Origin of the sequence: Synechocystis salina LEGE 00031 (assembly GCF_015207985.1) — a bacterium.
In the GTDB taxonomy this organism is placed as follows: domain Bacteria; phylum Cyanobacteriota; class Cyanobacteriia; order Cyanobacteriales; family Microcystaceae; genus Synechocystis; species Synechocystis salina.
The window spans coordinates 57672-169549 of record NZ_JADEVV010000001.1; the positions used below are offsets into that span (position 1 = coordinate 57672).

Consider the following 111878-nt stretch of genomic DNA (forward strand, 5'->3'; position numbering starts at 1 on the left):
TTGCCGAGGTAGCTAGCTACACCCTGAACCGCCTACCGCCCATGTATGTGGCTAGTGAAGAAGGGAAAGCCTTTCAGATGCAACGGGTCGAACAAATGCGGGGGGAAATTCGTACCGCGGTATTGAGGGGGATTGGGGCAATTATGCGAGATCCTCTAAAAAAATCTACTCCCTTACAGGTAGATGAAATCGATTCCTTCAGCACGGCCCACTCCATCCTGATGGAGTTAGAGGAATTTGCCCGCAACATCGGCGTTGCCCAGGATAAAGTTAGCCTGGATGAACTTTCTAGCAAAATTCGTCGGGGCGTGAGAGATTACCATGCCGCCTTATTAGACCTCGAACAAGTGCTAGACGTCTATGGCATTGCCTACGAAAAAATTACTGCTAAAAATTTAGCCTCGGTGGTGCGCAAAATTCTGCGGCAAGTTGAAAAAAATCAACGGGATGGACACTATAGCACCAATTCAGGAGAGGGTTTATCTGGCAGTAAAAGAAGTCATGGAGAGGAAATGGATGCTCAACAGACCTCCATTGTGGAGTTTGGTAACTATGGCGACGAAGAAAATAAGGAAAATAGCGACGAAGATTTTGCTAGCTCCATTCGTGACTGGTACACCTTTTAGGGGCATCGGCATCATTAAAGCGACCCTATGTCATCGTTCCTGTTTGACTTTGCTCCTTTCTAGGGGCAGCGGTGGAGAAATTTTGCTCCAGCCAAGTTAAGCAGGTTTGATTGAACTTGGTGGGACACTCATCGTGCAAACAATGGCCGACCCCTGGCCAAAGTTGAAACTCGATTTTGTCATTTAACTGGGCAAATTGCTCCCCATACCGACAGGGAATGAACCGATCGCCATCTCCCCAAAGCAACAATATGGGTAAATCGAGGCTAGGCAATACTTCCTTCACTGACGGCGCAAAATGGGGCTGGCGCACAGAGCCAAACAATTGTCGAAAAGCAACCTCAGCCCCCAGATCCTGAGGAGGGGAGCAAATAATCTGCACCAATTCTTCTTCAAACTGCTCTGGATCAGGCTGTTCCTGCCGTAAACCATAGGCCAAACCAGCCCAACGCCGAATAATCGGGGGACGACGCACAAACTTGAATAGGCCATTGAGCAACCAAGGGGGAGAAAATGCATTTTCTATCTTTTCAATCCAAGGCCGAAAAAAACGGGGGGCAGCCTGCTGACGGAGGGACACATCGGGCAAACTGGCCATAATTAATCCGGCCACTAGGGCTGGACTTTCTGCCGCCATGGTCAAAGCCACCAGGGAACCAATGGAATTTCCCACTAGCACCGTGGGACAACCAATGATTTCCCGACAAAAATCCTCCACTTGGTCTGCCCAGGAGTAGGCGCTGTAACGTTCGTTGGCCTTGCGCGAACCACCAAAACCGAGTAGATCAATGGCATAAACGCTGGTGTGCTGGGCAAACACCGACAGGTTATAACGCCAATGTTCGATCGCCGCCCCAAAACCATGGATGAGCAACAGGGGGGGTAAACCAGTGGCCTCGGGAGGATGACGAAAACTGTAACGAATTTGCCAGCCCCGCCAACTCCATTCCCGCTGACAGCCAATACGGCCATCCCATCGGTTTACGCTGCCTGGGTTTGTCCCTTGTCCACCCTGGGCCTGGGTGATGGGAATGTCATCAATCAATTGTTCTCACCATCGTAATTAAGCTTGAAATGGATGGGGGCACAAAAATCATCAATACCTTGCTCCAAAACGTAGGCCACCACCAAAGGCGCCAACAGGGGATGACAGACTTTGCGCTCGCTGAGGTGACTGACCACTGCACTGATGTTATTGTCCTTCAGGGCCCCAGGAAAATCCCCCTCACAAATGGCTACCCGACATCTTTTGGCCAAGCCTTCTAGCCAGTCATTGCGATCGGGCTGTTGCCCCACTTGGATGCCCAGGGTCAAAGCTGCATCTTCTAAATTACCTTCACAATCCTCGATGGTATCCAGCGCCTGCATCGCCTCCACAGAGTGGGCAAGTTGGTCACGGTAACGGGCGATCGCCTGGGAGGTAATGGTGGTCATCGGCTTTTCAATTAGGATCGAGCAAAACTGCATTCTAGCGGCCAATAGTCCGGGCGCAACAGCGGGGGAAGTAGGGAAAAAGCAACTTTTGCAAAAGAGGGTAAATCAGTTATGATGAGAAATTGTGAGTTTTTACTATGACCATGAACGCCCAAGCCATAATCAATTCCATCGAGGCAGAGTTTCTCAAAGAAGACCTGCCCACCATCCATGTCGGTGACACCATCAAGGTTGGGGTCAAGATTGTCGAAGGTGGTAAAGAGCGGATCCAACCCTACGAAGGCACCGTTATTGCCAAGCGTAACGGCGGCATCAGCGAAACCATCACCGTGCGTAAAATTTTCCAAGGTGTCGGTGTAGAAAGGGTTTTTCTGCTCCATTCCCCCCGGGTTGCCAGCATCAAAGTATTGCGTCGCGGTAAAGTTCGTCGGGCCAAGCTTTACTATCTCCGGGATCGGGTTGGTAAAGCTACCCGTATTAAACAACGGTTTGACCGGGCCCTGTAGTCCGCAAAACTGTGATCTCCAACACCATGGCGATCGCCCTCGATGGGAATTGGCAACAAATTAGGGTATGATGGTGCGAGAGTGCAGACTCTGGGGCTAACCTCAGCCCAGACTATGCGTCCTTAGTTCAGTTGGTAGAACGCAGGTCTCCAAAACCTGATGTCGGGGGTTCAAGTCCTCCAGGGCGCGTTGACCACCAATTACCTCGCTAACGATTGTCCCGCAACTGTTCAACTTTGCGTTTGGTGATATTCCGGATTTTCTCATTAGTTACAATGATTTGGGAGGCAAGAAAAACCTGTGGTTAAGAAGGAAGCGGTCAGAACCGACAGTACCGAAGACAACTCCGTGGACAGTGCCCAGGCCCGGAGCAACTTCATTACGGCCACCAAAGATGAGTTGGCAAAAGTGGTTTGGCCTTCCCGTCAACAGCTAATCAGCGAATCCGTGGCTGTGATTCTAATGGTTATTTTGGTCTCAACGGTGATCTACTTTGTTGACCAGATCTTTGGCTGGATTACTAAGCAACCTTTCCTTTTTGGCTGAGGTCAGCGCCAAAAAAGCCAATGATTCCTAAATGCAGGTTGTGCTAACTTTTTTGCAGGAATTGGCCAGGAAAAGAACTTTTCTTTCACTATGCAGTTAGTTACTCAGCCAGATTCGATAATATTTAGCTTTTCGGCAAATCCTTAATATTATCGCCATCCTAATTTAAGTTTTAAAAATTCTCCATTTGCTAAGTCAAAAAAATTAAACTTTAAACCTAGCCAATCTGACTCCGAATCTGAGTTTGGATTGGGATTAATGCCCACCGTAAATACTCCCTGTACATGTTGTTGTCATGAGCTTCACTGACGATCAGTCTCCGGTCGCGGAACAAAACAAAAAATCCTCCTCCGAAGGCCATTGGTTTGCTGTACAAGTGGCCTCTGGCTGTGAAAAGCGGGTCAAGCTCAATCTTGAGCAGAGGATTCACACCTTGGACGTGGCCGATCGCATTCTCCAGGTGGAAATCCCAAAAACCCCCATTGTGAAAATCCGTAAAGATGGGGCCCGGGTGCAGGGAGAAGAGAAAATCTTCCCTGGCTATGTGCTCATTCGCATGATTATGGACGATGACGCTTGGCAGGTGGTAAAAAACACCCCCCATGTGATCAACTTCGTCGGCTCTGAGCAAAAACGTCACTATGGTCGGGGGCGGGGCCACGTTTTGCCCATGCCCCTCAGCCATGGGGAAGTGGAACGGATCTTCCGTCATGTGGATGAGCAGGAACCGGTGGTGAAAATCGATATGGAAATCGGTGATCACGTCATGGTGCTCTCCGGCCCCTTTAAAGATTTTGAAGGGGACGTGATTGAAGTCAGTCCAGAAAGAAGTAAGCTAAAAGCCTTACTGTCCATTTTCGGTCGGGAAACCCCGGTGGAATTGGAATTTACCCAAGTGGAAAAACAGAATTAAGCCTTTTATTGGGGGAAGAGCAAGGAATTCCTGCTCCCCCTGGTTGGTTTGATTGTCGTTAATTCACATCCTAATCACATTAACTTAGACATACATAAGCAATGGCCAAGAAAGTCGTCGCTCTGATTAAACTGGCCCTGCCCGCTGGCAAGGCTAACCCTGCGCCTCCCGTCGGCCCTGCCCTGGGTCAACATGGGGTTAACATCATGGCATTTTGCAAAGAGTACAATGCCAAAACCGCCGACAAACCCGGGATGATTATTCCCGTGGAAATTTCGGTGTTTGAAGACCGTAGTTTCACTTTTATCCTCAAAACTCCTCCTGCTTCAGTGCTAATCCGCAAAGCCGCCGGGGTGGAAAAAGGCTCTAGTGAACCGAACAAAACTAAAGTGGCTTCCATTACCCGGGACCAACTGCGGGAAATCGCCCAAACCAAATTGCCCGATCTCAATGCCAATGACATTGATGCCGCCATGAATATCATTGAAGGCACCGCCCGCAACATGGGTATCACCGTCAACAGCTAAGCACAGTTCACGGCTTGAGCCGATTAAGTTTTCTATTTATTTCGGGGAGAAGTTCCCTACTTCGCCAGTACCCAAGGAGTTACCAAATCCATGACTAAAAAGCTTTCAAAACGGATGCAGGCGGCGATCGCCAAGGTAGATGACAGCAAACTCTATGGCCCCCTGGAGGCGATGGAACTGCTGAAGGAAACCGCCACTGCTAAATTTGACGAAACCGCAGAGGTCCATATTCGCCTAGGCATTGACCCCAAATACAGTGACCAACAAATTCGGACCACCGTTTCCTTACCTAAGGGCACTGGGCAAACAGTACGGGTAGCAGTCTTAGCCCGGGGGGAAAAGGTCAAGGAAGCCACCGATGCTGGGGCCGATATTGCCGGTTCTGAAGAATTGATTGAAGAAATTCAAAAGGGCATGATGGACTTTGACGTGCTCATTGCCACTCCCGATATGATGCCCAAAATTGCCCGGCTGGGTAAACAATTAGGGCCCCGGGGCCTGATGCCTTCTCCCAAGGGGGGGACGGTAACAGCGGACGTGACGGCGGCGGTCAATGAATTTAAAGCAGGAAAATTAGAATTCCGGGCTGATCGTACGGGCATCGTTCATGTTATGTTTGGAAAGGCCTCTTTTTCTGCCGATGATCTGTTGGCGAATTTAAAAGCGCTGCAAGAGACCATTGACCGCAATCGTCCTTCGGGGGCTAAGGGGCGTTTTTGGCGCACCGTGTTTGTGTCCAGTTCCATGGGTCCTTCCATCCCCGTAGACGTTAGTGCTTTACGCGATCTGAAGTTTGAGGATAACTAAGCGACGACAATTTCCGAGTCATTTCTAGCCACTATTCATTTAACTGGCTACGCCAAAGACCGCAGGAGCAATTAGGGTTGCTTAATTAACCTGCCGAGGTTGAAGCCTGAATCAAGATTTAAGTCTGGGGGAATTTTTTCCGCTGGCTTTTGATTCTTTGCTTCAGCCCCGGCGATCGCCAAGGGGCATTTTTATTGTGTGTTTAATGCTTGCTATCCCAACCCCAAGGAGGTGAAACCCGAATGGGAAGAACGAGAGAAAATAAAGCGACGGTAATCACCGAAGTCCAGGAGTTGTTCCAGGACGCCCAGATGACCATGGTCATTGATTATCAGGGATTGACCGTTGCCGAAATTACCGATTTACGGAACCGACTCCGCCCCCTGGGTGGAACCTGTAAAATCGCCAAAAATACCTTAGTCCGTCGGGCTTTGGCTGGGCAAGAAGCCTGGTCCCCCATGGAAGAATTCCTGACGGGAACTACAGCAATTGTGGTGCTCAAGGATGACCTGGGTGGGGCCATCAAGGCCTACAAAAAATTCCAGAAAGATACCAAAAAAACCCAACTCAAAGGGGGGGTACTGGAAGGAAAAAGCCTGTCCCAAGCTGACGTGGAGGCGATCGGTGATCTGCCCTCCAAAGAGCAACTCATGGGTCAAATTGCCGGAGGCATCAACGCCCTGGCTACCAAGATTGCCCTGGGCATCAAAGAAGTTCCGGCTTCCGTGGCCCGTGGTCTCCAAGCCCATGTGGACAAGGAATAGGGTTGTTTTTCACCCTGCTTGTCCCAAAACCATTTGCTTTGGGTTTGTCTAGTTAGATCTAACCTACTTATCCTATAGGAGTCATTTCTATGTCCGCTGCAACCGATCAAATTTTAGAACAGTTAAAAAGTCTTTCCCTGTTGGAAGCTTCCGAGTTAGTTAAACAAATCGAAGAAGCTTTTGGTGTTAGCGCCGCTGCCCCCGTTGGTGGCATGGTTATGGCCGCTGCTGCTGCTGCCCCCGCTGAAGCTGCTGAAGAAAAAACTGAATTCGACGTTATCCTCGAAGAAGTACCCGCCGACAAGAAAATTGCCGTGCTTAAAGTTGTCCGCACCATCACTGGTTTGGGTCTGAAAGAAGCCAAAGAGTTGGTGGAATCTACCCCCAAAGCCATCAAAGAAGCTACCGGCAAAGATGATGCTGAAGCCATCAAAAAACAAGTGGAAGAAGCTGGTGGTAAAGCCGCGGTTAAATAGTCGTTTGGCATATTTGCCCAACCATTTAACTGATTGCTTACCCATCGATCATTTTCCTATTAGAAATTGAATTGATAGGGGTTAACCTAATCACTCTTTTTCTCGGGCCAGGGTTTTTCCTTGGCCCGTTTATTTTTGTCTATGCCTAGTTACAAAAAATACCTAAAATAAAAGACTGGTCAGTCAGTATTGGATATTTTATGGGCAGCACATTTGGCAGTTTATTCCGCATTACCACCTTTGGTGAATCCCATGGGGGCGGCGTGGGGGTAATTATCGATGGTTGCCCTCCCCGGTTAGAAATTTCCCCAGAGGAAATCCAGGTGGACTTGGACCGACGGCGTCCAGGGCAGAGCAAAATTACTACCCCCCGTAAGGAAGCTGACCAGTGTGAAATCCTCTCCGGGGTATTTGAGGGCAAAACTTTGGGCACACCGATCGCCATTTTGGTCAGGAATAAAGATGCCCGTTCCCAGGATTACAACGAGATGGCGGTGAAATATCGTCCTTCCCACGCCGATGCCACCTATGAAGCTAAATATGGTATCCGCAATTGGCAGGGGGGCGGCCGGTCTTCCGCCAGGGAAACCATTGGCCGAGTAGCCGCTGGGGCGATCGCCAAGAAGATCCTTGCCCAGTTCAATGGGGTGGAAATTGTGGCCTACGTGAAAAGTATCCAAGATATTGAGGCAGAGGTAGATACCAATGCGGTAACCATGGAACAGGTGGAAAGCAATATTGTCCGATGTCCCGACGGTAAAACGGCGGAAATGATGATTGAGCGCATCGACCAGGTGCTGAGGCAAAAAGACTCCATTGGCGGGGTAGTGGAATGTGTAATCCGCAATGCTCCGAAGGGATTGGGAGAGCCGGTATTTGATAAATTGGAGGCGGATTTGGCCAAAGCAATGATGTCTCTCCCGGCCACCAAAGGGTTTGAGTTTGGTTCTGGTTTTGCCGGTACTTTACTGACCGGCAGCCAACATAATGACGAATATTACCTGGATGAAGCAGGGGAATGGCGCACCCGTACCAACCGTTCCGGGGGAGTCCAGGGGGGCATCAGCAACGGCGAACCAATTATTATGCGTATAGCTTTTAAACCTACTGCCACCATTGGCCAGGAGCAAAAAACTGTCAGTAACATTGGGGAGGAAACTACCTTAGCTGCTAAAGGTCGCCATGATCCCTGTGTGTTACCTAGGGCCGTTCCCATGGTGGAAGCCATGGCTGCCCTGGTACTTTGTGACCATCTCTTGCGTTTCCAGGCCCAATGCAAAACCCTCCCTTAGAAACTGTTTAGAAGTGTCAATTTTTCCCCTCAATCCGATTTGTCCCAGAATTGAGAGTTGGGGGAACTTCTTGAATACACCCTTAGAACGGAATTTGAATTTTGGAACAGCTAAAACTGTTTGATGCGCCCTCCAGCTATCGAGTCAAGCGGGAGCCAAAGTTGGCGCTCGATCGCCAGGGATTGGAAAATTGGCAGGGGAGAATCCAGCAATATCAACAGAGTCAACGGCAAACTGGACAACCCCAACAAGTTTCCCTCTTTGATACCCCGGCCACCAGTTGGCACCATGCCGACGAAATTGACCCGTTTACTTTGCCCCAACAGTCTTCTCTGTTTTGGCGACAAGGTAAAGATGGGACGGCAATAGCAGGGGAGTATGAGGGTTGTTTATACTTTATTCTTGACCGCCGTTGGCCAATATTGCTTTACGTGGGGGAAACCAAATTAACCGCAGATCAACGTTGGCAGGGCACCCATGACTGTAAGGATTATATTTTGAGCTACATCGAATTACATCGCCGCTATGAATTGGAAGTGGAAGTGGTGGCCGCTTTTTGGCCCCATGTGCCCCCGGAGAAGAAAACGCTCCTGGCTTGGGAAAAGGAATTAATTCTTAAATGGCGATCGCCTTTTAATAAAGAGTGTTGGCGTTGGTGGGGTCAGCCCTTTGGCAAATTGAGTTAAGTTCCAGCAAAAATGGCCTCACCCCCTTAGTACAAAGGAAAAGTGGACGGGCAACTACCTGCGGATTCACCGAGCTACTCAACTTGGCGGAAGGTTACAATGCTTTTTGATGATCATTTTTTAGCAACAAACTGGTTTGTGTCTCACAAAACCCCATTTCGTTAGCAACAAAACCTCTCCTCTCCATCAATGACTTCCTCCACCCCCGTCTCCCGTTGGTTAGAGCAATGGCAAGCCCGTTTTGAAGCTGTGCCGGTCCCCAAAACGGAGGAATCCATTGTTTTCCGCATTTTGGTGCAGTTAATGGTGATTGTGGGTATTGTTGCCACTGACGTAGCGGCCCAAACCACCTGGAGTTTATGGGCCATTCCCCTCAGTATTATTGGTTCCTGGTGGAGTTGGCGACAAAGAAAAAAGAAAAATATTGCCCTCAAATTTTTGCTGGCGATCGCCATGGTGGCCATGTTGTTCGTCTTCTTAGGCAACTTGGTGGAAAACCTAAATGCTAGCCAGGTGGCCCTAGCGGGGCTATTGGTGCAACTGCAGGTATTGCACAGTTTTGATTTGCCCCAGCGTAAAGATTTAGGCTACTCCATGGTGATTGGACTAATCCTTTTGGGGGTGGCGGGTACCCTATCCCAAACCTTGGCCTTTGCCCCCTGGTTGCTACTTTTTTTAGCTGTGGCCATTCCCACCTTAGTGTTGGATTATCGTTCCCGTTTGGGTTTAGAAGGAATTCCCTTCGCCCTGTGGAAAAGTGGTGGGGAACGGAGTTCATCCCATCAGGCAGAATATTCCCCCCTAGTACCGAGAAAATTGTTAGCTCTGTTGGCAGTAACCCTAGCCTTTGGACTGTTATTGTTTGCCCTGATGCCCCGTTTTCCTGGTTATAGACTGCAAAGTTTTCCTGTGTCCAGCCCTGGGGAAGTACAACAGCAAACCTTCGAGGGACAAAATCAAGATATCAATAACCCCGGTTATCGTCGGGGCGACGGCACTGGTACCGGCGGCGAGGGAGATGGTTCAGAACCAGGGCAGGTGGATGACACCTTTTACTATGGTTTTAACAGCCGCATGAACCAAAATTTACGGGGGCAAATGACCAAACAATTGGTGCTCCGGGTGCGTTCCCAAGCCCCAGGTTTTTGGAAAGCGTTGTCCTTTGACCACTACACCGGCCAGGGATGGGAAATTACTGATAACACGAAAATTACCACAGTGGAACGATCGCCATGGTCCTATCGTTTTGTGCTGGATAACATTGATTCCCTGATGGAAACGGAGAGTGTGGTGCAAACCTACACCGCTGTAATGGATTTACCTAATGTGATCCCAAGCCTCTATCACCCTAGATTTTTATACTTTCCCACCAGGGAAGTGGGCATAGACCCCAATGGCAGTTTACGATCGCCGGTGGGCTTACTGGAGGGCATTACCTACACAGTCATTTCGGAAGTACCGGTGCGCAACCGGACTATGTTACAGAGCTATCGCATTCCCCCAGAAGTCAAAATCCCCCCCCCATTGCTCCAAGTGCCACCGGATATTAAATCAGCGGTGCGGGCCAAAGCGGAAGAACTGCTAGCCAAATCGGAACGACCCTTGGAAACGCCCTATGAAATTTCCCTCTACTTAACCCAGGCTCTCAAGCAGAATTACCGTATCCGCACCGATTTGCCATTTTTTGAAGACGACGAAGATTTGGTCACAGCCTTTTTGTTTGAATACCAAGGAGGTTTGCCGGACCACTTTGCCACAGTATTGACCATTATGCTGCGGAGTTTAGATATTCCCGCCCGGCTAACGGTAGGGTTTGCCCCTGGACAGTTTAACCCCTTCACTGGTTATTATTTGGTCCACAACACCGATGCCTATGCTCTGACGGAGGTATTTTTTCCCCGGCTGGGTTGGTTTATGTTCGATCCTATTCCCGGCCATGAACTCTATCCCCCCTCCATCGAAGATAACGAAACGTTTAGCGTACTTCAGCAAATTTGGCGTTGGGTCGCCGGTTGGTTGCCTTCCCCGGTGAGCAGTTTCCTGGCCAATGTCTGGGCAGCCGTCACCGGATTCCTTGTCACTGTTCTACGGTGGTTTTGGAACTTAGTTTCCACCAGCTTGGGCGGCGCTTTACTCGGACTAATTTTGGCGATCGCCGCTGGATTTCTGGGTTGGCTTGGTTGGACCCAGGCTAAACGCTGGTTACAATATCGCCGCTTGGCTAGACTCCATCCCATGGCTAGGCTTTATCAAACTTTGCTTTACGACCTCGAACAACGGGGTTTTCGTAAAAGTCGAGCCCAAACTCCAGGGGAATTTGCCCAATCCCTACGGGAGCATTTAACCCCGGAACAAGTAGAAATAATTGTGGAAATTTCCAGCGCCTATGTGGCTTGGCGTTATGGAGAGCAACAAGCCCACCTAGATTATCTGGGTCAGCAGTTTAGACTTCTAGAACGCAGTTGGCGGAGCAAGGCAAAAATAAAGCTAATCTAAAATATGTCTGGGTTTAAATCGATGTTTTTTTGAGGTTAAACGATAGCAAAAAGTTGAAGCTAAACTTGAATAAGCCAAATAAAACAGGGTATCAATTATGGTCGTTGCTACAACTAAAATCCTAACAGCGGCGGAGTATCTGCAACGGGAAGAACAGGCCACTGAAAAAAGTGAGTTTATCCAAGGAGAAATTATTCCCATGGCCGGAGCCTCCGCGAACCATAACTATCTAACAGGAAAACTTCATGCCCTGCTACTATTTGCCCTGGAAGATCATGGCTATTCTGTATTTATGAGCGATATGAGGTTATGGATTGCTGAGTCTGAAAGTTATTTTTACCCCGATGTGATGGTAATTGCGGCAGAGCCAAAGTTTACTGATAATAGCCAGATGGCGCTGACCAATCCCTGTTTGATTGCAGAAGTTCTCTCCACTTCAACAGCGGGCTTTGATAAAAATCAGAAATTTGGTTTTTACCGGACTATTCCCCAATTACAGGAATATTTATTAATTGATCAATCCTGTTATCGGGTGGAGCATTATCAAAAAGTTGGCGATCGTCAATGGTTATTAACGGAACTGATGGGAGAAGATGCCGAAATTGAATTTAGTTTTATGAAAATAAAAATCAAACTTGTGGAGCTTTATAAACGGGTTGATTTTTAAAAATGACCAATCCACCGACTCCCCCAAACAGCACAACATAAAACCGCTGGGGGCACTGGCCAAACACCGTTGGTTAACCGGTAGAGCCTTAGAACCTGTTTGTAAAGTCTTATTTTGCTCCTAAATCTTCTCACTAAAGCTCCGGCAATACTGGGAGACTTTGCCTATATTTCCCCTCAAATTTTGGGGGGTCGGGGGGGATTTTCAAATACGTTCTTAAGCTTGGGCCAGTAGTTTACCAATTAATTGGTTAGTCAACTTTGGATCTGCCTTACCGCCGGTGCGTTTCATCACTTGACCCACAAAGAAACCCTGCATATTGCCTTTGCCACTGCGGAACTTTTCCAACTCCTTGGGATGGTCCGCAATAACAGCTTGAATGATGGCAGTCAACTCATCGGGGTCAGAAATTTGCACCAAGCCCCTGGCTTCAATAATTTTCTGGGGAGAACCACCTTTTTCCAATAACTCCGGCAGAATATCCTTGGCAATTTTGCCGCTGATGGTGCCCTTGGTAATCAAAGCGATCAACTCCGCCAAAGCCGACGGTTTCAAGGCCAGCTCACCGATGGTCAAACGGTTGTTATTGAGGTAGGCGGCAATATCCTGGGTAACCCAGTTGGTCACTGCCTTCGGATCGGCCCCTGCATCCACCGCTTCCTCGAAATAGAACGCCACTTCCCGGTCTTCGGTTAATACTCGGGCATCGTAGGCAGATAAGCCCAAGTCTTTTTCATAGCGGGCCCGTTTAGCACTGGGGAGTTCCGGCAATGTCGCTAACCAAGCCTGTTGCTGTTGCTCGGAAACTTCTAGGGGGGGCAAGTCCGGTTCAGGAAAATAGCGATAATCGCTGGAGCCCTCCTTTTTCCGCATGCTGATGGTGCGCTGACTGCCCTCTTCCCAGAGGCGGGTTTCTTGGTAAATTTCTTCCCCGTTGGCGATCGCCTCGATTTGTCTTTCAATTTCATACTCGATCGCCTTTTGGATCGCACTAAAGGAGTTCATGTTTTTGATCTCCACCTTGGTGCCAAATTCCTCTTGTCCGACAGGGCGCACAGAAATATTCACGTCACAACGGAGGGAACCTTCTTGCATATTGCCGTCGCTAATGCCTAGGTAACGTACCAGTTGCCGTAAAGATTGGGCATATTCCGCCGCTTCCTGCCCCGTGCGTAAATCTGGCTCCGAAACGATCTCCAGTAATGGTACTCCAGTGCGATTAAAATCCACCAGGGAATGGGTCGACCCCGCCAGGCGATCGCTGCCTGCATGGACTAACTTGCCCGCGTCCTCTTCCATGTGTAGACGGGTGATGCCAATGGTTTTGCGGGTAATTTCTTTAGTTTTTTTATCCACCAACTCTATTTCCAAGGAGCCGTGTTCCACAATGGGCAAATCAAACTGGGAAATTTGATAATTCTTGGGTAAATCCGGGTAAAAATACTGCTTACGGTCAAATTTGCTGTAGGGGGCAATCTGACCATTGATGGCCAGGCCAAGTTTCACCGCCGCCGCCAACACCTCTTCATTGAGTACCGGCAAAACCCCCGGATACCCCAAACACACCGGACAGACATTGGTGTTGGGGGGACTGTCAAAATCGGTGGAGCAATTACAAAAAATCTTACTGGCTGTGTTGAGCTGACAATGGGTTTCTAGCCCAATAATCGCTTCGTAATTGGTTTTAACAGCAGTGGCAGTCATGAATTTCCGGCATATTGGCTTCTCCCCATTCTGCCATACTCCCGCCGTCCAACGGGCATTTTTCTCCGTCATTAACCCCCAGGGGCGATCGGGTCAAAGCCTAGGATTTTTGTTGTTTTTCCGGCTTGGGACGGGGGAATTGGGAAGGAGACGGGAAACTTTCCACCGGCATATTTTTAATGGCCTGACTCATGAAAGAGCGCCAAATGGGGGCGGCATAACCCCCCCCAGAAATCCCCTTACCCAGAGGACGGTTTGCATCATCCCCAATCCAGACAGCGGTGGCCAGTTGGGGCACATAACCCACAAACCAGACATTGCGCTCATTGTCCGTGGTGCCAGTTTTCCCGGCAGTGGGACGCCCTAGGTAGGCCGATGTCCCTGTCCCTCCCTGCACAACGGAAGTCAGTACAGAAGATGTACTAGCAGCAGCCCAGGGATCTAGCACCTGTTGGGGCTTAGGTGTGTTGTCTAGCAGCACATCCCCCCGCACATTGGTAACCCGTAAAATCGCAGTAGGTTCGGAATACCAACCATTGCTAGCTAGGGTGGCATAACCCACAGCCATATCCAACGGCGTCACATCCACTGATCCCAAGGGCAGGGAAAGAACAGACTGCAATGGCGTTTTAATGCCCATCTGCTTGGCATCTTCAATCACCTTATTGAGGCCGACTCGACTGCCGATCAACACCGCTGGAATATTGGCGGAACTGGCCACCGCCTGGCGAATGGACATGGAACCGGAAAAACCACCGCCATAGTTTTTGGGGGAATAGACGCCGGCTCCGTCCCTCAAACTAATGGGCCGGTCTTCAATGGAGGAATCGGGGGTGTATTTCCCACTGGCAAAGGCACTGTAATAAACAAAGGGTTTAAAGGCTGAACCCGGCTGACGACGGGAAATGGTAACCCGATTAAGTTGGCTTTTGTTATAGTCCACTCCCCCAGCCATGGCCTTGATGAAATGGGTTTCGGGCTCCACCGCCACTAGGGCAATCTGTAAATCCTTTGCTCTTCCCATACGTCCCCGCAGATTTTTATAGGCGGACTTGACCGTATTTTCCGCTAGCTTTTGGGTGTCGTAGTCGATGGTGCTTTGTATCCTTAGACCCCCCTGGGCTAAAGCCTCTTGACCAAATCTAGTTTCCAGTTCGGCAATAACTGCATCGGTAACGTAGGGCAATTTGCTATTTTGCCAGGCAGTGGGCTCACCTAACTTGTTCTGGAGGGGTTCTTTTTTTGCCGCCTCGGCCTCAGCTGGGGTAATCCAGCCGATACTAGCCATGCGATCCAACACCACTTCCTGGCGTTCCTTGGCCGCGCTGAAATTGTTGAAAGGGCTATAGGCCTCTGGGGCTTGGATCATGCCCGCCAATAGGGCAGATTCGGCCAAATCCAGGTCAGCGGCGGATTTTTTAAAGTAACTTTCGGCGGCGGTTTGGATGCCGTAGTTATTGTGACCCCAGTAGATATAGTTGAGGTACATATCCAAAATTTGGTCTTTGTCGAATACCTGCTCGACCCTGACCGCCAAAACCGCTTCAGCTAACTTGCGGGTAAAAACTCTTTTTTGACTCAGGTAAATATTTTTCACCAACTGCATACTGAGGGTAGAAGCCCCTTCGCTCACTCCACCACTCTTAAAGTTGACCAACAGGGCCCGCCCAATGCTGTTGGGGTTGATGCCTTGGTGTTTGTAAAAATTGCTGTCTTCGATCGCCAGTACGGCCCGTTTCAAGTTGGGGGAAATTTCCGCTAGGGGCACAATTTTGCGATGTTCTTCCCCATGGAGGCTGAGCAATTCCCGCCCTTTGGCATCGTAGATGTAACTGGTTTGGGCAGGCACATAGGAAGTCAGGCCCCGCACATCGGGTAGGTTACGGAAACTAAAAGCCAGGCCGGCCACCCCTCCCGCCACCACAGCGGTAGAAACTAGACCCACCCCTAGAAAAGTGGTGCCAGTGGTGCGCAATACCCGCTGGAAAAAATTAGGCTGGGCTTGGGCTTTGGCCTTGGTGGAAGACGGTTTAAGGGTGCTGGTGGATGACACGGTGTAAGAACTTCCTCACGCCAGAAAATGGGATTGGTAACCTTGCAAACTCAGATGATGAAAATTAGCTATTTTCCAGGAACAATTTTTTCCAGAATTAATCTTAGTTTAGCTTACTGATATTCGCCCAGAAGTCAACTGAACCAGGCTAGCCCAGGTCTAAGCTCCCTCAGACGGGGATTCCCCCACCCAAATCAACTTTAACGGGGCAAATTAGCAGGCTAGTTGGTCGCATTTTGACCAATCCACTGACGACAGGCCGGAATTAAATATTCTGCTAAATGTTGGGCATCCACCCCCAGAACCGTTCTTTGTTGGGCCGCTAAAATACCAGCCTGGGCATGCCACCAAGCGGCCGTTGCCACCCTTTGAGTTAGGGCAAATTCCCCTGGTTGGGCCAAGAGGCCCCCTATTAATCCAGTGAGGACATCCCCACTGCCCCCCCGGGCTAGGGCTGGAGTGCTATCTTTGATTACCCAAGTGGGCCCCGTTGGGCTGGCAATGACCGTTTTGGCTCCTTTCAGTAGCACTGTGGCCTGGCTTATGGCCGCGGCTGTTTGCACTGCTGTGAGGCGATCGCCTTGGTCGAGGTCGGGAAAAAGCCGTTGAAATTCACCGCCATGGGGCGTTAACACGGTGGGGGCTGTTCGTTCCGCCAACAGGGGTAATAATTGTTGCCGAGCCAATTGGTTGAGGCCATCGGCATCCAAAATAAGGGGACAATTAACCGGCAAAACTTCTTCCACCACAGGGCCCACGTCAAGGCCTAACCCCGGCCCGAGGGCAACGGCAGTGTAACGGGATAGGTCCAAATTGCCTAAACCGGCGATCGCCCCGGAGGAGGTTTCTAAAAGACCTTGCACCAAAACTTCGGGACATTGACTGTGGAGCAAAGCTTTAATCCCCGTGGGTACCGCCATGGTCACCATCCCCACCCCACTGGCCCTGGCCCCCAAACAGGCTAACAATGCTCCGCCGGCATACTGTTGGGAACCACAGATGAGCAAGACATGGCCCTGTTGATATTTATGGGTCACTAGGGATCGACTGAGGGGCAATGTTCGTCGAGCTTGCTCAGTCCCAAGGATTTGCACTGGCCAGATTTGGCCTAGAACGCTGGCGATCGCCTGGAGAGGTAAACCGATACCTAATAATTCCGTCTGGCCCAAGTGGGCCAAAGCCCTGTCCTGAAAGTAAGCTCGTTTCCAGAGACCAAGGCAAAAACTCCGGTCTGCCTGCACCGCTGTACCTAAAATTTCCCCCGTATCGGTATGAATGCCAGAAGGCAAATCGATGCTGACAACGGGGATGGGTAAAGCATTAATAGCTGTGACTAGATCGGCGATCGCCCCGGTAATCGGTCTAGTTAAACCAAAGCCGAACAAAGCATCAATAATTAGGTCGCAATGGGCTAAAGCCTGGACATCATCCACCCAAGGGATGCCCAAACCTTTGCCATAGTCAGCGTGGTTTTGGGTTAGGGGCTTTAACTGATCCAGGGGTTGTAAAACTTTTACTTGGTAATCCTGGAGCTTCAGTTCCCTCGCCACCACTAAGCCATCGCCGCCGTTATGGCCCGGGCCCACCAGCACCCCGATGCGGGGAAATTTAGTGAGGGGATAGAGCAGGGACAATCTATTGGCGATCTGTAGAGCCGCTTTTTCCATCAAGGCCGCCACCGGCATGCCCTGGGCGAATAACCAATTTTCAATCTCCTGCATTTGGGCCGCACTGACCACCGCCCGGAACCATGGGGATGCCACAGTCATAATGTTTTTCCCTACATTCCTAGGCCAACACCGGATCAACTAACGGCGATCGCCGCTGCAGTTGCCATTTATCCAAATATTCATACCAAGACTGTAAGCCTTCCCCTGTGCGGGCAGACACCGCAAAAATTTGTGCTTGGGGGGCCACTTGCCGTAGGTTTTGCCAAGCTAGCTCGGCATTAAAGTCCACCGCAGCGGCAATGTCCTGTTTGGTAACCAAAATAACCTGGGCCGATTTGAACGTAGCGGGATATTTGAGGGGTTTATCCTCCCCTTCCGTGACGGAAAATAATACGACTCGTAAATCTTCCCCCAGATCATAGGCGGTGGGGCAAACCAAATTACCGACATTTTCAATGATCAATTGGTCAATGTTGTCTAAATTCAACTTTTGGGCCGCCTTGGCCACCATTTCCGCCTCCAGATGGCAAATATTTCCCGTGGTTACCTGAATGGCGATCGCCCCAGCACTGCGGAGACGTTGGGCGTCGTTATCGGTGGCTAAATCCCCCACAATGACAGCGGTGGGATGGTCTTGTTGTCGATCGCCGACCATTTTTTGGATCAGGGCGGTTTTACCGGCCCCGGGGGAGGAAAGAAAATTCATCACTAGTAAGCCTTTGGCCTGGAAGTAGCCCCGATTCCTTTCCGCTAGGCGGTCATTTTTGCTCAGAATGCCTTGGCCAATGGCAATGGACTGGCGATCTGGTTCAATGGTCACAGTCTGTTGACTTGGATTGTGGCTATGGTCGCCATGGTGGTGATGATGTTCCTGGTGGGCATGGCCATCATGGCTGTGGACAAAATTTCCATCTCCATGGTGATGGTGGCTATGGGCAACGGTTCCCACCGCACTACAACCGCAGTTCTGGCACATAATAACCTTCCCCCTCGGGCAGAAACATCAATGTTATGCCCCCATGGTAAGAGAAGATGCTCGAAAGAGGTTCGGCCGCAATTCCCGTTTAGCGCAGTACTCTGGAGTGGACGGCGGCGGCAAAAATTTGTCTGCTCCGGCTCCGTGTTAACAATTGATTTTCCAGCCCTATTTTTCCGATGACAGCCCCCCTAACTCTCAACTTACTCCAAGGTTCTGTTCGTTTTCCCTTTAGTACCGAAGCGGCGATCGCCCTCCAGGGGGAAATTAACCAATTGGTCAACCAATTAAAGGCCATTGGTGCCCAGGTGAACCAGGGAGGACGACCAGAAAAGCAACAGAATTTGGAATATTGCCACAGCGGAGAAGTATTTTTAGAAGTATTTTGCAACCCCAATATTTATCCCAGTCCCTTTGCCGCTAAAGTGTTGCTGACGCTACGGGACGACCGGATTCGTTTAACCACCGAGGCGGAATTGCCCAGACTCATTGAGGATTTGGCAGAATATCTAGCCCAGCATGGTTAGACCAGGCCAAGGCTTGCTGACATCTCCCTAATACTGATGGCGAGCAATACGGTGTCAAGTTTCCCCTTCAACTAGCAAACCTATTGGGCAAGCTTTCGCTAAAGTAAATTTTGCAAACAGCGCTCCACCAATGTTTTCCCTCCCTCAAAATTTTCTGCAACCACCACCCCTCCAACCAGGCGATCGCCTCACGGTAGTGTCCCCGAGCGGTAGTCTGCGGGAATTGGCGGCATTACAAAAAGGGATAGAAATTTGGCGATCGTGGGGCTACGAGGTGACTTTCAGCCAAGGCTACGAAAACCGCCAAGGTTATTTAGCGGGCACGGATCAACAACGCCGGCAAGATTTACTGAACGCCTGGTTAGACCCCCAATGTAAAGGAATTTTATGCAGTCGGGGGGGCTACGGCTCCGCCCGGTTACTGGAAGATTGGCAATGGCCGGAAATTGGCCAGCCAAAATGGGTGTTGGGTTTTTCCGACGTCACAGGTATTTTATGGAGTTTGCTCAAATCAGGCATTATTAGTCTCCACGGCCCGGTGTTGACCACGATCAGCGATGAGCCGGATTGGGCCCTGGAACGATTGCGGGTGCATCTTCAGGGTTTTCCCCTCACGCCGTTGACCGGGAACAGTTGGCAAAAAGGCAAGGCTCGAGGGCGTTTAGTGGCGGGTAACTTGACCGTAGCCACCCATTTTTTAGGCACTCCCTGGCAACCCAATTTGGCTAACGTAATTTTGGCGATCGAAGATGTAACCGAGGCCCCTTATCGCATTGACCGCATGGTGACCCAATGGCGAGCCTCCGGCAATTTATCCCAGGTAGCTGGCATTGCCCTGGGGCGGTTTAGTGAATGTGAAGCCCCCGCCGGTTTCCCCAGTTGGACAGTGGAAGAAGTACTTGGCGATCGCCTGGGGGATTTGGGCATACCAGTGGTGGCGGATTTACCCTTTGGCCATGGCGGCGTCAACGCTATTTTGCCCGTGGGTAGCGAAGTGGAATTGGATGGGGATGCTGGCACCCTCAGTTTTTTATAATCCTCTCCGCCCTAAAGGACGGGGCTTCAGACCCAATTTCCTTGATGAATTTCACCCTGATTTCATTTTGCTTTGCCACACTAGGATCAAGGCAAAAAGCAGGAGTTAACCATCATCATGGGTAATCAATTCTGGATATATGGGTTAGCAGGACTACTCCTCAGTGGTTCGGCGGCTGGGGTAACAGCGGTTTATCGTAATCAATCCTCACCGCAGATGATGGCCCAACACGGAATGCACATGCAATGGACAGACCAGAGTTTTATCGAAATGATGATTCCTCACCATCAGGATGCCATAGATATGGCAGAGATGGCTCTACAAAAAGCGGAACATCCCGAACTCAAAGAGTTAGCGCAGAACATTATCCGAGACCAGGAAAGAGAAATTAAAGAAATGAAAACCTGGTATCAGCAATGGTTTGGTAAACCAGTTCTACCTTTGTCGAGCCAGGGAATGATGGGAATGCACCAAGGTCACGGCATGATGGCGATGGATTTAGATGCTTTGGCCACCGCCAAAAACTTTGACAGGGAATTTATTCGTCAGATGATTCCCCACCACCAAATGGCAGTGATGATGGCTAGCAATTTAAAAACCAATACAAGTCGTCCGGAGATGGATAAATTGATGGATGACATTATCCGCTCCCAAAGTGCGGAAATTAAGCAAATGAAGCAGTGGTATAAAGCTTGGTATGGCGGCTAGGGGACGATGAGGATTTTATTGGTGGAAGATGAACCAGACCTGGGAATGGCTGTAGAAAAAGCTCTCCGACGGGAAAATTACATTGTCGATTGGGTACAAGAGGGAATCCTGGCCTGGGATTATTTGGATCAAGGTTCGGTCAACTATACCCTGGCAATTTTCGATTGGATGGTACCGGGTTTATCGGGGTTGGAACTGTGTCAACGTCTTCGGTGCCGGGGAAGTTCTTTGCCAATTTTGATGCTGACGGCCAAAGACCAGATTGAAGACAGGGTTAGGGGTCTGGACGCAGGGGCGGATGATTATTTAATTAAACCTTTTGGGATGGCTGAACTATTAGCTCGTTTACGCTCCTTGCAAAGGAGATCGCCGGAATTGCAACCCCAGCAGTTACGGGTGGGGGAATGGGAATTAGATTATGGGACTTTTGCACTGGTAACCCCAGAGCAAGCAAGAATTGCCCTCACAGCCAAGGAGTTCCAGCTTTTGGAATACTTCATGAAACATCCCCAGCAAATTCTTAGTAGTGAACAAATCAAAAATCAACTGTGGGCGCTGTCGGCGGAATCCACCAGCAATGTGGTGGCGGCCCAGGTGCGCCTACTAAGGCGAAAATTAGGGGAATACGGCCATAGCCATCTCATTGAAACCATGTACGGTCTAGGGTATCGTTTCCAGCCCCATTCACCCCATGCAGACAAATAAACTGTTCAACCTATCCCGTTGGCGTTTGGCCAGTTATTACGCTGGGGTGATGGGAGTTATTTTGGGCTTTTGTGGTTTAGCCGTTTATGAAATGACCTCCCAAGATCATTGGCGATCGCTGGATCAAGAGCTTACTTCCCTAGCTGGAACCCTCCATGATGGGCTAGAACCACTTCTCCATAGACCGGGACAACTAGAGCCATCGGTTAAACAAGTTTTACCCAATCTTTGCCTAGGGACTCAAGTTTGTGTCATTCCGCCACGACATAACCACATTCTCAATGCCACCCAACAGCCAGGGTATTATGTACGATTTTTGAATTTGAACGGCCAGTTATTGGCAACGGCCGGGGAAAATCCCCCCGGTTTGTCCTTCGAGAGGGAAACCACCCGGCAGCGTCCATTAACGGATCAACAAGGCGATCGCTATCATCAGGTGTCCTTGCAACTCAAAACGGCGACGGGAAAACCCTGGGGTTATCTGAAAGTGGGTCGTTCCTTAGAAGAATACGATCACCATTTACAGACTATTCAGGCTTTTTTAGTATTTGGTTTGCCCGTTGTCATGATAGGGGTGGGGGGAGCGAGTTGGTTGTTAGCGGGTTTGGCCATGGAGCCAGTTTATCTTTCCTATCAACAAATCCAGCAGTTTACCGCCGATATTGCCCATGAGTTACGCACACCTATTACAGCCATTCAAGCTACTTTAGAAACAACTTTAAGTACGGAGCCTAACTCGGAGGAAGTCCACAGTACTCTCCAAATACTGAAACGTCAAAATTACCGTCTCACCCATTTAATTCAGGATTTATTGCTCCTCTCTCGCATGGATTTACAGGACGCTAATTGGAGTCGATTTCAACCCTGTTGTCTTAATGATTTAGTGGGTGATTTAGTGGAAGAGTTTGCTGGTTCTGGTATTACTGCTGGTGTGCAACTATCTGCTGAAATACGGGTTGAGCAACCCGTTTGGGTCAAGGGGGAAGAAGACCAACTTTATCGTTTGGTGGGTAATTTAATCAGTAATGCTATTCACTACACCCCAACGGGTGGCGAGGTAACCGTCATGCTTGAGACCGATAAACAGCAAGCCATCATCAAAGTCCAAGATACGGGTATTGGCATTGCTTCGGAGGATCAAAGCCGGATTTTTGACCGTTTTTATCGGGTGGATACGGCCCGGTCTCGACAACGGGGAGGGGCAGGATTAGGCCTTGCCATTGCCCAGGCGATCGCCGTTAAGCATCAGGGGATTTTGACTGTAGAAAGTGAATTGGAAAAGGGTAGTCTTTTCACTATCCATTTGCCCCTTGTTTCTGCACCGATAGTTCGGTCGTAACTCCATTTCATCTTGGTTTCATATTCCTATGAAAGACTGAAAGGGTTGCGCTGTCGGAATTCTATGCAAAACCGAATCATTGCCCGGAGTTGGGCCTTCTCCCTGTTGTTGGGGTTACTGGTGCTGTCTCCCAAGGCGACCTTGGCCCACGCTGGCCATGGGGATGAATTTCACCAAAGTGAATCGGCTCAATCTGCCCAGGGTGTAGCCCTTGATGGGGATACTATTCGTCGCTTGGAGATTAAAGTAGAGCCTTTGCAACCTCGTTACTTAGATACGGGCATCAGGACAACGGGACAGATTGAAACCCTGCCGCAACAACGGGTTGAGGTCACAACGCCTGTAGGAGGGAAACTGCTCAAACTGTTAGTTAATCCAGGGGACAGCGTTAAGGCCGGTCAACCAGTCGCCACCATGACCAGTGCCGAATTAGCTGAACTACGCACCACGGCCCAAGACCGCCGGAGCTTGGCGATCGCCGCCGTGGAACAAGCCCAGGCAGATTTAAACTTGGCCCAGGAAAATTATCGCCAACAACAACGGGTAGCCCAGAGTGAAATTGAAGAAGCCCGTACTGCTAAGCAATTTGCCGAGGAGCGTTACAAACGAGATCAGGAACTCGAAGCCAATGGAGCTTTACCCCGTCGTCAGCTTTTGGAATCGGAAGTTGCCTTAGCCACAGCCAATGCTGATTTAGTTAGAAGCCAAAGCCGTTTACCAGTCAGTGAAGCCCAAGCTCAAGTTAAGAGAGCCCAAGCGGCATTAAAGGTTGCCCAAAAGCAAGTGCAATTAAGTGAAGAAAATTATCAGACCCGTTTGCAACAACTGGGAACTAATGCCCGTCCCGATGGCACCGTTGTGATTACAGCCCCCATTGGTGGGATCGTTGTTGACCCCGTCACTACCCCAGAACATGAAATCAAGGTAGGAGAATCCCGACAGGATGCAGGGGAACCAATTTTTACCATTATCAACAGTCAACAAGTTCAAGTTTCAGCCAATATCTACGAGAAGGATCTAAACAAAATTCGCCGGGGTCAAGGAATTCGGGGTTGGGTGAGTAGTTCAACCGACAAAACTTTTAGGGGCAGGATTAATCAAATTGGCTCCGTGGTGGAAGGGGAAAATCGAATCGTTTCCGTGAAAGCAACTCTGGATAACCCCGATGGTCAACTCAAACCCGGTCTTTTTGTGGAATTAGAAGTCCTAACTGACCGTACTTCGACTCCCGTGCTAGCCGTCCCCTCCTCGGCGATCGTCAAAACCAATGATCAGCAAAATCTGGTGTTTGTGCAAAATGGCAATGTTTTTGAACCCATTACCGTTGCTCTGGGGCAGGTTTCCGGGGATTGGGTGGAAATCACCGACGGTTTGTTTGCCGGGGATTTAGTGGTTACCCAGCGGGCTAATCAGCTCTATGCCCAATCTTTGCGGGCCAAGCCGGCGGAAAAAACAGAAGATACTGAAGAATCTACAGAAATAACCGCATTTACTTTTGCTCTGCCTGGAGTAACGTCATGGCTTTTACCTTTGGGGGGAACAGTTATGGCCGCTGGATTATTTTGGGCCGGTAGCCTGTGGGGAAAACGACAACAAGCAAACTCTTGGCCAGGCAACACTTTAACAGCAAGTCGGGAGGAATCATCCCTGGAAGTTGAAAAAGTCCTGATTGAAACCCCATCCCATCAGGATTTCCCCTAAATAATCTGAATTGCTCAAGCCATCTATTTACCCTTGCTATTTACCTAGAAAATGCTTAATGCCATCCTCAAATGGTCGATCGCCCAACGTTGGCTAGTGGTTATTGGAGCCATGCTGGTGGCTATTTTAGGAACCTACAACCTCACCCAGATGCCGTTGGATGTGTTTCCCCCCTTTGCCCCTCCCCAAGTTGAAATCCAAACGGAAGCCCCAGGTTTAGCGCCGGAGGAAGTGGAAACTCTAATTACCCTGCCCATTGAAAGTGCGGTGAATGGCACCCCAGGGGTAGAAATGGTACGTTCATCCTCCGCCGTGGGCATTTCCGTTGTTAAGGCTATTTTTGCGAATAACACAGACATTTACCGAGCCAGACAATTAGTGACTGAACGTCTACAATCTGCCCGAAGTAAACTACCTACCGGGGCGGAGGAACCGCAAATTTCCCCTGTATCTTCCCCTATTAGTACAATTTTAATGTATGCCTTGACGGTGGATGGGTCGGCGGAGAGTCCCGAAGCTAATTTGATGGAAGTGCGGCGGCGGGTGGATCGGGAAATTACCAATCAAATCTTGGCCGTACCAGGGGTTTCCCAGGTGGTTGCCTATGGGGGGGATGTTAAGCAATATCAAGTTTTGGTCGATCCGGCCCGCCTCAAGGCGTTTAATATTTCCCTCCAACAGGTAACGGAGGCGGTGGAAGAAGCCAATGTGAATGCGGCGGGGGGTTTTTTATTGACCTCGGACCAAGAAGACGTGATTCGAGGGTTGGGGCGCATCGAAAACCTATCCCAATTGGCAGATTCTGTGGTGACAGCTAGGGATGGGACACCGATTTTACTCCGGGATGTGGCGGAAGTGGTTATTGGCCCCGCCTTGATAAGGGGAGATGGCAGTGTGGATGGCCAACGGGCTGTTGTGCTGGTGATTGATAAGCAACCCCAGGCCGATACCCCGACGGTGAGTAAGGCGGTGGAAAAAGCTATGGCAGAGGTCAAAGCGGCCCTGCCCACCGGGGTTAATCTCCAGGTTACGTTTCGGCAAGAAAGCTTTATTGATGCGGCGATCGCCAATGTGCGGGATTCTTTGCGGGATGGCATTATCATCGTCGCTGTGGTGATGGTGATGTTTCTGATGAATTGGCGGACTGCGATTATCACCCTCAGTGCCATTCCCCTTTCCATTCTCATTGGCATGATGATTTTAGGCTGGTTTGGCCAGGGTATTAACGCCATGACCCTCGGAGGCCTAGCGGTGGCGATCGGCTCCGTTGTCGATGACTCCATTGTGGATATGGAAAATTGCTACCGGGGTCTCCGCAAAAATCAAGCTTTTGGTAATCCCAAGCATCCGTTTCAGGTGGTTTACGATACCTCTGTCGAAGTTCGTACCAGTGTAATTTTTTCCACGGTAATTATTGCCGTTGTTTTTGCCCCAATTTTTAGTCTAACGGGGGTTGAAGGGCGTATTTTTGCCCCCATGGGTATAGCTTATCTATTGTCTATTTTTGCCTCTACTTTAGTGGCCATGACCCTTTCCCCAGCCCTTTGCGCTCTTTTACTTGCCCCTTGCCGTTTGCCCAGTGATGAAACTTGGTTAGCTCGCATTTGCCAGAGGATTTATCAGCCCCTATTAAAGTTCAGTACCCACCATCCCCGCTGGATTATTGGGGCGGCGATCGCCTTTTTTATCTTTTCCCTGAGCTTAGTACCCAGTATGGGAAGGGTCTTTTTACCGGAATTTCAAGAACGCTCCTTGGTGAATGCCATGCTCCTTTATCCCGGCAGTTCCCTCGAAGCCACTAATCGGGTAGGTTTCGCCCTTCAGGATGCTCTCAAGGATGATCCACGCTTTAGCACTGTACAATTGCGCTCCGGTCGTGCACCGGGGGATGCTGATGCCGGTGGCGTGAATTTAGGACATTTGGATGTAGAACTTAGTGATGCGGGTATAGCCGACCGAGAAGCCAGCATTGAAACCCTAAGGGCAGAATTTAATCGCATCCCTGGGGTTGCTCCCAATATTGGCGGTTTTATTTCCCACCGCATGGATGAAGTACTTTCCGGAGTGAGGAGTGCGATCGCCGTTAAAATCTTTGGCCCCGACCTGGAACAACTCCGCACCATCGGAAAATCGGTGGAAACAGCCATGGCGGAGATTCCCGGTCTGGTTGACTTACAGCTAGAACCCCAAGTCCCTGTGCGTCAGGTGCAAATTCAGTTTGATCGCCTAGCCGCAGGACGATATGGATTAACCGTTGGACAACTTTCCCGTCTGGTCGAAACCGCATTGAATGGCCGGGTTGCCTCTCAGGTTTTACAAGACCAACAATTATTTGATCTCTTGGTCTGGCTGAAGGCAGATGCCCGCAACAATTTAGAAACCATTGGCAATTTGCTGGTGGATACCCCCACCGGCACGAAGATTCCCCTGGCCCAAGTGGCTCAAATTAGTTATGGCACCGGCCCCAACACCATCAATCGAGAAAATGTTTCCCGCTTAATTGTTGCTTCTGCCAACGTTAAGGGTCGAGATCTCCGTTCCGTTGTTAACGACATCCAAACCCAAGTTAGGTCAAAAGTCACCCTCCCCACTGGTTATTTCATCCAGTATGGAGGCCAGTTTGAATCGGAGGAACGGGCCAGTCAAAATCTTTTAATCTTTGGCTTTTTATCTATCGTTATCATCACCATTGTGATGTACTTTGCCGTTAAATCCCTGGCCGCAACCTTAATGATTATGGTCAATCTTCCCTTGGCTTTGGCTGGAGGGATTTTGGCGATCGCCGTGACGGGGGGAGTTATTTCCGTTGCTTCCCTGGTGGGTTTTATTACCCTATTTGGAGTTGCTGTCCGCAACGGCCTATTGCTGGTGGATAACTACAATCAAAAAATTGCCCTGGCGTTACCCCTTTCCCAAATAATTACTGAAGGTTCCCAGGAACGATTGGTGGCAATTTTGATGACTGCCCTCACCTCTGCTCTAGGTATGCTTCCCCTGGCGATTGGAACCGGAGCCTGTAAGGAAATACTCCAGCCTCTGGCGATCGTTATTTTAGGGGGGCTCTTTACCTCCACTGCTTTAACCCTCCTGGTATTACCAGCCCTGTATGCGCAATTTGGAAAATTCTTACGCCCAACTAGTCCCAACGGTGTGAGCCGAGAATCCCCCCGCCTTAAAAGCTTGACCAAAATTTAAATTATTAGACATTGAATTATTTATCAAAAAACTGGGTCTAAAACCCCGTCCTTTAGGACAGCTTTTTGTTAAACTAACGGAGCCCATGCACCCGAGTGTGCCAAGAGAGGCAAGGTTGGCTATTCCCGCCATCTAGAATGCATGACCAAAAGGAAATACCTGGGCACAGGGGCGTCATAGTCTAGGAATGGGAAAACTACACTAAATATTTGTTCGGTCTGCGGTGGGGCACATCGTGGACGTTAAAACAAATGCCTGTGGAGGGGAATCTGGACGGGGCTTTTGAACAGAGATGTTTTTAAGCTAGACAAACCCGATGAAGCAGGAATCCTCTGGCTTTAGGCAGAGGAGGATGTCAACAAAGATATGGCAAAGGGAAACTCCATCTTAACTAACCATCAGAACAGAGCGCTACAGAATCCCCCTAGTTTACGGAAAGGATGATGTCAACACCCCTGTCCTCTGAAATTTTCATCGCCTTCGGGCTAGCATTGATGCCCAAGACTGGTGCCGGTAATGGCTTTTTAGTGATTATGGGCGATTATGGCCGGGAGGAAAATTCATAAAACTTATTAAAATTATTTGTTAATGAATTTATAGCTTGACCACAAAAGGTTAATGACTTACTGGTATAAATAATTGATTCTTCTTGAAAAATGTTTGAATAAAAACCCCACAGGGCAACGGTTATAGCCTCTGCTCTCTACCCTAAGACGTAGACCATTTTATTCTTAATAAACAATTAAGAATTGTGTCAACTCAGCCAAAAAATGTGTCTGAATAGTTTGTTTTAGGTAAAATCCATTACAGACGGAAGGATTTTTCTGGGCAAATATCTAATAAACGTCACTGCTGTGCTTTCATTGGTCAAAACTGCCGCCGCCCAAACCCGGTGGCCAAGGAGGGACAACAGTAAACATTCTCGACATGGAGTTTCCTTGTCTATGAACATCAATCCTCTCCTGCGGGCCTATGAGCACGGTGTACGCCGCTTCCCTCGGGAAAATTTACAAAATGCTGACCTATCTGGATACACTCTGATTTCTGTTGATTTTGAGCGCACTAACCTGATCGGGAGTAATTTACAGCGTACTTTTTTGACTAAGGCCCGCCTTGGCCACTGCCAAATGAACTGGGCAGATTTGACCTACGCTAAACTCAACCAAGCAGATTTAAGCTATGCCGATCTGACCAAGGCCAGTCTTTACGGGGCCTTTGCTGTCAAAACTAATTTTAAGGGGGCTAAGCTGAGTGGGGCGACCCTAGGCCATGCCAATCTCCGGGGAGCTAACCTGGAACAGGCCAACCTTGCCGGGGCGAATTTGTTCGCGATCAATTTACGGGAATCCAATCTCCAGGGAGCAGATCTTTCCTGGGCCAATCTCCAGGAGGCTTGTCTGAGCTTGGCCAATTTACGCGATGCGAGGTTGTGGGCCACGGATCTGCGCCGGGCTTTTATGAAGGAAATGGATCTGAGTAATCTCAGTCTCCAGGGTTTAGCCATGGACGGAGCCAAATTAACCGGCAGTTGCCTAAGGGGAACAAACCTTAGTCAGTCCAGTCTACGGAGCGCTAACCTGCGAGGCGCAGATCTGACCGGGGCCAATCTTACTGGAACAGATCTCACCGGGGCTGACCTCATGGGAGCCGACCTAACTCAGGCAATTTGGGACGATGCTGTGGTGCAGGGTGTTAATTGGGAAGAGGCGATCGCCGACCGGGGAATGTTTCGGGAAGGATTGTTAGGACTAGGGAACCACCACAGTCAAAATGGCCACCAGGGATTAAATATCAGTTGCTTTGGGGGTCTCCAGACCGCCTATGTCATTTAGTTGAAATCCGCCACCGCAATAATTAACTGACGGAGTTGCATCCGGGGAAAATATTCCCCCTAGAAGATCAGTGCTTCCAATAGGGCAGCACAGCCAAAGGATGCGAGGGCGACCTTGATTAAACGCAGGCCTTGCTGGTTCAGCCAATCCCGTTGACGACGCAAAAACATGTAAATATTCATCGCCCCCATCAAAAAAAACAACAGGGAAAGCCAGTTGGTTTCTTTTGTCGCTGTGTCTGCGGAGGACATCGCCCAGGTCTGTGAGGATTGCATGTTTGATTTCTCCAAGTAAACCAACTTTGACAACTACACCTTAACAAAAGCCCAGGGAATTGTAAACCTTTGTTAAGTATTGTTGACTGGGGTGGAATTTTCTGCACTTCCTAGAAGGGGAGTCCCCAGGCTTGCCATTGTTGCCGGAGCCAACCAGAGGCCCGCAATTGCAGTAGGATTTGGTTGACTTCCCGTTGTAGGGCCTGGTGTTGCAAGCCTTTGGCCATGGCGATCGCCAATGGATTAATGGTTAGTTGCAATGGTGAATGGTAGTAGTCTGGTTGGGATTGGGCCCAGCCGCTCAGTACGGAATTGTCCCCAGCAAAAGCCAGGGCTTGTCCTTGTTCCAACAGTTGGTAGGCTTGGTCGTAGGAATCTACCCCCATTAGGTTCACCTGGGGGAAAGCCTGTTTGAGCACGGCTATGGTGCCGCTATTATTAAGCACCGCAATGGTGTGAGCCTGGTTGCGGTCTAGGTTTTTCAGAGAGCCGTTTTTACTAATTAAACCAACTCCGTCCATATAGTAGGGTGGAGAAAAGTCCACCAGGCGATCGCGGGCCGGATTTTGTCCCATTTGAGCAATGATTAAATCCACGTCACCATTAAGCAACAGGGCGAGCCGGTCTTGATTTTGCACCGGAATTAACTCCACTGCTTTTTCGTTCCCCAACAATGCCAGAGCCAAGCGATGGGCCAAAGCAATTTCCAAACCAGCTAATTCACCTTGGTCGTTGCGAAAACCCAAGGGTCTTAGATTATCCTTAACTCCCACCCTTAATTTGCCCCGGTGCCGAATGGCTTCTAAACTGGCCTCCCGGCTAGCCATGGCTATGCTATCCATCCCGATGGCCATGGTTTGGGCGGTGACGCTGACAGTTAAAACTGGAATTGAAAATAGCAAACAACTAGCTACAATGAAGCCACGCATGGAAAGGGTTAAGGGGTGAAGAAATGGCAGAAAAATTATGATTAAAGTAGGAAAATCAATTCCCCTAATTAGCACTCAGGGAAGGTAACCAATTGACCAGGGGCGGAAAAATAATAATTAGTAGCAACACTAAAATTTGTAGAGCAATGAATGGCAGAGCCCCTCGGTAAATTTGCCCGGTGGTTAAACTGGGGGGAGCTACCCCTCGTAAATAAAATAAGGCAAAACCAAAGGGCGGAGTGAGAAAAGAGGTTTGTAGGTTAGCCCCCACAATTACCCCATACCAGATTAAATCTAGATTTAGGGCTTCCGCCACCGGTTTAAACAGGGGCAGAACAATAAAGGCAATTTCAAAAAAGTCAATGAAAAATCCCAGGATAAAAATGGTCAACATACTTACGGCTAGAAAGCCCATTTGACCGCCGGGTAAATTGGCTAAAATATCAAACATAAACCGATCGCCTTCTAGCCCCCGGAACACCAAACTAAAGGCGGTGGAGCCCAACAAAATTAACATCACCATGCTAGTAATGCGTAGGGTCGCGTCACACACCTGCCAGAGGGATTGCCAAGTTAACTTTTGATTAGCCAAGGCCAAGGCGATCGCCCCGATGGATCCCACGGCCCCCGCTTCGGTCGGACTAGCAATGCCAAAGAAAATACTGCCCAACACCAATAGAATCAAAATTAGGGGAGGCAGCATCACCTGTACTATGCGTCTGCGTAATTCCTGACCCCCAATGTTCCTAACTTCGGCCGGCAAGGCGGGGGCTAGATTTGGTTTAAGCCAAGCGATGATGAGGACATAGATGGCAAAACTGCCGGCCATCATCAACCCAGGCAGGAGAGATCCAATGAATAGATCCCCCACGGAAACTCCCAATTGATCTGCTAAAACGATCAAAACTACGCTAGGAGGAATAATTTGTCCAAGGGTGCCTGAAGCAACAATTACCCCAGAAGCTAGTTCCTTGCTGTAGCCATAGCGCAACATAATAGGCAGGGAAATTAACCCCATGGCCACCACGGTGGCCGCCACAACCCCAGTGGTCGCCGCTAGCATAGTGCCCACCAGAATCACTGCTAAGGCAAGGCCTCCCCGCAAATGCCCCAGGATAATGCCCATGGTTTCTAGTAGTTGTTCGGCAATGCCAGACCGCTCCAACATGGATCCCAAAAAGATAAAAAAGGGAATCGCTAGGAGGGTGCCATTGGCCATAATGCCAAAAATCCTTTGGGGCATGGCGGACAAAAATATGGGGTCAAAGGAACCCAAAGCTGCACCGATAATGGCAAATAAAATCGCCACTCCCCCCAGGGAAAAGGCAACGGGATAGCCCCAGCCCAGGAAGACCAATGCCCCCACAAACATCATTGGTCCTAACCAGTCGTAGTCAACCATTAATCCCTAACCTCCGTATCAGCATGGCCAAGGGCGATCGCCAGATTTTTAATTACTTCCGCAATGCCTTGGAGGATCAGTAGGACAAAACCGACAATAATCATTGTTTTAATGGGATAACGGGGTAATCCCCCTGGATCCGGGGAAGTTTCCCAAATTTGCCAGGAATTGAGCACCGATTCCCAGGAATAAAAAATCACCAGTCCACAAAACGGAAATAAAAATAGACAGGTACCCAATAAATTCACCCAGGCCCGCTGGCGATCGCCAAGGGATTTGTAGAAAATATCCACTCGCACATGGTCATTGGTTTGTAGTGTGTAGGCCGCACCTAAGAGAAAAACTAGGTCAAATAAATACCATTGGGCTTCCAGCAAACCATTGGAGGCTAAATTCTGGCCCACTAAGCGACCGAGGTAGCGCCCCACCACATTCCAACCACCTATTAGTACCATCGCTAATACCAGCCAAGCAGTGAATTTGCCGATCCAAGCGGTGAATTGATCGATGGCGTGGGCAATTCTTAAAAGTATGCGGAGCAATTATTTACCTCTCCGTCTAGACAGTAATGTTTATGGACTAGTAAGGGCAATTCATCCCTAACCCCAAGACTGAAAAAGAAGTGAGGAAGTTTCTTTGCCTAATCCTAGGATAGTGAGAATCTCAACCGTAATTTTTTCGTGTCAAATTTCACAACTCGTACAGCAACTTAAACCAATGGACAAAAGCCTGGGCATTAACATGGGTCAGGTCTAACAATGGTTTATCAGGTTCGATTGCAGTTAGAATTTGTGAGTCTGGTTTGTTTTGCCATGTTAGCCATGTCCGTAGATTTATTTTATCTAGATCCACTTCTCTAAAAGGCGCATTGTACGACCGTGCAGTTTTTACTGACGTTTGAGCATGTTGCCAAAGTTGGGGAAATTCATCAGAAATTAGTCGAGATAAAAATGTTTCAAGCATTCCGGGATTAAGATTATCAGGCATCACCCAAGCACCAAATTTAATATCATTTAGAATTACTTCATTAGCTTTCACATTAAATACTAATCCCTTCCCAGATAGTTGATTTTGTTGAATTTCAGGAATAAATTCAACAAAGATAGAACAAATTTCCTTCCACCTTTTCTGCGGATTATTATCTTCTCCAATGGGAGGCAAATCATCGGCGTCAAGAATAATACCAAAATGAGTAATCTTACTATGTGAACGAAAAAAACTACTGATCTTGGCGTTGTTGGCTAGATTATTAAATCCGTTTTTGTCATGAATATAAACGGGATAGGGGTGTGTGTCTGGCCAATTTATGCCATTCGCATGGGCAAGGAACGGAAGTAGTTGCAGTTCAGTTTTACCTTCAACCCATAGGTGTTTCGAATAAGAGACAGATTCATTAGACATTAAGCACCCCTCACTTCATAATTCTCTTCAAGGGCTGCAATCATTTCCTCCCTAGAGTAAGTAATACTATAATTCCGTTCTTTTTCAATGCGATGAATAGCGATCTCATCACTGTTTTTATCTAAAGTACCAGCGAGTTCTGCTAGACTCTTCCAGCAATCATTACTGTGGGTGGTGGCAAAAACCTGAACATTAAGATCATTAGCCGTTTGCCAAATCATTTTCCACATATCATCCATCGCCGTATAGTGGAGTCCAGTATCAATTTCATCAACTAATAAAATACCGTCTTTGACGTTGACAATTGATAAGGCTAAACCCAACATCCGCCGAATACCATCACCCATACTACCAATTGGAACAGGACGATTACAGTCATACAATTTTACCCGAAAACTAGCATTTCCTTTGCGATTAGTTGGAGCAACTCTTTCAATACTTGAGTCTATCGACTGTAAAGCTTGATATACCAAATATTCTTTTTCAGTTAATTCGACATTTTCAAAAAGATCTATCATGTCAGAGATGACAAGAGACTGAGGAGGTACTAGTCTAGTTATTTTGCCAGAATTGACGCCTTTTTTTGAATATTTTTTAATAAATTTTATATCCTGACCGTACAAAAGAAACGAAGGATTCTTATCGACTTTTTCGTTAATTCTTATTTCGGGAACCACTTCATAATACATTTGGCCCAACTCTGACTTATAGCCAAGCTTCACTAATGCTCTTAGCCCACACTTTTCTAGTTCATTTCTATTATTAGAATGCTCTTGTATGCTAGTCAGTTCGAAAAATGAATCATCCTCAGGATCTCTACCAAAGAAAAAATTACTAAACTCAACTGCATCAGAATCTTTGAAATCATAATCATATTCATGGCGGACTACTGCTATTTCAGCAAAATCCGAGAGATGTCCCCCAGAATAGAGGAGTTTAATTGATTCTAAAATCGAGCTTTTTCCACTATTGTTTTTTCCCACTAATAAATTAACTCGCCCTAAATTAGATAACTCAAAATGGGGAAAGCAGCGAAAATTTTCAATAACTAGTGACTTCAACATAATTGTTCGACTTTTAATACTTTTATCTTCTTCTACCACATGGATCCACCCAATTTTACCAATAAAAAATCCTCGCTATCAGTTTAACGAGGATGTTGAAAATTTAAATATTCAATTTCAATTTAGAGCTTGACTTCAATATCAACCCCAGCGGGGAGATCCAACTTCATGAGAGCGTCAATGGTTTTGGAAGAAGGCTGATAAATGTCGATGATACGGCGATGGGTGCGGGTTTCGAAATGCTCCCGGGAGTCTTTATCCACGTGGGGAGAGCGCAACACACAATAAACCTTCCGTTTGGTAGGCAAAGGAATGGGCCCCACAGCAGCGGCATTAGTGCGATTAGCGGTATCAACAATCTTGTCGCAGGATGTATCGAGGAGGCGACGGTCAAAGGCTTTGAGGCGGATACGGATCTTTTGTTGTTGCAATGTTGCCATGGAAATTTAACTCAGAATTAGCGGACTGTTTAATTGTCAAGGTTCAGAAAGTTGAGTAGTCAGCGGGGCTGGCCCAGTCAGAAAAAACTTACCGTAACCAACCCAACACCAACTACATCATTAATGTTGTTCTAAGGACTACTTCAAAATCTTAGAAACAACACCGGCACCGATGGTACGACCACCTTCACGGATAGCAAAACGCATCCCTTGTTCAATGGCGATGGGATTGATCAGCTCAACGGTCATTTTAATACGATCGCCAGGCATAACCATTTCCACAGCACTACCATCATCAGCGGTGTAGCTCTTGATGGTACCCGTTACGTCCGTTGTCCGCACATAGAACTGGGGGCGGTAGTTGGCAAAGAAAGGAGTATGGCGACCGCCTTCTTCTTTCTTGAGCACATAGACTTCCCCTTCAAATTCGGTGTGGGGAGTGATGGAACCGGGCTTGGCCAAAACCATACCCCGTTCGATATCTTCTTTTTGAATACCCCGAAGAAGCAGACCAACGTTGTCCCCAGCCATCCCTTCTTCAAGGGTTTTCTGGAACATTTCCACACCGGTAACGGTGGCTTTACGAGTATCTTTAATGCCGACGATGGAAATTTCTTCGCCAACTTTAACTTTACCCCGTTCAATCCGACCGGTGGCAACGGTACCACGACCAGTGATGGAGAATACGTCTTCTACAGCCATCAAGAAGGGTTTATCCACTTCCCGCTCAGGGGTGTCGATGTAATCATCCACAGCTTTCATCAGCTCAAGGATTGCATCTTTGTATTCTTTTTCGCCTTCGATCGCCTTAAGGGCAGAACCAGCCACGATGGGAATGTCATCGCCGGGGAAATCGTAGTCACTGAGCAACTCACGAACTTCCAATTCCACCAGTTCTAACAGTTCTTCGTCGTCCACCATGTCTTTCTTGTTCAAAAAGACCACCAGTTTGGGAACTCCCACCTGCTTAGCCAAGAGAATGTGCTCCCGGGTTTGGGGCATGGGACCATCAGCGGCGGAAACCACCAGAATCGCACCGTCCATCTGGGCGGCACCGGTGATCATGTTTTTCACATAGTCAGCGTGACCAGGACAGTCCACGTGGGCATAGTGACGGCTATCGGTTTCATACTCAACGTGGGCGGTATTGATGGTAATACCCCGGGCTTTTTCCTCAGGAGCCGCATCAATATCTTCATATTTCCGGGCTTTGGCACCACCCAATTCCGCCAAGGTCATGGTGATCGCCGCCGTTAGGGTGGTTTTACCGTGGTCAACGTGACCAATGGTGCCAATGTTTACGTGGTCTTTCGTCCGTTCAAATTTTGCGCGTGCCATGAATAAATAATTCCTTTGATTGTTTCTACACAGATTGCAGTCCTAGGAGAACCGCCGGGTTAGGCATACCCTCTGCTTTTGGCGACGATCGCCTCGGCAACATTACGGGGTACTTCTGCATAATGGCTAAATTCCATCGAAAAAATACCCCGGCCTTGGGTTTTTGACCGGATATCGGTCGCATAACCAAACATTTCCGCTAATGGGACACTAGCGGCCACTTTGGCTATGCCCTGCTCCGTTTCCTGGCCCTCAATGTGGCCCCGACGGGCATTGAGGTCACCGATCACGTTGCCCATGAAGTCATCAGGAACTTCAATCTCGACTTTCATGACCGGCTCCAGGAGCACAGGGTCAGCCTGGTTAACAGCCTCCCGGATTGCCATGGAACCAGCAATCTTGAAGGCCATCTCCGATGAGTCCACATCATGGAAAGACCCATCCACCAAGGTGGCTTTGAGGTCAATGACCGGGTAGCCCGCCAACACCCCCGAAGCACAGGCTTCCTTCATCCCCTGTTCCGACGGGGCAATGTATTCCTTCGGAATGATGCCACCGACGATCTTAGAGACAAATTCAAAGCCCGCCCCCGGCTCGGTGGGCTCCACCTCAATGACCACATGGCCATATTGGCCTTTGCCCCCACTCTGGCGAATGAATTTACCTTCAGCCTGCACCGCCTTACGAATGGTTTCCCGATAAGCTACCTGGGGAGCCCCCACATTGGCCTCCACCTTAAATTCCCGCAGCATTCGGTCCACCAGAATTTCTAAATGCAATTCTCCCATGCCGGCGATCACCGTTTGATTGGTTTCGGGATCGACGCTGACCCGGAAGGTAGGATCCTCTTCAGATAGGGACTGCAAAGCCTTGGAAAGCTTGTCCATATCCTGTTTGGTTTTTGGTTCCACTGCCACGGAAATGACCGGCTGGGGAATAAACAGGGACTCTAAAATAATTGGTTCTTGGTCATCACAAAGGGTGTCTCCGGTGAGAGTATCCTTGAGCCCCAGCACTGCCCCCAGATCGCCGGCGTTAAGCTGATCTACCTCGATGCGCTCATCGGCTTTGAGTATGATTAGGCGGGAAATGCGCTCTTTCTTCTCTTTGGTGGAATTGAGCACGTAACTGCCCTTGGACAACACACCGGAATAAACCCGCACAAAGGTAAGCCGACCAAACTGATCTGCCATTACCTTAAAAGCCAAGGCCGACAGGGGAGCTTCATCGTCCGCTGGTCTAGCAGCCACTTCCCCATCGGGTAAATGTCCCTCGATCGCCGGTACTTCCAGGGGGGAGGGGAGATAATCCACCACGGCATCGAGTAAAAGCTGGACCCCTTTATTTTTAAACGCGGAGCCGCAGAGCACTGGTACCATGGTGCCGGCAATGGTGCCCCGCCGTAGACCAGCCACCAATTCATCGGCGGTCAACTCTTCCCCTTCTAAATACTTTTCCATCAGGGCATCATCTGCTTCTGCCACCGATTCCACCAAGCGCAAGCGATATTCTTCTGCTTTATCTTGCACTGCAGCAGGGATGGGAACTTCTTGGATGTCCGTGCCCAAATCGTTTTTGTACAAATAGGCCTTCATCCGCACCAAATCTACGATGCCTTCAAACTCCGCTTCACTACCAATGGGAATTTGAATGGGCACTGCATTAGCCCGCAGGCGATCGCTAATTTGTTGACAGACCCGGAAAAAATTAGCCCCGGTGCGGTCCATTTTATTGATAAAGGCAATGCGGGGCACATGGTACCGTTCCGCCTGACGCCATACCGTTTCCGATTGGGGTTGCACTCCCCCCACGGAACAAAATACAGCAATTACTCCGTCCAGTACTCGCATGGAGCGTTCCACCTCAATGGTGAAATCCACGTGCCCTGGAGTGTCGATGATATTAATGTGGTGCCCCAACCAATCGGTACTAATAGCTGCGGCTGTGATGGTGATGCCCCTTTCCCTTTCCTGGGCCATCCAGTCCGTCACCGCCGTACCTTCATGAACCTCACCGATTTTGTGGACCACGCCAGAGTAGAACAGAATCCGTTCCGTCGTGGTGGTCTTACCCGCATCAATGTGGGCGGCGATACCAATATTACGTATTCGTTCTAGAGGCACTGTGCGAGCCATGAAGTTTACTCCTAACCGGGGGTTCGACCACAAACAAGCTCTCTCTTCCCCAAGGGGAAATGGGAGGCCATTAACAATTCTATACGTTTTCCCCGACCTTTCTAGACTTGCAACTAAATCTAGGGGGAAATTTTACTGGAAACTAGCCTAGGGAGGTGTGGGGGCAACTCAACCCCAAACCTGTGGTGATGATGTTTTGCCTAGTAGCGGTAATGGGCAAAGGCTTTGTTGGCCTCGGCCATGCGGTGGGTTTCTTCCCGCTTTTTGATGGCGGCGCCGGTTTCATTGGCGGCATCCATAATTTCGTTAGCCAATTTACTTTCCATGGTGCGGCCACCCCGAGCACGGGAAAAATGCACTAACCAGCGCAAGGCCAGAGCAGTCCCCCGGGCGGGGCGAACTTCCATGGGCACTTGGTAGGTGGCACCCCCAACCCGACGGGCTTTAACTTCCACCAGGGGAGTCAGGTTTTTGATCGCCTTTTCAAACACTTCCAAGGGATCTTCGCCGGTTTTTTCACCAACGGAGGTCAAGGCATTGTAAACAATGCTAGAAGCCAAGGATTTTTTACCGGAGCGCATTACCCGACGAATGGTCATGCTCAGCAGAGTGCTGTTGTAAACAGGATCCGGGGGGACAGGGCGCTTTTTGACGTTGCCGCGACGAGACATAACTTTTTACTCTTTTTGCTCTAGATAATCATTAAAGGTTGTGGTCACTGCCAAACTTCTCAGGCTAGGCCGCCGGAAGTATAGGGAGAGTTGTAAAACTGGCTACACCTTCACCAGACAAGGGAAGTTAGCCTAATGGAAAGTTGAGAAAGTTATTTCTTCGCTTTTTCCCGTTTGGTGCCGTATTTAGAGCGACCCTGTTTCCGGTCTTTAACTCCGGTGGCATCCAGCGTCCCCCGCACAATATGGTAGCGAACCCCAGGCAGGTCTTTCACACGACCGCCCCGGATCAGGACGACGGAGTGCTCCTGCAGGTTATGGCCAATGCCGGGGATGTAGGCAGTCACCTCAAACCCAGAGGTAAGACGTACCCTGGCCACTTTCCGCAGGGCGGAGTTGGGCTTTTTGGGGGTGGTGGTGTAAACCCTGGTGCAGACTCCCCGGCGTTGGGGACATTGCTTGAGGGCAGGGGATTTAGTTTTCTTCTGTACCTTCGAGCGTTCGCTACGAATTAGCTGCTGGATAGTTGGCATGTGTTAAATATAGTGGGAATTAGGATCGTTCTCCTAATAAATAAGAAAATCATCGACAAATTTTCATCATACCGTTGCCCATTTAGCACTGTCAACCTAAGTTGGGGCTGTGTTGATGAAAGCAGTGGGCAGATATTGTAAGTCCGTGGGGTGGTCTATGTCCGGTAGGGCAGGCAGATTGTAAGGGCGATCGCCGTTTTGGACAATTTTGGCTAGGGTCTGTTGATAAACTCTCTCGGTGCCCCAATCGATTTGCTCAAAATAGTCAGGGTTGAACCTAGTCAAGCCAATTAGATAATAACCGCCATCCAGGGCCGGTCCCAACACCACCGAGCAATTATCCAAGGCGGTGAACGCAGTTTGGAGCAATTCTGGAGTCACACCGGGACAATCAATGCCGATGATCACCACTTTTTGACTGCCTTGGCCAAGGGCCCACTGACAGGACTTTTGCAGGCGATCGCCTAAATTCCCGGAGCTTTGGGATTGGTAAGTTAAATCATTCCCTAACCATTGCTTCATCTGGTGCTCAGGGCCGCCGGTGTAAAAAATGGTCACCTGGGATTTGATTAAGGTTTGCTGGCGGAAAATATTAGCGATGTGGACAGTGTGTTCCGTCAGTTGTTGCTGTAACTGAGCTGCGCCCCCAGGGCCGAGGGCGGGAATGAGGCGAGTTTTAGTTTTTCCCGGTTCTGGCCAACGGGTAAAGATGAGTAAATGTTGTTCAGCCATGGAAAGTTTGGGGGGCGCAGATAAATAACTCTAGTCAACTCCTGCCATTCTGTTAATCTTGAAAACGGCTAATTGGTCATATTTTTCCAACGGTTGTAGAGGTTAGACTCCATGAAGGTGGCAGTTATTGGTAGCGGTGGACGGGAACATACTTTGGCTTGGTCGTTGGTGCGATCGCCGGAAGTGAGCCATTGCTATTGCTTACCTGGAAATGGTGGCACGGCCGGGTTACCCAAAACCGTCAATGTGGCGATCGCCGTGGATCAACTGGGGGAAATCTGCGAATTTTGCCAAACGGAAAAAATTGACCTAGTAGTAGTGGGGCCGGAATTGCCCCTCACCCTGGGGTTAACGGATCAACTGCAAGCGTTGGGCATAAAAGTTTTTGGCCCCACCAAAGCTGGGGCGGAACTGGAAGCGAGCAAATCCTGGACGAAACAGTTATTGGTCGAAGCGGGAGTTCCCACCGCCTTTGGGGAAACTTTTACCAACCCAGAACCAGCCCAGGCCTATGCCACCAAGATGGGAGCCCCCATAGTGGTGAAAGCTGATGGTTTGGCGGCAGGTAAAGGGGTGATTGTGGCCCAAACTTTGGCCGAAGCAACCACGGCGATCGCCGAATTATTTGATCAGGGCTTTGCCAAAATTGTGGTGGAGGAATTTTTGCCGGGAGAAGAAGTTTCCGTGTTGGCTCTCTGTGACGGCAAAACCGTAATTCCTCTGCTGCCAGCCCAGGACCACAAACGCATTGGGGAAGGGGATCAAGGGCTCAATACCGGTGGCATGGGGGCCTACTGTCCTGCTCCCATTGCGCCCCCAGCGGTCATAGACCAGGTGCAAAAGCAAATTTTACAACCCACCGCTAACGCCTTGGCTAAACGGGGCATTGATTATCGGGGAGTGCTGTACGCCGGCTTAATGGTAAGCTCCACCGGGGAGATTAAGGTGTTGGAATATAACTGTCGTTTTGGTGATCCTGAAACCCAAGCGGTGTTGCCCCTCCTCGCCACTCCCTTGGAAAAAGTTTTAATGGCCTGTGTGGACCAAACCCTAGGCCAGTTGGAGCCGCTGCAATGGCATGCTGGTAGTGCGGTTTGTGTGGTGGTGGCCGCTGGGGGTTATCCCGGTAGTTACCGCAAAGGCGATGAAATTGGTGGTTTGGCTGAGGCTAAGGCCCAAGATGTGACCGTATTCCACGCTGGCACAGAATTAAAGGAGGGCAAAGTTCTCACCAATGGCGGTAGGGTGTTGGGGGTCACGGCCCTCGGAGAAGATTTATCCACGGCGATCGCCACTGTTTACCGGGGAGTAGAACAAATTACTTTTGATGGCATGTATTACCGACGGGACATTGGCCACAAAGCTCTTTGATCTGGAGTAGGGGAAAGGAATTCTTTCGAGAGAATAGGTCGGTGCAAAACAAATTTTCCCCGGGAGGTCAGATAGGAAAAAATAAATTGCCTTGGCAATGGCAAAAGTAACCCAACGGCATCCTAAAGAGATCAACTGGGAATGTTAATATACGTTGCAGTTTGGCTTGAACTGCCGTCCTCAATTTGCCCTTCCCCGACTTCCTATGTTTCAACGTCTTGTGCACCCATTGGCTTTAACTCTCTGTGGCCTGGCCTTGGCCTCTAGTTTAACTCCGTCAGCCCAGGGGCAGGGAGTCATGGAGGTGGAGGAGGTGATTATTGAAGGCAGTGGCCCAGAGAATTCCAGGGAGTTTCGCCCCCTCAACCAAGAAGGCAGTGTGTTAAGCATTGCCGCCGGCCGCCGCTTGATGAATGAAGCCAACGATGCCATTAATCTTAATCAGTACACCGTGGCCCTGGGTAAACTCCAGGAAGCCCGCAAGATTTTCAACCAATTGTCTAATTTCCATCTACAACTGGCTAATAGTTTTTCCGGCATTAACACAGTCATTTTTGAGGAACAAAGAATTGCCGCCCTGGAAACGGGTCAATTGCGGGACGAAGCTACCTATCGTTTAGCGTTGGTACATCGGGCGAACAACGAAGCGGCTTTGGCGGTGCCCCTGTTACTACAAATTATCCGTTCCCAGAACCCCACTACGGATTTAGGCAGAAAATCATACCAGCAACTCTATGAGTTGGGTTTTGTGGCTTCCCCGTTTGAAGGCCCCACTCCCACCGGCTCCAATGCGGCCCCCACTGCTCCAGTGGTTAATTAACCCTAGCTTTGGAACGATGAAATCCTGGCTTGGATTAAGTTTGGGCAGAATATTTTTCCTCGATCGCCGTGACCAGTTGAATACAGGGCATTTCTTCCGGTTTGACCTCGGCGGTGAACCAAGCAGTCAAAATTTCCTTGGCGATCGCCGGGGAAGTGGCCCGTAAACTCATTACTAAAACATTGGCATCGTTCCACCAACGGGCTCCCCTCGCAGTTTCTGCATCCCGGACTAGGGCCGCCCTGATACCTGGCACCTTATTAGCAGCAATGGAGGCCCCTGTCCCCGTCCAACAAAATAATATGCCTTCCTCTACGGTTTGATCAGCCACTACTTCCGCTAATTGTTGGGCAACCAACGGCCAAGGCATAATCTCCCCGGCCAAGGGGCCAAAGAGCATCAACTGATGGCCTAAATCCCCTAGATGCTCTATGACAACATCGGTGAGGTGACACTTTTCATCGCTGGCAACGGCAATTTTCATCTTTGGTTACGAAGTGATGATGACGGTTAAATTTATCTTGCTTTGCTGAAGCTTTACACTTCTCCCAATTCCTTAACTTCAATTTCGATGCGGGGCGGGGCCGGCAGACTGACCAAATCCGGGTGGCCAGTCAGCAAAACCGCCGTTTGGGGCTCACTCCACTGGGTTAACCAATGGGGCTGAATACCCAAAACAATGATAACCACCGCCAAGGCGATCGCCGGAATTTGTTCTTGCCAACGCACCTTGGGTAAATGGGAAAGTTCCATGGTCAGACGACCAAAGAAAACCCGGTTAATCATTAAAAGGAAATAAACCGCCGTTAAACCACTACCGATTAAACATAGGAGGGTTTGCACCGGAAAAATTGGAAAACTGCCCCGGAATACTAAAAATTCAGCAATAAAGCCCACCATGCCCGGAATACCAGCACTGGCCATGACACCGAGAATCATCAAACTGCCGGTGATGGGCAAGCCCCGTTCTGGAGTCAATAGTCCTTGTAACTTGTCCACGTCCCGACTGCCGGTCTTTTTATACACCACCCCCACTAATAGAAACAGTAGGGCGGAAATGATGCCATGGCTGACCATCTGGGCTGAGGCGGCGGTCACGCTCAGGCGGGTAGTGGCGGCGGCAGCCAGAAGAATATAACCCATGTGGGCAATGGAAGAATAGGCCACCACTTTTTTCATATCTTTTTGGGCGATCGCACAGGAAGCTCCATAGAGGGCGCTGATGGCCGCTAGGGTTGCTAAATAGGGGGCAAATTCCACCCAAGCTTCTAGATACAGTCCCAACCCAAAACGGAGTAAACCGTAGGTACCCAGTTTTAGTAAAACCCCTGCTAATAATACAGAAACCGGCGTAGAAGCTTCCACGTGGGCATCCGGCAGCCAGGTGTGGAAAGGAAAAATGGGAATTTTAATGCCCAAACCAAGCAGTAGGGGCAACAGTAACAACATTTGGGTTTTTACCGGCAGGGCATCGGCCAAGCTGGGGTCGTAGTCAAAATTGGGCGCTTTGGTCAGCCAAAACCAGCCGAGGAAGGACACTAGCACTAAAAAGCCAGATAAGGCAGTGTAAAGTAAAAACTTCATAGCTGCGTAACCCCGTCGTTGTCCTCCCCAAATGGCAATGAGAAAATAGAGAGGAATAATTTCCAACTCAAAAAAGAGGAAAAATAGGAGCAAATCCTGGGCTAGAAATGCACCGGCTACCCCACCGCTGAGCAGTAATAACAAAGCATAGTAAAACCTTGGTCTTTCCAGATTGAGATTGGTACTAAAAATAGCAATCAAAACTAAACTGCTGTTTAGTAACAACAGAGGCAGGGATAATCCGTCTACCCCCAAGTGGTAATTCAGACCCAAACTAGGCAACCAGGAGTGATATTCAACAAACTGCATCTGGGGATTGCTGAGGTCAAACTGCCAAGCCAACACCACGCTAATGGCGGCCACCGCAGTCATTATTCCCAGGGCAATTTTGCGGGAGTAACAATCATTGCCAGGGTTGGGGATAATCGCAATCAGGATGGCTCCGAGGATGGGGCCCCAGATGAGAGCACTGAGCATAGAAGTATGGGGTTAATAAAGTTGGTTAAATTGTAGTTAGCTAAAAATACCGGAGAAAAAGTCTTAAATTGTGCGCCCAATCTTTTCCCTATATTCCTGGTCAGAGAAATTTCCTGGTCTAGTAGAGAGAGACTGGTCAGACATTTTTTGATCAAAAATTTAATTAAAAATTGTTCAATTAAAGTGGTCAAATAGATCGGCAGTAATCCCATTTAGGTTGACTAAAATTAACTCAAGTAACATTAATCAACTTTATTTCGTGATCAAGGCGAAATTAACGATAGCCAACTGGCCCAAAATTGCCCGATCGCCGTCCATTGACCGCCGAGGGAAAACCAGATCAGCAGGGCTACCCCCACCAAAATGGTGAGCAGATAAAATTGTGACTGCCCGGTGACATTATATTTGAGGGCACTACCGCTGAAAATAGTCACTAAACTAACTAGGTTTACTATGCCGTCAATCACATAACGATCAAACCAGGTGCTGACTTTGGCGATCGCCGCCACCGCCGCCACCACCGTAGCACCATAGATTTTGTCTAGGTAAACGTCGTAGGCAAACAAATCCTGCAGGAACCGCACTGGCAGTTGACTAGAACGGGACAGGTTACGGCGCAGGGGCAATAAACTCCCCAACAAAATGCCAATAATGCCGGCTCCGATCAGTAAGGGCATGGCCCATTGGGTAACCGGGCCAATTAAACCCATCGGGGAAGCGGGGGATAACCAAAAAGGCCACTGTAGGGGGGCAATGGGGATCAGCAGGGTCATAATGATCAAGCTCACCATGGGTACGGCCATGGGCCAGGGCACTTCCGGCGCCCGACGGGTTTTGGGTTGGGGCTTACCCAGGAAGACCAACCGAAACACCCTGGTTAAATTAAGGGCGGAAAAGAGGTTAACAAAGATCAATAAAGCCAACAGGGACCAGCTTACGGACCAATCGCCGCTAAACCATTTTTGCCAAGTCCAAAACATGCCCAGGGGAAAAACCGCCAACAGTCCCGCAGAACCCACCACAAAGGACGTTGTGGTCACGGGCATACGATTCCATAACCCACCCATTTCAGTGATATTTTGACCGCTGGTGGTGAAGATAATCGAGCCGATGCTCATAAATAACAAAGCTTTGGCGATCGCATGGGTGAACAGTAATAAAAAGGCAATGTCCACCTGCCCCAAACCCACCGCAATAAACACTAGCCCTAGGTAAACACTGGTGGAATGGGAAAGGGTTCGTTTAATGTCAATCTGGGCAATGGCAATCAACGAGGTCATCACCACAGTTAAGGTGCCCAATACAATCAAGGTCTTCGAGGCGATCGGGGAGAGGGTGAACACCGGCTGTAACTTAATCAGCACATAGGCGCCGGCCGACACCACCACCGAATTACGCATAATGCCCGCTGGATTGGGGCCCTCCATGGCTTCATCTAACCAAAGATTGAGGGGAAACTGGGCGCATTTACCAGTGGGCCCAGCAATTAAAGATAGTCCCAGTAAAGTAGCGGTGATGCCGGTCACTGGTACTGTGTTGGCCCAGTTATCTAATTGAGAAAAAGTCAAACCCTGGCCATAGCTAGAGAGAGCCACCACCCCCATGAGGAGAATAATATCCCCCACCCGTTTGGTTAAAAAAGCATCCCGGGCAGCTGTGACCACCAAGGGCTGGGCATACCAAAAACCCACCAGGAGATAGGTGGAAAGGGTCAACATTTCCAACAAGCCATAGCTTAAAAATAGGGAGTCACTCAGGGCAATACCCCCCAATGCCGCCTCAAAAAAGCCCAATAGTCCGTAAAATCGGGCCAAAGACCAATCCTTTTCCATGTAGCCCAGACCAAAAATCTGCACCAAAAAACTGATGCCCGTCACCACCGACAGGGCCCCCAGGCTAACCGGCGAAATTTCCACTGCCAAGATGAGGTCTAAATCCGCCACCTGGAGCCAATGGAAAACAATTTGTTCGCTCGGTCTTTGCCAAATTGCCGAGAGGGCCACCATGCCATGGACGGCAGAAACCAAGGTCATGAAAACGTTAAAGTAGGCCGCCGGTCGCGGCCCCGTTTGTTTAATCAATCGAAATGACCAGGGCAGGGTAAGAATTGACCCAATCAGACCATAAAAAGGAATAAACCAACTACTTTGTAAAAGAAAATCGGACATTGAGCTTGGGATTGCGAGGAATTTTCGCCTAGGGTTCGCAGAAAATAGGCAATTTGTGATCAGATTTTACGCTATCGTCGCCTCAATTCTCATTTTGGCGATCGCCGTTGCTAGAGCGGTGCCGCTTTTAATCTGCTCGTTTAGCCATGCAGATAAACATTAGCGTTGTAGAGCATTAGTCGGTCACTATAATCTATCAAGGGCCCAGCCCTGGACCCCATTTCAGTTTTCTCCAAGCCAAAGAAGCAGGAACTCCTAGACTTCTGGTGGTGTGGTTTTTCCTTTAGACTTAGTACTCTTAGTCGTTTTGGGGGTCTTTGTGGTTTTGGGCTTACCCGTGGAAGTCGTTTTTTTCGCTTCTGACTCCGGAGATGACTCCGATTCAACTACCGTTTCCGTTGGCAGGTTGGAGGATTCTTCTACTAAAGAGACTGGCACAGAAGGCGGTTGGCGATCGCCATTGTCAGTGATAAGATCATCTGCCAGTAATTGCTCAGTTTCCCCTTGGTCTAGGTTCTCTGGGGACTTTTGGCCATTCTCCTGTTTCTCCTCTTTGGGGCCGTGTTCAGACTTTTTCTCAGAACTGTCGGGATTGAAAGGAGTTTTCTTAACCCGGCGGGGGGTTTGTTCGACTGGATCGGCAATCTGTTCCACAAAGCCAAAACAATTTCTTTGGGGAATCAAGCGAGCCAAAATCTGATAAAACTTGGGTCGCTCCTCCGAATCTTTGCGAAAACGGTAGGGGGGTTGGTCGCTCCAAATTAAGGGCAAATGCTGATTGTTAGGACGATTTTCATAACTCTTCAGCTCGTTGCGATAGACACTAAAAACTGGGCGGCGACATTGGGGAATAAATTGCCAAACTCCCCGCAAAACAAAAATACCAGGATCGCTTTTCTCATGTTGTTCCGTGCCCATCCAGACCACCTTAAAGCTCAACCCTTCTCCCTTGGACTGGGGATAACACTTGATCCAAGCTAGTTTTCCTTCCAGGGCCGCTGCCACCGCAATGGCTCGACGGGGTAAATATAGGGTAAAACTAGCATCCCGGATCTGTACGTAATATCGTTCTTCCCCCTTCCGTACCACTCCCCGCAACCACCCGATCGCCTGGTAATAGTTCTGGGCGGTGGTATCTAGGGTCGTATTAGCTGGGGCTTCGGGAATTAGACCGTCTGCCACGGCCGCATTCGTTTCTAAAGGATCAGTTTCGGGAGTTTTTTTAGGCGGCTTGGGGGGGGTGGGTTGCATAGTGTTAACAATCTTGGACGCTCGGTAAACACTGGATCCAGTGTCTGAATTAGTATGAGTGACAATTACCCCCAAGGCAAGGGGCGGAGGGATGACAAAGTCAAGCAAAAATGCCCTTGCAACCCAAAAAACTAAAGGGTCCCGGCCAGATGGCAAGAACCCCTAGGTTGAATTAATTTAAGTCACAGTGAGAACAGGATTTAACCTAATTTCCCACTGAAAATATGGGCAATTCAAGATAACTTCATCAGTGGAATGAAACTATGGTGAATGAAAGACTAGGCCCTAGTAGCGGCTACCACCGTAGCTTTTGCGACCACCACCAAAGGAACCACCGCCACTGCGATTTTCCCGGGGCTTGGCTTTATTGACTTTGAGGTCACGACCCATCCATTCTGCGCCGTCTAGGGCTTCAATGGCGGCCGTTTCTTCAGCGTCAGCTTCGAGCTCGACGAACCCGAAACCCCGCATGCGGCCGGTTTCCCGGTCGGTGGGGAGCTGAACCCGCTTTACAGAACCATATTCAGCAAAAACCGCGGTTAAATCGGCTTCTGAAACATCATAGGACAGGTTGCCTACATAAATTGACATGGAATTTCTCCAAAAACTGAGGGATATGTAGAGGGTGATTTCGGAGAAATGCCTGTCAATGGAAAAACGCGAAAAACCGTTAATACTAGAAACAAATGCTACCAACCGATCATTACTCTATGGGAGCATAGTAACACGTTGTCCCCTCGGCCGGTGATTTTGGGTCTGGAATTCCTGACACGGAACCAGGCAAATTCGTCCCCCCAGACTGACCAGAAAAGAATGGTACCATTGCTTAGACGGCTCGTGCCCTTAGCTTATAACAACCTTCACTTATTTAAATTTTCGAGCTTAGCTTTCCATGACCAACGCCGCCCTAGACGATAAAACCATCGTTCGTGACTATTTTAATTCCACCGGCTTTGACCGTTGGCGCCGGATCTATGGCGACGGACAAGTTAACTTTGTGCAAAAAGACATCCGGGTGGGTCATCAACAAACCGTTGATTCGGTGGTGGCTTGGCTAGGGGCGGACGGGAATTTGGCAGGCCTATTGGTCTGTGATGCGGGTTGTGGGGTCGGTAGCCTGAGTATTCCCCTGGCCCAAGCGGGAGCATTGGTCTATGGCAGTGATATTTCCGAAAAAATGGTCGGAGAAGCCCAACAAAAGGCCCAGCAAGTTTTGCCCTATGGCAATCAACCGACTTTTATGACCCAGGATTTGGCCCAGTTGGGGGGTAAATATGACACGGTGATTTGTTTAGATGTATTAATTCATTACCCAACCCAGGAAGCGGCTGCCATGATTACCCATTTGGCTTCCTTGGCCGATCGCCGTTTGATTTTAAGCTTTGCGCCGAAAACCCTGGGCTTAACTGTGCTGAAAAAGATTGGCGGACTGTTCCCCGGTCCCAGTAAGACCACCAGGGCCTATCAACACAAAGAAGCGGATATCCGTTCCATCCTCGAAAAAAACGGCTTTTCCATTGCCCGCACTGGCATGACCAGTACCCGTTTCTACTATTCCCGCATTTTAGAGGCGGTGCGCTCCTAGTTCCCATGGCCATTACCCCTACCCAATTGTTGGATTGGAAGCGTCAACAACGGCCCATTGTGGCCCTCACGGCCTGGGATACGGCGATCGCCTCAGTGCTAGATGCGGCGGGGGTGGAAATTATCCTGGTGGGGGATTCCCTTGGCATGGTGGCCCTGGGCTACGACACCACTCTGCCGGTGAGTTTAGATACCATGATTCACCACACAGCGGCGGTAAAAAGGGGAGTACAAAGAGCATTGGTGGTCTGTGACCTGCCTTTTTTGACCTATCAGGAGAGTCCCGCCCAGGCCATGGGATCCGCGGGAAGGATTTTGCGAGAAACCGGTGCCCAGGCAGTGAAATTAGAAGGGGGCTACCCCCGCATGGTGGAAACGGTGGTCCGACTGACGGAAGCGGGCATTCCGGTGATGGGTCATGTGGGCCTAACGCCCCAATCGGTGCATCAGTTAGGTTATCGGCAACAGGGACAAGACCCGGCCACGGCGGAGAAAATTCGTCAACAGGCGATCGCCCTGGCAGAAGCCGGTGTGTTTGCCATTGTTTTAGAACATATTCCGGGTGATCTGGCGGCCAGTATTACCGAGCAGTTGCCCGTTCCCACCATTGGCATCGGTGCAGGACCCCACTGTGACGGCCAGGTGTTGGTGACGGCGGATTTACTCGGCTTGACAGTCAAACAACCCCCCTTTGCTCCGGCCTACATGAATTTACGACATACGATTACGGAAACAGTGCATAAATTCAGTGGGGAAGTACGGCAAAGACAATTTCCCCGGCTTAACCACTGAAAAATCCATGACCAAAACTGCTGTTGTTTTACTATCCGGAGGGCTAGATTCCGCCACCGTAGCGGCGATCGCCCAACGGCAAGGGTATCGAGTCATTGCCCTGTCCTTCAACTATGGCCAACGCCATGACCGGGAATTGCAGGCGGCGCAAGACATTGTCCAAGCCCTGGCGCTCCCAGAACATTTCAGCGTTAACCTAGACCTGGCCCAATGGGGGGGATCTTCCTTGACCGATCGCCAACAAACCTTGCCCCAGGCAGGGGTAGAGCCAGATATTATTCCTTCCACCTATGTGCCAGGGCGTAACACTGTGTTCATTGCCCTGGGTTTATCCCTGGCCGAAGCCAAGGGCGCCGAAGCGGTATTTTTGGGCATCAATGCCATCGACTATTCTGGCTATCCTGACTGCCGCCCCGAATATTTAGCAACCTATCAACAATTGGCAGCCCTATCTTCCAAAGTGGGGGTGGAAGGGCGTCCCATTCAATTGCTGGCCCCCCTCATTGAATTGAGCAAAGTTGACATCGTCCATAAAGCCCTAGAGTTGGGGGTACCCATTGCCCAAACTTGGTCCTGCTACGCCGGGGGAGAAGAACCCTGTGGCCGCTGTGATTCCTGCCGTCTCAGAGATCAAGCCTTGATTGAAGCGGGGCACCCCGAACTGGCCAGTGCCCAGGGTCGTGGTCGTCGCTAACCACGCCATGGCATGGGCTGTCCTAAACAGTTGAAAAACTAGTACAACAGCAGCTAACCGCAGTTGGAACATCTCGGGTATATTGACCTTCATTGACGGCAGATTTGATTGGGGAAAAACAACCATGGTTAAGTTAGGGCAGTTATTGGCATCGGTTCCAGAGGTGGTGACCGCCGCCCCTTGGTTAGCCCAGGAACCGGATCGTTACCCTGCCCTGGGGGAAATGGTGAGGGGTTTATCCACCAATTCCCATGCCTGTCCCCCTGGCACTTTGTTCATTGGCATGCCGGGCACCAGGGTTGATGGAGGAGAGTTTTGGTCTGGGGCCCTGGGAGCGGGAGCGATCGCCGCAGTGGTCAGTGAGAAGGCGTTGCAAAAATTTCCTCCCCAAAATGGAGAATGCGTCATTGCCGTGCCGGATTTAGTGCCGGTGTGTGCTGGCATTGCAGCGGCCTTTTACCAACATCCTGCCCGAACGTTGCAACTGGTGGGGGTAACGGGCACCAATGGCAAAACCACCACTAGTCATTTAATTGAATATTTCCTCAATCAACAACAACGGGCCAGTGCCTTACTGGGAACCCTCTACACCCGTTGGCCCGGTTATCAAAAGACCGCCACCCACACCACTCCCTTTGCAACGGATTTACAGAGACAGTTGGCCGAAGCTCTCCAGGCAGGCAATCAATACGCAGTGATGGAAGTGAGTTCCCATGCCTTGGCCCAGGGGCGGGTTTTGCAATGTGGTTTTGCCTGTGCTGTGTTCACCAATCTCACCCAGGATCATTTGGATTTCCACGGCACCATGGAAAACTATTTTGCCGCCAAGGCCCTGTTGTTTGAGGGGCAATATCTGAAGGGGCGAGCAGTAATTAATAAAGATGACGTGTATGGCCAAAAGTTAATCGATCGCCTACCGTCGGCTCAGGTTTACACCTACAGCGTCACTGACAGCAGTGCGGACTTTTACACCAAGGATTTGGACTATCAACCCACCGGCGTCCAAGGCATTCTGGTTACACCCCAGGAAGAATTGCCATTCCAGTCTCCCTTGGTGGGGCAATTTAACCTGGCCAATGTCCTAGCGGCGATCGCCAGTGGCCTCCACCTCGGGCTAGATCCGGGCGCCATGGTGAAGGATTTATTAGATTTTCCCGGGGTACCGGGGCGCATGGAGCAGGTGAAAATCCGTCCTGATCAAGATATTTCTGTGATGGTGGACTATGCCCATACCCCCGACAGTTTGGAAAATGCCCTTAAGGCCGCCCGCCCGTTTATTCCTGGTCGTCTGATCTGTGTGTTCGGCTGTGGCGGCGATCGGGACCGTACTAAACGTCCTTTGATGGGTAATATTGCGGCCCAGTTGGCGGACTTAGCTGTGGTCACTTCCGATAATCCCCGTACCGAAGACCCGGAACAAATTTTGGCCGACGTGGTACAGGGCATTGACCTAGAAATCAAACCCTGGATCATTGGCGATCGGGCCACTGCCATCCATAAAGCGATCCGGGAAGCAAAACCGGGGGACGGGGTGTTAATTGCCGGCAAGGGCCATGAAGATTATCAAATCCTCGGCACGGAAAAAATCCACTTTGATGACAGGGAACAGGCCAGGGAAGCGTTGATTTTACGTTACAGCTAGCATTTCTTCCCCAAAAGCCTCTTGGCAAAGTTTCAGCTTGCTCCTTCAATGAACCCACTAAAACCCTAGTACTTCTGGATTGTCTTTCTCTTTGTTTCCGCCAAACTTGGAGGAACCGGGGGACGTTTAAAATCCCCTGCAAGGAGTCAAGTGTTTGTTGCTGACTCAAACACAGGGCAGTGACCATCGGCCCTCACCTCTAACCCCATGAGGGGGGAAGCGGGATTGCGACAATGGTGATGCTGAAAATGCCGGCAATTAGCACAGCAATCGAAATCTACTGGACGCTTCCTGGTTTGATTTTGTTTGATTAGTTCCCTTTGGCTGATCCCTCTTAATACCAGTTCTTCTCCCTGCCAACGGGCTTGCACAATGCCAGTTTCGCCAAATTTGCCCCAACGGGAATTTTCCAGAATTTGCCCATCTAAATGGATAACCACTTCTCCCAGGTGATGGATCTGCTTACTGGGTTCTAGTTCATGGATTTCCCCCTCATAAATTTGGGGTGGCGGGGGAGTCGGTTGCACAAATCGATCACCAATGGGCAGGGCCACCGCATTGCCAGCGGCGGGGGAATGGAGTTGGTAACGACTTTGTAGTTCTTCTAAACTAGTGAGATCTTCAATATCTGAAGGTTGCCCATGGACAAACACTAAATGTTGGGGACGGAGATTATGGATTAACTGGGTGGTGTTGCGGCCATCACTGTGGTCTGCCAACAGATAATCTTCCAGTTCGTATTGGGGAAACCCTTCCAAATCTTCCCAGGCAAAGTCCACCAAACAACTGGGTAAGGTTACTAACTGGGGCACAAACACCGTCCATGACCCCGGTAGGGCGGCGGGACTGGGCCAAAAAGCAGGCCAAGTTGAGGTGACTACTATGGATGGGGTTGATAGGTCGAAATCGCCCTGGGCATCGTTGAGGGGACGCAGATGGGGATAAACCTTATCGTCCCAAAACAGGGGTTGGTGTTGAGCAAAATTGCGGACATTATCGGGGAGATAGTCAATGATTTCTTGGTAAGCGTCACAGCCCCTGGCCACGGATTCCCCAGCCCAAAGGTTAACTTGGCGTCCAGTGAATTGATGGTGAGTCCGTAGTAACTTGAGAATTTCCTGGGCTAACCCCAAAGGGGGCACTGGCAGGAGAATATTTCTCCCCTTGGCTAGTACCGTTTCGATCGCCTGGATAAATTGTTTTTCCTGTTGACGACGGTGGGGAAGGCGGCGGTTGCCATACTGTCCTTCTAGGATCAGCACATCCGGTTTGAGGCCCCGCAGGGTAGTTAAGGCCAAACCATCCACCAACTGGAGATGGGAAAGGCAATAATCCCCGGTATAAATCACCCGGTAAAGGCGATCGCCGTTATGGTATTCGAGCAAAATTAGGGCCGCCCCTGGCAGATGTCCCGCTGGCAACAATTCCACTGTCAGACCAGGCAAAACTTCCTGGGGCGATCGCCAAGGTAAAACCCGACAAAATGGGGGCACAACTTCATCGGGCCAATTCAGGGGTAGTAACCGTTGGGTAACTTCACTGGCCAGAACGGGAATATGGGGAAACCGTTGATGAAATTGCCACAATCCCAGGGCATGGTCTCCGTGGGCATGGCTGCAAAAGACCAGATCCACCGTCCCCGGATCCGCTGTCAGCAATGGCGTTAAATCTTCTAAACCACAATCGAGCAGAATTCTGTAGGGCCCCAGATGTAATCCCAGACAAACCCCCCCATCCCGGTGACCCACTCCATAGGGAAGAAAAGATATATTGGCAAAGGCCTTGCCCTGGGTCGGCACGGAAAAAGTCATGGAAGCTTGGCGATCGGCCCTGGGGGCAAAGCAAAATCAGTCAAAATAACGGCGGAAGTCTGGTGGAAGACTAATGGGCCGAACCATTGCCGTCATATTTATCCGTGTCGTAATAGCCATTCTTAGTGCCGAAAAATAGACAAGCCAGGGTGAACAAGGCTGTTAGACCAATCAAAATTAATTTGACATCCATAGAATTATGTCGGAAACAAAGCAAACGTCGCCCCCATCGTAACTCGTTTCCCCTAGGGGGAGCAGAATTTTCCGGCCATTTCTTTCCCAGACCAGAGCAATGGGATTTTGAACGCCCCTAACAACGGACAAATTAGTTAAAGAGATCTATCTAATTTGACCCATACCAGTTTTCAAGGCATGGTATAGGTGGAACTTTCCCACACCAAAGATATCGACTGCATCGATATTGAGTTGTTGCTTTACGGTTTTTGCGATGAAATTTTTTAAAATCACTACTCTGATAATTAGCCTGATTGTTCTCACCAGTTGCCAGGGGCCGGGGCTTAATGGAGACGGAGACAAGAAACAGGTGACTATTCTTGGGGTGATGATTGGCGAACAACAGGAAAAAATTGAACAAGCCCTGGCACCCTTTACCGAAGCCACTGGCATTGAAGTGGTTTACGAAGGCACCGACACCTTTGCCACCACCTTACCCATCCGGGTGGATTCCGGTCGGGCCCCGGATTTAGCCATGTTTCCCCAACCGGGATTGATGGCGGATTTTGCCAGGGAAGGGAAATTAGTTCCCCTAGGAGAAATTCTTACCCCGGAGGAAATGGCGGAAGCCTATGACCAGGCTTGGTTAGATTTAGCGGCGGTGGATGGCACCGTTTATGGGGCATGGTACCGAGCTTCGGTAAAAAGTTTGGTTTGGTTCAATCCCCAGCAATTTGCCGTCCACGGTTATGAAGTTCCCGGCACTTGGGAGGAAATGATGGCCCTGAGCCAACGCATTGTTGACGAGGGAAAAACTCCTTGGTGTCTAGGCATTGAAAGTGGAGATGCTACCGGTTGGGTGGGTACTGATTGGGTAGAGGATATTATGTTGCGCACCGCCAGCCCGGCCACCTATGACCAGTGGGTGAGTCATCAAATCCCCTTCAACGCTCCTGTGGTGCAAAATGCGCTCAACGTCTTTGGGGAAATTGCCCAAAATGAAAAGATGATTTACGGCGGTAAGGTGGGGGCCATGAGCACCCCCTTTGGGGACTCTATTTTAGGATTATTTACCGATCCTCCCCATTGCTATCTGCACCGCCAGGGCAATTTTATTACCGCTTTTTTACCTCCCGACCTCAACCCGGAAGAAGTGGATGTGTTCCCCTTACCCCCCATTGATCCGGCCTACGGATTACCTGTTTTGGTGGGAGGGGATATTTTTGCCATGTTTAACGACACACCGGAAGCTAGACAATTGATGGCCTATTTGGCCAGTCCCCAGCCCCATGAAGTGGCGGCAACGTTGGGAGCTTATATTTCCCCCCACAAAAATATTGATCTCAGCCTCTATCCCGATCGCCTGACCCGTAAACAGGCAGAAATTTTGAGCAACGCTGAGGTGATCCGTTTTGATGCTTCCGATATGATGCCGGGGGCGGTGGGTACGGGGACGTTTTGGTCTGGCATGGTGGACTACATTGGCGGTACCGACGGTACTCAAGTTTTAAACACCATTGAAAGGAGTTGGCCCCGTTAGCGGCCGTAGTTATCCCAATGTCGTTATTTGGAGGAAAAGAGAAATTTGTTTTATCGCATTGTTAATGTTCTGTTGGCGATTGCCATTGGCTGTGGCGGCGTAATCGGCCTGTTTTACCTTGCTAACTATGCCATCAATGCCCTACCCAAACCCTGGAATAAAAGAATATTACCTTGGGTTTATGTGTCTCCGGCTTTACTATTTTTGTCGGCCTATTTAGTTTTGCCTACCCTGGAGACTATCTATCTTAGTTTTTTTGACGGGCGCTCCAAGAATTTTGTCGGACTAGAAAATTACGTTTTTGCCTTCACCGATCACACCATGTTGGTGGCATTTCGCAATAACTTACTGTGGTTAGTACTAGTTGCCGGCATCAGCGTTAGTTTGGGGCTAATTATTGCCGTCCTGGTGGATAAAGTCCGCTATGAGGCGATCGCCAAATCGATCATTTTCTTACCCATGGCCATTTCCTTTGTGGGGGCTAGCGTCATCTGGAAATTTGTCTATGCTTATAGGCCAGCGGGGACTGAACAGATAGGCCTGCTCAATGCTATTGTGACCAGCTTAGGTTTTGCCCCAGTGGGATGGCTAGTGGAGCGGTCGGTGAACAATTTTGCCCTCATTGCCATTATGATTTGGCTCTACACCGGCTTTTGTATGGTTATTTTATCGGCGGCGGTAAAGGGCATTCCCGACGATGTCATTGAAGCGGCCAGGATTGATGGGGCTAACAGTTGGCAAATTTTTTGGCGCATTACCATCCCGATGATCCGCTCTACCCTGCTAGTGGTTAGTACTACCATGGTGATTTTAGTGTTGAAAGTGTTTGACATTGTTTTTGTCATGACCGGCGGAAACCAAGGCACTGAAGTAATTGCCAGCTTGATGATTAAGGAAATGTTTAATTATCGTAACTTTGGCCGGGGAAGTACCATTGCGGTCATTTTATTGTTGTTAATTGTGCCGGTAATGATCACCAATGTTCGTCGTTTTAAAGCTCAGGAGAAATTACGTTAATGACTAAAGAAAACCAGAGGATGAATAAAACCAATCAACCATCAGAATTTTGGCAAAAACTTCCCATTCACATCACTATTCTCACCATTGCTTTCATCTGGACATTGCCCAGTTTAGGTCTATTTATTAGCTCCCTGCGCCCCCGGGGCGAGATGCTCAGCACTGGTTGGTGGACAGTGTTTTTGCACCCCCTAGAGGTGACCCAATTTTATCTTGGTAACTACAGTGACGTGCTTCGATCCTCCGGCATGGGGGAAGCTTTTTTAAACAGTCTGACCATTGCTGTGCCCGCCACGGTGATTCCCATCGCCATTGCGACCTTTGCCGCCTATGCCTTTGCTTGGATGACTTTCCCTGGGCGACAATTGCTATTTATTTTGGTGGTTTGTCTCCTGGTGGTACCTTTACAAACCACCCTCATTCCCGTTTTGAGGATCTATGCCCAATTGGGCTTAGCGGGTACCTTCCTCGGAGTTTGGCTAGCCCACACCGCCTATGGTTTACCCCTGGGCATTTACCTGTTACGCAATTACATTGGCGCTCTCCCCAAGGACCTAATTGAAGCGGCTGCGGTGGACGGTGCTTCCCATTTAAAAATTTTTACCAAGTTAATTGTGCCCCTCTCCATGCCGGCGATCGCCTCCTTTGCCGTGTTTCAATTCCTCTGGGTCTGGAACGATTTATTGGTTGCTTTGATTTACTTGGGAGGCACTGCCGACGTTGCCCCTGTTACCATCCAACTGAGTAATTTAGTCGGCTCCAGGGGTCAGGATTGGTACTTGTTAACTGCTGGGGCTTTCATCAGCATGATTGTGCCCCTCATGGTCTTTTTTGGACTGCAACGGTACTTTGTGCGGGGCATTCTGGCGGGATCGGTTAAATCCTAGCTGGCAATAACCCGATTGACCAGAGCCATCACGTCACTGCGGCTGAGCTTTTCCTTACCCAGGGCCAACACATCCAAGGTGCCATAGGCCAGGGTGAGGGGGATTTTACAGAAATTGAGGGCCGGGCCATGGGGCAAAGATTTGGTGTATTGGTCTGCCAACGCCAAATTGTAGCGAGCATACTTATGCATATCCGCCAACTCCCAACCCTGGGGAAAAAAGCTTACCCCCCGGCGCTGGTCTTCCTTGTAGTTGCGGACAATGTTTACCGCCTGGAGCCCCCGACCAAAACCAATGGCATGGGAGCGGTTCGTTTGGGTGCCATCGTGCCAAGCCCACAGATCGGACAACAGCAGACCCACTGCCCCCGCTACACTGAAGGTGTATTGGTCTAACTCATTTTCCGTTTTAATTTGCCAGTTGTGGATCGCCCAAAAAGCCATCCGGTCCGACATGGCCGCCGTGGCATCCCACACTCTAGGGGCAATGCTTTCGGGGGCCAGCAATGCCCATTCCCCCACCCTTAAAGTTACTTCCGGCAAAAGGTTGCGATAGGGGTCTAAACCCCGGATAAAATCGTCGCTGTGGGAATTTTCCGTTGCACTCTGGAGATTGAGACTAATCTGATTGAGAATTCTTGCTTTGGTCTCGGCATCTAGGTCTGGATGGTCTTCCACTTCATCGATCGCCCGCATACAAAGGTAAGCAGAGGCCACTGCATCGAGAAGCTGATCAGGCAAAATGCTAATGGGAATGTAGAATGTCCGACTGGTTTCTTGCAAAACCTTAAGGGCATTACGACGTAGGCTCATGCGATCAACTCCTGACACCAAAAATTTAAGCGGACTCTCAACTTACCTATTCAGGTCTGCAATGCTAGGCAATAGGTTCCAGCGGGGATGGGGGAAGTTTTCAGTCATCCCATAACCCCCCAGACTCTACTATCTTTGCCCCTCGATGCCTCAACCTGGGTAAATTGAGCAAAACAATCACCCCATTCTATTACGGCTTTGCTGGTGTGCTACAGACAAATTGGGGCCAGGGGGAGGGAGTCATTGCTTTTCTTGAATGATCCCCAGTTTTGGTCAATTCTTAACCCCGCCCACCTCAATCCTATGGCTAAACTCAGTCTTGGTTCCCGTCTTTTCCTGTCCCATATGTTAGTGATGCTAGTAGGGTTGGGCAGTTTTGTTTCCCTGGCAAAAATATCTTCCCCCCGCATGTTTATTCTGCGCTTGGAAGAGTTGGAAAGTCAGGGATTTATCACTGTTCGTTCTGCCAAAACCTATCTGATCCGGGGTTTTGAAACCGCCTGGAACCGCAGTTCCCTCTGGGCGATTATTTTTGGGGCCAGTGCCGCTGGAGGACTTAGCTTTTTGGCCGCCGACCGCATTATGCAACCCCTTGATCGCCTGAAATTAGCTACGAAAAATTTGGCTGAGGGAGATTTGCAAAGCCGCATGCCCCCCAGCGATATTCCGGAATTGGAACAGTTGGGGGAGAGTTTTAATCGCATGGCGGACAGTTTGGCCGATGTGGAACAACAACGGCGGGAATTGGTGAGTGACCTGACCCACGAATTACGTTCCCCTTTGACGGTGGTGCGGGGTTATTTGGAACAATTGGCGGAGGGCACCATTGCCGGAGATCCGGAACTTTACCAGCGATTGGTGGGGGAAACTAGGAGATTGGAACGGCTGACAGTGGATTTGCAGGAATTGTCCAAAGTAGAGGCGGGCTATTTGTCCATCCAACGGCAACCCCTCGACCTTTATCCTCTGTTGGTCAAATTACAACAACGGTTTGCAGACCAGCTCTTGGAAGAAGGGCCAGAGTTAATCCTTGCCGCCCCTTCGTCCTTGCCGCCAGTGTTGGCCGACCCAGACCGCACTGAGCAAATTTTGGTCAATTTAATTGGCAATGCGGTGCGTTATACCCCCAGCGGTGCCATTACCATCGATGCTCACCTTGGTAATGATCAAGAAAAGAACAATCTACTCTGGGTAACCGTCACCGATACGGGCATTGGCATTGCGGCGGGGGATTTGCCCTATGTGTTTGAGCGGTTTTGGCGGGCTGATAAATCCCGTTCCCGTTATTCTGGTGGCACAGGTTTGGGACTGGCGATCGCCAAACGGTTGGTGGAGTTACAGGGGGGCAATTTACTAGTAAGGAGCACCCTGGGCCAGGGCAGTGAATTTAGCTTTTCCTTACCATTGGTATAAGGACTGATGACTGATGGGAAAATGCTTGTAATACTTCCGGTCAGACCGATCCCCGCCTACCTTCCCCAGTTAAACCCAGGCAAAGATAAGGTAGAGTTGTGGTTTGGCATTACTCCAACATTATGCACAAGAAATCAAAGGCCCAATTGCAGGATTATCTCAAGGATTTAACCGCAATGGGGGACGCTTCATCAGAGCAGATGGAGCCTAACCAGGATGGCCACCAGGGGGAAACAACGGAGACCAGCAGTCCCGCCCCAAAGAAAAGGTTATCTTTGCCCAATCTATCTCCCCCGGCGATCGCCAGTCCTAATGGAGCATCGGGGTTAGATAACGTCCCCTCCCCGGGCCTTAGTGACCAGAACAATATGAGTGCCCTGCCGCTGAATGGCCATGACCAATCTCTGGCAGAGGAAGAGCAAGCCAAAGGTAGTGTCCGGAGTAAGCGCTGGCTCTGGTTGGGAAGCATATTGGTGCTGTTGCTGGGGGGCACGGCCCTAACTTTGCCCAGGGCTCTGGAAATGGTGAACGGCTGGCGACAGGAAGCCCAACTCAAAGCCTACGAGCAGGAACAACATCAAGATTCCGAAGTGCTGAGGCTGGCTCTGTTAACCCCGGAGCAACGGCGGGGCCGGTTGGAGGCGATCGCCAATCAGCAAGAACTGTCTTTAGAAAGGAGTAGGGCTCGATTTTTGTTAGCAGGGGATTTACTGGCCAAGTTTGAGGGAGGCCCTGCCATCCGGGTTTTGGACGGATTGGAAGTGCAATATCCAGTGTTAGCGCCCTATATTTTGCTGATGCGGGGCCGGGGCTATCAATTAAGTAACGAAAATGACCAGGCAGAAGCTACCTGGCAAAGTATTTTAGACCAATATCCCGATTCCCCCGTAGTGGTCAATGCCCTGGAAAATTTGGGTAGTTTGGATCAAGCCTATTGGCAACAGGCGATCGCCGACCATCCGGGCCATCCCCGCACCCTCGCTATTCTCCACCAGCAATTGCAAAGTGCGCCCGACTCCTTGGCAATCCAACAGCAAATTTTGCAAAATCATCCCACCGATGGCCGCACCGCCGCTGTGATCGATGACCTCCAAGCCAACCACCAAGAACATTTAACCCCAGAGGACTGGCAAGCCATGGGGGATAATTTTTGGTATCGTCGCATCTATAACCAGGCGATCGCCCCCTACCAAAAGGCCCCCAGCAATGCCCGCAATCTTTACCGTTTAGCCCGGGCCCAACAAATTAGCAAGCTGGACAAGGAAGCCCAAGAAAATTACCGTCAATTAATTGCCACCTATCCCGACAGTCCGGAAACGGCCCTAGCCTTACGACGTTTAGCAGAAATGGTTCCACCCAGGGAAGGGGTGCAATATCTACAGCAGTTAGAGCAACAATTTCCTGACCAAGGGGCCTCTGCCCTGGCCGCCAAGATAGATCTGCTGGCGAAATTTGATGCTAACCAAGCCCAACAGGCCCGGCAAACCCTACTGCAAAAGTATCCCAACTCCGATGCCGCCGCTAATTATCGTTGGCGCCAGGCCCAGGAGTTTGCCAAAGCCGGTAATTACACCGAAGCTTGGCGCTGGGCTAAGGAAATTGCCAACCAAAATCCCCAGAGTGACGTTACCCCCAAAGCCATTTTTTGGATCGGTAAATGGGCCCAGCAACTAGGGCGATCGGCCGATTCTAAGACCGCTTTTGAAACAGTCCTGGCTAAATATCCCCAGTCCTACTACGCTTGGCGATCGGCAGTGTTACTGGGCTGGCAGGTGGGGGACTTTAACTCCGTACGTTTTCTCAATCCCCCGGTGACGGTGCCGGACCAACGGCCCTTACCTCCGGCCGGTTCCCCCACTTTTCGGGAGCTATATCGTCTGGCCCAAGACCAAGAGGCGATCGAATTATTTGACGCAGAAATTCGAGCTAGGGCAGAAGGGGAAACAGTACCAGAGCTAACGGTCAATGAAGGTTTTACGGAAGCGTTGCTTAAACTGACCCAACAGGAATATTTACAGGGCATCAACCAAGTGTTGAATTTGCGTAATCCCGAGGACCCAGAACAGAGAAAACAGTGGGAAGAACTGCGGGGCACTAGGGATTATTGGCAAACCCTCTTCCCCTTTCCCTACCAAAAGTTAATTTTTGAGTGGTCGGAAAAACGCCAGGTGAATCCCTTTTTGGTCACGGCCTTAATTCGTCAGGAATCCCGTTTTGAAAAGGATATCCAATCTCCCGTGGGTGCAACGGGGTTAATGCAAGTGATGCCTGCCACAGCAGAATGGATTGCCCCCCAAATTGGTTTGCAGGAATATTCCCTCACCGATCCCACCGATAACGTCAATATGGGCACCTGGTATTTTGACCACACTCATAAAACCTATAACAATAATTCGGCCCTGGCAGTGGCCAGCTACAATGCCGGGCCGGGCAATGTGGCCAAATGGTTACAGGAATTTAATAACGCTGACCCTGACCTTTTTGTAGAGCGCATTCCCTTTGCAGAAACTAAGGGTTATGTGGAGGCAGTGTTTGGCAATTACTGGAATTATTTACGCATTTATGACCCCGATGTGGAGAAACTGATGGGGCAGGTGGGAGGTCGTTAATCCCGCTTCTACCTAGCTCAGATTCTTGGAATCAGCAATCTTCGGCAAGTTCAATGCTCCCGGCGTTAGATTGGAGGTCTTAATGGGAGTCTTCTTTGGCAACTCCAAGATCATCAATCTCCCTTGTTCGTCCATTAGAATTGCAATTAGTCAGGCACTCGGGCAAAGTTTTGTCTATCTCTATAAGATGTGATTTGCCGATTTCCGCCCGGGAAAATGGGCCCCATTCCCCGCATTTATTATGATCAAACGCTTTTTCCTCACCATTCTGTTCTTTGCCGGTCTGTGGTTTGCCCTCAACCTCTATCTCCAACACCATGGTTTGGCCCACCGCGGCAATTACGATAGCTTGATCATTAATTTTAAAAATGATATTCCCACTCAAACCCTAACGGCGGATATTCAAGCCATCGATGAGAAGCTGGAAAAGACGGTGGATTTTAACAGTATTTTTTCCATTAAAAATTATGTTTACACCGTTAAGGGCGATGGGGAAGATTTAAAACGTCTGCGCCGATCGCCTTTGACCAAGGAAGTAGACTACATCGAACCCAACTATATCTATCAAGCCCTGGAAGTTCCCAACGATCCTGAATACAGCAAGCAATGGAATCTCCGGGCGATCGCCATGGAATCGGCCTGGGACCAAAGTAAAGGGGAAGGGGTCACCGTAGCGGTGATTGACACCGGGGTCACCAGGGTACCGGATTTACGACAAACCCAATTTGTTAGTGGCTACAATTTTGTAGATGACAACCGGGACACCACCGACTACAACGGCCATGGCACCCATGTGGCGGGAACCATTGCCCAAGCCACTAATAATGAATACGGCGTCGCAGGTATTGCGCCCAAAGCCAAAATTATGCCCCTGAAAGTATTGGGAGATAACGGTGGCGGCACGGTGGCGGACATTGCTGAAGCGATTATGTATGCGGCCGATAACGGGGCCAGCGTAATTAACATGAGTTTGGGGGGGGGCGGTGAAAGCAAGACCTTAGCCGATGCCATTGACTACGCCTACAGCAAAGGGGTGGTAATCATTGCGGCGGCCGGTAATGAAGGACAAAATGCAGCGGCTTACCCTGGTCGGTACCCGAAGGTGATTAGTGTGGCGGCCACCGATGCCACCGGCAACAAAGCCGAATATTCTAACTATGGGGCTGGGGTGGACATTGCGGCCCCTGGGGGGAGCACCGACGGCAAAGATGGCAAAATCCTCCAGGAAACCATTGACCCCGATACCAGGGAACCTGTGCTCATGGGCATGCAGGGCACTAGCATGGCCGCTCCCCATGTGGCCGGCACGGCAGCACTGATCCAATCCGTCCAACTACAACAGGCCAAAGTGGGTTTATCTTCTGGGGCCGCCGATCGCCTGACGGTGGCAGAGGTATCGGAACCAGAGGCGGTGTTAAAAATTCTCAAAGCCTCCGCCCGTTCTGTGCCCAACGATAGTCTGAACTACTACGGTGCCGGCCATGTCAACGCCGGGGAAGCGGTCAAACAGGCCCAACAGGGACAAATTTCCTTCCGGGATTTCATGCGCTGGTTACGGGACAACGGTTACCTCAATCCCATTTTTTGGTTTGACGGCGGGGCTGTGGCGTTTTTGCCCAAACTAGCCATGGTGTTGGGTTCCTATCTGTTGGTATTCCTGCTGCGGATTTATCTACCGCTGCAATTTACCTGGCCCTTCAACTGGGGATTAATTTTTGGCAGCTCGGGGCTATTCTTTCTGCAAGGTCTATACATTTTTGACTTGCCCCAATGGCCTTTCCGAGCCATGGGCAGTGCCCTGCCGGAGTTGGGCAACAGTCTTCCTGGGACTGGTTTGTTAAATCCATTTTTTGCCAGTGCGCTCATTCCCATTGGCTTGTTGTTGCTATTGCTGGGCAGTCCCAGTGGCAAACAGTGGTCTTTGGGGGTTTGTTTTGGGGTAACTGTCTTTTTATTAACCGCCGCTTTCCTTGGTACTCCCCTATGGTTAATCGGCACCGGCACCACGGCGATCGCCTTTTTGGTGGTTAACGCCTTAATTTGCCTGGGACTTGGTTCTTTGGCCGCCAAGGGAGAACATTAACGGATGGGAGCAGAAAAAATCCCCCCATCGCCAAGGATTAGAGGCAGCGGGGGAAATGATAAGCTAGCAAAGGCTTGATTTTACAAAGAATTTTTATTAGGAGTAATAATGACAGAAGCAAATGATTTGCCCTACCTTCTGCGGGTAGCCAGGGGCGAAGTAGTTAAGCGTCCCCCGGTGTGGATGATGCGCCAGGCTGGCCGTTATATGAAAGTTTATCGAGATCTGCGGGATAAATATCCAAGCTTCCGGGAGCGGTCAGAAAATCCAGACTTGGCCATCGAAATCTCCCTCCAGCCCTGGCGAGCCTTCCAACCCGATGGGGTGATCATGTTTTCCGACATTCTAACCCCTCTGCCTGGCATTGGCATTCCCTTTGACATTGTGGAAAGTAAAGGGCCCATTATTGACCCTCCCATCCGCACCCAAGCCCAGGTGGATCAACTCCATCCCCTAGATCCTGAATCCAGCCTGCCCTTCATCAAAACCATACTAGGGACTTTACGGCAGGAAGTGGGAAACCAATCCACCGTGTTGGGTTTTGTCGGTGCTCCCTGGACCCTCGCGGCCTACGCCATTGAAGGCAAAAGCTCCAAAGATTACAAAGTAATTAAGCAAATGGCCTTTTCTGAACCGGCCATTCTTCACAGCTTCCTCGATAAAATTGCCGAGGCGATCGCCGTTTATGTTCGTTACCAAATCGACTGCGGTGCCCAACTGGTGCAATTATTCGATTCCTGGGCTGGTCAACTAAGCCCCCAAGACTACGACACCTTTGCCCTGCCCTATCAGCAAAAAGTAGTCAAGCTGGTTAAGGAAACCCACCCAGATACACCGTTAATTCTTTACATCAGCGGTAGTGCCGGCATTCTGGAACGCATGGGTAAATCCGGGGTGGACATTGTCAGTGTGGACTGGACTGTGGACATGGCCGACGCCCGCCAACGCCTGGGTCAAGCCATGAAAGTACAGGGCAATATGGACCCCGGTGTCTTGTTTGGTTCTCAAGACTTTATCAAAGAACGGATTTTAGATACTGTGCGCAAAGCGGGCCAGGGGGGGCATATTTTCAACCTCGGCCATGGTGTTTTGGTGGGTACCCCAGAGGATAATGTCCGCTTCTTCTTTGAAACGGCTAAGCAAGTGGACCAATTGCTGTAATGACAATTGGTTATTGATATTTGTTTAGTGGTTTCAATGCTACTTCGCTAAATTAATGCCAGCAACAGATCAAAAAATATCCCCCCTAGCTCCCCTTGATGAGGGGACAAGCCCATAGGCGGGGGGATCAAGATTATTCATCATTTGATTATTGCTCGACTCCCACTTGTCGCAGTAGTTGCCACGGCCCCAATTGTTGTAACAACTCCAACTGTTGTTGATTTTTTACCAGTAAGCCACCGGCAAAACCCAACGCATTAACTTCAATGTCTTGGTAGGATTGCTGGGAACGGGGCACGATCGCCAAAAACTCCCTAGTCATTAACAGATTGTAGGCGTGGGGTCTCGCTCCCACTGTGGTTTGTAATGACAATTGCTGCAACATATCCCGATAAATTTGGTGGCAAATCTTGCCTCCGTCAGCTTGGTTAATCACGTCCATGGTGAGGGGGGCGATCGCCGTTTGGAAGGGTAGTTTTTTTGCTTGAATAAAATGATCAGCCAGGGGAAATTTTTGACTATTTTCCACCAAAGGAAAGGGAATCCATTGTAAATGACGGTGGGGTTGACTGGCCCCCGCTTTAGGGCCGCTGTTATAAAATACTAATCCTTCTTTTTCTTTTAATACCTGCACCGCCGCGGTGAAATCCCCTAGGGTCAAAGGATTTTGTTGATCTTCAAACTCCCGCGTGACAATTAATAAATGTTGATCTACTACCTTGAATTTATTTAGTAATCCCAAATGGGTCTGGGAAAAATGTCCCACAAATAGATCAGGGTCGTAGGGCAAAAATGGATTAATTTTCTGGCGATGTTGGTGTTCAGTGGTAATTTTTTTGCGATGGATTTGGGTCAAAATTCGTACTACAAAATTTATTTCTCCTGCCTCCAGGGTAGTTACCGCCGTATTGATGGGTTGGAGGGCACCGGTTTTGAGGGCGTGGTCACTCTGGGCTAGTAAACGGGGCCACAATTGACCGGGGAGGAGATAGGATTCAGCCATGGTGAGGGAAAAATAGGTAACTACGTTCTTGGCACAGGGCAACAACAATTAACCATTAGCAAAACCCCTGATTATGCCCATGGGGAACACTGCCAAGGGCGAAATTTTGCTGGAGCCGTTCCTTGATCCTACACCGCGCAGTGGAGAGCACTACCCGTCAAACAACCTGTAAAGACTGATTATCTTCCCAAATGCTACTATCTACATTCAGTTGGCTCAATTTGGTGCGGGCTAAGTCGGCCCAGAAATTACGGTGGCGGCGATCGCTAAGGTAAATTTGGTCATTATCTTCAGCTTTGCCACACGCTTCAATAAAAAAGTAGGCCAATTGCTTAGCAGTGATGTCAGAACCGCTAATCTGAAAATGGAAAAGTAAATCCCGTCGTTGGGGGGCGGCAACGTGGGCATAGAGCATGGTGAAATCATGGCTAGCCCCATGGTCAAACATTTGTGGTCTAGGCATGGATTGATTACCAAAACTATCTGTATTCGTGCCCTTTAGTTGGGAAACTAAGAGTAAATGTCGTAGGCTTGGGGTCGCGGGCAAAACGCCAGAATAGTACAAAATTAAGGGGGCAGTCAGATTTTGAGAAGCTTTGAAATTCCAATTGGCTTTATCCAGGGGAAAATAAGTCAAAAACTGATGCCATTCCGACATAGATGTGGGCATATTTTTACCAAGAATTTTTGTCAAATCTTGATTTAACTATTGTTTATTTTAGCAATTGTCTCACCATAGTTGGTGATTAATCCCACCGCTAATCAGACAATGCAATCACTACCGTTTGGAAGAAAACTGACCCTAATCGTCATCATTTCTGCCCTGTAAATTGCCTTCACCATTGTCAGTCAAGCCATTCTGCCCTAGGATAACATTCGTCATGAAGCGGAATCCGTGAGGTTGCAATGGGTCATAAATATGATGTCTATGGTATGGGAAATGCCCTGGTGGATATGGAATTTGAGGTTACCCCAGAGCAGTTAGCCAGCCTAGGCATTGATAAAGGGGTGATGACCTTGGTGGAAGAAGCCAGGGAAAATGAACTAATTGCCCAATTGGCCCAACAGCGCGGCAAACAAAGCAGTGGCGGTTCTGCGGCTAATACCCTGGTGGCCCTGGCCCAACTGGGGGGTACGGGTTTTTACGCCTGCAAAGTGGGCAAGGATGAGGCCGGAGCCTTTTATCTCCAGGATTTGAACGATTGTGGTCTCGATACCAACCCCCACCATGAAAGCGCTGGGGAAGGTATTACTGGTAAATGCTTGGTTTTTGTCACCCCCGATGCCGATCGCACCATGAACACCTTTTTGGGGATTAGCGGTAGTTTGTCGGTGACGGAAATGGATTGGCCAGCGTTACGGCAATCCCAATATCTTTATCTGGAAGGATATCTGGTCACCTCCCCTAGTGCCAAAGCTGCCTGCATCGAAGCTAAGGCGATCGCCGAACAGTCCGGGGTGAAAACCTGTCTCTCCCTATCTGATCCGAACATGGCCAAATTTTTCCAGGATGGCTTAAAGGAAATGCTAGGACAAGGGGTAGATTTATTGTTTGCCAATGAAGCGGAAGCCCTAGAAATGGCCGGTACTTCAGACCTCAATCAGGCGATCGCCTACTGTAAAAGTATTGCCAAAAACTTTGCCCTCACCAGGGGCGGAGAAGGGTCACTAATTTTTGATGGCGAGAATTTATTAACCATTAGTACCCCTAAGGTTCAACCCATTGATACGGTGGGGGCGGGGGATATGTACGCCGGGGGATTTTTATATGGTTTAACCCACGGCATGGACTATGAAAAGGCTGGGCAATTGGCATCGGAAACAGCATCCAGAGTAGTTACCTGTTACGGCCCCCGCTTGGCGACGGCAACACTGCAAGAGATTTTACAGTCTGTTCAGGCAGTTTAAGATAGGAAAACTATTTTCCCAAAGTCATATCGCTCTACTATTAGTCTAGTTAGGTAATTTTCAAATGAATCCCCAGAAGCCTATGATAGCAAGGCTTTTAAGCTGTGTACTTAATAAAAAGTCTTGCTTTTGTATTTTTACGTTGGAAGAATCCTGAAATTCTTTTCTGGTAGGGATTTCATGGAGTAAAACCAAACGATTGATTCCCAGACTCAGGAAAGAGCGATAAATCCTGTAACTTGGTCAAGGATTAGAAAAAAAGCGATTAGTACTGGTGGAAAAGCAAAAAAAAGCGGCCAGTTTCGTCCCCATTGAATTAGGTTCGGAAACTAGCCCTGTGCTACATTGTGCACCCGCTTTTTTGAATCCTGCCCTCATTATCTGGTTCCCACTGGGGGTCAACAAGCCGATGGGTCACTGGAGAACGGTGATTCTAGTCACAGCCACTCTGTGCCACTTTCAAGCTCAATCCAAAGATTCAACCAGGCGATCGCCAGATTTTAGCCCAGGCATAGGTAGAGAAATTAGACTTTTTGGTCCTACTCCAGATAAACCCAACTAGTATGGTTTCAGGCGGCTTCGTTTCCGGCAGGGACGGGCCCAATGGATATACTGGGGGAGCAATCCACCTCAGTTTGTTTTAAATTACTAAATTCTTCTTGTTTATGCCCATTTCTCCCACCTCCCTAGCTAACGATGATTACTGCGTACTTGGTTTAGCCACCTGCTTTTTGCGGGAAGACGGTGACTTCCATGCGGTGGACATCATTGAACCTATTCCCTCGGCGGCCCTAGAAGCCATTCTCAAACAGGTGCCCACTTCTTACCAATGGGCGATCGCCGTGCAAGCGGGGGAAGTATTGGCAGGGGAAAAAATTAACAAACCGGGCATTTTTGACCAGAGTGCCCAATTCTGTGACGACTTTGTGGAAAGATTCACCGCAGCGGCCCGGACTTACCAGGTACGTCCCCAAGCGAAGGAACATTTAGCCATTGGGGAAAAATGGGATAAGTTTAACTTTTCCTTGGAGAAGAAACGGATCCTCAATGACAGTAAGGTGGTGAAAACTGAAGATAACGTTAAGCAACATTCCCACACCCACCAACGCTTGTAAGCAGAAAGTCATAGGGAGACAATGGCAAATTTCAAAGAGGCTTTTTAAAGCCCTCAGTTTCCATAAGTTTGGGGAGAAACTAGGAAAAATTACCCCAGAATTGAGGTCGCTTTAGTGGGTCAGTTTGACGAGCAAACCAGATCTTAGGAAACGACGGATTGTTGTCTTTTTCTGGCTCGGTGTTGGGTAAACCAACTTTGTAATTGTTCACGGCATTGCTCCTGACACACTCCCCCTAGACGTTGCAGACGGTGATTAGAGGCGGCGCTGGCGGCTAAGTCGAACACACTGTCGATGGTGCCGGTTTTGGGGTCGGGGGTGCCATAAACTAATAACCCTAAACGGGCTTGGATAATGGCGCCGGTACACATGGGGCAGGGTTCCAACGTGACATAAAGGGTACACTCATTCAATCGCCAATGGCCCAGCCGATGGCAAGCAGTTTGGATGGCCAGAATTTCTGCGTGGGCGGTGGGATTTTGATCCCGTTGTTTACGATTTTGGGTGGTGGCTAAAACTTGCCCCATGGAGTTGACCACCACTGCTCCCACAGGAATTTCCCCCTCGTTGCCCGCTTCTTCCGCCAAGGCGATCGCCATTTGCATCCAATCTTCATGGGTGGGCAGGGGTTGAGGCAATTGATCCATTGGTTATGTTTGAGTTATTTTTTTGTGGGATTAATCAATGAAATTAATCAATTTTAATGCTTGATTGATAATAGCATCGCGGTCTACTTTTTCTGCTAAGTTAACGGCATCATAAATTCCACCAAAAGCATCCAGGGAGGCGTTATCTAAAGCTCGATCATAGGCTTCAACCAAAATTTCTTGTAAATCTGGTTAGCTGAGATAATAGCCCCCCGCTTTTCTGCGTTTATTAATGCGCTCGATAGCGTTAATGGCATTGCGAATAGAAACTTCCCAGAAGTTAGTACTTCTTGCCTCCGCCTGTTGCTTAATCAAATGAACCAGTAAAACAATGCAATAACTATAAATTTTATTAATTTTATCTTCCTTGCTCATGGTTTCTAATTCATCGATTAAAGCCAGAGCGGCCGTGGTTTCCCCAGATTGCACTAATAGTCTTAATTCTAATAATTCTTCCATGGTCTCAACCTAAGTAATGACACCCACCTGTTCAATTTTACGGCGGGCTTCCACTGATTGGTGAAAATCCACACAGGGGCGGGGATAATCTACTCCCAATTGCACTCCCCATTGTTTTTGTTCTGTGGCAGATAATAACCATGGTTGGTGGATTTTTTCACCGGGTAAATTCTTCAATTCCGGCAACCAGTAGCGTAAATAATCCCCTTGGGGATCATATTGTTGACTTTGTTTAGGAATATTAAAGTAGCGGAAATCCCTAGCGTCATTACCTATGCCAGCGGTGTAGTTCCAATTGCCCCAATTACTACAAACATCATAATCAATTAGGCAAGATTCAAACCATTCTGCTCCCCATCGCCAATCAATGCCCAAATTTTTGCAGAGAAAACTAGCGACATTTTGCCGCCCCCGATTAGACATAAAGCCAGTGAGATTTAATTCCTGCATATTGGCATCCACTAGAGGGTAACCAGTCTGCCCCGATCGCCAGAGTTCAAAACGGACTTGATCCTGCTGCCAGGGCAATTTTTTGTTCAGTAATCCCCCTCGATCAAATAACCTGTTGCCATATTTTTGGGCCACAAAACGAAAAAAATCCCGCCACATTAGCTCAAAAATCAACCAGTAGGTAGAATCATTACTAATTCGTTCCTGCTCATAGCGTTTCACTTCTTGGTAAATGAACCGGGGGGAAAGACAGCCCAATGCTAACCAAGGGGAAAACTTGCTGGAATAATCCGCTCCCACCATGCCATTGCGGGTTTCTTTATAACTTTTTAGGCGATCGCCATCCCAAAAGTAACTTTGTAACCTCGCCAAGCCTGCTGTTTCTCCCCCTTGGAAAGCTAAAACAGAGCGTGAATCCATGGTAGCGGCGGGGAAAAATTCTGACGGTGGCGGAGTTAAGGTCAGTTGAGCATCAGGGCTAGGAGGCAGTGGAGAGGGGGTAGAAAAACACGGACGAATGGAGATTTTTTTCTTTTCGACACTTTTGCGGAAATTGGTAAATAAATCCGGCAAATCTTGGATAAAAAAAGGTAAATCTTCGGGATGGTAAAGGGTGCTTCCCCAATAACCTTCTGCTTGTATACTGAAGATCGCTAACTCCTTGATCAAACTGCGCTCTACATCTAACTCTTCTTGGGTAACTTCCCGATGATAATAAACAGTTTTAGCGTTAACTCGCTCGGCTATTTGGGGAATTACTTGCTCTGGTAATCCCGTCGTTACTAACAACTTATTCCCTATTTTCTGCAAATTTTCAGCTAAATTCTGCACCCCTTGCCGCAGAAAATTAGCCCGCCAAGCTCCCGTTTTCGGGAAACCCTGGGCAGTGTGGCCAAATTGTCTGGGGTCATAACAGTAAACAGCGGCGATTGCCAAACCTGATCGCCATGCTCGATAGAGGGGTTCATGATCATGCAAACGGAGATCATTACGAAACCAAACCAAAACGGTGGAGGAAGCCATGGGGTTAAAGGGAAAAATTCCACTCGGTAAAATGGTCTAAAAATTGAACCAAGGAAAACTATTTTTCTTTATTTTTAATCGACTTAATCGACCGTGGCCATGGCAATTGTGCGTTAGTTTTACCTACTTTTAACCATCTTGGGGGGGAGTTTGGAGGTGATTTAATCTTTCCTGGGCTTCCGCTATGGTGGGCTGCAAAGCCAGGGCCTTTTCGTAGCTGGGAATGGCCTCTGCTTGGCGTTCCATCGCTTCGAGTAGTAGCCCCCGGCTGAGCCAAACCTCGGCATTGTTCGGATTTTGGGCCAAAGCTTCATCAAAGTTAATTAGGGCCTCCGCTAATTTTCCCATTACCCCCAGGGCACTACCTCGATTTTGCCAAGCCGCAGTCATGTCGGGATTTAGATTAATTGCTTCCCCCCAACTGGCGATCGCCTCTTCTAGTTCTCCTCTTTGGGCCTGCTGTATGCCAAGGTTGAACCAGTCTTCTGGACTATGGGGTTGCGTGCCTTGGCTGTACTCCACTTCCACTCCATCGCCATTGTTGGCAGTCAATTGCTCAGTGGCAGAGTCAAAACTCTCCGTTATCTCTGCTGTTTCTACCGGCTCAACGGGGACAGAATCTTGGTCACCAGTTTTATTCAGCGCTTCCACCAACATATCAGCGGGAATATTAAACTTCTCCATCAGCCCCTGTAAAATCACCTGGGGATCGGTGCTTTCAATGCCCAAAAATCCGGCAAAATGGGCCACTAAAGCGGGATCATGGGGTAAGCGTTGCACCAACTCATCAAAGGTGAAACTTTCCATTTGCCCTTCAGCTTGAGCCTGCTCCACCGAGACTAAATCCGGGCCATCATATTCCCACACCGTATCCATCTGGGGTGGTGACTGCCTAGCATACAGCTCCCTGCCAATGCGCTGGGACTTATCCCCAATGGGGGCAATCTGGGGAAAGGATTGGGCCAATTCCCCCAAACGCATCATCCGGGCGGCTAAAACTAAATTGGGGGAAGGGGAAGCCAGCACTGTAGTTTGAAAACGGTCTAACCAGTCAAGCCATTGCTTAGGGCGACAGCGGTGGTCCAACTGTTGAAAAAATTTGAGAATGCGTCCTTCGTGCCAACCGTGGGCAATGCCTTCCAAGAGTTGATTGAACAAAAACTCATAATCAGTGTCGCTCAGGGGGGGAAGTTCCTGGAGGGATTTACTCCTCGGCCCTGGGCCGCCCACCAAAGGGGCAAAAAGTTGTTGGATCCACTGCCAAATACGCTGGAAAAATTTCTGCATCCTAAAATGGGGTGACGGTCACTGTTGACGGATTACGGGGGCGACATTTACTGACAATTATTCTAAGCCATGGTTTGCCCCTCCCTAGGGATTGTCAACATCAGCGGAGTTTGGCCCTGGATTTTTGGCGATCGCCGGTTGCAATTTGAAAACTGCCACTACCATGGGGGGTAAAGTATCAGCGTCATTGCCCAGTCCGATTCCATTGGAGCCATTGCATGAGTACCACCCAAGCCCCTCCCCTCGTTTCCCTCCAAGCCCCCAAGGACGTTTCCCTCGAGGCGATCGAGTCTGAGTTAGCCCAAATTTGGCAAACCAGTGCCCAACAGGAAGAGGGTTTAATCGCTACTAGGGCCACCACGTTCAGTTTTTTAGTGTATGAACCGGATGGGGTCCAATCCCTGCTGGCCGCCCTCGGTTACTACACTGGCCCCATTGACGGCATTGCGGGGCCCCGTATGACCGCCGCCATTAAGTCGGCCCAAAAAGCTTTGGGGGTGGCCGTTACCGGACTATCTAGCCCAGAATTTAAGCAAGCATTACAGACTGCCTTTGAAACTGCCCACCGGGAAGGCAATTTACTCAGCACCGCTGAACGGATCACGAAGCCCTATTCCCCCGACCTAGAAGGGAGTGGCATTGCCGATACCATTGCCGCTTCTAACCCCTGTCGCATTATTACCCTTTGCCCGACTGCGGAGGATGACCAGGGAGTACAGGCCCAGCTTTCCGCCTACTGTCCTATCCAAAAGACCCAGCACAATACTCTTATTTGTTGTGAATACATTACTCTGCGGGGCACTTCTGATGCGTTGGAGCGCATTACCGGTGTGATCACGGAATTAATGTTGCCCACCCTACCTAAATATGTGTGGTGGAAAGCTAGCCCAGAAATGGAGTATGGGTTATTTCAACGGTTATTGTCCCATGCGGACATGATCATTGTGGATTCCAGTATTTTTAACAATCCCGAACAGGATTTGTTCCAGTTAGCCCAATTGGTTAATAAGCCAGAGGCGATCGCCGATTTGAATTGGAGCCGCTTAGCGCCATGGCAGGAGCTGACAGCGGAAGCCTTCGATCCGCCGGAGCGTCGTTCTGCGGTGGGGGAAATTGACCAAATTTCCATTGATTATGAAAAGGGTAACCATGCCCAGGCATTGATGTATTTGGGCTGGGTGGCCAGTCGTTTGCAGTGGACTCCCGTTAGCTATAGCTACCAACCAGGAGTATACGAAATTCACAAAATCCAATTCTGTGCCCCCAACCAACGGGCCATTGAAGCAGAACTGGCCGGTTTACCCTTGGCCGATACGGGGCAGGTGCTGGGGGACTTAATTAGTCTCAAACTGGGTTCCACCAATACCCAGGCCGAATGCGGCACAGTACTTTGTTCCGGTACCGTCGGTTGTATGCGCATGGAAGCAGGGGGCGGGGCGCAAAATTACCGGGTGCAACAGGTCACCGCCCTGGACGACCAAAATACGGAGCAATTACTGGGACGACAACTGCAACGCTGGGGCCGGGATGCTCTCTACGATGAATCCATGGCGATCGTGTTGGCTATTTTACAACTGTCTCAGGCAGGATAATGGCAGAATGAACCATTAACCTCCTTTGCTTAATTCGTTCTTAACCTTCTTCGGCCATGACTTCCCCCACTGCTCCGTTGATTTCCTTTGACCAGTTACAAAAAAACTTTGGCCCCCTCGAGGTTCTGCGGGGAGTAACGGGAGAAATTTACCCTAAGGATGTTATTTCCATCATTGGCCCTTCTGGTTGTGGCAAGAGTACCTTTTTGCGTTGCCTCAATCGCCTAGAACCCATCAGTGGTGGTCAATTAGAGGTGACTGGGGTGGATTTGTCGGGGGCAAAGATTGACCAAAAACATCTGCGGCAATTGCGGGTGCGGGTGGGCATGGTATTTCAGCATTTCAATCTTTTTCCCCATTTAACGGTGCTACAAAATTTGTTGTTAGCTCCCCGGAAAGTTCTACAAATTCCCATGGCCGAAGCTAAGGACCGGGCCCTGACCTACCTCGATAAAGTGGGTTTAGGCACTAAGGCAGATAATTATCCCGACCAACTCTCTGGTGGCCAAAAGCAACGGGTGGCGATCGCCAGGGGTCTGTGTATGAAACCAGAAATTCTTTTATTTGATGAACCCACCAGTGCCCTGGACCCAGAACTAGTGGGGGAAGTGCTGAACGTGATGAAACAATTGGCCGAAGAGGGCATGACCATGGCGGTGGTGACCCATGAAATGCAGTTTGCCCGCGAAGTATCCAATCGAGTCTTTTTCTTTAACCAAGGGATCATTGAAGAAGAGGGGGACCCCGACGAAGTTTTTCGCAATCCTAAGAGCGATCGCCTGCGGGCATTTCTCAGTCGCATTCAGTCCAACTAGTTAGTTCAGTAATCAATTTTTTCTAAGTTCTCCGTATTTTCACGGTTGATTTTTCAACCAAACCTTCTGCTTTCCTTAGCTTTTTCCCAAAATGGTGGGGACTTAAAACAAAACGCCTAGGACGAATGCCCCGGTGACCGGCCTAAGTAGCCATAAAAATAGGCCAGCGAAAGGCGATCGCCAGCCTGGGGATAGAAGTAAAATTTTTACTAGTGTGGTTTTTGATCTATTTTCCAGTAATGCTTGGTTAAAGAGCCTGGAAATTACGCCAAACCCCCATTAAAATCCCCTGGATTTCAACGTCACTGGCTTTCAGTTCTTGACCGGGGCCTTTGTTGTTGGAGGCCTTAAGTACGACCTTAGTGCCATCTTGGTAATAGCGTTTGATAGCAATTTTGCCACCCTTAATGCTGGCAGCTACCAACTCCCCATCTTCGATTTCTTCTTCCCCAGTCACAGAACGGAGAATCAGCATATCGCCTTCGACAATAAAGTCGTCTACGAGGTCATTGCTCATTACCCGGAGGGCAAAAACCGATGACTTCTTCATTAGGGGGGCAAAGTCAATCTTTTCCACTTCCTCTGCGTCTGCTTCCACTAGTTCACCGCCTTTGAGTTCGCCGATGACGGAAACTCCTTTTGGTTTTTGGTGGAGAATTCTCAGGGTGCGGGCTTTACCATCAGTCCAATCGACGTAACCCTTATTGCGCAGCCGTTCCAGCCGACTTTGAATGGGGGCCGGAGAACGCAAATTCATGGCCCGCATCATTTGGCGGATAGAGGGGGCGTGCTGGGTTTCGTCAATGTAACTAACTAACCAGTCAAAAAGTTCTTTTTGGGCTCGGGTGAGAGGTTCCATGTAATATCTCCTATAGGAATGTATTTAGGACTCTCGGACTATTTTAAACCCAGTCATAACATTCAGGGCAACCATACTAAAAAAGACACAAAATTTTACATTTATGCCTATTTTTCCTCATTTTTGGTTATTAAAAGGCGATCGCCGCTGTAATTGAGGGCAAGAAAAATAGGAATCAGTGATTACCCTGAAAAACCCTATTGTTGTCCCCCATAATCTCAGCGATTGCCGATCTTCTCAGCTTCCTGCACCTGTTCAATTAAGCCCCGTACCTCCTTGGTGCCAGCGGAAGGTTCAAAGGCCAGGGGAAATTTACCACTCCCAATCATCCGTAGACCCAGGGGTAAAATACTAGCAATGCCTTTGAGATCCCGGAAAAAATTACCCACTACGTAGATACCAAATTTCCGCTCATCCACCCAACCACCGGCCTTAACCAAATCCACCATGACTTTACGGTGGCGTACTGGGCGACTATCCTGGGCTGTTTTCTTAGCCAGAAGGGCAGACTTAATTTTGCCAATCTGGTCCATGGGGGCCACTTCCATCGGGCAAACTTCATTGCAGAGGTAACAGCGGGTACAACCCCAAGCTCCAGCGGTGGCATTGTTGTAGTTTTCGAGGCGATCGGCTGTGGCTCCATCTCGGGAGTCGGCCAACAATCTTTGGGCTTTGGCTAGGGCATGGGGCCCCACAAAATCGGGGTTAACAGATTTGGCGTTGCACTCGGAATAGCAGGCCCCACAGAGGATGCAATTGCCCATTTGGTCGAGTTTTTCCCTTTCCGCCGGGGTCTGGAGAAATTCCCGTTCCGGTACCTTGCGGCCCTGGGTACTAACGTAGGGCTCCACCCGTTGCAGGTCATCCCAGAAGGGTTGCATATCGACAATTAAATCTTTGATCACGGGCAAATTGCCAAGGGGGGCCACCGTCACCACCGGAATGCCCGCTTCGTTAACCTGGGTGAACAATTGGGTTTCACTGCCCACATTTTCCTTACAGGCCAAGGCCGATCGCCCATTAACCCGCATACTGCAACTGCCACAGATGGTGTTGCGACAATTTTTGCGGAAGTTCAAGCTCCCATCCTGTTCCCATTTAATCCGATTTAAACACTCCAAAATAGTAGTGCCGGGCTCCACTTCTAGATCAAACTTTTCTAGGTAGGGAGATTGTTGCGGTTTTTGGCGCAAAATTTGGAATTGGACTTGCATAGAAAACACCGTAGGGAAAGCAATGTTGGCCGAGGCTCCACTTCAAAGTTTAGTGGAAGATTTATTGCCGTGGGTGGGGATTGGGCCATGGAAATAGGGCAGGGAAAAACCAGAGCTATTGCTCAATTACTTGCCCAGACTTTTGACACCGTTCAATAACATCACTAAGCCCGCCACCAAAATGCCTAAGGCGATCGCCCCCAAAATCCAATCCAAATTAGCCGTATTTTCCATATTTTCCAAGGGTTAATGTCCAGAGGGTCGTGAATGATTTCGACGGGCAAAAATGGCTATTTTTTCGCCAATCCCAATTATGATGATCCTAATCTAACTGTTGGACTAAACTTCCTTCCGTGGAATTTTTGTTAATAAAATTGACAAATTTTTCCACCATTGCTGGGTTACGCCAACCCCGTTGCGCTTCTCCTTGTAAAATTTCCAAGGCATGAGCTGTATTTACCGCCTGCTTATAGCGACGGTTATTGGTCAAAGCAGTGAAAATATCAATGATTTGAAAAACCTGTGCCAGCAGTGGAATTTCCTTGCCCTGGAGGCCATCAGGATAACCACTGCCATCCCACCGCTCATGGTGATAACGCATAATTTCCCCCACAGCCCTGCGCCCAGCCAGGGGTTCAAAAATGGTGGCCGCCACATGGACATGGTCCCTTACACAGTCCAATTCTGTGGAGTTGAGGGGCCCTTGTTTGAGCATAATTTCATCGGGCACTTGGATCATGCCCAAATCGTGTAGACGGGCAGCAAAAACAAGATCATCGATTTGCCCTTGTTCTAGACCAAGAAATTGGCCAAAACCCGCCACCAGTTGACTACACGTAATGCTAGCTTCTCCAACAGCGTAACGTTCTTCGATCACCGCCGCTAAACGAAACAAAACCTGTTCAATCTGGGCGACGGATTCCGTTAATTTCTTTTTCTGGATCAACAAATCCACTTGATTGAGCAGTTCTACCCGCTCCAGGGGTTTGAGTAAGTAGGCATCGGCTCCACTGGCCCGACTACGAAGACGACATTGGGGGTCATCCATGGCATTGGTGAGGATGACGGGAATATTTTGGCCGGCGGGGCTATGTTTGATGGCTTGGCATAATTCGATGCCATTTTGGTAGGTTAAATTGACATCCATCAACACTAAGTCTGGAGCAACTTTTTCCACTTGTTCCACCACTTGGCCACAACTAAATCCCTGGGTGGTTTCCCCTTCAATGATTTGGTAGTTGTTCAAACGTAAAAGGTCGGCGCTAGCAATGCGACTGTAGGGGTGGTCATCCAGCAAAAAAATACGGAGGGGAGAAATTTGGTTCACGGATAGCCAGGGTTAAACTGCGGTCTTGTTCATCATCCTCTGCTCAAGGGGTTTGGGGTCTCCTTGGGCCACAATTTTGCCTTCTTCCAGCAGAAAAGCTCCATCACAATAGTCTAGCTCTTCCAAGCGATGGGTTACCCATAGGGCGGTGATGCCCCTTTCTCGGACTAGTTTTTGTACTTGCGACACTAATTCCCGTTGACTGTCCCGGTCTAGCAGGGCCGTGGGTTCATCCAACAACAGAACGGAACAGTGTCTGGCGATCGCCCCGGCAATGGCAATGCGTTGTTTTTGGCCGCCACTGAGGGCGTAGATGGGTCGGCGGGCCATATCGGCTAAGTTAACTGCTTGGAGGGCTTCCCCAACCCGGCATTTCACCTCCTGGGGAGATAGTTTTTCTTTGACCAAACCAAAGGCAATGTCGGCTCCTACGGTGGGCATGACCAATTGATGGTCAGGATTTTGGAAAACAAAGCCCATGGGCTCTGCCAATTTCACTACACCGCCATGGGGAGTGAGGAGTCCCGCCAATAACCTTAATAAGGTAGATTTTCCACTACCATTGGTGCCCAAAAGCATCCAAAATTGGCCCTGGGGTACCGCCAGGCTACAGTTTTGTAAACCGGGACGGGTGGGGGACCACTGAAAACTCAGATCCTGGGCGACGATGGCGGGGGCAGGGGGAGACATGGAAATGGGAAGGGATAGGCCACCCCAATTTTAAGTTACCGAGCCAAAGCAGGTCGATGGGCACCGGACTTTGCCCCTGTTCAAAATTAGGTCTGGAAAATGGCTCAGCCTAGGTGGGTTTAGGTACACTGCAAAGAGATTTCATTTCTCAAAATTATTGCCATGGCAACTATCCAAGCTTTGTGGCGCTTTTCCCGACCCCACACCATCATTGGTACTACCTTGAGCGTTTGGGCCGTGTACCTATTGGCCATGCTGGGGCAAGGCACTCCAGCTATTTTTTGGGCTTCCCTTGGTTTGGTTTTGGGCGCTTGGCTGGCTTGTCTGTTGGGCAATGTTTACATTGTCGGCCTAAACCAGTTATGGGACGTGGAAATTGACCGCATCAATAAGCCGAATTTGCCCTTGGCTAACGGAGATTTTTCCCTCGCCCAGGGCCGTTGGATTGTGGGACTTTGTGGCGTTACGTCCTTGGCGATCGCCTGGGGATTAGGGCTATGGCTGGGGTTAACGGTGAGTATTAGTTTGGTCATTGGCACGGCCTATTCGGTGCCGCCGGTGAGGTTAAAGCGCTTTTCCCTGCTGGCGGCCCTGTGTATTCTCACAGTGCGGGGAATGGTCGTTAACTTAGGCTTATTTTTATTTTTTAGAACTGGTTTGGGTTCCCCCCCTACCTTGATTACCCCCATCTGGGTTTTGACCCTATTTATTCTGGTTTTCACCGTGGCGATCGCCGTCTTTAAAGATGTACCGGATATGGAAGGTGATAGACAATTCAAAATTCAAACCTTAACCCTACAAATCGGCAAAAAAAATGTATTTGTTGGAACGCTAATTTTATTGACTATTTGCTATGTTGCCATGGTGATTTGGGGCTTATGGACTGTTTTTCCCCTGAATATACCGGTTTTTATTGGCTCCCATTTACTTTTATTATTCTTACTTTGGGGTCGGAGTCGGGGGGTGGATTTGGAAGATAAGGGGGAAATTGCCAGTTTTTATCAATTCATCTGGAAATTATTTTTCTTGGAATATTTACTTTATCCTTTAGCCGTTTGGTTGCCCGCCTTTAAGTTGACTATATTTTGATGATTTTTCTACTTTTAAAATCCCTAATATTCCGTAAAAAATTAGTATTCTGTCGAAAATAAATGAAATTTCTTCCCCACAGTGGTTACCATTGGCAAGGTCAATCTCCCTTTTTTGAAGGTTGGTATGTGCGCCTGCTTTTGCCCTACTCCGGGGAAAGTTTCGCCTTTATGTACTCCATCGAAAATCCCGCTGGCGATCTCCATTACGGTGGCGGTGCAGTGCAAGTCCTAGGGCCGGCCACAGGGACAAAGGCAAATCAGGACGACCAACTAATTTGGCGGACATTTCCCTCAGTACAAAAATTTTGGGCCAGTCCCCAGCAGTTTGCCCTGGGTCATTGGGGAAAACATACAAGCAAAGAGCCGGCCAGCCCCCTACCATCGGACGAATTTTTTACCCTGGTTAAAGAAGGTTATCAAATCTATCACCATCAACACCAAGGACAAATCACTAGTGGCGATCGCCATTGTCGTTGGCAGTTCACCGTAGAACCAGAAGTAACTTGGGGGAGTCCTAACCGATTTCCCAGGGCCACCGCCGGTTGGCTTTCCTTTTTACCCCTGTTTGATCCTGGTTGGCAAATTCTTTTAGCCCAAGGTAGAGCGCATGGCTGGCTGGAATGGCAAAGCAAACGGTATGAATTTGACCAAGCCCTAGTTTACGCCGAAAAAAACTGGGGTCGTTCCTTTCCTTCCCGCTGGTTTTGGCTCCAAGCCAATCATTTTCCCCAACATCCAGGGCTGAGCGTCACTGCGGCTGGGGGGGAACGCATTGTGCTCCATCGCACCGAAGAAGTGGCTTTGATTGGAGTGCATCACCAAGGTGATTTTTACGAATTTGGCCCGGGCCATGGCACCGTTACCTGGCAAGTAGCTCCCTGGGGCAGTTGGCAACTAAAGGCTAGCAACGATAGGTATTGGGTCACCCTCTCGGGAACAACGGAGGAAAAAGGGAGTTTGGTCCACACCCCCACCGCCCAGGGTTTACAACTAAATTGCCGAGACACCACTAGGGGACATTTACTTCTACAGTTAGGAGCTATTGGTAAGGGTTTGATGGTAGCAAGCAGAACAGACACTGCCGGTCTGGAAGTGGGTGGTAATTGGGGCCTTGGGTAGGGAAAATTTAAATAAAAAAACAGTGCTACCTCTAGGGATAACACTGCTCTGCTTTAATTCGTTAGGTTTTGATCAACTACAAGCCATCAGTTGACATACCGATGTGCTCAAACGGATTTAGCCGACAAAGGCTTTAACAGGTTCAGAAACCCCAGGAGCTTCAGACCCTTTGAGGTAAGCCAACATGGTATCAGCGTCGGAACATTCAAAGGGATCCACGGGACAGTTGTCGCCGAACTCAGGCTCAATAAACATTTTTTCGATTTTGCCATCGTTGACAAACATGGAATAACGCCAGGAGCGCATGCCAAAGCCCAGGTTGGATTTTTCCACGAGCATGCCCATTTTGCGGGTAAATTCACCGTTACCGTCGGGAAGTAGTTTGACTTTGTCGGCACCAATTTGTTTGCCCCATTGGAACATGACAAAGGCATCGTTAACGGATAGACAGATAATATCGTCTACTCCTAGGGCCTGGAATTCTTCAAACAACTGCTCGTAGCGGGGCAAGTGATTGGAAGAACAGGTGGGGGTGAAGGCACCGGGCAGGGAGAAAAGCACAACCTTTTTGCCACCAAAGATTTGTTCAGTGGTTTTGTCTTCCCAACGGTAGGGGTTAGGACCAGATACGGATTCGTCACGGACACGGGTTTTGAACACTACACTGGGAACTTGTTCGGGGGTCATGGTTACCTCTGGCTATCTAAACGACTAAATTTTTGTGAGGGAATGGAGCATTTGTCGTCAATGCCTGCCCTCTTTTCTCAGAATAGTTCTGAGATAGAAATAAGTCAAGTTTAAAAATTAATATTTTTTTTATAATTATCTTATCTAATATTCTTTCCAGAAAATGTTAAGCTAGATAGACTATAGCGAAACAATGCGGATCATTGGTGTGGTAGCCGAGGCCCATGGCCCTTAGGGTTGGCCCATTAAAGGTAAACAGGTAAAACGTGCTGCACCGATGTTGGCAGAAGATGTTAGGAGGAACGGTATGCCCTTAACCAGAGAAGAAATTATTCAAACGCTGAAGGAACGAGGCCTGCGGGTTACTCCCCAGCGCTATGGGGTCTATGCCAATCTACTCCAGCGTCGGGATCATCCCAGTGCGGAACAGTTGTTGTTTGACCTTAACCAAGCCGCCCCCACATCCTCCCAGGCCACGGTGTATAGTTCCCTCAAGGCTCTGCAGTCAGTGGGGTTGATCAGAGAAGTTTTATTGGAAGAAGGGGTCTGTCGCTACGATGCCAACGTGGAGCCACACCATCATTTTTGTTGCCGTCAGTGTGGGGCGATCGAAGATGTGGATTGGGAAGAGTTACCAGCAGTGGATCTGGGCAAACTCAGACCAGGCCTAAAGGCGGAACGTTATGAAATTACTGTCCATGGCGTCTGTGAAAATTGCGCTGATTAGTTTTTGAAATTGCCGACGATCAACAGACCGCTTGCAACATTTCTGTCCAACCCCTGAATCCCCTAAGTTTGGCGGACTTTTATGCCTGTCACCCCCTAGAATTGGCAGACTAGGGAAGCTTTTGAAAAATGTTCTAACTTCCTTGCTCAAGATCCGCCAAGGCCAAACGGATTTGTTCTAGGCGGCGGCGGTTAACTCCCAAATCCGATTCTCCCAACCGGGATGCAGAGCGAACTTCAATTACAGGGCGATCGCCGGGGAAATAAAATTCCAGGTCATCGACAAAACCCATTAAGCGGCTATGGGCCTCAGCTCGAATGTAATCATCCTGAGATTCCACAATGGTGGTGCCGGGTACTACCCCTAAAATTTCCATCAATAGGCTGCGGGTATTCTCCAAATTTCCTTGGTAATGGAGTGGCTCAATGCTGTGGACGGAATCAGTGCTGATTTGACTGTTCACACAATTGGGCGTGTCGGGACAGGGGGCTAATTGTCCGCTTGTGACCCCTAGGTTTTCCGGTGTGGAGCCAGCAAAGATTTGTTCAAAGCCTGGTAGGGCGGCAAACCAAACCATCCCCGATAGCAACACAGCCAGTAGCGTACCCATGAAAAAATTCCGGTAATTGGTAAACATCAAGACCTCTTTAATCTATGGTTTCCTTGGCGATCGAGCAAGGTTAACTCCTAAACTCCAGCGGAGACAATATTCCTGATATGGGTTTTTTCCCTGGCGTGATGAAGGTCACATTCCAGAGCCCCAACGGTCTTCCCAGGGAGTTTTGTTAGTTCAATGGTTCTGGCAGGCTATGGTGAGAGTTGTTAGGATCAAAACAATGGCATTCCTTTATCAACCATGATGACCCTTACCCCTACCATTGAATTTTTTGCCGATCTCCCCGAAGAACTCAGCAATGTTAGCCTACGACGCAATGCCACTACGGGCGCCCGCACGGTGGTGATGACCTTTGAACGTCTCCAGGCGATCGAAAGATTCCAAAGTTTTACCCAAAGATTTAACGGCCATTTACGCCTTGCCGATGAAGAGGGGGCCATGGAAATTGAACCATCGTCAGTGAAATTTATTTTTGGTGGGGACGAAGGGGATGAACTCCGGGGGGCCCAGTGCAGTTTTGATTTAATTAAAAATGATCATTGGGAGCGCTTTATCCGTTTTATGGAGCGTTACGCAGAGGCCAATGGCATGGGCTACCAAGACCGCTAGGGACAAAAGTGACTGGAGCGTATTGAAAACTTTGCAAATAGACTCTAATCAGGGGACAATCTAGCGAAATTAAGCCTTGATTCTCCCTGTTGCCTGTGTTGCTAAATCTTCCCGCCGCTTTTAAATTCCGTTCCTATCAGAAGCTGATGGGGGGACTGTTGCCCTTACTGCTGTTTGCCTGTGGTAGCCCCAATGTTGGGAATGGTAGTTCTCAGCAGAATCGTCAAGAAACGCTGAAAATCCTTTCTTGGCAGGCTCCCACGATTTTGAATCCCCATTTGGCTACGGGCTTTAAGGATGCGGAGGCCAGTCGCATTGCCCTCGAACCCTTGGCGAGCTTCGACCATGAGGGCAACCTAGTTCCATTTTTAGCGGCGGAAATTCCCAATGTGGAAAATGGCGGCGTGGCGGCCGATGGTTTGTCGGTCACCTGGAAGCTAAAGCCCGATGTGCTCTGGTCTGATGGGCAACCCTTCTCAGCGGAGGATGTGGTTTTTACCTACAAATTTCTCAGCGACCCCAAAACCGGAGCCACCAGCACCGGCACCTATGAGGCGATCGCCAAGGTGGAAGCTTTAGATAAAAACACGGTCAAAATAACCTTTAAAGAACCTAATCCCGCTTGGTTTTTGCCCTTTGTGGGTAGTGAAGGGATGATTCTCCCCCAACATATTTATCAGGATTTTGTCGGCGAAAAGGCGCGCCAAGCCCCAGCCAATCTGTTACCCATCGGTACGGGGCCCTATCGGGTTGTTAACTTTAAACCGGGGGATGTGGTGTTGTATGAAGTTAACCCCCATTATCGAGACAAGGAAAATGTCGGCTTCCAACAGGTGGAAGTGAAGGGGGGAGGCGATGCCACCTCTGCAGCAAGAGCCGTACTGCAAACGGGGGATGCGGATTTTGCCCTCAATTTACAAGTGGAGGACAACATTCTCCAATCCCTGGCCCAAGGAGGCAAGGGAGAAATTGTGGCGGATTTAGGCAGTTTGAGTGAGCGCGTGATTTTCAATCTTAGTGACCCGGACCCTGGTCGCACCAATGGCGATCGCTCCTCGGTGAAGTTTCCCCATCCCTTTTTGCAGGATCCCCTGGTGAGGAAGGCGATTACGTTGGGCATTGACCGGGATTTGATTGCCAAGCAACTCTATGGCGTTACGGGACAACCCACAGCTAACGTTTTACTGTTGCCCCAGCAGTACGCTTCCCAAAATACAAGTTTTCAATTTAATCCCACCGAAGCTCAGCAATTGCTCGACCAAGCGGGTTGGAAAGACAGTAACGGCAACGGCATTCGAGATAAGGATGGTATTGAGTTGCAAATGGTATTCCAAACCAGCGTTAATCCCCTCCGGCAAAAGACCCAGCAGGTAATTAAACAAACTCTCCAGGCGATCGGCGTGGGGGTGGAACTGAAAAGCATTGACCCCAGTGTGTTCTTTTCCGGTGATCCGGCCAATCCCGATACGTTGGAAAGGTTCCAGGGGGATTTGTCCATGTTCACCACGGGCAACACTAACCCGGATCCGAGCAAATATATGCAAACCTTCACCTGTGGGGCCATTCCCACCGCAGAGAATCAATGGAGTGGAGACAATTATGGGCGTTACTGTAGCGAAGAATACGACCAGATCTGGCAAAAGGCGGTGGCTGAACTAGACCCGGAAAAGCGCCAACAACTATTCATTCAAATGAACGATTTGTTAGTGGATGATTATATTCTGGTGCCCCTAGTGCATCGCGCTAGTGTGGTGGGGGTCGGCGATCGCCTGGATGGGGTGGCGTTGACTCCCTGGGATCGTCCCACTTGGAATATTAAAGATTGGCGGCCTAAAGCAAAGTAGTGGAAGGGCTCGGGGGGCTCGTTGAAGGATTATTATTACTCTCTTTTAACGGGTCTGACGGGGCTCGAACCCGCAACTTCCGCCGTGACAGGGCGGTGCTCTAACCAATTGAACTACAGACCCAGGTTTTTCAGACTTTTACCATTACATCAGTTGTGCCGGAGATTGTCAACCCCCGACAAAAAAATCTTGTTTTTCCCAGTCGGGTAAATGGGCCGGGGCAGATAACTTGCCGTAGTCCTATCCCCCGGCTTCGATCCACTCTGGGGTAGCTATTCAACCTGGGCGATCGCCTGGCGGATAGCTTCCCGCTGCTCTTGGTCATAGTTCCACCGTTGCAAAAAGGCTTCGTAGGGCCCAGGACCGTCCAAACTTTGTTCTAACTCTGTCAATTTTTCTGGTAAGCCTGGTAGGGATAGCTCGTTGATTAAGGTCTGAGTCCGTTGAGCCACCTGCTGGGAACCCTGGGCCGCTTCCCCATGGCCGGCCCGTTGATGGAGAATTGCTGTGGCGGTGGCCATGGCCAAATTTTTCACCAACAATTCCCCTACGATCGCCGGAGAGGAACTGAGGGCTGTTAACAAAGCTGGGGTTGGTTGATCCGCCAGGGGAAAATTTTGGGCAGTGAGAAAAGTGACGAAAAAACCCCGGGCTCCGTTTTCCGTGGCCACCAAATTGGCGATCGCCGTGGTCATTTCCTGGTCACTGAGGTTATTTGCCGCAATTTCTAGCAATAGTTCCTGGCTATGGGCAATGGCCTGTTCAAAACTAAGGTCAGTGTAATTAATGGAAGCAACCATGGCATTGGGGTAAGGGTTCAAAGGCTGGGCAGTGAGGGAAAGGGAAAGGAGAGCGGGTAAAATCAACGGCAACATCGAAAATGCCTAGGAAAAATGGGAAGATTTTCTCGACCATTGTAGTCAGTGGCACCAAGATTTACACCAAACTCTGTTTTGCTCCCCGGAATTGATCTGTCCCACTAAATAAAGTATGGAATTAACAATCGGCTGGCTTTATCCCAAACTCATGAGCACCTACGGCGATCGGGGCAATGTCATTTGCATCCAACGTCGTTGTCAATGGCGGGATATCCCGGTGAAAATTCTGCCCCTGGAACAAACTAGCGATGCGGCACTATTTCTCCAAGCCGACGTAATTGTGGGGGGTGGGGCCCAGGATCGCCAACAGGAAATTGTCATGCGAGATTTGCAAGGCGCTAAGGCAGAGGCCCTAAAAAATCAGTTAGACGGCGGCATTCCCGGAGTCTTCACCTGTGGTTCTCCCCAACTGCTGGGGCATTATTATGAACCCGCCCTGGGGAAACGCATTCAGGGTTTGGGACTGCTGGATATGGTCAGTAAACATCCAGGACCAGAAGCGAAACGGTGCATTGGTAACGTGGTGTTTGAAATTACCGCTGAACCCCTACGTCAGGAATTACAGGCCATGACCGGGGAAATTCCCATTGTGATCGGCTTTGAAAATCATGGTGGCCGCACCTATTTACAAAGTGTTAGTCCCCTGGGCAAAGTTAAAACCGGCTATGGCAACAACGGCGAAGATGGTTTTGAAGGAGCCTTCCACCAAAAGGCGATCGCCACCTACTCCCATGGCCCCCTGCTGCCGAAAAATCCCTTTTTAGCTGACTGGTTGATCCGCACAGCCCTGGAGAAAAAGTATCAAGAGCAAGTACAGTTAGCGCCCCTGGAAGACCGCCTTGCCCAGCAAGCCCGCGCCGCCATGCTCAAACGGCTAGAATAGGAGCAATTTGATTACGAAACGTAACAAGCCCTCACCACTGGCTAGAGATTATGACGGACGCTCGACCACGGATTTGTATTTTAGGGGGAGGTTTTGGCGGACTTTATACCGCCCTGCGCCTCAGTCAACTGCCCTGGGAGGGCCACACCCCACCGGAAATTGTCCTCGTCGACCAACGGGATCGGTTTTTGTTTGCTCCTTTTCTCTACGAATTGGTGACGGAGGAAATGCAAACTTGGGAAATTGCTCCCCCCTTTGTGGAACTGTTGGCGGAATCAGGGGTAGTTTTTCGCCAGGCAGAAGTGACGGCCATTGATTTTGACCGCCAGAAAGTGATGTTAAATGACCAGGACAGGGGTTCGGAAAATTTAGCGTTTGATCAGTTAGTCATTGCCCTGGGGGGTCAAACTCCTTTACCCAATCTACCGGGGCTGAAGGATTATGGTTTGGGATTCCGCACCCTGGAAGATGCCTATAAACTCAAGCAAAAGTTAAAACTATTAGAACAATCCGATACCGAAAAAATCCGAGTAGCCATTGTCGGTGGGGGCTACAGTGGGGTGGAATTGGCAGCCAAACTCGGCGATCGCCTGGGGACTCGGGGCCGCATCCGCATTATTGAACGGGGCCAAGAAATTTTAGCCATGTCCCCAGAATTCAATCGTCAACAGGCCCAGGCCAGTCTCTCCGCCAAGGGCATTTGGCTAGATACGGAAACCACCGTCACCGCCATTACCGCCACCGATGTCACCCTCCAGTTCCGGGAACAGGAAGATGTAATTCCAGTAGATTTGGTGCTTTGGACTGTGGGCACCACCGTTTCCCCCCTCATCCGTAATTTAGCCCTGCCCCATAACGACCAAGGTCAGCTTAAAACCAATGCCCAACTGCAGGTGGAAGGAAAAACTAACATTTTTGCCTTGGGGGATGGGGCCGAAGGTCGGGATGCCAACGGTCAATTAATTCCCACCACGGCCCAGGGGGCATTCCAACAGGCAGACTATTGTGCTTGGAACATTTGGGCTAACTTAACCGGACGTCCTCTCCTGCCCTGTCGTTATCAACCCCTAGGGGAAATGCTGGCCCTGGGCACCGATGGCGCTGTGTTGAGCGGTTTAGGCATTAAATTAAGTGGTCCGGCCGCTTTATTGGCCCGCCGGTTGGTCTATCTCTACCGTTTTCCCACTTGGCAGCATCAATTAACAGTGGGCTTGAATTGGCTTACCCGTCCCCTGGGGGATTGGCTCAAAAATGAACCTTCCTGAGGGGAATGTCGTCTAAAAAAACTGCCTTCCCCGGCGATCGCCTCAGTGGTGACTGGGGAAGTAAAGAGCTGGTTGGGCCCCGAAAGGCTCTGCTTGCTTGCTTTGGGAACTGTATTGCGGTTACTATCTCCCAAGATTATGCGCCACACCGTTTTGATTAATGTTCCCGTTGGCGGCGGCCCCTAACAATCCGCTGAATGACTTATTACCACCCCAATGCTCTGGATGGGTCATCTGGGGGAAGACAACAGGTTCGTTCAGTGGTTCATTGAGTTGAGAAGTCCCTATGTCAAGATTGCCTGGTTTTGCTCTTACCTTTCTATCGGTCTTGTTAACCAGTCTGCCAGCCATGGCGGGGCAGTTAGTTAACTGGAATTTCAATGCTTCCCAGAATCGGTTCACTTTCTACACCAATTCCCGGGTACAACCCACCGCCCAACTGATCCCCAATCCCACCCGTATTGTGGTGGACTTGCCCGGCACCACCCTAAGTGGCCCGACCGTGCGCCAAGCCGGATCTGGCAGGGTGAGGGAAATTCGTATTGGGGAGCCGGACAGTTTCACCACCAGGGTAGTGATAGAACTGGAAGCAGGCTACACCGTTGATCCCCAACAGGTTAAAGTCCGGGGCATCACCCCGACCCAGTGGGTGGTGGAATTGCCTACTCCCGAACTGGCCCCAGCGAGCAACAACAATGCCCCTGCCCCCAATCCCGACGGCTCTTCTCTGCCTAGTCAGAATTTAACTGCAGCTAACTCCCCCCGCGCCGGTCAGCAGGACTTACAGGTCACCGGCAATGGGCTGTTTGTCCGTTTGGATAAAAACGGTGACAACAGTAATATTCGTATCCAACCCAATGCGCGCCAATCCACAGTTAACTTTGAACTCACTGGGGCGGTACTACCGGAAAGTTTGGTGGGGCAGTCTTTGCCTGTGGGGGAATACGGAGTTGAAGAGATTAAGTTTTCCGACAATCCCAATAATCCCCGCCTTTCCCTGGCCCTAGCGGACAGTGGCGGAGGCTGGAATGCCTACTATAGCCGGGTGGGGGGAGGCGTAGTTCTGCTCCCAAAGCAGATTAACCGGTCCGGGGGTTCTAACCAAGCTCCTGGATCGGCGGCCGTTTCGGTCAGTAATAACACCTCTAATTCTTCCCCTTCTTCCCCGAGTTCTTCTGGTAATAGAAGCCCCAACAATCGCCTCGTGAGTCAGGCTTCCAACCGTAATCTCGCCAATATCACCGCCATTGAGGTGACCAGGGATGATAGCCAATTGATCATCCGTGGCGATCGCCAGATTAGTGCTAGGGGGAATTTCAATCGTCTAACGGGTAACTACGAAATTCGTTTAGACCGGGCCCAACTGTCCCCCCAGTTCCAAAGTCCAGAGTTGGTCACGGGGGGCCCCATTTATCAGCTCAATATTCGCCAGGAAACCACCGATTCAGTTTTAATTCTGGTTCAGCCCAACACTGGTCGTCGTTTTGGTCGTCTGTTTCGTTCTGGGGGCAATCTTTATGCCTTGGAATTAATTCCCGATGCCACCGCCAGCCGGCCGTCGGGCAATTTATCCGCTAGTTCTTCCCCGAGAGGTACCGGTGGAGACCAAGTCTCCATTGCTGTTCAGCCGCCCCCAGCCAATGCGGCCCCTAGTTTTCCCCCGGAGTGGAGCAGTCCCCCCGCAGGCAATTTACCCTCCATTCCCAGGGGCAGTCGTTTAGTGGTGGTGGATCCTGGCCATGGCGGCAAAGATCCCGGGGCGATCGGCATCAGGGGAGTGCAAGAAAAGGACGTAGTGCTATCCGTTTCCCGGTATGTACAGCAATATTTGGAACAACAGGGAGTCCGGGTGTTGATGACTCGCACGGGGGATTATTTCATTAGTCTCCAAGGCCGCACCGACATGGCTAACCGGGCTGGGGCTGATTTATTTGTTAGTATCCACGCCAATTCCATGGGAATGGGGCGTCCCGATGTTAATGGCTTTGAGATTTACTACCACGGCAATGCAGGCCTATCCCAAGCCATCCACCGCAATGTGGTTAACTCCCTAAATGTGCGCGATCGCCGGGTGCGCCAGGCTCGATTCTACGTTTTGCGTAATTCCCGCATGCCCTCCACCCTAGTGGAAATGGGCTTTGTCACCGGCAATGAAGACAATTACAAACTGACTAATCCTGCTTTTCAACAACAGATGGCCCAGGCGATCGCCAAGGGAGTTTTGGAGTATCTGCAACAAAGATAAGTCTTGTCCGTCCATAGAATTCAAATTCAGAGAAACTTGACTTGTATGAAGGATATGGTAACTAAAACCTATTTACTTCATCTATTATTCGTGTTTCAATGACAAGCATCTTTCCTTAATTAACAGGTATAGTCCCATATAAAATGCGTGAGCCCCAGCGTAGCCGAATTGGCGTTTTTGATAGTGGTGTGGGTGGGTTAACCGTTCTACGTGAGCTGTATCGACAATTACCTAAAGAATCAATTCTTTATTTTGGCGATACCGCACGGCTACCTTACGGCAACAGATCCCCGCAAGTTATCCTCCAATATGTCCGGGAAATCCTTACTTGGATGGCAGAGGAGGAAGTGAAAATGGTAATCATGGCCTGCAACACCAGTTCTGCTTTGGCCCTGGAAACCGTACAACAAGAATTTAATATGCCAATTTTGGGAGTTATCCTCCCTGGGGCCCGGGCGGCAGTGCGTCAAGGTCGGCGCATCGGTGTTATTTCCACCCCGGCTACGGCGGCCAGTAATGCCTATCGCCATGCTATCCACGAAGTCAACCCTGATGCTTTAGTTTGGCAGATGGGATGTCCAGAATTTGTCCCCCTAATTGAGCAAAACCGCCTCCATGACCCCTACACCCTAGAGGTGGCCAAGGGTTATCTACAACCCCTCTTAGATGCGGACATTGACACTCTGGTATTTGGTTGCACCCATTACCGTCATTTAACCCCTGTCTTCCAGCAAATTTTGCCTTCCCATATCCGCCTAGTGGATCCAGCCAGCCATGTGGTCAAGGCGGCCCGGCAAGAGTTGGAAGTGATGGGACTACGGAATTCAGAAATGTCCATTGCCACCCGTTTCACTGTTAGTGGTTGTCCCCAACAGTTTGCGGAGCTTTCCCAGCAGTGGTTGGGCTTTACCCCCATGGTGGAAAAAATTTCCTTGCCCTGCTTGAGTTCAATCTACCCCCAACCTTTGGAAATACGGGAGTAGAATGCTAGTCAGATTCTGGCATTCCTTCTTGCCTGATGGCTCGGAATTCCTGAACTAATAACTCCAATAACAGCGATCGCCATGCTCAACTTTTTCGGGAGGCGATCGTTTTTTGTTGGGGGCCAAAGGTCATCAATAATCGTTACAATTCTTAATAGTCCGCCCCGGGTAATGGCTATCCCCCGTCCTGGAACCCCACTAGTTTTACTATGACCAGTCTCTTAACTTCCCCCCGTCAAGATCAAGTTGTCGCTGAGTCCTTGCCTGCTGGGGGCTTGGACCAAAACAAATTTGACTGTCGGGCAGTGTGGTATCCCCTGGCCTATGAAGAGGATTTGGACCAACGTAGGCCAACTCGTTTTACTCTGTTGGGGGAAGATTTGGTGATTTGGTGGGAGGAAAGTACCCAACAATGGCGGGTTTACGCCGATCAATGTCCCCATCGCTTAGCCCCTTTATCGGAAGGCCGCATTAATGAAGCCGGACAGTTGGAATGTCCCTACCACGGTTGGACTTTTGCTGGGTCGGGCCAATGTCAAGCCATTCCCCAACAGTATGCCGACGGCCGAGCCCACACTAGTAAACGGGCTTGTGTGCGTGCCCTCCCCACTAGAGTGGCCCAGGGTTTATTGTTTGCTTTTCCCGGAGCTGTGGAGCTAGCGGAGAAAGTTGCCCTGCCATTGGTGGATGTATTGGAGGAAGACCAATCGGAGTGGGTTTGTCTCAATACTTTTCGGGATTTGCCCTACGATGCCTTTACCCTAATGGAAAATGTGTTGGATTCCAGCCATATTCCCTACACCCACCATAAAACCGTGGGCAAACGCAGTAATGTTAGTCCAGTGGATTTGGAAATTGTCCACGGCGATCGCCAGGGCTTTACCGGTGTTTGGGAAGAGGGGCCGAGGAAAGGTACCTTGGGTAAACAAACCACCACTTTCATTGCCCCGGGATTGATGTGGCACGATCTAACTTCCCAGCAATTTGGCCGGACTTTAACGGTGGTTTATGCCACGCCCATACGCCCAGGGGAATGCCGTTTATTTGCCCGTTTTCCTTTCAAATTCCCCAGTAAGTTGCCCCGCTTTGCGATTGGTTTAACCCCTCGTTGGTACTCCCATTTAGGACAGAACCGGGTGCTAGAAGATGACCAAATTTTTCTCCATTTCCAAGAAAGATTTGTGCAGAGCAAGGGGGGATCGCCAAACTACGAAAAAGCTTGTTACCTGCCCACTAAGGCCGATCTATTTGTGGCTGAATTTCATCGTTGGATTGAACAGTATCAAGTTCAACCCTTTGGGGAAAGTTCTTTGCCCGATCGCCAATCGGTAGAGCAATTGATGGACCGTTACCATTCCCACACCAAACATTGTCATAGTTGCCGCAACGCCCTTGCTAACATTGAAAAAATTCAAACCGGGAGCCTGGCGATCGCCATTATTTGCTTGGTGGGTTTACCTGTGGCCAGTTTAGGCTTGGCCCCCAATTTTTCCCTGGGATTGGGCTTAACAGTGGTGACTGGCTTAGCTTTTGCTCTCTGGGCTGGCTTGGGCAAATTTAAACAATCTTTTTACCGAGGTAACCCCATTCCCCCAAGGAATATGCCTGACAAAAGTTAATCCTTTGTGTTCGTTGTGAAAAAACATTGTCATTGACTATTAGCCCTGGTTCTTTTGTCGAAACCAAGGCTACTGGACTGGATCTGGAGTCAGGGTTTGCCCAATAATAATCGGAATCTTTGTAACAACCATTACTGGTAAGCCCCAGGGAAATGATTACCATTAACAAATCGTAATATTTTTGCCGTTGCTATGAATGCCTCCACCTCTCCCCGTCGTCCCCATGTGGTTATTGTCGGGGGCGGCTTTGCCGGTCTTTACACTGCAAAAAATTTACGGCGATCGCCAGTAGATATCACCCTGATTGACAAGCGAAACTTCCATCTTTTTCAACCCTTGTTGTATCAGGTGGCCACCGGCAGTCTTTCCCCGGCGGACATTGCTTCCCCGTTGCGGGGGGTGCTGAAGGGCCAAAAAAATATTCGTGTGTTGATGGATAAAGCCATCGACATTGACCCAGATAAACAAAAAGTGGTGCTGAAAGACCATGCCCCCATCCCCTACGACTGGCTGGTGGTGGCCACTGGGGTAAGTCATCATTACTTTGGCAATGACCATTGGGCTGCCCTGGCACCGGGGTTAAAAACTATTGAAGATGCTTTGACCATGCGCCAACGGATTTTTGCGGCCTTCGAAGCAGCGGAAAAGGAAAGTAACCCAGAAAAGCAACAGGCTTGGTTAACCTTTGTCATTGTCGGGGCCGGGCCCACCGGGGTGGAATTGGCCGGGGCGATCGCCGAAATTGCCCACAGTTCCCTCAAAGATAATTTCCATCGCATCGACACCAGGCAGGCCAAAATTTTGCTAATTGAAGGGGTTGATCGGGTACTGCCCCCCTACAAGCCCCAACTGTCAGCCCGGGCCCAACGGGATTTGGAAGACTTGGGGGTAACGGTGTTAACCGAAAGAATGGTAACGGACATTAACCCGGAGCAGGTGACGGTGCATAACAATGGCCAGAGTGAAACCATTGTGGCAAAAACAGTGCTCTGGGCCGCTGGAGTACGGGCTTCCGGCCTTGGTAAAATCATTGGCGATCGCACTGGGGCCGAGTTGGACCGGGCCTGTCGGGTGGTGGTCAACCCTGATTTGAGTGTGGCTAGTTTTGATAATATTTTTGTCCTAGGAGACTTGGCTAATTATTCCCACCAAGGGGATGGGCCTCTTCCCGGTGTGGCCCCCGTAGCCATGCAGGAAGCGGCCTATCTGGCCAAACTAATTGGCGATCGCCTACAGCATCGGGAGACTGCTCCTTTTCGTTACCTGGATTACGGTAGTTTGGCTGTGATTGGTCAAAATAAAGCGGTGGTTGACCTTGGTTTTGCCCAATTTACTGGCTTGGTAGCTTGGATGATCTGGGTTTGGGCCCACGTTTACTACCTGATTGAATTCGACAACAAGCTAATTGTCATGTTGCAGTGGGGCTGGAATTATTTCACCAGAGGCCGGGGAGCCCGCCTCATCACTGATACCCCCAATCCCCAGAACACCTCCACTGTGCCAAAGGAATTAGTCCGCCCCTAGGAGCCAATTCGGTAAACCCCACCATAGCTTGATCAGACAATGCCTTAAACTGTGGAGAATAAGGCTATGGGCCCGAGCCTGGGAAAATAATGTTACACCTCGCCCAAATTACCATTGACCAGCAGGAAAATTGCCATCAACTAATGGTTTTGGCCAGTTGCCAGAATCACCAGTGTTGGCAAAGGAGCAACTTTACCCTGCCCCTGGGCAACCCAGTCCATTGGACTGAAGGGTCTTTAGTGTTGGTTCAAACCGATGCCGACCAGCAGGTAGAACAAATTCGGGATGGGCTGGACTGGCTACTGGAAATTTTGGAAATTGTCCCCACCGCCAATGGTTTTACCCCGGATCAAGCCCTTTCTTCTTTGGTAAAACAGGAAAAGAGGAGGGTAGAGGCCTGGCGTCAGGAAATGGCCGCCAAAAATTTAGATTTGACCAAGCGGCAAATTGAACTAGAAACCCAACGGCAACAATTAAAAGAGTTGGAATTAAAACTGCAAGAGCAGGTGGCGACCTAATGGTTCCGCTTCTCTGCCCCCAATACAACCTTTTTTCGCCTCATCGGGAAGACCTGCCCCAGTTTGCCCAATTAGACCAGCAGTGTTTGGGGGGAATGTGGACGCTAGGGGGTTATGAGCGGGAATGGGATAGCGATAACAGTGTTCTGCGGGGAATTCGTTTAACAACTGGGGGAGACTTGGTGGCCATGGGGGCCTTTTGGCAAATTTTAGAGGAAGCCCACATTACCTTGTTGGCCGTGGCCCAGGCCCATCGGCGGCAGGGATTGGGAAAAATCCTGCTCCAGTCCCTTTTGGCCACAGCGGCGCACCGACAATTGGAACGGGCTACTTTGGAAGTGAGGGCATCCAATCAGGTTGCCATGGACCTCTACCATCAATTTGGCTTTCAGTTGGCGGGACGTCGCAAGAGTTACTATCCCGATGGAGAAGATGCTCTAATTCTCTGGAAAAACCATTTGAGCCCCCCTGCCTAGTAACAAACCAGGGAAAACGGCACAATGGGGGAGCAGTTGATTTTGTTGCCCATGTCTGACCAGTCTGACCATCCCCTAATTTTGCTGTGGCACCGTCGGGATTTACGTCTCCATGACCATTTGGCTTTGGCCAAGGCCCGGCAAAAAACAGCCAGAATTGTCGGTGTCTTTTGTCTGGATAACAAAATTCTGCAAGCTAAAGCCATGGCTCCGGCCCGGGTGGCTTACCTGCTCGGTTGCCTACAGTCTTTACAGGACCATTACCAACGTCTCGGTAGTCAACTGCTGATTTTTCACGCAGACCCGGTGCAGTTGTTGCCCAAATTGGCCAATACCTTGGGCGCCCAAAGGGTTGTCTGGACTTTGGATACGGAACCCTACGCCCAACAGCGGGATTTAGCAGTGGCCCAAGCCCTAAGGGAACAGGGTTTGGCGATCGCCACGGAATGGGATCAACTCATGCATCATCCGGGGGAAGTGCTCACCCAAGCAGGTAACCCCTACACGGTTTACACTCCCTTTTGGAAAAATTGGCGTCAGTTACCCAAAGCAAGTCCGGTGTCCACGCCCAAGGATCTACAGGGTTTAAGTGCGGCAGAACAGGAAAAACTAGACCCCCTGGGGCTCCAGGCCATACCCCAGTTAACGGATTTGGGTTTTAGCTGGGACCAACCCCTCCCATTAGCGCCGGGGGAAGAGGCGGCCGAGGAAAGATTGGCTTGGTTTGTGGCCAATGTCCTAGAGGAATATCAACAAACCCGCAACTTCCCTGCCCTCGATGGCACTTCCCAACTGAGCGCCGCCCTCAAATTTGGTGTTATTTCCCCCAGAACCCTCTGGCAAGCCACTGTGGCAGCTTGGGACCAAAGTCGCAGTGAGGAAGCCCGGGCCAGCATTGAAACTTGGCAACAGGAACTAGCTTGGAGGGAATTTTATCAACATTGCCTTTACAGCTTTCCCGCCTTAGCCCAGGGGCCCTATCGATCGCCGTTTCAGGAATTTCCCTGGGAGGAAAACCAAGACCATTTCCAAGCTTGGTGCGCCGGGGAGACAGGCTACCCCATCATCGATGCGGCCATGGCCCAGTTGAACCAAACAGGCTGGATGCATAACCGCTGTCGGATGATTGTGGCCAGTTTTTTAACCAAGGATTTGATCCTCAATTGGCAATGGGGGGAATTGTATTTTATGCAGACCCTCTATGACGGTGACCTAGCGGCCAACAATGGGGGCTGGCAATGGAGTGCTTCTAGTGGCATGGACCCCAAACCCCTGCGAATTTTTAACCCCTATACCCAAGCCCAAAAATTTGACCCGGAGGGGGAATATATCCGCACTTGGTTACCCCAGTTAGCCCCCTTCGACACAGGGGATCTGTTAACCGGTAAGCTTAGCCCCATTGAAAGGCGAGCTGTTAACTATCCCGACCCGGTGGTAGACCACAATCAGCAACAACGGGAATTTAAACGGCGTTATCAGTTGGTCAAATAGCCCCTAGCCACCCGTTATTGTTGACTGCCCATGCCCCGGCGACCCTGGCGACTATTGCGACGTTCCTGCATTAATTCGGAGAACTTTTGCCGTTGTTCCGGGGTTAACACCTGACGACTTTCTAGCATGCTGTTGAAGCGCAGTTCTCCCAGTTGTTGACGCAAATTGGCTACTTGACTATGTTTGGCCCGAATTTGACTGTCACTGCCATTACCGGCCATCAGGGTGCGCAGCTCATTTTGGCTAGTGCGTAATTGTTCAGATAGGGATTGCATTTGCCCCTGGTATTTTTGACGAATAGCTTCCAGTTGCTGTTTTTGGTTATCGGTCAAATTTAGGGATTGCATCCATTGGCCTTGGCCTCCCTTTTTGTTGCCCCAGCCCCATTGGCTGATCGATTGCTCGGTTTCGTCGCCACTTTGCCAATGTAAATCTAAATTTTGGTTTTGGGCCATGGCGGGGACAGCGGTCATAGTACAGGCTAAGCCGGTTAACAGACTAGCAATAATAATCTTTTTCATGGTGATCAAGTTCTTTGAAAAATTGAGTGAAGAGGTAAAAATGGCAAAAAATAGTCCTACTCCCCTGGGGAATCGGTCAGTAACCACCATTCCTGGTTAGGGTTATCCATGGCTCCTAAGCCGTTAACGCTGTCGGGATAGATGGCCCCAGACCAACTTTCCTGGAGAAAAGCTTCTAGTTCGGCCATGTCCGGTTCCCGGGCCGTTTGCATCGGCGATCGCCAACCGAAAAGTCCTGCCCCCACTAGGCCGACGAGTAGAACTCCTCCCCCCAGCCATTGCCAAGAAAAACCAGGAACGAAGGAACGACGGGGACATTGCTTAATCCGTTGCAAAATTTGGTTTTCCAATTCCGGTGATGGGGCGGGAATCCCAGGGCGATGGGCCTGCAAAAAATGCTTTAGTTTACCCTCCTGGTCGGCGTTAAAAGAATTAAAAGACATCTTGAACTCCCTGTTGTTGCAAGAATTCCCGCATGGCTCGCCGGGCATAGAATAAACGGGATTTGATGGTGCCCCCAGGCAAATTGAGTACCTCCGCAATGGTCTTTTGAGGCAAGTCCTCCAGATCGTGGAGCACCAACACAGTGCGATGCTCAAAACTGAGGGTAGCCAAGCCCTGTTGCACTAAATCCTGGTAGTGGAGTTGCAACAGATCGGGGCTGTCCTCTGGCCGAGACAATTGCAGGGAGATTTCCCCTTCATTGTCAGCTAAGGCAGAACTTGGTTGATGAATCCGTTGGCGCGATCGCCCTAATTGTTTGCGGGCATCCTGGGCCACGTTCCAGGTGATGCGATAAAGCCAGGTGGCAAAAAAATTGTGATTGCGGAGTTTGGGCAATCCTTTCCACACCTTGAAAAATACCTCCTGAACTAGGTCATCGAGTTGATGCTGTCCACAAAGTTGATAAAGGGTGGAACGGACTTTAGCTTGGTACCGACGATAAAGTTGACGAAAGGCCTCGGCATCACCCTGCTGACTTTGCTGGATAATGCTAGCTTCGTTTTCCCCCACCGCTGGATTGACTAAGGGCTTAACCAACAAAACCTACCTCTTTGGCGGTTACGGGGGTTTAGACCGAAGGGGTTAGCCCAAGGTTCAAAGGGAAGGCTAAATTTTCTTGCGGCTGTTATTGGCAGGGGCTCCATTCGAACCCGGGGAATTTAGATAGAGAACCAATAAAGAGCTTGTGAAGGATGGGGTTTTAAATCCATTTTTCTGGTCAATCTTACCCATGTTTCTGTTTGGCTAAAGTTCTCTCTAGCAACACTGCATAAATAGGCTTCCCCCCCAATCCTTCCGCCACCACACTAGCCACTAGGCAGGTGACCAACAGAGGCAAAATCACAAAATAGTTATCAGTCATTTCAATGGTGAGCAAAATGGCTGTCAATGGAGCCCGCACCGTTGCGGCAACTAAAGCCCCCATACCGGCGATCGCCATCACGGCGGGTTCGGGAATTTGAGCCGGAAATAGTAAATGAAAATGCCTAGCTATGACAACGCTAGCAATGGAAGCAATACCCAACATAGGAGCAAAAATACCACCGATCGCCCCGGAGCCATAGCAAATCAGAGTTAACAGGAACCGGCCACAAAATACCAGTATTAATGTGGAGGAATGGGACTGGCTGTTAAAAGCCCAGAGCACCGCATTGTCCCCGCCATTGGTGAGGGGTATGGGCAATAGAGACAAAATCCCGATCACTGAACCGAGGATAAAACCTTTCCATCGCACCGCCAGGGGAGGGAGCCGGTCAAACCAGTCCAATAGTTTGAATAGACCCTGGTTGAAAGCGTAGCCCATGACCCCAAACAAAATGCCCAAAATGATGAACATCCAGAGGGAATCCAGGGGAACCCGTTTAAATTGGGTCAAACTGATAATGGCGGATTGTCCCCGAATCACCCGCAGCACAATGGTGGCCATCACACAGCCAAACAGTAGTCCGTGGTAGGCCAGAGTTTGACTGCGAAAACGGGGCCGCATTTCTTCCCCAATCAGCGCCACACCCGCTAAAGGGGCGTTAAAGGCGGTGGCTAGACCGGCCCCGGCCCCCACCGCAATTAAAATTCGTTGATGTTCCTGGCTAGATTTCAACCAGCCTCCTATCATTTGCCCAATGCTTCCCCCCATTTGAATGGTCGGCCCTTCAAAACCCGCCAACATACCGGCCCCCAGGGACAAAAAGCCCCCCACCAGTTTGATGGGCAATACCCTCTGCCAGATCAGGGGCAATTTCCCGTCCAAATGCCCTTCAATTTGAGGAATACCACTGCCACTGGTATCCGGGGCAAAGCGCTTCATCAACCAAAAGCTGAGGGCCACCATGCCCCCACTCACCAAAGCGGTCATCAACCAAGCCAAAGGAGGAATGGGGGATAAAAGGCTGGCCAATTGCGATCGCCATTGGAGCACATTATTAACAGCAGACTTAAAACCGGCTCCCACTGCTCCGGTAATCAGCCCCACCACAATGGCCGCCAAAAGGGTGCGGGGATGGAGGGAACGGGCACTGTCGGTTAAATTTCTGGGCAGTCTATCTAACCAGCGTCGATTTGACCTTTCAAAGTAGGAAGCCATAGGTCTGGTTTAGTAAGCATTGGCGAAGGCTTGGGAAATAAACGGTAATAAATGACGATCTCCGGCGAGGGCAGAATTTTCAGTAAACACCACCAAAAGATAGGGACTCTGGTGGGGAATTTCAATGTAGGCACAATCATGGCGCACCTGGCTGGTCCAACCGGCCTTGGACCAAATTTGGGCATCTTTGGGTAATGCTTCACCGAGAAAACCGGTAATTTGGTTATCCTCTCCCGGGGGGGGCGGAGCCACGTTCAAATCCCGCTTGAGCAATTGCATCATCTGTTGGGAACGGGTTGAGGACACCGCCACACCGCCAATGATACTGTGCAGCAACCGGGCCACAGCGTTGGTGGTTAACATATTACGCTGTTCGTACAGTTCCCCCACAAAGGCCCTTTCCCGGCCATAGTAACCATCGCCCCAGGTTTTTTGGTTGACATTAATATTCTGCAACTCCTCCCAGCCCAAGGATTGAAAATAACGGTTCACAATATTGCGCTGTTGCTGCCAGGTTTCAAAAGGCCCCGGCGGTAACATGGGCCCACTGCTGGTGCCGGTGAGTGTATCCACCACTAAACTGGTGGCATCGTTGCTGGAGTCCACGATCATATCCCGCACCGCCCGCTCCAACTCCGGGGAATCCTTCACCATGCCCCCTTCCAACCATTCCGCCATAGCCACCAGGTAAAACAATTTCACCACGCTAGCGGGATAAATGCGTTCAATGCCCCGGTAACTAAAGCCCCGCACGGGGTACTGCCAAAATTCATTAGCGGCGATCGCCCCTCCGGTATTAACCATCACCGGCGCGTCATAAACTAACCAGGTCAGGGCAATTTGGTCCCGCTGCAAAGTAGGAAAGGTCTGCCAGGTGCTTTCAAGGATGGCCTGGGCCATATCCTCCAGGGCCGGATCTTGCTGAAAAAATGCCATGGAAAAACGGGTAAAGGAAAAATTTCTGGCCAAGGTTAGCCATTGCTAATTGTTCTGAGCCGCCGGAGGTAAACGCCGGATATCGGAATAGAAGGCACTATGACTATAACCTCCCCTCCTTTGGATCAGGCTGGTGCGGAGTCGTAGGTTAGGGCTAGCATACCAATGCCTTTCCGTCAGGCGAGTTTCTCCGTCCTGTAAATTTAAGGTCAAACACTCGTCTGACCCCAGGTGATAATCCCCGCGCAGGAACACTTTGCTCCTATCCCCACTGCCCCGCCAAAGCCGACCCTGTTCCGGGCGATCGCCATCGGGCAAAAAACCGTAGTAAATGGAGCCGATATTTTTGGGCTTACCCCAGTCCACGGAAGTGTCCCAACTTAATTGCAACATAATTAATCCTTCACCATGGTCTAAACCGGCCAAGGCCTGGAGCGATTGCCCTAGCTCAGTTTGACTATCCCACCGTTGCACTGTCACATCGGATTTGTCATTGCCCGCTTCATTTTGCTCAAAACTATAACTAGTACGTTGGGAAAGCCATTTTCCTTCCCAGGCAGTGATAAATTCCAAAAAATCCATAGCGAAAAAGCTTCTTGGGGCAACAGGCTTCATTTTAGGCTATTGGGGGTGAATCGATGGCAGGGGATCTGCAGAAATTGGCGTTAACAACCCAGTAGTTAGTCTAAATAAACTACCTGATTGCACTCGCCTAGAGACCAGTGCCATTCAGCATTCGCATTACCACGTCAATAAATTTTTCACCCCAAACAATTGACAGTAAGCCACATAATGTAACTAGCAATAATGCAACACCTACTTGAACAAGTCCAAAATTGTCAAATGTCGAATATGTCACAGGAATTAGCAGTACAAGGGCGCCAACTGTAGCCCCTCCCAAAAAACGATAGATAACTTTTAAAGATGAATGTTGTTTGGGATCGGTGTTGTCAGAGGTCATTAGAAATTCCTTCAATACTTTAAAACAATGGGTAACGCTGCTACGCTTTTGCTACCTAAACAGAGTATCTAACGATCGGGTAAAGGAGCAAGTTTTAGTTATATTCCGATCCCTATCCTCAGAACCGTACATACAACCTTCACTGTATACGGCTCAAGCAGCGTCTTGAAATATGGATTCCGGTTAACTTTCGGTCGGTAGTATTCGCTTATTGAGACATCGTGTTTTCGCTAAAGGGGTCGGCATTGGTTACCCTCCCATTAGTGTTTGAACATTCCAAAGGGGCCATCCCCATCCAGTTAAACACCAGCGGGGAAAGGTTTTTGGAAGCCTTTCCAACTCCCCTGAACAACTTTCGAGTCGCGCGTTTAATAGGTAACTAGCCTCACTCCAAAAAATAGGATTATCTTAAAAATAATAATCCCCCACCAAATGGGCAGGGGACACTAATCAATTGGGTTTAACTAAAGCAAAACCTTTGCAAAATCAGAAAAGTCTCAATCTAGTCGAGGTCAGGCATGAACAACGTGGGTTCAGTTTCCCGGTCAATGCCTTTTTCAAAACCAGCGGCTGCGGCCCGAGCACGACCAGCATGCCAGAGGTGACCAACTAAGAAGAAGAAGCCAAGGACAAAGTGGGAAGTAGCCAACCAAGCCCGGGGAGAAACGTAGTTAAAGGAGTTAACATCGGTGATTACCCCACCCACGGAGTTCAAAGAACCAAGGGGAGCATGGGTCATGTATTCAGCCGCCCGACGTACCTGCCAGGGCTGAATGTCATTGCGGAGCTTGTCGAGGTCCAAACCATTGGGGCCACGCAGGGGTTCCAACCAAGGACCACGGAAGTCCCAGAAACGCATGGTTTCACCACCGAAGATGATTTCCCCAGAAGGAGAGCGCATCAGATATTTACCTAAACCAGTGGGGCCTTGGGCAGAAGCAATGTTAGCGCCCAAACGTTGGTCCCGCACCAAGAAGGTGAAGGCTTGGGATTGGGAAGCTTCCATGCCGGTGGGGCCATAGAATTCACTGGGATAGGCAGTGTTGTTAAACCAAACAAAGACGGAGGCAATAAAGCCCATCAAGGAAAGGGCACCCAAGCTGTAGGAGAGATAAGCTTCCCCAGACCAGATCAGGGCACGGCGGGCCCAACCGAAAGGCTTAGTGAGAATGTGCCAAATACCACCGGAAATACAGATCAAACCAATCCAGATGTGACCACCGATGATGTCTTCCATGTTGTTGACACTGATGATCCAACCTTCTCCCCCAAAGGGCGCCTTCAGCAGATAGCCAAAGATAATCGCCGGGTTGAGGGTGGGGTTGGTGATCACCCGCACGTCCCCACCACCGGGGGCCCAGGTGTCATACACACCGCCAAAGAACATGGCTTTAAAGACCAGTAGCAAAGCACCACAACCCAACAGGATCAAGTGGTAACCAATGATATTGGTCATCTGGTTTTTATCTTTCCAGTCGTAGCCAAAGAAGCTGGAATACTCTTCCAACACTTCCGGGCCGCGGAGGGCGTGGTAAATACCCCCAAGACCTAAAACTGCCGAAGAAATTAAGTGCAGTACCCCTACCACAAAGAAGGGGAAAATATCAGTCACTTCCCCAGCGGGACCAACGCCCCAACCCAGGGTAGCAATGTGGGGCAGAAGAATTAAACCCTGTTCATACATGGGTTTTTCGGGAATGAAGTGGGCAACTTCAAACAGGGTCATGGCCCCAGCCCAGAAAACTATCAAACCGGCGTGGGCCACGTGGGCACCAAGCAATTTACCGGAGAGATTAATCAGTCGGGCATTTCCCGACCACCAAGCAAAACCGGTAGAGGGAAGGTCACGTCCCCCCACCATCGAAGTATTAGAGAGCGTTACCACGGGGGAGAACCTCCTCAGGGAAGATAAAGTTTTCATGGGGTTGATCTTGGGGAGCCATCCAGGCGCGCATCCCTTCGTTCAACAAAATGTTTTTTGTATAAAACGTTTCAAATTCCGGGTCTTCCGCTGCCCGTAGTTCCTGGGAGACGAAGTCATAGGCCCGTAGGTTCAAGGCTAAACCAACAATACCCACGGAACTCATCCAGAGACCAGTTACCGGCACGAACAACATGAAGAAGTGCAACCACCGTTTGTTGGAGAAGGCAATACCGAAAATCTGAGACCAGAAACGGTTAGCGGTCACCATGGAATAGGTTTCTTCTGCTTGGGTGGGTTCAAATGCCCGGAAAGTGTTGGAATCTTCCCCATCTTCAAACAGGGTGTTTTCCACCGTGGCACCGTGGATGGCACATAGGAGGGCGCCGCCCAAAATCCCTGCTACACCCATCATGTGGAAGGGGTTCAGGGTCCAGTTGTGGAAACCTTGTAGGAACAAAATGAACCGGAAGATTCCCGCTACCCCAAAGCTGGGGGCAAAGAACCAACTGGATTGTCCCAGGGGGTACATCAAAAAGACGCTGACAAACACCGCAATGGGACCAGAGAAGGCGATGGCGTTGTAGGGACGAATGCCGACCAGACGGGAAATTTCGAACTGACGCAGCATAAAGCCAATCAGACCGAAGGCACCGTGGAGGGCAACGAAGGGCCACAAGCCACCAATTTGGAACCAGCGGGTCAGGTTACCTTGGGCTTCAGGCCCCCAGAGGAACAGGAGGGAATGGCCGAAGGCATCGGCGGGGGAAGAGACCGCCACGGTCAGGAAGTTAGCTCCTTCTAGATAGGAACTGGCTAGACCGTGGGTGTACCAGGAAGTAACGAAGGTGGTGCCGGTGAGCCATCCCCCCAGGGCCATGAAGGCACAGGGGAAGAGTAGCAAACCAGACCAACCAATAAATACGAAACGATCACGCTTTAGCCAATCGTCGAGGACATCAAACCATCCTCTTTCGACTGGGGCGCGTCCGACTGCAATAGTCATAAATGCAAATCCTCTTGCGTAGCTAGCATCAAAGGCAAGAATTTCTAAAGGAGGCTTTTGTAATTTGGGTTATGCCATTTAGACTCCATTCTCTAATAAGACGAGACGATTGGAAACTACACCGCTAAGGTAGAGCGGTTGGCCAAAACCCAAATGTGGCCTGTCGGTGGAACAATATTTGTTCTCCTGATGCCATTTTCTTATGGGTAGCAAGCCGGGCCACAGGGGCCAAACCTGCACTGATGTTGGCGTTCCTTGCCGAAACGCATCTACATATTATTAGCAAATATTTTACATTCTGACATATTCATTCTCATAATCACCGATCGCCAGGGGTCTAGGATTCCGGGGCTTGGCCGGCAATATTGATGCGATGACTGAGGCTAGTGAGGGTTTGACTGGTCTCCCAGTCTTTTTGCTGTAGTTGGGTGATTTTGTCGCAACTGTACATGACGGTGGTGTGGTCCTTGCCACCAAAGGCTTCCCCAATGCGGGGCAAACTCAAGTCCGTGTGCTGACGCATCAAATACATCCCCACTTGACGAGCCAGGCTAACTTCCCGGCGGCGGGAGTTGCTGAGTAGTTCTTCGACCTTTAACTGATAGTGCTGGGCCACGATGCTGATGATGGTCTCCGGGGCGGCGGCCACCTTTTCCACCGGGGGATTGAGCACCGGCGCAATATTTTCCACTGTCATGGCCACACTCGATAGGGACGTGTAGGCGATCGCCCGAATTAGGGCTCCTTCCAGCTCCCGGATATTGGAAGTGTAATGGGAGGCAATGTACTCAATAACCTCCTTGGGTAGACGAATCCTGTCGTACTCAGCTTTTTTTTGCAGAATGGCCATGCGGGTTTCCAAATCCGGCACTTGGATATCAGCGATTAAACCCATGGAAAAACGGGAAATGAGCCGGTCCTGTAAGCCAGGAATCCTTTGGGGGGCCCGATCGGAGGCCACTACCACCTGTTTGCCCGCTTCGTGGAGGCTGTTGAACGTGTGGAAAAACTCCTCTTGGGTGTACTCTTTGCCCTTAATAAATTGGATATCGTCAATGAGCAGAAAGTCGGCACTGCGGTAATATGCCCGAAAATCCTCCATATTGTCCTGGCGGATGGCGGTGATCAGGTCATTGGTGAATCGCTCTGTGGAAACGTAATAAACTTTGGCATTGGGATACATTTCCAGTCGGTAATGGGCGATCGCCTGCATGAGATGGGTTTTTCCCAGACCAACGCCACCACAGAGGAAGAGGGGATTAAATTCCCGCCCGGGGGATTCCGCCACTGCCAAGGAAGCGGCATGGGCCATGCGATTGGTGGGTCCCACCACAAAACGGGAAAAGGTGTATTTGGCATTGAGGGCAGTGGAATTTTTGGCCGTAGCCTCCACCTTCAGGGGGGACTGGCGAGGAGTTAAGCTGTGGGGCTCTAGACCGTCGGTGGTTAACTCCACCGTGATTTCCTGCCCAGTTAAGTCCGTCAGCACCTCCATCAGCAGTGGGCCATAGCATTTTTGCAAATGGTTGAGGACAAAGCCGTTTTCCACCTGAATGGTGGCCACCCCGTCCCCCAAGGACGTCAGGACTGATGTCTTGATCCAAGTGTCAAAAGCCGGTTTGGTTAACTGGGTTGCCAGGATGGCCAGGGCCTGTTGCCAAAGATTTTCGCAGGAGACCATTAAAGATACATGTAGTTAGGAAAAAGCCTATTGGCAAACTCGAACTGCCTAAAGCGACTGGAACATAATCGCTAAAAAAGCAAACGTTCCCACCACCACCAAGGCGATCGCCACCACAAAACTAATGGACAGGCGGGACTGGTAAGTGAAGCGTCCCCGGTCAATGTGCTTCAAATCTTGACGGTGATTGATGGCCGCCGCCAGTAGGGCCAGGGTGCCAATGATAATAAAGGATAAACCCAAAGTCCGGGATAAATGAAAACCATTTCTGCCTCCCGGAAACGCGCCGTGGATGGCGGCGACAATGCGGTCAATGCCCACGCCAAAACTAATCAAGGAAAGACTGGTGCGAATCCAAGCCATCAAGGTTCGTTCTGCGGCGGCCCGGTTCCGTTCCTTGGCCAATTCATTGGCTAAATTATAGGGTTCTGGCGGCGGCGGATAGTTATCCATACATTCTGCTGGCAGGTAACTTTGCAGTTCGTCATGGCCATGGGCGCTAACAAAGCCCAACCCACGGAACTTTGACGGCTATAACCAAGGATTTATCCGAGGGCTAAGGGGGCAATAACTGTGGGAAACTGGGGAAAACCGGGACCCTAGCCGGTGGTCAACCCCTGCCCTCTAACATTTAACCATGGTCAACCCCGTTACTTTGCCCCAAACCTTTTTGCTACTTGGCTCCGGGGAACTGGGTAAGGAATTTACCATTGCCGCCCAAAGATTGGGTAATCGAGTAATTGCGGTGGACCGTTATCCTGATGCTCCGGCCATGCAGGTGGCCCAGGTTTCAGAAGTCATTTCCATGTTGGATGGGGATGCCCTGGCAGCAGTGGTAAAAAGATATCAGCCGGATTGGATTGTGCCGGAGGTGGAAGCGATCCGCACAGAAAAATTGTTGGAGCTAGAAACCCAGGGTTATAGGGTCATTCCCACGGCCCAAGCCACCAATCTCACCATGAACCGGGACCGGATTCGGGAGTTGGCCGCCCAACAATTGGGGGTGCGCACTGCCCGTTACGACTACGCCACCAGTCTGGCCGAGTTGGAGCAAGTTAGCCAGACCATCGGTTTTCCCAACGTGGTTAAGCCGGTGATGTCTTCCTCTGGTAAGGGTCAATCGGTGGTTAACAGTGATGAAGAGGTAGCCCAAGCTTGGCAAGCGGCGATCGCCGGAGCGAGGGGGGATCAAACCAAAGTGATTGTGGAGGAGTTCATTCCCTTCGAGTTGGAAATTACTTTGCTGACCATCCGCCAATGGCAGGGGGAAACCCTCTTTTGTGACCCCATTGGCCACCGCCAAGAACGGGGAGATTATCAAGAATCGTGGCAACCGGCCCCTTTAAGCCCAGGGCAGTTAGCCCAGGCCCAGGCGATCGCCAAAACAGTCACCGATGCTTTGGGGGGAGCGGGCATTTTTGGGGTGGAATTTTTCATTACCCCGGAGGAAGTGATTTTTTCCGAATTATCTCCCCGGCCCCATGACACCGGCATGGTTACCCTAATTTCCCAAAATTTGAACGAATTTGAGTTACATTTGCGGGCCATTTTAGGTTTACCCATTCCCCACATCCAACAAACGGGCCCCGCCGCCAGTGCGGTTATTCTGGCCCCTGAAGCTGGGGAGAATCTTAGTTACAGTGGAGTCGCAGAAGCCTTGGCCGAAGCCCATACGGATTTGCGGTTATTTGGTAAACCCAATGCCCGACCCCATCGTCGTCTGGGGGTAGCCCTAGCCCGGGGGGAATCCGTTGATCAAGCTCGACGCTTAGCCCAAGCCGTGGCCGAAAAGGTAACTGTGCAAACGGAATAATTGGCAAACAAAAACTTCCCAGGGGATAAATTGACTAGGGAAGTTCACAGAAGTCTAGGTTTTGGCGACTTGATTCCATTCTCGAAACCCTCTGACTCTGAAGGTCTTCCAGGGTTAGAGAATCGGAGGAATGCAACGACAAGCTAAACTAAGTACGATTAGATTAACTGTGGGCTACATCTTGTCCCACCACATCCACCACCACAGATTCCTGGGGGGCATTCTTTTCCTGTTTGACGGCTTTATTTTTCAAGCCAGTGAGGACCATTTGGGAAATTTCTGAGACTAATAAAGTGGCAATTAAACCATCGTCAATCCAACCAAGCACAGGGAAAACGTCGGGCAGAAAGTCGATGGGGCTGAGGAGATACACCAAGGAGCCAAGAACAATCCACCAGCGGTACCGGGGATGGTTGAGCATTTGACGGTACCAGCCGTAGAGGGATTCGAGGGAAAATTTCATGGGGTGCTATGGGGAAAGAATAGTTTAATTTTGGCAGATCCCTTGGGGGATCCGGGGGGGAAAACTCCCAGGGTTAGGGACGGATTCCTCTCCAGGGCTAGGTTTGGGCCGTGGTTTTAGGCATTGAACGCTGACATTGCCCCCCAGTCGGCAATAATGTATCTGTCGTTAACCTTGTCTTTGCCAGGCCCATGCTGATTTCCCGTGCCCCTGTCCGCATTAGTTTTTTTGGTGGGGGAACTGATTATCCTGAGTATTTTCTCCAGCATGGTGGTGCGGTCCTAGCCACGGCGATCGACAAATTTTCCTACGTCACTGCTAGCCCTTTTCTGAGCCACTTATTTGACTATTCCATTCGAGTTTCCTATCGCAAAGTGGAATTGGTTAAAAATCCCAGCGAGATGGAGCATGTGGTTTTTCGGGAATGTCTGAAATTCTGTGGTTTGGAAAAGGATATTGAGCTCCATAATGTGGCAGATTTACCAGCTTTTACCGGCCTAGGTTCCTCTTCTGCCTTTACCGTTTCCTTGCTCCAGGCTTTGCACTCTTTTAAGGGGGAATTTATTCGTCCTTTGGATTTGGCCTATGAAGCTATTTATGTGGAAAGGCATTTAGTTAACGATAAAGTGGGCTGTCAGGACCAGTTAATGGCCGCCATGGGGGGATTTAACTTAGTGGAATTCCGTAAGGAAGATGACATTGTGGTTAGTCGGGTCACCATGGCTCCGGCAAGGATGGCGGAGTTTGAAGAACATATCTTTATTGTTTTTACTGGTATTAAAAGGCGGGCGGCCAATGTGGTGGAAAAGCAATTAAAACGGGTGGGAGATAACCGAGAAACTTTGAAACTGATGCGTGCCATGGTGGACAAGGGTTGGGATATTTTGACCAGTAATCAATGCCTATCTGCCTTTGGGGAGTTACTGGACCAAGCCTGGCAGGCAAAACGGAGCTTGGATGTGGGCATTTCCAACGGCGACATTGACGGTATTTACCAACAGGGGCGGGAAGCAGGGGCCTGGGGCGGTAAGT

At 49.8% G+C, this 111878-nt stretch carries 107 protein-coding genes, 2 tRNA genes and 1 other annotated feature (1 of these 110 only partly in view); of the genes, 56 read left to right on the top strand and 53 right to left on the bottom strand.

The window, feature by feature from the left end:
• On the top strand, positions 1-626 hold the 3' portion of the coding sequence (locus IQ217_RS00265) for a late competence development ComFB family protein (protein WP_194018498.1). Its footprint begins 466 nt before the window's first position; the window shows 626 of its 1092 coding nt (coding positions 467-1092); the start codon falls outside the window, past its left edge; its stop codon occupies positions 624-626.
• Between the two features lie 25 nt (positions 627-651).
• Here the strand turns inward: IQ217_RS00265 and IQ217_RS00270 are convergent, their stop codons facing one another.
• Entirely contained in the window at positions 652-1671 is a 1020-nt protein-coding gene (locus IQ217_RS00270; RefSeq protein ID WP_228023863.1) for an alpha/beta fold hydrolase, read from the bottom strand.
• Positions 1668-2060 (bottom strand): hypothetical protein, encoded by a 393-nt coding sequence (locus tag IQ217_RS00275; RefSeq protein ID WP_228023862.1) that lies wholly within the window; start codon positions 2058-2060, stop codon positions 1668-1670. The genes IQ217_RS00270 and IQ217_RS00275 overlap by 4 nt, the downstream gene beginning before the upstream one ends.
• Before the next feature lie 137 nt (positions 2061-2197).
• On the opposite strand from IQ217_RS00275, the gene rplS reads away from it, so the two are divergent.
• From rplS to IQ217_RS00335, 12 genes are all read left to right on the top strand, one after another.
• Complete coding sequence (gene rplS, locus IQ217_RS00280; RefSeq protein ID WP_010872052.1) at positions 2198-2566, top strand: 50S ribosomal protein L19; 369 nt, start codon at positions 2198-2200, stop codon at positions 2564-2566.
• Positions 2567-2682: 116 nt separating this feature from the next.
• A tRNA-Trp gene (locus IQ217_RS00285) sits at positions 2683-2755 on the top strand.
• Between the two features lie 111 nt (positions 2756-2866).
• Entirely contained in the window at positions 2867-3112 is a 246-nt protein-coding gene (gene secE / locus IQ217_RS00290) for a preprotein translocase subunit SecE (RefSeq protein ID WP_190598947.1), read from the top strand.
• A 295-nt stretch (positions 3113-3407) separates the two neighbouring features.
• The gene (nusG, locus tag IQ217_RS00295; protein ID WP_190598946.1) at positions 3408-4025 is read left to right on the top strand and encodes a transcription termination/antitermination protein NusG; all 618 of its coding nucleotides are present in this window, start codon (positions 3408-3410) and stop codon (positions 4023-4025) included.
• A 101-nt stretch (positions 4026-4126) separates the two neighbouring features.
• The gene (rplK, locus tag IQ217_RS00300; protein ID WP_190598945.1) at positions 4127-4552 is read left to right on the top strand and encodes a 50S ribosomal protein L11; all 426 of its coding nucleotides are present in this window, start codon (positions 4127-4129) and stop codon (positions 4550-4552) included.
• A 90-nt stretch (positions 4553-4642) separates the two neighbouring features.
• Entirely contained in the window at positions 4643-5359 is a 717-nt protein-coding gene (rplA, locus tag IQ217_RS00305; protein ID WP_194018499.1) for a 50S ribosomal protein L1, read from the top strand.
• A 34-nt stretch (positions 5360-5393) separates the two neighbouring features.
• Positions 5394-5561: a sequence feature (ribosomal protein L10 leader region), on the top strand.
• A gap of 40 nt (positions 5562-5601) precedes the next feature.
• Positions 5602-6123 carry a 50S ribosomal protein L10 gene (gene rplJ / locus IQ217_RS00310; RefSeq protein ID WP_190598943.1) on the top strand — a complete coding sequence of 174 codons (522 nt, stop codon included), beginning with the start codon at positions 5602-5604 and terminating at the stop codon, positions 6121-6123.
• Between the two features lie 89 nt (positions 6124-6212).
• A complete protein-coding gene (rplL, locus tag IQ217_RS00315; protein ID WP_190598942.1) occupies positions 6213-6599 on the top strand; it encodes a 50S ribosomal protein L7/L12 in 387 nt (128 codons plus the stop codon).
• Positions 6600-6799: 200 nt separating this feature from the next.
• Positions 6800-7891 (top strand): chorismate synthase, encoded by a 1092-nt coding sequence (aroC, locus tag IQ217_RS00320; protein ID WP_194018500.1) that lies wholly within the window; start codon positions 6800-6802, stop codon positions 7889-7891.
• Between the two features lie 101 nt (positions 7892-7992).
• A complete protein-coding gene (locus IQ217_RS18750; RefSeq protein WP_228023861.1) occupies positions 7993-8577 on the top strand; it encodes a GIY-YIG nuclease family protein in 585 nt (194 codons plus the stop codon).
• 189 nt (positions 8578-8766) lie between these two features.
• Positions 8767-11073, top strand: a complete 2307-nt coding sequence (locus tag IQ217_RS00330) for a transglutaminase TgpA family protein (RefSeq protein ID WP_194018501.1) — start codon at positions 8767-8769, stop codon at positions 11071-11073.
• Between the two features lie 94 nt (positions 11074-11167).
• Positions 11168-11740, top strand: a complete 573-nt coding sequence (locus IQ217_RS00335) for a Uma2 family endonuclease (RefSeq protein WP_190599059.1) — start codon at positions 11168-11170, stop codon at positions 11738-11740.
• 216 nt (positions 11741-11956) lie between these two features.
• Here the strand turns inward: IQ217_RS00335 and gatB are convergent, their stop codons facing one another.
• From gatB to hypB, 4 genes are all read right to left on the bottom strand, one after another.
• Positions 11957-13444, bottom strand: coding sequence for an Asp-tRNA(Asn)/Glu-tRNA(Gln) amidotransferase subunit GatB (gatB, locus tag IQ217_RS00340; protein ID WP_194018502.1), 1488 nt, complete (start codon positions 13442-13444; stop codon positions 11957-11959).
• 100 nt (positions 13445-13544) lie between these two features.
• Positions 13545-15497, bottom strand: coding sequence for a PBP1A family penicillin-binding protein (locus IQ217_RS00345; RefSeq protein ID WP_194018503.1), 1953 nt, complete (start codon positions 15495-15497; stop codon positions 13545-13547).
• Between the two features lie 221 nt (positions 15498-15718).
• Positions 15719-17266 (bottom strand): NAD(P)H-hydrate dehydratase, encoded by a 1548-nt coding sequence (locus IQ217_RS00350; RefSeq protein ID WP_194018504.1) that lies wholly within the window; start codon positions 17264-17266, stop codon positions 15719-15721.
• Positions 17267-17285: 19 nt separating this feature from the next.
• A complete protein-coding gene (gene hypB, locus IQ217_RS00355) occupies positions 17286-18143 on the bottom strand; it encodes a hydrogenase nickel incorporation protein HypB (protein ID WP_194018505.1) in 858 nt (285 codons plus the stop codon).
• Positions 18144-18322: 179 nt separating this feature from the next.
• On the opposite strand from hypB, the gene IQ217_RS00360 reads away from it, so the two are divergent.
• The 9 genes from IQ217_RS00360 (at position 18323) to IQ217_RS00395 (ending at position 29186) form a co-directional block, all read left to right on the top strand.
• A complete protein-coding gene (locus IQ217_RS00360; RefSeq protein ID WP_194018506.1) occupies positions 18323-18670 on the top strand; it encodes a hypothetical protein in 348 nt (115 codons plus the stop codon).
• A gap of 130 nt (positions 18671-18800) precedes the next feature.
• Positions 18801-19706 (top strand): S66 peptidase family protein, encoded by a 906-nt coding sequence (locus IQ217_RS00365; RefSeq protein WP_194018507.1) that lies wholly within the window; start codon positions 18801-18803, stop codon positions 19704-19706.
• A 117-nt stretch (positions 19707-19823) separates the two neighbouring features.
• Positions 19824-20414 carry a DUF305 domain-containing protein gene (locus IQ217_RS00370; protein WP_194018508.1) on the top strand — a complete coding sequence of 197 codons (591 nt, stop codon included), beginning with the start codon at positions 19824-19826 and terminating at the stop codon, positions 20412-20414.
• A 6-nt stretch (positions 20415-20420) separates the two neighbouring features.
• Entirely contained in the window at positions 20421-21119 is a 699-nt protein-coding gene (gene rppA / locus IQ217_RS00375; RefSeq protein ID WP_194018509.1) for a two-component system response regulator RppA, read from the top strand.
• The gene (gene rppB / locus IQ217_RS00380; RefSeq protein ID WP_194018510.1) at positions 21106-22458 is read left to right on the top strand and encodes a two-component system sensor histidine kinase RppB; all 1353 of its coding nucleotides are present in this window, start codon (positions 21106-21108) and stop codon (positions 22456-22458) included. Before rppA ends, rppB begins: the two co-directional genes overlap by 14 nt.
• A 63-nt stretch (positions 22459-22521) precedes the next feature.
• Positions 22522-24159 carry an efflux RND transporter periplasmic adaptor subunit gene (locus IQ217_RS00385; RefSeq protein ID WP_194018511.1) on the top strand — a complete coding sequence of 546 codons (1638 nt, stop codon included), beginning with the start codon at positions 22522-22524 and terminating at the stop codon, positions 24157-24159.
• A 51-nt stretch (positions 24160-24210) separates the two neighbouring features.
• Entirely contained in the window at positions 24211-27354 is a 3144-nt protein-coding gene (locus IQ217_RS00390) for an efflux RND transporter permease subunit (RefSeq protein ID WP_194018512.1), read from the top strand.
• A gap of 443 nt (positions 27355-27797) precedes the next feature.
• Positions 27798-27920 carry a hypothetical protein gene (locus tag IQ217_RS19145; protein ID WP_255512792.1) on the top strand — a complete coding sequence of 41 codons (123 nt, stop codon included), beginning with the start codon at positions 27798-27800 and terminating at the stop codon, positions 27918-27920.
• Between the two features lie 378 nt (positions 27921-28298).
• Positions 28299-29186: a pentapeptide repeat-containing protein gene (locus tag IQ217_RS00395; RefSeq protein ID WP_476718261.1), complete on the top strand. Its 888-nt coding sequence runs from the start codon at positions 28299-28301 to the stop codon at positions 29184-29186.
• 59 nt (positions 29187-29245) lie between these two features.
• On the opposite strand, the gene IQ217_RS00400 is transcribed toward IQ217_RS00395, so the two are convergent.
• From IQ217_RS00400 to IQ217_RS00455, 12 genes are all read right to left on the bottom strand, one after another.
• The gene (locus IQ217_RS00400) at positions 29246-29461 is read right to left on the bottom strand and encodes a hypothetical protein (protein WP_190596002.1); all 216 of its coding nucleotides are present in this window, start codon (positions 29459-29461) and stop codon (positions 29246-29248) included.
• 110 nt (positions 29462-29571) lie between these two features.
• Positions 29572-30390, bottom strand: coding sequence for a transporter substrate-binding domain-containing protein (locus IQ217_RS00405; RefSeq protein WP_194018514.1), 819 nt, complete (start codon positions 30388-30390; stop codon positions 29572-29574).
• 64 nt (positions 30391-30454) lie between these two features.
• Positions 30455-31792, bottom strand: coding sequence for a TRAP transporter large permease (locus IQ217_RS00410; protein ID WP_190595998.1), 1338 nt, complete (start codon positions 31790-31792; stop codon positions 30455-30457).
• Entirely contained in the window at positions 31792-32334 is a 543-nt protein-coding gene (locus IQ217_RS00415; protein ID WP_190595996.1) for a TRAP transporter small permease subunit, read from the bottom strand. The genes IQ217_RS00410 and IQ217_RS00415 overlap by 1 nt, the downstream gene beginning before the upstream one ends.
• 148 nt (positions 32335-32482) lie before the next feature.
• A complete protein-coding gene (locus IQ217_RS00420) occupies positions 32483-33193 on the bottom strand; it encodes a DUF3226 domain-containing protein (RefSeq protein WP_194018515.1) in 711 nt (236 codons plus the stop codon).
• A complete protein-coding gene (locus tag IQ217_RS00425) occupies positions 33193-34296 on the bottom strand; it encodes an AAA family ATPase (protein WP_194018516.1) in 1104 nt (367 codons plus the stop codon). The genes IQ217_RS00420 and IQ217_RS00425 overlap by 1 nt, the downstream gene beginning before the upstream one ends.
• An 83-nt stretch (positions 34297-34379) precedes the next feature.
• Positions 34380-34697, bottom strand: coding sequence for a 30S ribosomal protein S10 (gene rpsJ, locus IQ217_RS00430; protein WP_190595990.1), 318 nt, complete (start codon positions 34695-34697; stop codon positions 34380-34382).
• Between the two features lie 138 nt (positions 34698-34835).
• Positions 34836-36035, bottom strand: coding sequence for an elongation factor Tu (gene tuf / locus IQ217_RS00435; RefSeq protein ID WP_010872941.1), 1200 nt, complete (start codon positions 36033-36035; stop codon positions 34836-34838).
• 59 nt (positions 36036-36094) lie between these two features.
• Positions 36095-38170 (bottom strand): elongation factor G, encoded by a 2076-nt coding sequence (gene fusA, locus IQ217_RS00440; RefSeq protein ID WP_194018517.1) that lies wholly within the window; start codon positions 38168-38170, stop codon positions 36095-36097.
• Positions 38171-38370: 200 nt separating this feature from the next.
• Complete coding sequence (gene rpsG, locus IQ217_RS00445; protein ID WP_190595987.1) at positions 38371-38841, bottom strand: 30S ribosomal protein S7; 471 nt, start codon at positions 38839-38841, stop codon at positions 38371-38373.
• 152 nt (positions 38842-38993) lie between these two features.
• Entirely contained in the window at positions 38994-39374 is a 381-nt protein-coding gene (gene rpsL / locus IQ217_RS00450; RefSeq protein ID WP_010872944.1) for a 30S ribosomal protein S12, read from the bottom strand.
• Positions 39375-39470: 96 nt separating this feature from the next.
• Positions 39471-40106 carry a TIGR04282 family arsenosugar biosynthesis glycosyltransferase gene (locus tag IQ217_RS00455; protein ID WP_194018518.1) on the bottom strand — a complete coding sequence of 212 codons (636 nt, stop codon included), beginning with the start codon at positions 40104-40106 and terminating at the stop codon, positions 39471-39473.
• Between the two features lie 111 nt (positions 40107-40217).
• Between IQ217_RS00455 and purD the strand changes: the two genes are divergently transcribed.
• Both purD and IQ217_RS00465 read left to right on the top strand, forming a co-directional pair.
• On the top strand, positions 40218-41477 hold the full coding sequence (gene purD / locus IQ217_RS00460; RefSeq protein ID WP_194018519.1) for a phosphoribosylamine--glycine ligase: 1260 nt from the start codon (positions 40218-40220) through the stop codon (positions 41475-41477).
• A gap of 205 nt (positions 41478-41682) precedes the next feature.
• The gene (locus IQ217_RS00465; protein WP_190595981.1) at positions 41683-42297 is read left to right on the top strand and encodes a hypothetical protein; all 615 of its coding nucleotides are present in this window, start codon (positions 41683-41685) and stop codon (positions 42295-42297) included.
• A 34-nt stretch (positions 42298-42331) separates the two neighbouring features.
• Here IQ217_RS00465 and IQ217_RS00470 read toward each other — a convergent pair whose 3' ends face one another.
• From IQ217_RS00470 to IQ217_RS00490, 5 genes are all read right to left on the bottom strand, one after another.
• A complete protein-coding gene (locus IQ217_RS00470) occupies positions 42332-42781 on the bottom strand; it encodes an RpiB/LacA/LacB family sugar-phosphate isomerase (protein ID WP_194018520.1) in 450 nt (149 codons plus the stop codon).
• A gap of 53 nt (positions 42782-42834) precedes the next feature.
• The gene (locus IQ217_RS00475) at positions 42835-44358 is read right to left on the bottom strand and encodes an NADH-quinone oxidoreductase subunit M (protein WP_194018521.1); all 1524 of its coding nucleotides are present in this window, start codon (positions 44356-44358) and stop codon (positions 42835-42837) included.
• Positions 44359-44621: 263 nt separating this feature from the next.
• Positions 44622-46526, bottom strand: a complete 1905-nt coding sequence (locus IQ217_RS00480) for an NAD(P)H-quinone oxidoreductase subunit F (RefSeq protein ID WP_194018522.1) — start codon at positions 46524-46526, stop codon at positions 44622-44624.
• Positions 46527-46781: 255 nt separating this feature from the next.
• Positions 46782-47777, bottom strand: a complete 996-nt coding sequence (locus IQ217_RS00485; protein ID WP_228023859.1) for a hypothetical protein — start codon at positions 47775-47777, stop codon at positions 46782-46784.
• A 285-nt stretch (positions 47778-48062) separates the two neighbouring features.
• The gene (locus tag IQ217_RS00490) at positions 48063-48368 is read right to left on the bottom strand and encodes an RNA recognition motif domain-containing protein (RefSeq protein WP_010874035.1); all 306 of its coding nucleotides are present in this window, start codon (positions 48366-48368) and stop codon (positions 48063-48065) included.
• A 301-nt stretch (positions 48369-48669) separates the two neighbouring features.
• Here IQ217_RS00490 and bchM point away from each other — a divergent pair, with 301 nt between their 5' ends.
• The 4 genes from bchM (at position 48670) to IQ217_RS00510 (ending at position 52489) form a co-directional block, all read left to right on the top strand.
• Positions 48670-49362, top strand: a complete 693-nt coding sequence (bchM, locus tag IQ217_RS00495) for a magnesium protoporphyrin IX methyltransferase (RefSeq protein ID WP_190595972.1) — start codon at positions 48670-48672, stop codon at positions 49360-49362.
• A 5-nt stretch (positions 49363-49367) separates the two neighbouring features.
• Positions 49368-50153 (top strand): 3-methyl-2-oxobutanoate hydroxymethyltransferase, encoded by a 786-nt coding sequence (panB, locus tag IQ217_RS00500; protein ID WP_194018524.1) that lies wholly within the window; start codon positions 49368-49370, stop codon positions 50151-50153.
• 7 nt (positions 50154-50160) lie between these two features.
• The gene (gene queC, locus IQ217_RS00505; protein ID WP_194018525.1) at positions 50161-50847 is read left to right on the top strand and encodes a 7-cyano-7-deazaguanine synthase QueC; all 687 of its coding nucleotides are present in this window, start codon (positions 50161-50163) and stop codon (positions 50845-50847) included.
• A gap of 124 nt (positions 50848-50971) precedes the next feature.
• Positions 50972-52489 carry a UDP-N-acetylmuramoyl-L-alanyl-D-glutamate--2,6-diaminopimelate ligase gene (locus IQ217_RS00510; protein ID WP_194018526.1) on the top strand — a complete coding sequence of 506 codons (1518 nt, stop codon included), beginning with the start codon at positions 50972-50974 and terminating at the stop codon, positions 52487-52489.
• A gap of 146 nt (positions 52490-52635) precedes the next feature.
• Here the strand turns inward: IQ217_RS00510 and IQ217_RS00515 are convergent, their stop codons facing one another.
• Together IQ217_RS00515 and IQ217_RS19150 are read right to left on the bottom strand one after the other, a co-directional pair.
• Positions 52636-54300: an MBL fold metallo-hydrolase gene (locus IQ217_RS00515; protein ID WP_194018527.1), complete on the bottom strand. Its 1665-nt coding sequence runs from the start codon at positions 54298-54300 to the stop codon at positions 52636-52638.
• A gap of 70 nt (positions 54301-54370) precedes the next feature.
• Positions 54371-54493, bottom strand: coding sequence for a hypothetical protein (locus IQ217_RS19150; protein ID WP_255512817.1), 123 nt, complete (start codon positions 54491-54493; stop codon positions 54371-54373).
• A 255-nt stretch (positions 54494-54748) separates the two neighbouring features.
• Between IQ217_RS19150 and IQ217_RS00520 the strand changes: the two genes are divergently transcribed.
• Genes IQ217_RS00520 through IQ217_RS00530 form a run of 3 tightly spaced genes read left to right on the top strand, consistent with a single transcriptional unit; the run spans position 54749 to position 57918 of the window.
• A complete protein-coding gene (locus IQ217_RS00520; protein ID WP_194018528.1) occupies positions 54749-56014 on the top strand; it encodes an ABC transporter substrate-binding protein in 1266 nt (421 codons plus the stop codon).
• Between the two features lie 45 nt (positions 56015-56059).
• The gene (locus IQ217_RS00525; protein WP_194018529.1) at positions 56060-57031 is read left to right on the top strand and encodes a carbohydrate ABC transporter permease; all 972 of its coding nucleotides are present in this window, start codon (positions 56060-56062) and stop codon (positions 57029-57031) included.
• On the top strand, positions 57031-57918 hold the full coding sequence (locus IQ217_RS00530) for a carbohydrate ABC transporter permease (protein ID WP_194018530.1): 888 nt from the start codon (positions 57031-57033) through the stop codon (positions 57916-57918). Before IQ217_RS00525 ends, IQ217_RS00530 begins: the two co-directional genes overlap by 1 nt.
• Here the strand turns inward: IQ217_RS00530 and IQ217_RS00535 are convergent.
• Entirely contained in the window at positions 57915-58748 is an 834-nt protein-coding gene (locus tag IQ217_RS00535) for a squalene/phytoene synthase family protein (RefSeq protein ID WP_338116518.1), read from the bottom strand. The two genes, IQ217_RS00530 and IQ217_RS00535, sit on opposite strands and share 4 nt — an antisense overlap.
• A gap of 285 nt (positions 58749-59033) precedes the next feature.
• On the opposite strand from IQ217_RS00535, the gene IQ217_RS00540 reads away from it, so the two are divergent.
• The 4 genes from IQ217_RS00540 to hemE all read left to right on the top strand — a co-directional run bounded on the left by IQ217_RS00540 (position 59034) and on the right by hemE (position 65996).
• Complete coding sequence (locus tag IQ217_RS00540; protein WP_194018531.1) at positions 59034-60143, top strand: sensor histidine kinase; 1110 nt, start codon at positions 59034-59036, stop codon at positions 60141-60143.
• Positions 60144-60343: 200 nt separating this feature from the next.
• On the top strand, positions 60344-62752 hold the full coding sequence (locus tag IQ217_RS00545) for a transglycosylase SLT domain-containing protein (RefSeq protein WP_194018569.1): 2409 nt from the start codon (positions 60344-60346) through the stop codon (positions 62750-62752).
• 241 nt (positions 62753-62993) lie between these two features.
• A complete protein-coding gene (locus IQ217_RS00550; protein WP_194018532.1) occupies positions 62994-64835 on the top strand; it encodes a DUF5942 domain-containing protein in 1842 nt (613 codons plus the stop codon).
• A 108-nt stretch (positions 64836-64943) separates the two neighbouring features.
• Positions 64944-65996 (top strand): uroporphyrinogen decarboxylase, encoded by a 1053-nt coding sequence (hemE, locus tag IQ217_RS00555; RefSeq protein WP_194018533.1) that lies wholly within the window; start codon positions 64944-64946, stop codon positions 65994-65996.
• A gap of 148 nt (positions 65997-66144) precedes the next feature.
• Here the strand turns inward: hemE and IQ217_RS00560 are convergent, their stop codons facing one another.
• Together IQ217_RS00560 and IQ217_RS00565 are read right to left on the bottom strand one after the other, a co-directional pair.
• Positions 66145-66999 (bottom strand): ATP adenylyltransferase family protein, encoded by an 855-nt coding sequence (locus IQ217_RS00560; RefSeq protein WP_194018534.1) that lies wholly within the window; start codon positions 66997-66999, stop codon positions 66145-66147.
• Positions 67000-67156: 157 nt separating this feature from the next.
• Positions 67157-67669 carry a hypothetical protein gene (locus tag IQ217_RS00565; protein ID WP_194018535.1) on the bottom strand — a complete coding sequence of 171 codons (513 nt, stop codon included), beginning with the start codon at positions 67667-67669 and terminating at the stop codon, positions 67157-67159.
• A 236-nt stretch (positions 67670-67905) separates the two neighbouring features.
• Between IQ217_RS00565 and IQ217_RS00570 the strand changes: the two genes are divergently transcribed.
• Both IQ217_RS00570 and IQ217_RS00575 read left to right on the top strand, forming a co-directional pair.
• Complete coding sequence (locus IQ217_RS00570) at positions 67906-68907, top strand: adenosine kinase (protein WP_194018536.1); 1002 nt, start codon at positions 67906-67908, stop codon at positions 68905-68907.
• A gap of 665 nt (positions 68908-69572) precedes the next feature.
• Positions 69573-70022, top strand: coding sequence for a hypothetical protein (locus IQ217_RS00575; RefSeq protein WP_190595942.1), 450 nt, complete (start codon positions 69573-69575; stop codon positions 70020-70022).
• Between the two features lie 143 nt (positions 70023-70165).
• On the opposite strand, the gene tadA is transcribed toward IQ217_RS00575, so the two are convergent.
• The 5 genes from tadA to IQ217_RS00595 all read right to left on the bottom strand — a co-directional run bounded on the left by tadA (position 70166) and on the right by IQ217_RS00595 (position 73888).
• Complete coding sequence (gene tadA, locus IQ217_RS00580) at positions 70166-70660, bottom strand: tRNA adenosine(34) deaminase TadA (protein WP_194018570.1); 495 nt, start codon at positions 70658-70660, stop codon at positions 70166-70168.
• 39 nt (positions 70661-70699) lie between these two features.
• Complete coding sequence (locus IQ217_RS18755; RefSeq protein ID WP_228023857.1) at positions 70700-70843, bottom strand: hypothetical protein; 144 nt, start codon at positions 70841-70843, stop codon at positions 70700-70702.
• 18 nt (positions 70844-70861) lie between these two features.
• Positions 70862-71128, bottom strand: coding sequence for a DUF29 family protein (locus tag IQ217_RS18760; protein WP_228023855.1), 267 nt, complete (start codon positions 71126-71128; stop codon positions 70862-70864).
• Positions 71129-71137: 9 nt separating this feature from the next.
• The gene (locus tag IQ217_RS00590) at positions 71138-72601 is read right to left on the bottom strand and encodes a DASH family cryptochrome (protein WP_194018537.1); all 1464 of its coding nucleotides are present in this window, start codon (positions 72599-72601) and stop codon (positions 71138-71140) included.
• A gap of 129 nt (positions 72602-72730) precedes the next feature.
• Positions 72731-73888 (bottom strand): tetratricopeptide repeat protein, encoded by a 1158-nt coding sequence (locus IQ217_RS00595; protein ID WP_194018538.1) that lies wholly within the window; start codon positions 73886-73888, stop codon positions 72731-72733.
• Positions 73889-73899: 11 nt separating this feature from the next.
• Here IQ217_RS00595 and IQ217_RS00600 point away from each other — a divergent pair, with 11 nt between their 5' ends.
• From IQ217_RS00600 to IQ217_RS00610, 3 genes are all read left to right on the top strand, one after another.
• Positions 73900-74037 (top strand): hypothetical protein, encoded by a 138-nt coding sequence (locus IQ217_RS00600; protein WP_190595931.1) that lies wholly within the window; start codon positions 73900-73902, stop codon positions 74035-74037.
• A gap of 69 nt (positions 74038-74106) precedes the next feature.
• Positions 74107-75480 carry a glucose-6-phosphate dehydrogenase assembly protein OpcA gene (opcA, locus tag IQ217_RS00605; protein WP_194018539.1) on the top strand — a complete coding sequence of 458 codons (1374 nt, stop codon included), beginning with the start codon at positions 74107-74109 and terminating at the stop codon, positions 75478-75480.
• A 56-nt stretch (positions 75481-75536) separates the two neighbouring features.
• Positions 75537-76295 carry an amino acid ABC transporter ATP-binding protein gene (locus tag IQ217_RS00610; RefSeq protein WP_190595927.1) on the top strand — a complete coding sequence of 253 codons (759 nt, stop codon included), beginning with the start codon at positions 75537-75539 and terminating at the stop codon, positions 76293-76295.
• Between the two features lie 247 nt (positions 76296-76542).
• On the opposite strand, the gene lexA is transcribed toward IQ217_RS00610, so the two are convergent.
• From lexA to IQ217_RS00635, 4 genes are all read right to left on the bottom strand, one after another.
• Positions 76543-77154, bottom strand: a complete 612-nt coding sequence (gene lexA / locus IQ217_RS00615) for a transcriptional repressor LexA (protein WP_190595925.1) — start codon at positions 77152-77154, stop codon at positions 76543-76545.
• 218 nt (positions 77155-77372) lie between these two features.
• Positions 77373-78368 carry a succinate dehydrogenase/fumarate reductase iron-sulfur subunit gene (locus IQ217_RS00620; RefSeq protein ID WP_194018540.1) on the bottom strand — a complete coding sequence of 332 codons (996 nt, stop codon included), beginning with the start codon at positions 78366-78368 and terminating at the stop codon, positions 77373-77375.
• Between the two features lie 322 nt (positions 78369-78690).
• Positions 78691-79695 (bottom strand): HD domain-containing phosphohydrolase, encoded by a 1005-nt coding sequence (locus IQ217_RS00630; RefSeq protein WP_194018541.1) that lies wholly within the window; start codon positions 79693-79695, stop codon positions 78691-78693.
• 12 nt (positions 79696-79707) lie between these two features.
• Positions 79708-80385: an energy-coupling factor ABC transporter ATP-binding protein gene (locus IQ217_RS00635; protein WP_194018542.1), complete on the bottom strand. Its 678-nt coding sequence runs from the start codon at positions 80383-80385 to the stop codon at positions 79708-79710.
• 162 nt (positions 80386-80547) lie between these two features.
• On the opposite strand from IQ217_RS00635, the gene IQ217_RS00640 reads away from it, so the two are divergent.
• Together IQ217_RS00640 and IQ217_RS00645 are read left to right on the top strand one after the other, a co-directional pair.
• Positions 80548-81474: a homogentisate phytyltransferase gene (locus IQ217_RS00640; RefSeq protein WP_194018543.1), complete on the top strand. Its 927-nt coding sequence runs from the start codon at positions 80548-80550 to the stop codon at positions 81472-81474.
• A gap of 62 nt (positions 81475-81536) precedes the next feature.
• The gene (locus IQ217_RS00645; RefSeq protein ID WP_228023854.1) at positions 81537-82595 is read left to right on the top strand and encodes a tocopherol cyclase family protein; all 1059 of its coding nucleotides are present in this window, start codon (positions 81537-81539) and stop codon (positions 82593-82595) included.
• A gap of 117 nt (positions 82596-82712) precedes the next feature.
• Here the strand turns inward: IQ217_RS00645 and IQ217_RS00650 are convergent, their stop codons facing one another.
• Positions 82713-83282 (bottom strand): peroxiredoxin, encoded by a 570-nt coding sequence (locus IQ217_RS00650; RefSeq protein ID WP_190595911.1) that lies wholly within the window; start codon positions 83280-83282, stop codon positions 82713-82715.
• Positions 83283-83589: 307 nt separating this feature from the next.
• Between IQ217_RS00650 and IQ217_RS00655 the strand changes: the two genes are divergently transcribed.
• Positions 83590-84009: a Fur family transcriptional regulator gene (locus IQ217_RS00655; RefSeq protein ID WP_194018544.1), complete on the top strand. Its 420-nt coding sequence runs from the start codon at positions 83590-83592 to the stop codon at positions 84007-84009.
• A 133-nt stretch (positions 84010-84142) separates the two neighbouring features.
• On the opposite strand, the gene IQ217_RS00660 is transcribed toward IQ217_RS00655, so the two are convergent.
• A complete protein-coding gene (locus tag IQ217_RS00660) occupies positions 84143-84619 on the bottom strand; it encodes a DUF1499 domain-containing protein (RefSeq protein ID WP_194018545.1) in 477 nt (158 codons plus the stop codon).
• 249 nt (positions 84620-84868) lie between these two features.
• Here IQ217_RS00660 and psb28 point away from each other — a divergent pair, with 249 nt between their 5' ends.
• Positions 84869-85234 carry a photosystem II reaction center protein Psb28 gene (gene psb28 / locus IQ217_RS00665; protein ID WP_228017240.1) on the top strand — a complete coding sequence of 122 codons (366 nt, stop codon included), beginning with the start codon at positions 84869-84871 and terminating at the stop codon, positions 85232-85234.
• A gap of 95 nt (positions 85235-85329) precedes the next feature.
• A complete protein-coding gene (locus tag IQ217_RS00670) occupies positions 85330-87078 on the top strand; it encodes an ABC transporter substrate-binding protein (RefSeq protein ID WP_194018546.1) in 1749 nt (582 codons plus the stop codon).
• A 49-nt stretch (positions 87079-87127) separates the two neighbouring features.
• Here the strand turns inward: IQ217_RS00670 and IQ217_RS00675 are convergent.
• Positions 87128-87201: transfer RNA gene (locus IQ217_RS00675), tRNA-Asp, on the bottom strand.
• 149 nt (positions 87202-87350) lie between these two features.
• A complete protein-coding gene (locus IQ217_RS00680) occupies positions 87351-87953 on the bottom strand; it encodes a hypothetical protein (protein WP_194018547.1) in 603 nt (200 codons plus the stop codon).
• A 115-nt stretch (positions 87954-88068) separates the two neighbouring features.
• Here IQ217_RS00680 and IQ217_RS00685 point away from each other — a divergent pair, with 115 nt between their 5' ends.
• From IQ217_RS00685 to IQ217_RS00725, 9 genes are all read left to right on the top strand, one after another.
• A complete protein-coding gene (locus tag IQ217_RS00685; protein WP_194018548.1) occupies positions 88069-88839 on the top strand; it encodes a type 1 glutamine amidotransferase in 771 nt (256 codons plus the stop codon).
• A 50-nt stretch (positions 88840-88889) separates the two neighbouring features.
• Positions 88890-90104: an NAD(P)/FAD-dependent oxidoreductase gene (locus IQ217_RS00690; protein ID WP_194018549.1), complete on the top strand. Its 1215-nt coding sequence runs from the start codon at positions 88890-88892 to the stop codon at positions 90102-90104.
• A gap of 286 nt (positions 90105-90390) precedes the next feature.
• Positions 90391-92349, top strand: coding sequence for an N-acetylmuramoyl-L-alanine amidase (locus IQ217_RS00695; protein ID WP_194018550.1), 1959 nt, complete (start codon positions 90391-90393; stop codon positions 92347-92349).
• Positions 92350-92492: 143 nt separating this feature from the next.
• On the top strand, positions 92493-93332 hold the full coding sequence (gene murI / locus IQ217_RS00700; protein ID WP_190595892.1) for a glutamate racemase: 840 nt from the start codon (positions 92493-92495) through the stop codon (positions 93330-93332).
• Between the two features lie 209 nt (positions 93333-93541).
• Entirely contained in the window at positions 93542-94951 is a 1410-nt protein-coding gene (locus IQ217_RS00705; RefSeq protein WP_194018551.1) for an aromatic ring-hydroxylating dioxygenase subunit alpha, read from the top strand.
• Between the two features lie 192 nt (positions 94952-95143).
• Positions 95144-96475 (top strand): NAD(P)/FAD-dependent oxidoreductase, encoded by a 1332-nt coding sequence (locus IQ217_RS00710; protein ID WP_194018552.1) that lies wholly within the window; start codon positions 95144-95146, stop codon positions 96473-96475.
• An 89-nt stretch (positions 96476-96564) separates the two neighbouring features.
• Positions 96565-96993 (top strand): hypothetical protein, encoded by a 429-nt coding sequence (locus IQ217_RS00715; RefSeq protein WP_194018553.1) that lies wholly within the window; start codon positions 96565-96567, stop codon positions 96991-96993.
• A complete protein-coding gene (gene rimI / locus IQ217_RS00720) occupies positions 96993-97469 on the top strand; it encodes a ribosomal protein S18-alanine N-acetyltransferase (protein ID WP_194018554.1) in 477 nt (158 codons plus the stop codon). The genes IQ217_RS00715 and rimI overlap by 1 nt, the downstream gene beginning before the upstream one ends.
• 24 nt (positions 97470-97493) lie before the next feature.
• Positions 97494-98960 (top strand): FAD-binding domain-containing protein, encoded by a 1467-nt coding sequence (locus tag IQ217_RS00725; protein ID WP_194018555.1) that lies wholly within the window; start codon positions 97494-97496, stop codon positions 98958-98960.
• A 14-nt stretch (positions 98961-98974) separates the two neighbouring features.
• Here IQ217_RS00725 and IQ217_RS00730 read toward each other — a convergent pair whose 3' ends face one another.
• The 11 genes from IQ217_RS00730 to IQ217_RS00780 all read right to left on the bottom strand — a co-directional run bounded on the left by IQ217_RS00730 (position 98975) and on the right by IQ217_RS00780 (position 109083).
• Positions 98975-99481: a Spy/CpxP family protein refolding chaperone gene (locus tag IQ217_RS00730; protein WP_228023853.1), complete on the bottom strand. Its 507-nt coding sequence runs from the start codon at positions 99479-99481 to the stop codon at positions 98975-98977.
• Positions 99482-99537: 56 nt separating this feature from the next.
• On the bottom strand, positions 99538-99924 hold the full coding sequence (locus tag IQ217_RS00735; protein ID WP_228023852.1) for a hypothetical protein: 387 nt from the start codon (positions 99922-99924) through the stop codon (positions 99538-99540).
• A complete protein-coding gene (locus IQ217_RS00740) occupies positions 99914-100474 on the bottom strand; it encodes a sigma-70 family RNA polymerase sigma factor (RefSeq protein WP_249214047.1) in 561 nt (186 codons plus the stop codon). The genes IQ217_RS00735 and IQ217_RS00740 overlap by 11 nt, the downstream gene beginning before the upstream one ends.
• Before the next feature lie 235 nt (positions 100475-100709).
• On the bottom strand, positions 100710-102065 hold the full coding sequence (gene clcA, locus IQ217_RS00745) for a H(+)/Cl(-) exchange transporter ClcA (protein WP_194018558.1): 1356 nt from the start codon (positions 102063-102065) through the stop codon (positions 100710-100712).
• A 9-nt stretch (positions 102066-102074) separates the two neighbouring features.
• Positions 102075-103001: a serine hydrolase gene (locus IQ217_RS00750; RefSeq protein ID WP_194018559.1), complete on the bottom strand. Its 927-nt coding sequence runs from the start codon at positions 102999-103001 to the stop codon at positions 102075-102077.
• 45 nt (positions 103002-103046) lie between these two features.
• Positions 103047-103616, bottom strand: a complete 570-nt coding sequence (locus IQ217_RS00755) for a phycobiliprotein lyase (RefSeq protein ID WP_194018560.1) — start codon at positions 103614-103616, stop codon at positions 103047-103049.
• 97 nt (positions 103617-103713) lie between these two features.
• Positions 103714-103962, bottom strand: coding sequence for a hypothetical protein (locus IQ217_RS00760; protein WP_190595869.1), 249 nt, complete (start codon positions 103960-103962; stop codon positions 103714-103716).
• A gap of 502 nt (positions 103963-104464) precedes the next feature.
• Positions 104465-105847 (bottom strand): photosystem II reaction center protein CP43, encoded by a 1383-nt coding sequence (gene psbC, locus IQ217_RS00765; protein WP_014407100.1) that lies wholly within the window; start codon positions 105845-105847, stop codon positions 104465-104467.
• Positions 105831-106889: a photosystem II D2 protein (photosystem q(a) protein) gene (psbD, locus tag IQ217_RS00770; protein WP_010872429.1), complete on the bottom strand. Its 1059-nt coding sequence runs from the start codon at positions 106887-106889 to the stop codon at positions 105831-105833. The genes psbC and psbD overlap by 17 nt, the downstream gene beginning before the upstream one ends.
• A 337-nt stretch (positions 106890-107226) precedes the next feature.
• Positions 107227-108570 carry a chromosomal replication initiator protein DnaA gene (dnaA, locus tag IQ217_RS00775; RefSeq protein WP_194018561.1) on the bottom strand — a complete coding sequence of 448 codons (1344 nt, stop codon included), beginning with the start codon at positions 108568-108570 and terminating at the stop codon, positions 107227-107229.
• A 48-nt stretch (positions 108571-108618) separates the two neighbouring features.
• Positions 108619-109083 carry a YidH family protein gene (locus IQ217_RS00780; RefSeq protein WP_228023851.1) on the bottom strand — a complete coding sequence of 155 codons (465 nt, stop codon included), beginning with the start codon at positions 109081-109083 and terminating at the stop codon, positions 108619-108621.
• Between the two features lie 124 nt (positions 109084-109207).
• Here IQ217_RS00780 and purT point away from each other — a divergent pair, with 124 nt between their 5' ends.
• A complete protein-coding gene (gene purT / locus IQ217_RS00785) occupies positions 109208-110383 on the top strand; it encodes a phosphoribosylglycinamide formyltransferase 2 (RefSeq protein WP_194018562.1) in 1176 nt (391 codons plus the stop codon).
• A gap of 163 nt (positions 110384-110546) precedes the next feature.
• Here the strand turns inward: purT and IQ217_RS00790 are convergent, their stop codons facing one another.
• Positions 110547-110846, bottom strand: a complete 300-nt coding sequence (locus tag IQ217_RS00790; RefSeq protein ID WP_194018563.1) for a YkvA family protein — start codon at positions 110844-110846, stop codon at positions 110547-110549.
• Positions 110847-111037: 191 nt separating this feature from the next.
• Between IQ217_RS00790 and IQ217_RS00795 the strand changes: the two genes are divergently transcribed.
• Positions 111038-111878, top strand: an 841-nt coding sequence (locus IQ217_RS00795; RefSeq protein WP_194018564.1) for a GHMP family kinase ATP-binding protein, incomplete at its 3' end; no start/stop codon positions are given.

Excerpts from the sequence above, each read along its gene's own strand:
- IQ217_RS00360 (WP_194018506.1), top strand. The coding sequence starts at position 18,323 with ATGACAGCCCCCCTAACTCTCAACTTACTCCAAGGTTCTGTTCGTTTT.
- IQ217_RS19145 (WP_255512792.1), top strand. The coding sequence starts at position 27,798 with ATGTCAACACCCCTGTCCTCTGAAATTTTCATCGCCTTCGGGCTAGCA.
- IQ217_RS00685 (WP_194018548.1), top strand. The coding sequence starts at position 88,069 with ATGGAATTAACAATCGGCTGGCTTTATCCCAAACTCATGAGCACCTAC.
- IQ217_RS00690 (WP_194018549.1), top strand. The coding sequence starts at position 88,890 with ATGACGGACGCTCGACCACGGATTTGTATTTTAGGGGGAGGTTTTGGC.
- gatB (WP_194018502.1), bottom strand. The coding sequence starts at position 13,444 with ATGACTGCCACTGCTGTTAAAACCAATTACGAAGCGATTATTGGGCTA.
- nusG (WP_190598946.1), top strand. The coding sequence starts at position 3,408 with ATGAGCTTCACTGACGATCAGTCTCCGGTCGCGGAACAAAACAAAAAA.
- purT (WP_194018562.1), top strand. The coding sequence starts at position 109,208 with ATGGTCAACCCCGTTACTTTGCCCCAAACCTTTTTGCTACTTGGCTCC.
- IQ217_RS00725 (WP_194018555.1), top strand. The coding sequence starts at position 97,494 with ATGGGGGAGCAGTTGATTTTGTTGCCCATGTCTGACCAGTCTGACCAT.
- rplK (WP_190598945.1), top strand. The coding sequence starts at position 4,127 with ATGGCCAAGAAAGTCGTCGCTCTGATTAAACTGGCCCTGCCCGCTGGC.
- IQ217_RS00480 (WP_194018522.1), bottom strand. The coding sequence starts at position 46,526 with ATGTCCGATTTTCTTTTACAAAGTAGTTGGTTTATTCCTTTTTATGGT.
- IQ217_RS00660 (WP_194018545.1), bottom strand. The coding sequence starts at position 84,619 with ATGGGTACGCTACTGGCTGTGTTGCTATCGGGGATGGTTTGGTTTGCC.
- IQ217_RS00350 (WP_194018504.1), bottom strand. The coding sequence starts at position 17,266 with ATGACTGTGGCATCCCCATGGTTCCGGGCGGTGGTCAGTGCGGCCCAA.
- IQ217_RS00640 (WP_194018543.1), top strand. The coding sequence starts at position 80,548 with ATGGCAACTATCCAAGCTTTGTGGCGCTTTTCCCGACCCCACACCATC.
- rplS (WP_010872052.1), top strand. The coding sequence starts at position 2,198 with ATGACCATGAACGCCCAAGCCATAATCAATTCCATCGAGGCAGAGTTT.
- IQ217_RS19150 (WP_255512817.1), bottom strand. The coding sequence starts at position 54,493 with ATGGATGTCAAATTAATTTTGATTGGTCTAACAGCCTTGTTCACCCTG.
- IQ217_RS00520 (WP_194018528.1), top strand. The coding sequence starts at position 54,749 with ATGAAATTTTTTAAAATCACTACTCTGATAATTAGCCTGATTGTTCTC.
- aroC (WP_194018500.1), top strand. The coding sequence starts at position 6,800 with ATGGGCAGCACATTTGGCAGTTTATTCCGCATTACCACCTTTGGTGAA.
- psb28 (WP_228017240.1), top strand. The coding sequence starts at position 84,869 with ATGACCCTTACCCCTACCATTGAATTTTTTGCCGATCTCCCCGAAGAA.
- IQ217_RS00575 (WP_190595942.1), top strand. The coding sequence starts at position 69,573 with ATGCCCATTTCTCCCACCTCCCTAGCTAACGATGATTACTGCGTACTT.
- IQ217_RS00680 (WP_194018547.1), bottom strand. The coding sequence starts at position 87,953 with ATGTTGCCGTTGATTTTACCCGCTCTCCTTTCCCTTTCCCTCACTGCC.
- IQ217_RS00330 (WP_194018501.1), top strand. The coding sequence starts at position 8,767 with ATGACTTCCTCCACCCCCGTCTCCCGTTGGTTAGAGCAATGGCAAGCC.
- IQ217_RS00490 (WP_010874035.1), bottom strand. The coding sequence starts at position 48,368 with ATGTCAATTTATGTAGGCAACCTGTCCTATGATGTTTCAGAAGCCGAT.
- hypB (WP_194018505.1), bottom strand. The coding sequence starts at position 18,143 with ATGTGCCAGAACTGCGGTTGTAGTGCGGTGGGAACCGTTGCCCATAGC.
- IQ217_RS00610 (WP_190595927.1), top strand. The coding sequence starts at position 75,537 with ATGACTTCCCCCACTGCTCCGTTGATTTCCTTTGACCAGTTACAAAAA.
- IQ217_RS00715 (WP_194018553.1), top strand. The coding sequence starts at position 96,565 with ATGTTACACCTCGCCCAAATTACCATTGACCAGCAGGAAAATTGCCAT.
- IQ217_RS00645 (WP_228023854.1), top strand. The coding sequence starts at position 81,537 with ATGAAATTTCTTCCCCACAGTGGTTACCATTGGCAAGGTCAATCTCCC.
- IQ217_RS00650 (WP_190595911.1), bottom strand. The coding sequence starts at position 83,282 with ATGACCCCCGAACAAGTTCCCAGTGTAGTGTTCAAAACCCGTGTCCGT.
- IQ217_RS00390 (WP_194018512.1), top strand. The coding sequence starts at position 24,211 with ATGCTTAATGCCATCCTCAAATGGTCGATCGCCCAACGTTGGCTAGTG.
- IQ217_RS00465 (WP_190595981.1), top strand. The coding sequence starts at position 41,683 with ATGTTTCAACGTCTTGTGCACCCATTGGCTTTAACTCTCTGTGGCCTG.
- IQ217_RS00365 (WP_194018507.1), top strand. The coding sequence starts at position 18,801 with ATGTTTTCCCTCCCTCAAAATTTTCTGCAACCACCACCCCTCCAACCA.
- IQ217_RS00550 (WP_194018532.1), top strand. The coding sequence starts at position 62,994 with ATGATCAAACGCTTTTTCCTCACCATTCTGTTCTTTGCCGGTCTGTGG.
- IQ217_RS00635 (WP_194018542.1), bottom strand. The coding sequence starts at position 80,385 with ATGTCTCCCCCTGCCCCCGCCATCGTCGCCCAGGATCTGAGTTTTCAG.
- IQ217_RS00695 (WP_194018550.1), top strand. The coding sequence starts at position 90,391 with ATGTCAAGATTGCCTGGTTTTGCTCTTACCTTTCTATCGGTCTTGTTA.
- rppB (WP_194018510.1), top strand. The coding sequence starts at position 21,106 with ATGCAGACAAATAAACTGTTCAACCTATCCCGTTGGCGTTTGGCCAGT.
- IQ217_RS00590 (WP_194018537.1), bottom strand. The coding sequence starts at position 72,601 with ATGGCTTCCTCCACCGTTTTGGTTTGGTTTCGTAATGATCTCCGTTTG.
- IQ217_RS00530 (WP_194018530.1), top strand. The coding sequence starts at position 57,031 with ATGACTAAAGAAAACCAGAGGATGAATAAAACCAATCAACCATCAGAA.
- IQ217_RS00545 (WP_194018569.1), top strand. The coding sequence starts at position 60,344 with ATGGAGCCTAACCAGGATGGCCACCAGGGGGAAACAACGGAGACCAGC.
- purD (WP_194018519.1), top strand. The coding sequence starts at position 40,218 with ATGAAGGTGGCAGTTATTGGTAGCGGTGGACGGGAACATACTTTGGCT.
- IQ217_RS00405 (WP_194018514.1), bottom strand. The coding sequence starts at position 30,390 with ATGCGTGGCTTCATTGTAGCTAGTTGTTTGCTATTTTCAATTCCAGTT.
- lexA (WP_190595925.1), bottom strand. The coding sequence starts at position 77,154 with ATGGAACCTCTCACCCGAGCCCAAAAAGAACTTTTTGACTGGTTAGTT.
- panB (WP_194018524.1), top strand. The coding sequence starts at position 49,368 with ATGGCCATTACCCCTACCCAATTGTTGGATTGGAAGCGTCAACAACGG.
- IQ217_RS00475 (WP_194018521.1), bottom strand. The coding sequence starts at position 44,358 with ATGCTCAGTGCTCTCATCTGGGGCCCCATCCTCGGAGCCATCCTGATT.
- opcA (WP_194018539.1), top strand. The coding sequence starts at position 74,107 with ATGAGTACCACCCAAGCCCCTCCCCTCGTTTCCCTCCAAGCCCCCAAG.
- IQ217_RS00400 (WP_190596002.1), bottom strand. The coding sequence starts at position 29,461 with ATGCAATCCTCACAGACCTGGGCGATGTCCTCCGCAGACACAGCGACA.
- queC (WP_194018525.1), top strand. The coding sequence starts at position 50,161 with ATGACCAAAACTGCTGTTGTTTTACTATCCGGAGGGCTAGATTCCGCC.
- IQ217_RS00420 (WP_194018515.1), bottom strand. The coding sequence starts at position 33,193 with ATGTCTAATGAATCTGTCTCTTATTCGAAACACCTATGGGTTGAAGGT.
- dnaA (WP_194018561.1), bottom strand. The coding sequence starts at position 108,570 with ATGGTCTCCTGCGAAAATCTTTGGCAACAGGCCCTGGCCATCCTGGCA.
- rplJ (WP_190598943.1), top strand. The coding sequence starts at position 5,602 with ATGGGAAGAACGAGAGAAAATAAAGCGACGGTAATCACCGAAGTCCAG.
- bchM (WP_190595972.1), top strand. The coding sequence starts at position 48,670 with ATGACCAACGCCGCCCTAGACGATAAAACCATCGTTCGTGACTATTTT.
- rplA (WP_194018499.1), top strand. The coding sequence starts at position 4,643 with ATGACTAAAAAGCTTTCAAAACGGATGCAGGCGGCGATCGCCAAGGTA.
- hemE (WP_194018533.1), top strand. The coding sequence starts at position 64,944 with ATGACAGAAGCAAATGATTTGCCCTACCTTCTGCGGGTAGCCAGGGGC.
- IQ217_RS00275 (WP_228023862.1), bottom strand. The coding sequence starts at position 2,060 with ATGACCACCATTACCTCCCAGGCGATCGCCCGTTACCGTGACCAACTT.
- IQ217_RS00515 (WP_194018527.1), bottom strand. The coding sequence starts at position 54,300 with ATGACTTTTTCCGTGCCGACCCAGGGCAAGGCCTTTGCCAATATATCT.
- IQ217_RS00470 (WP_194018520.1), bottom strand. The coding sequence starts at position 42,781 with ATGAAAATTGCCGTTGCCAGCGATGAAAAGTGTCACCTCACCGATGTT.
- clcA (WP_194018558.1), bottom strand. The coding sequence starts at position 102,065 with ATGGCTTCCTACTTTGAAAGGTCAAATCGACGCTGGTTAGATAGACTG.
- rplL (WP_190598942.1), top strand. The coding sequence starts at position 6,213 with ATGTCCGCTGCAACCGATCAAATTTTAGAACAGTTAAAAAGTCTTTCC.
- rppA (WP_194018509.1), top strand. The coding sequence starts at position 20,421 with ATGAGGATTTTATTGGTGGAAGATGAACCAGACCTGGGAATGGCTGTA.
- IQ217_RS00540 (WP_194018531.1), top strand. The coding sequence starts at position 59,034 with ATGGCTAAACTCAGTCTTGGTTCCCGTCTTTTCCTGTCCCATATGTTA.
- IQ217_RS00560 (WP_194018534.1), bottom strand. The coding sequence starts at position 66,999 with ATGGCTGAATCCTATCTCCTCCCCGGTCAATTGTGGCCCCGTTTACTA.
- IQ217_RS00485 (WP_228023859.1), bottom strand. The coding sequence starts at position 47,777 with ATGCAACCCACCCCCCCCAAGCCGCCTAAAAAAACTCCCGAAACTGAT.
- IQ217_RS00510 (WP_194018526.1), top strand. The coding sequence starts at position 50,972 with ATGGTTAAGTTAGGGCAGTTATTGGCATCGGTTCCAGAGGTGGTGACC.
- rpsJ (WP_190595990.1), bottom strand. The coding sequence starts at position 34,697 with ATGGCAACATTGCAACAACAAAAGATCCGTATCCGCCTCAAAGCCTTT.
- IQ217_RS00620 (WP_194018540.1), bottom strand. The coding sequence starts at position 78,368 with ATGCAAGTCCAATTCCAAATTTTGCGCCAAAAACCGCAACAATCTCCC.
- psbD (WP_010872429.1), bottom strand. The coding sequence starts at position 106,889 with ATGACTATTGCAGTCGGACGCGCCCCAGTCGAAAGAGGATGGTTTGAT.
- IQ217_RS00730 (WP_228023853.1), bottom strand. The coding sequence starts at position 99,481 with ATGAAAAAGATTATTATTGCTAGTCTGTTAACCGGCTTAGCCTGTACT.
- rpsL (WP_010872944.1), bottom strand. The coding sequence starts at position 39,374 with ATGCCAACTATCCAGCAGCTAATTCGTAGCGAACGCTCGAAGGTACAG.
- IQ217_RS00790 (WP_194018563.1), bottom strand. The coding sequence starts at position 110,846 with ATGAAATTTTCCCTCGAATCCCTCTACGGCTGGTACCGTCAAATGCTC.
- tuf (WP_010872941.1), bottom strand. The coding sequence starts at position 36,035 with ATGGCACGCGCAAAATTTGAACGGACGAAAGACCACGTAAACATTGGC.
- murI (WP_190595892.1), top strand. The coding sequence starts at position 92,493 with ATGCGTGAGCCCCAGCGTAGCCGAATTGGCGTTTTTGATAGTGGTGTG.
- IQ217_RS00385 (WP_194018511.1), top strand. The coding sequence starts at position 22,522 with ATGCAAAACCGAATCATTGCCCGGAGTTGGGCCTTCTCCCTGTTGTTG.
- IQ217_RS00570 (WP_194018536.1), top strand. The coding sequence starts at position 67,906 with ATGGGTCATAAATATGATGTCTATGGTATGGGAAATGCCCTGGTGGAT.
- IQ217_RS00705 (WP_194018551.1), top strand. The coding sequence starts at position 93,542 with ATGACCAGTCTCTTAACTTCCCCCCGTCAAGATCAAGTTGTCGCTGAG.
- IQ217_RS00395 (WP_476718261.1), top strand. The coding sequence starts at position 28,299 with ATGAACATCAATCCTCTCCTGCGGGCCTATGAGCACGGTGTACGCCGC.
- fusA (WP_194018517.1), bottom strand. The coding sequence starts at position 38,170 with ATGGCTCGCACAGTGCCTCTAGAACGAATACGTAATATTGGTATCGCC.
- IQ217_RS00655 (WP_194018544.1), top strand. The coding sequence starts at position 83,590 with ATGCCCTTAACCAGAGAAGAAATTATTCAAACGCTGAAGGAACGAGGC.
- IQ217_RS00735 (WP_228023852.1), bottom strand. The coding sequence starts at position 99,924 with ATGTCTTTTAATTCTTTTAACGCCGACCAGGAGGGTAAACTAAAGCAT.
- IQ217_RS00455 (WP_194018518.1), bottom strand. The coding sequence starts at position 40,106 with ATGGCTGAACAACATTTACTCATCTTTACCCGTTGGCCAGAACCGGGA.
- IQ217_RS00750 (WP_194018559.1), bottom strand. The coding sequence starts at position 103,001 with ATGGCATTTTTTCAGCAAGATCCGGCCCTGGAGGATATGGCCCAGGCC.
- IQ217_RS00755 (WP_194018560.1), bottom strand. The coding sequence starts at position 103,616 with ATGAAGCCTGTTGCCCCAAGAAGCTTTTTCGCTATGGATTTTTTGGAA.
- IQ217_RS00710 (WP_194018552.1), top strand. The coding sequence starts at position 95,144 with ATGAATGCCTCCACCTCTCCCCGTCGTCCCCATGTGGTTATTGTCGGG.
- IQ217_RS00760 (WP_190595869.1), bottom strand. The coding sequence starts at position 103,962 with ATGACCTCTGACAACACCGATCCCAAACAACATTCATCTTTAAAAGTT.
- IQ217_RS00370 (WP_194018508.1), top strand. The coding sequence starts at position 19,824 with ATGGGTAATCAATTCTGGATATATGGGTTAGCAGGACTACTCCTCAGT.
- rpsG (WP_190595987.1), bottom strand. The coding sequence starts at position 38,841 with ATGTCTCGTCGCGGCAACGTCAAAAAGCGCCCTGTCCCCCCGGATCCT.
- IQ217_RS00410 (WP_190595998.1), bottom strand. The coding sequence starts at position 31,792 with ATGGTTGACTACGACTGGTTAGGACCAATGATGTTTGTGGGGGCATTG.
- IQ217_RS18760 (WP_228023855.1), bottom strand. The coding sequence starts at position 71,128 with ATGGAAGAATTATTAGAATTAAGACTATTAGTGCAATCTGGGGAAACC.
- IQ217_RS00565 (WP_194018535.1), bottom strand. The coding sequence starts at position 67,669 with ATGCCCACATCTATGTCGGAATGGCATCAGTTTTTGACTTATTTTCCC.
- rimI (WP_194018554.1), top strand. The coding sequence starts at position 96,993 with ATGGTTCCGCTTCTCTGCCCCCAATACAACCTTTTTTCGCCTCATCGG.
- IQ217_RS00595 (WP_194018538.1), bottom strand. The coding sequence starts at position 73,888 with ATGCAGAAATTTTTCCAGCGTATTTGGCAGTGGATCCAACAACTTTTT.